We start from the raw sequence: 115,343 nt of genomic DNA, 5'->3' as shown, positions 1-115,343 counted from the left end.
AGAAATAAATCCGCATGCAAAGGAGGGTATAAAACTATAGAGATTAATAAGAAATGAAAGACGCACAGTATGAATTCGGAATGGTTGGCCTTGGGGTAATGGGCAGAAACCTGATGCTTAACATCGCGGACCACGATTTTTCAGTGATAGGCCTTGATCTGGACCCAGAAAAAGCTGCTGCCGTAGAAGTGGAAGCCGGCGCTGACCGCCCCGTGAAGGGAACAACTTCAGCGGAGGAATTTATACAGGCGTTGCGCAGGCCGCGCGCGTTAATGCTTCTGGTACCCGCCGGTAAACCCGTGGATGCGGTCATATCCTCTCTCCTCCCCCTGCTGGAGCCAGGCGACATCGTGATTGACGGTGGCAACTCCTACTTCCCGGATACCGACCGCCGCGTGGTTGAGTTGGCAGCGCATGGCATTCACTTCTTCGGGATGGGTATATCAGGAGGAGAGAAAGGAGCCCGTTTCGGTCCGAGTATGATGCCAGGCGGAAACCAAGAGGCCTATGAGCGCCTCCGCCCGGTATTTGAAGCTGTGGCCGCTAAAGTAAACGGGGAGCCCTGCGTGACCTACCTCGGCAATGGCTCAGCTGGTAATTACGTAAAGATGGTACACAACGGCATTGAGTACGGCGTGATGCAACTCATCGCGGAAGCGTACGACCTGCTGAAGCGCGGAGCCGGGTTGAGCGATGAGGCTTTACAGCAGGTGTTTGAAAGCTGGAACCAGACGGAGTTGCAGTCTTTCCTGATAGAAATCACAGGAGAGATTCTAAAGAAGAAAGACGACAAAACCGGACAATACCTGGTGAACCTAATCTCAGACAGGGCACGCAGCAAAGGTACGGGTAAATGGACTTCCCAAAACGCCATGGACCTGCAGGTACCGGTACCAAGCATCGACATGGCCGTACTGATGCGCGACATCTCCAAATACAAAGAAGAACGTGTAGAGGCTTCCAAACTTTTGGCCAGTGAGACCGCGGCAGTGGAAACTACTAACCAACCGGAACTGGTAAACCAGGTGAAGAACGCTTTCTATTTTGCCATGCTCTCGACCTATGCGCAGGGTATGGCCCAGTTACGGGTAGCCTCGGAAGCTTATGACTATGGCTTGCAGTTGCAGGAAGTTGCCAAAATTTGGCGCGGGGGCTGCATTATCCGGGCAGCCTGTCTCACCGACATCCGGGCTGCTTATGAGCAGAACACCGATTTGCCAAACCTGTTGCTGGACCAAAAAATTGGCACGGACTTACGCAACCGCCAGGGCGATATACGCACAGTCCTGAAAACGGCGATCGACAAGGGTATCGCGATGCCTGCCTTTATGGCTTCGCTGGCTTATTTTGATGCCTACCGCACCGAAACCCTGCCAACCAACCTCATTCAGGCGCAGCGCGACTATTTCGGTGCCCATACCTATGAGCGCACCGACAAGCCCGGCACTTTCCATACCCAGTGGAATTAAGCTAGCCAGTAAAACATAACCCCTTGCCTGGCAAGAAAAAATTAATTTGAATTACGCATCAGCATATATGAAATCAGCCAATAAAAAGGCCCCCACTATTGCCGTGATCTTTGGCGGCACCGGCGACTTAGCAAACCGCAAACTGGTGCCAGCCTTTTACAATCTTTTTTTAGATGGCTGGCTGCCCGACTCCTTCGCGATGATCGGGCTAGGCAGAACGGACACCGACAACATCAGCTACAGACAACAGTTGTCGGAAGGCGTGGAAGAATTTTCGCGAAGCGGAAAACCTGACCCTGAAGCCTGGGGAATTTTCAGCCAAAAGCTTTTTTACCTGCGCTCCAATATCAACCACGAGAGCTCCTACCAGGAATTAGCCGATCAGATACACGCGTTGGAAGAGTCTTGGGGAATGCGGGCCAACCGATTGTTTTACCTTTCGGTAGCTCCGAAGTTTATAGAGCCTATTACCGTGCACCTGGGTAACGTGGGCATTGCCAGCGATCCTAACCGCGACCGGATTGTGGTAGAAAAACCATTCGGCCACGACCTGGAATCGGCGAAGGCCTTGAACCAGCTCCTGACCAACACCTTCCAGGAAAACCAGATCTACCGCATCGACCATTACCTCGGCAAGGAAACGGTGCAGAACATCCTCGCCTTTCGTTTCGCCAATGCCCTTTTTGAGCCGCTCTGGAACCGCAACTACATCGAGTACGTGCAAATTACGGTAGCCGAGGAGGTAGGCGTGGAAGACCGTGGGGGTTATTACGAAGGATCCGGTGCCCTACGCGATATGATTCAGAACCACTTGCTGCAACTCTTGTGCATGGTGGCCATGGAGCCCCCTGTCACGTTCGAGGCCGAGGAGATCCGCAACCGCAAAGTGGATGTGCTGCATGCCGTGCAGCGCTACTCCCGGGAGGAAGTGGGCAAGTACGCGGTGCGTGGGCAGTATGGCCCCGGTTGGATGAAAGGCAAGCAAGTACCCGGTTACCGGCAGGAAGAAGGTGTAGATCCGAAATCCAGCACGGAGACATATGCCGCCGTGAAATTCTTCCTCGACAACTGGCGCTGGAAAGGCGTGCCGTTTTACCTGCGCACCGGCAAGCGCATGCAGGAAAAAAGCTCCTCCATCACCATCCAATTCCGTCCGGTGCCGCACCTGACCTTCCCGTCAGCCATGACGGAGAACATCCTGCCAAACCGACTGATCATCAACATTCAGCCGCAAATGGATATTCGCTTGCGCTTCATGGCCAAGAAGACGGGTTTAGACATGGCCCTCACACCAGCGGAAATGGTATTCGACTTTAACGGATGCTCGGCACAAAGCCAGACACCGGAAGCCTACGAAACACTGCTGCTCGACGCCATGCAGGGAGATGCCACCCTGTTCATGCGCTCGGACCAGGTAGAAGTAGCGTGGGATGTAATTACGCCGATCCTGGAAACCTGGGAATCGCGCCCTTCGCTGGAATTCCCCAACTATGCCGCCGGTATGTGGGGCCCTGAAAACGCTGAGGCACTCATTGCCCGCGAAGGCCATACCTGGACCGTTACCTTACCTCATTAAACAGTACACGATGATACAAATTTTTGAAGATAAAGCACAGCTCAGCAAAGCCGCTGCCGAACTGTTTGTCCAACAAGCCCAAACGGCTGTTACGGAACGTGGCCGCTTTAGTGTGGCGTTAACAGGCGGCTCCTCCCCTGTACAATTATATAACATGCTAGCGGAATCGCCCTACAAAGAGCAAGTGCCCTGGCAGCAAACACACGTCTTTTGGGGCGACGAACGTTGGGTGCCGCTGACAGATGCACAGAGCAACGCCAAGATGGCGTTTGACACCCTACTCAGTAAGGTGCCTGTTCCAAAAGAGCAGATTTACCCGATGTGGGAAGCTGGAATCGAGCCGGAAGTCTATGCCGCCAAATACGAGGAACAACTCAAGAACTTCTTCGGGAATGCAGCTACTCAATTTGACCTCATCCTGTTAGGCATGGGTGATGACGGCCATACTGCTTCTTTATTCCCGGGCACAGAAGTATTGAAGGAGCAGTCCCGTTGGGTGCAGGCCTATTATTTAGAACCCCAATCCATGTACCGCATCACACTGACTGCTCTGATCATCAACCAGGCCAGAACCATCTGCTTCATGACCTTCGGTGAGAAAAAGGCCCCTGCCCTTTATGAGGTACTGGAAGGAGAACGAAACGCTCAACAGTACCCTTCACAACTGATCAAACCAGAAAACGGAGAGATTATCTGGCTCGTGGATGAAGCTGCCGCCTCAAAGTTAAAACAAGCATAAAATCAATCCCACCAATTGTCATTTATGAATGTACCATTTGTCATTTCGAGCCTTAGCGAGAAATCTGAATCATTCATAAGTAACGTGAAGTCCAGATTTCTCCCGCTGGTCGAAATGACATATAATTGTTAAAGCCAAAAACAGCAGCGGCCTGTAGCACATCATGCTACAGGCCGCTGCTGTTAATCATCAATCAATTCTCTCTTAAAAAGCTTTCTCGTGCCCCCTAATGGCTTGCCATAAAGTTAAGACCACAATCTTTAAGTCAAGCAAAAAAGACCAGTTCTCCAAGTACCAGATATCCGCTTGCACCCGCTTCTCCATCGACTCCGAATCCTCTGTCTCACCACGCAAGCCATTCACCTGCGCCCAACCCGTTATACCCGGTGTTACGAAGTGGCGCACCATAAACTTTTCAATTAACTCAGAGTAATCCTCGGTATGCTTCAGCATATGCGGACGAGGCCCCACAACAGACATATTGCCCATAAACACATTGATAAACTGCGGCAACTCATCTATACTGGTCTTACGAATAAAGCGACCCACCTTTGTAATAGCGCATCCCCCTTCGTCGCCTGTAAGCTATCAGAAGCCGCATTCACCCGCATACTCCGGAACTTCAGGCAATAGAAAGGCTGGTTGTCTTTCCCGGAGCGAATTTGCTTGAAAAAGACAGGCCCTTTTGAATCCAATTTGATGATAATCGCCATTAGCGGTATAAACCAGCTCAGGAAGAACAGTATAACGAAAGAAGAGAAAACGATATCAAAAGCTCGTTTCGCCACCTCATTCGCTTTATCCTCCAAAGGCTCCCGACGTGGCGTCAGCACGGGCATATGGCCATACATCTCCACCATAAAGTTTTCCTTGAAGTAATCTTTCACGTCAGGCACCAACTTAATACGAACCATACGCTTATCAGACTCCGCCATCAGTGAAAGGATCTTATGGCGCGCGAGATCCGGCAAAGCACAAAAGACCTCTGCCACATCATTCTGCTCTACAAAATCAATACACTCTGATATTTGACCTAAAACAGTACCATTTGGAACAGCAGGCACAAAATCATCGAAAAAGCCAACAACATCGTACCCCAGCTGCTTGTTGTCTTGAATATAATTATAAAGCTCTACCCCTAGTGTTCCGGCACCCGCAATCACTATCTTCTTTCGCTTGATAACAGACCAGCGACGCGGCTTTCGGACGAGCAGGAAGAGCGTTTTCCAGGAAAGTAGCAGGAAGAAAAAGAGTGCAAAAGAACTTGTGAGAAAACTCACTGATAATTCTAATTTGGGGATAGCCAACTTTAAGATGGAAGCAATAACCATGTATGTGCCTAATGACTTCAATACCACCCGCATAGTAGGAATGGCGTCACGCTTAAAGATGTTCTCATAAATCTTAAAAACACTGCCACAATAGAACCAAATCAGGTTCAGAAGTAGAAAATCTAAGCGATAAACCTCATCTATATTCTCCCCTAATCGCGAAGGGTTGTGCAAAATAAAAATTGCATACAAAGACAGATTGAGAAGAACGAAATCTGCCGCAAAATTGAGCAATCGTGCAAAATTAGTATACCTCTGAATCATAAGCTATGGGTGAAGCGAATACAAGAACTTATTAAAGCTCAAATATACAAACATTTAGCTTTTGGTATTATAAGAAAATTGATAATTATCGATTAGACTTGATACTATTGTCTACACTTGGGTATAGATTCTCAGTGGATGGAAAACGTGAAAAGAACTGAAGCAAATAAAATTACTTTTTAAATGGACTTTAATGTACTGTTTGTATTAGTCTTCAATGGCCGCCAACTTCGTACTTTCTCCTTTAACAGGTAATAGCCAAATACAAAACCATAGTAAATATACCTTTTCCACATCCTTCTAGGCTCGTTAAACAGACGGCCAAGCCACTCTAAATTTGAATTAATCCAAAACTTCCCTGGACGCTTTACAGTACCAGCGTAAAAATCAAAAACTGCGCCTATTGAACAGATGATATTTGCATCCAGTAACGCCTTATGTGCATGCGCCCACTTCTCTTGTTTAGGAGCAGTCATTCCTATGAACAAAACATCAGGCTTGAAAGCATTAACCTCAGCTAACATCAAAGCATTATCTTCTTGAGAGAATTGTGGCTTATAAGGAGGGGAAAAGCTCGCCACTTGTATTGATGGAAAATCATTTTTCAAGCGCACTTTTATTTTACGAAGGGTCTCATCGGAAGAGCCTAAATAAAAGCATTTACCACCACTAATTTCCAATTTTCTCAACAAATAGTCATGCAAATCTGCACCAGCAATTTTAGCAATATGCTGTTGATTCAAAAACTTTGATGCTGCCACAATTCCTATACCATCAGGAAGCAGTACGTCGGATTCAATTAATGAATTCTTAAAATCAACGTCTTTTTCTGCAATACAATAAGAATATTGATTTATAGTATTAATAACAACTTTATCAAGCGCGGGTAATAAACTTAAATTGCCTGTAAAAAGGGAATAACCCATGCAAGTAGTTGTAAATATATCTGAATTCATAATTTTTAAAACAATCATTAATTATAAAATAATATAATTAATATAGTAACATTAATGTGATAGAAGACAAAATAAAGCTAAACTCAACTATATAAAATCTCAATAAAAATTTAATGCTTAAGAACAGAATAATAAAGCGAATTTAGAGTGGTTATATAATTATTCAAATCAAAGTTTGATTGAAAATAATTAGTAGTTTCTTGTGAAAGGCTTTTTAATAAATCACTATCAAGTAATAATTTAATTTTTGAAGCTAAATCTGTCGCACTGTTTTTTTCAACCACTATACCATTTTGGTTATGCTTAACAACTTCAATCATAGACCCATCATTAGTAACAATTGGAACAACACCACAACCCATAGATTCTAGTAAAGCAATTGGCAAACCCTCACCATATAGAGAAGGTAGTAGAAAAACATCAGCAGCATTAAATGCATTAAATTTAGAGACTCCTTTGATAACACCATGGAAAGAAATATTTTTTATGGTATTGACCTTTTGTACAACCAAATCTTCTAGGGGTCCTTTGCCATAAATTGATAGATCAATATGATTTTGATAACCCTCATCGTTTAAAATATCCACAGCATCAAAAATTATTTTTAATCCTTTAGACTCATGAAGTCTGCCTAAAAAAATAAGTTTTAAAACAGTGGAATTCTTATTACAAGTAAAATTATTCGTTGGTACATTAATGGTATTTTTTAAAACTACACTTGATTTTTGATTATAGATATTGGTTACTAGTATTTTTTCTAAATCACTAAGTACAATTATTTTATTTGAATTACTTAAAATATATTTAACAATTCTATAAACAATTAGTGGAGGTTTAGTTGTAAGAAATGTACCTCCATGGAGATGGGTTATTATGGGAATATGAAAGGAATTAACTATCAAAAATACAATCAATTCTCGAAATATAGATTTATAATTTAAAGGTAAATTTAAATGTAAGATGTCAAAATTCTTATTTCGAATATGTTTCCATAATAAATAATAACTTAAACCTAAATCAATAAACCTATTAAAAAGAGAAGCCTTTATATCTTTGTTACCAGATAAAAAGTGAATATAATTTACTTTAGGATTATTTTCTATAATTGTAATTACTACAGATGAAATCCCACTAACATTTTCATTAACACTAAGACTAGGAGCTGTAATTAGAATTCGCATATTACCAAAGTAAATTATAAATTATCTATATAAATATTTTAAGACTTTGGCTGGATTTCCAGCAACTACTGCAAAAGGAGGTACGTCTTTCGTTACTACTGATCCAGCACCAATAATAGCTTTTTCCCCAATAACAATTTTACCAATGATGACTACACTTGCTCCAATTTGAACATTATCACATATAACAGGAACATCATTTTCATATTTACTGTTTCCAATTGTAGTGTTTTGCCTTATTATAACATTGTTTTTAATAATTACATTTTTGTGGATTACAATTCCTTGACCGTGGTATAAGTTTAAACCAAGCCCTACTTGAGTAGTATCAGGAATATCTATGCCTAAAATCCATTGAATAAATATTTTATAAGAAAGTCTAATAGGAAATCCAAGAACGGACAAAAGTTTACCTCTTGCACAGTAAGAGCTTAATCTAAAGTAGATAATAAAAAAAAGGCCTTTTGAATTACCTTTAAGTAATTTAATTTCATTAATTAATTGCATATTTACTATTTATCTTAATTTTAGCATTTTGTTTTATTTCAACACTATCTTGTTGCACTAAAGCAAAAATCAAGGCTAAAATTAACTCCATAACAGAAGAAATCACACCACCCTGTACCATTTGATAAGCCAAATAAGACCAAAAGACAGATAGACCAAGTAATTTATGTTGAGAATATGAGTTAACGGTTAAATAATAAATACTAAATATGAAAAATACAAATAATAATAATCCCACTAGTCCATCTTTAAGCAATGCAGTAGTAAAACCGTTGTGAGCATATATTTTTAACCCAACCTTTTTTTCCATTTCATCCTTGTAAGGCTCTAAGCCCATACCCAAAATTTTTTCTTCAAAATTATTTGAGTTCCAAATCTCAATAGAAGCTAGTTGAAATATAACTCGTCCTGACCCCAAATCTTTAGTCTTATCTCCTGTTGAATATTCTTGTGAATCTGACAACCTAGATTTTAAGGTACTATCGTTATTATATAAATATGATAATAAAAATAAAGTCAGTATACCTATTATAAATGAAGGAATAATATAGCTACGCTTAAACGTTTTCAAATATAAAACCATCACTCCTACAACAAGCATTAAATAACCTGTCCGAATATATGTTTTATATAGTATATATAAACCTAACGCTAAAGTAATATATAGACAGAAAGTATACACTTTACTAAGCTTGAAATAATTATGATTAATAAACAAAAAGTACAACAATATAATTATACTAATGCTAAGAGTAGCACTTGCACTATGAGAATTTTCAAATACACCAATAAACCCTGAAGCATAACTTCCAAATATGGAAAGATCATAACCTGAATTAATAGGTACAAGGATACCAAAAACGAAAAATAGAGATGAAGATATTATAACAAATGAAACTATTATTAAAGTTTTAGCTAAATATAAACTACTAAATTTATTAAATAGAAAAATATATGTTATCGGAAAAATCAATGATCTAAACGTATCTACTAATACATTAAATGGCGAATAAATAACACCTACTGAAAAAAAGGTTTTAATAGCAGATAACAGGCTAAATCTTCCAAGTTTATTTAAACGAATTTTGCGCCTTCTTATTAAGAATAGAGTGAAATATAACAATAAAGTTACATTAAATAAAATAGTTATTTTTATAGCACCGATTTCAAGAGGCTGAATATAAAGTACTACAAGTATTATAAAATAATAAACTACAAATTTTACTTTCATATTTGCATAATAGAAAGGCTTTTAAAAACTACAAATACCTTTTAAACCTAAATCTGTTATAAATATGTGATAAGTGATAGTTTGGCATAATAAAAATAGCTATCATTAAGTTGAAATATGCAGAAAAATTAGATAGGCCTTTTTTGGAAAGATATTTAAAATGAAATGATAAGGAATAATTAAATAGTTTTCTCTCTATATATGATACTTTTGTGTAGATGGAAAGTTTATCTAAAGAATAGGAATCAATTCCATTATTTTTAAGCCTTTCAGTACGAAGTTTTTTAATATAACTTATCGATTTACTTTGTATTAGACCTGAAGTAGAAGCTGTGTTACCTTGTCGAATTCTTTGTTTATATAAAAATAAAGGAACATTACATATATTAAAGCCAAGATCTAAAGCCCTCAATAAGAAATCAAAATCTTCCGCAGATGGAATTCTATATGGTCCAACGTTTTCATAAACTGATCTTCGTGACACCCAGAAGTGTGGAACTGGTGTTACAAACTGACTTACTCTTTTAATTAAATTAATATCAGTAACATATTTTTCATTCTTCAAACTATTACCTGCTTCATCAATAATAATTACATTCAAACCAACAAGATCCACATCAACATTATTGACAAGAAATTGAACTTGGTGCTCAATTCTATTGGGTAAACTTATGTCATCTCCATCCATTCGTGCTATAAATAAACCTGAAGATTTTTTATAAGCAAAATTTAAAGATTCTACTATTTTAGAGTTTTTTTCATTCCTATAAAGTTTTATTCTATCATCTTTTTCTGATAAATTGGTTAGAATATTGAAAGTGTTATCAGAAGATGCATCATCTACGATAATGATTTCTAAGTTTTTATAAGTCTGATTTAATATACTTAATATAGCTTCTTCGACAAATTTCTCAACATTATAAGTTGGAATTAAAACTGAAACTAAAGGGTTTGAATCTGTCATTTTGGTACTTTGGCATTTATAATTTGACTAAGTTAAACTATATCAGATTATTTTAAAATTTAAGATATCCAGTCTAATTTTATTTAAAAATCACTGATTAAATTCATAAACTATTGAGTTTAAATTTAAAAGCTCGTTTTAGTATGTTTATTTTCTTTTAGGTTCAATTAATTCACAGTTATTAAATTCCTGCATCCAACTAGTATAAAAATTTTTATTTTTACCATAAGAGTTATCAATTACATGCACTTTTTTATTTAAAAGCACCCCTAGTATAAACACATGTAATCTTGTAGTATAAATTTCATTATATTGGTTGATAAAATTTACACCTGTAGTAATATATTTAGAACGGTTAATTTTAGATTTTAATCCATACTTTGGATCAACCATTTGTTTTAATACTGGAATTTTTAAAAATAATTTCGAAGCATTGATTTCGATTTTAACATATATTTTTTCTAACAAATTATCCAATCTAGAAATATTAAATGTTGGCCAATCGCTAACTTCAATTTTTCTTAAATCATCCTTTTGAATTAATAAATTTAAATCAAAACTATTATTAAGCTCTTTGTCTTTTCTTTTTAATAACAATACTTTATTTTCAATACTACTCTTTATATGTTTTGTAAAATCAATACAAAAAGCCATATCAGGAATAAGTAATATTTTATTGTTGTAAAAATATTTTTTTAATATACTATATGAATGCGTATCTCTAGCACAAATGGTGATATCAAAATGATCATTAAATATTCTTGAATCTCTGATTAGATTATCTAAATTATCATAATGCACTGTTATTGGAAATATGATAATTTTATTTTTTTCAAAATGTTCTACTACTTTAATCCTAAAATCTTGTATAATTGAATATAAATCACCAAAATTTCCGCCACCATTCAACAAAATTATATTTTCTTGACCTATTTTTCCAAAATCACTAAGATACAGATTGCTACTATATATCATTTTATATGGGAGTCTCTTTAAATAAGCTAATTCGCCCTCCCATATTAAATTATCTCCTATATTCTTATGATCAGGAACATCTAACAAACAATAATCTTGATTAATTATCGGATCTAAATTAGAGTAAATTATGCCCCTAAGTTTATTAATATTTTCTATATTTCCTTGCATTGTTTATTAATTGTAACTTTCCAAATATAATTTTAACACTTTCTCTGTTGCATATAAATGCTATAATTAAAGCCGTCAAGCAAAGAAGTATGTCAATTTTTAAACTTGACTTTAACAGTAGCCACATAAACAATGCACTTAGCATCATCATGACCGTGAATATTTTAACATTAAAAATTATCTTAAAAAAGCTTTTAGACTCATAAATTCTAAGAATCCAAGTAACAAAATAGCCTAAAAATGTTCCAAACGCGGGTGCAAACAAACCGAAACTCTTAATATAATAGTAACTGACTGTAATGCTAACAACTCCACCTATGAGTGTCGATGTGAATAACCCTCTTGTTTTCTTCTCTCTTAAGTATCCAGTGCCTAAGAAACTTGCAAATGCAGAAAAAGCCACTCCAAGATATAAGAATGGCATATATTGCCAAGAGCTGTAAAATTCTTTATCAATTGAGATTGAAACTATGAATTTTGTAATTGTTATCAACATCAAAACAAAAGACAATTCCATAACCATAAATCTATTAAATATATGACTAAAGTAGCTTTTAGTTTCTCTATTATATACACTTTTAACAGTTTGATCTTGAATTGCCAACAAAAACACCGAATTTACAATTAATATTATAGAAGGGAACTTATTAGCCAATGCATAGATTCCATTAGCCTCTTTACCTAAGTAGATCAATATAATATATCTATTGGCTGTACTTATCAACCACCAACTAACTGCATTAGGTATTAGTGGTAGCGAATAAGTTATCATCTCTAAGATTTGTTTGAAGTCGATGTCAGATATACTTATATGTTCTTTTAGATTCAATAACCTAAATATCAAAATAAGAGTTATAATATTTGCAATTGCTGTAGCTAATAATAAAATATTAACACTTACTTCATAAAACATAATAAATATTATATTTAACGAGAATATTAATAATGTATTTATAATTCCCATTATTGAATATAATTTGTTTTTCTCTAGACCTCTGATTATTTGTTGAAACAACGGCAATAAAGCAGATAGAAATAAAATTAATGATATTACAAATTTATTTTCTATATCAAAAAAAAGTAATGTAATAGAAAACAATGTAAAGGCAATAGTGATACCGGCTAAAATTACGACTAATGCATTAGTTATAATTTTACTCTGAAGTATTGAATCGTGTTTAACTTCAATTAACCATCTAAATGTTGCATCAGAAATTTGAATTGTGATTAGTGGAACAAATAAACTTATAGTGCTTATTACTAAGTCATAATATCCCATTTCAGCCTTTGTTAGAAAGAATGTATAAATTGGGACTAAAAGAAATGTAATCAATTTTGACCCAATACTTCCTATTGAGTATATTATTACATTTTTCACCAAATCTTTTGAACTAGCCATTAATTTGTATGGTATTTGTTCTTGATATTTCTTAGTGGTGTCTTGCTGTTTTCAGAATAGCCATATCCATAGCCATATCCATATCCATAGCTATTCTCTTTCTGGGCGTCATTTAGTACAATCATCGGGTGGTGCAGCTTCTTCTGCTTGTACACATCTTCCACAATCTGAAGCTGAGACTTATAGGTATAGTTATATCTTACCACGTACACACTTGAATCAATGAAAGAGGAGAGCGTAAAGGCATCCGCTACCTGGCCGATAGGCGCTGTATCAATAATGATATGGTCGAAGTTCTCCTTCAGAACATTTATTAATTGCGCTACCTTAGGACTCAGCATCAGCTCAGCTGGATTTGGAGGAATTGGACCTGACCCGATGGCGAATAGCCCATTCAATGCTGCGACAGGCTGCACTATATCATCTACAGACGTTGTGTTGGAAATCAGGTAATTAGTAATACCAGCACCTTCCGTTAAACCTAATTCCTGAATTAGCCTTGGCTTGCGAAGGTCAAACCCAAGCACCACTACCTTCTTACCGGTTAAGACTAGACTTGCTCCAAGATTGATACTGAAAAAGGTTTTCCCCTCACCACTCATGCTGGAGGTAACCAGGATCACCTTATTCTCTTTTCCAATGGTGGCATACTGTAAGTTTGTGCGCACCAGACGGAACATCTCTACCACTGGGCTACGGTTACCTTCTGTTACGACGAGGGCTTGATCAGACTTATTATGCGCTAACTCTCCCAGTACAGGCGTAGCAGTGGCTTGTTCCACATCTTTCCTGTCCTGCACCTTGTCATTCAGCATGTTCTTTATAAAGATGTAGGCGAAAGGCACACCCATGCCAGCTACAAGTGCAAGCAGGTACACCAGCATTTTCTTTGGCTTAACGGGTTCATCCCCTGCCATAGCAGGATCCAGGATACGAGAATTTGATATCGCAGCGGCTAACGAAACAGCAGACTCTTCGCGTTTTTGAAGTAGGTATAAGTAAAGCCCTTGTTTGATACCCTGCTGCCGTTGTATTTCCAAAAGTTCCCGCTCGATCGCTGGCACTTTCTGAATCTTCGTTTCGAAGGAAGCCATCTTTGCATTGAGGTTATCCTTGGTGATAGATAGCCCGCGCTTTATGTTCTGAATATTTTCTAATATGTTGATTCGCAGATTTCCTAGCTGGTCGTTGATATTTTGCACCAACAGGTTGTTTGCTTGTGTAGTACGAAGCATCCTTTCACGCTCCAGTTGCAACTCATTAAATTTTGATATCAGGCCTAATAAGGTAGGGTCTTGGATACTCAAGGAACTTGGCACTAACTGATACTGCTCTCCCTTCCCTTTGAGGTATTTTTCAATAGAGTTCAATACATCTAGCTGAATTTCAAACTCTGCCAATTGCTGGTTGTACACACTTGCCTGCTCTACATACAACTTTGCTTCAGAGCTTACATCTGTTAAAGCATTTTTACGCTTGTATTGCTCTACATCTTTCTCCACATCAGAGAGTTCGGCTGTCAGGAACTTCAAGCGTTCATCAATAAATTGAATGGTATTGGAAGCCATGAGGTTTTTATCCTCTACAGCTTCCTGATTGTACACCTCAATTAATTTATTGATGATATCTTGGCCTTTTTCACGTACAGGCACTGTTAGGCTTAGTACCAACACGCTTGCATTCTTATTAACAGGCTCAATAGTCAGTTGCTCTTTATAATAATTGGCAAGCTTTCGGATACTATGAAAATTAACAATGATATCGCGCGGCATGTCAGGAGTTAGTCCCTGTGCCGCAGCTACAACGGTAAATACCCCGTAGTCTCTTTTAAGCTGCTGCCCAAACTGATGTATGGAGGTAACTGTTTCGCCGTTTTCGTTTTCTTCTTCTAATTCATAGGCATTATTATCCTTAATATGAAGCACAAAGCTTTTTTCAAAAGCAGTCGAATCCAGTTTGCTGACAATAACTTTTACAGGAACATCCTCTCCGTAAATTTCTACATCATTCACGCGGCCTTGCTTGTAATAACTAGTTTCTAATGAAAGCTCTGCTAGCACACGCTGCATCAGACTCACAGCATTTAAAACTTCAATCTCATTATCTACATTTTTAGACGACTTGAACATATCCAAATCGCTCAATGCTGAACCACTCAAGAAATCTGCTCCTTTTGCATCATCACGGATCAGCACCTTACTAGTTACAGTATACTGTCGTGTGGCATAACGGAGGTAGATAAAAGCTACTCCCACAGCTAAGACAGCACCAATTACAAACAAATACCAGTAACGCAGGTATTTGTAAAGTTCTGCTTTCAGATCAATCTGCTCAGACTGCTCCTCCTGAAACTGAAAAAATTCTCTCTCTGTCATGTTTGTGTTCCTAAAAGAGTCTGGCAACGAAAACGGATATAATGGAAGCTGCTGCTGCGATGATAGAAAGTGTTCGGGTGTTAGCACTTGCCTGCACTTCTTTCATGCGGTCAGGCTCCACATACACCACATCGTTCTGCTGCAGGTAGAAGTATGGAGAATTAAGGAAATCTTTTGAGTTCAAATTTAATCGCGCCATTTGGCGTACACCTTTCTCCTCCCGAATCACCAACACATTTTCTCGCTTGCCAAAAGCGGTCATGTCGCCGGCCATACCTAATGCTTCAATGATATTAATGCGTTCTGCCGGGATGGTGAAGGTGGCAGGGCGATTCACCTCCCCTACCACGGTAATCGTATAGTTCAGGAAGCGCACATTAACGATAGGTTCTTTAAGATGATCCCGCAGCTTAGCCGTGAGGAATTTTGTGGCTTCCGCCTTCGTTAACCCACCTAACTGTACTGCGCCTAATACAGGGAAACTGATTATACCCTCTTTATCTACCAAATACCCCTCACGTGATAAATTAGAGGATGCATTTCGCACCGTGCTGAAATCTGTGATGCTGGTAGCAGCCATTCGTGCTTCACCTGTATTGAATAAGGCACTTGCCTCTGGGTTTAAGCTACTAACCGTGATGCTTAGCAAATCATAAGGCTGAATGTGCGGCTCCGTCGCATTCACAATTTTCTCCTCATAGGTAGCCTGGTTTTCCATGTCACTGAAGTAAGCCAGGTTGCGCGGGGAGCAGGCATTCAGCAGTAGAACACCAGATAAAATGGCAAAAAGTTTGTAACGCATTTGTATCGTAATCGTATAGGTAATTGGGTTGTTCTTCGAAGACAGATTTTATATAGATAAAAAAATATATTTAACCAGTATAATTCTACATATTAAGCAATTTATTTCTGTATTATTTTCATCAATAAGTCTTCTCTAAAAGGCTGATTATATAGTTGTCACTCCTGCTACAGCTTCCTAGGATATTGCAAAGCTAAACACAAATAGCATATAATCAATTAGTAAAAACTAATTTTAACTTTTTATAGGTACCAATTCTTAAATAGTTATCCACAAGTAGTTCTATAATATATATGTAAACACATATATAAAAGGTTAAAGAATCACCTCCCATAACGCACTACCCCTTTCAAACTCCATATAGCCCCACTATCGGTGCATCTAGTGGAGCTTCATAAAAAGTATAACAGCAAAATCAACTGATAGAAACCTAACTGCATATAATTGAACTATTGCAACAAATAAAAAAGTGATTAGTTGCTTACCTAAGTTTAATCTTTGAAGTTAAAGCAGTTAAAATCTTATTCAAGCCAAAGTTCCGAAACTGAAAAACTTGATTTTACACAGCTTTCCGTTCGATTTCCCTTAGATTCTCCAACTTTTTGTTCCGCAGGAAACCAGTGATATCTTCGAAGTGCTCCCGGATGCGCTTGTTCCCAAATTCAAAAACTTTTGTAGATAGTCCATCTAAAAAGTCACGGTCATGCGAGACCAGGATCAGTGTTCCGTCGAAAGCCTTCAGCGCGTCTTTCAGTATATCCTTTGTTTTGATGTCCAGGTGGTTAGTAGGTTCATCCAGGATGAGCAGGTTAACGGGCTGCAGCAAAAGCTTGATCATGGCCAGACGTGTTTTCTCACCGCCCGACAGCACCTTCACCTTCTTCTCCACCGCATCTCCGCTAAACATGAAGGCTCCAAGCAGGTCCTTTACCCGCGTCCGCGCCTCCCCTACCGCTATCTCGTCGATGGTCTGGAATACGGTTAAATCCTCCTCTAAAAGCGATGCCTGGTTTTGAGCAAAGTATCCGATCATGCAGTTATGCCCGAGTTGCAACTTGCCCTCATAATCTAACTGACCCATGATGGCCTTCACCAGCGTAGACTTTCCTTCTCCGTTCTTGCCCACAAAGGCAATCTTCTCGCCTCTGTTAATCGTCAGCGAAACATCCTGGAAGACCGTATGGTCCCCGTATGTTTTGGTCAGTTCCTCTACAATCACCGGATAGTTACCAGACCGCGGCGCAGGCGGAAATTTGAGGTTTAGGGCCGAAGTATCCACCTCATCCACCTCTATGATCTCCATCTTCTCCAGCATCTTCACCCGCGACTGTACCTGCAGGGTCTTGGAGTAAGTCCCTTTAAAGCGGTCGATGAACGCCTGGATCTCAGCGATCTCCTTTTGCTGGTCATCAAACTGCTTTTGCTGCTGCTCCCGGCGCTCCTGGCGCAGTTGCAGATACTGGCTGTAGTTTACCTTGTAGTCGTAGATGCGGCCCATCGTCACTTCGATGGTGCGATTGGTGATGTTGTCCACAAAGGTTTTGTCGTGCGAGATGACAATAACAGCCTTGGCATTGTTAACAAGGAAATCCTCCAGCCATTGGATTGATTCGATGTCGAGGTGGTTAGTGGGTTCATCCAGCAGGATAAGATCAGGCTTTTGCAGCAGGATCTTCGCCAGTTCGATGCGCATGCGCCAGCCGCCACTGAATTCCTGTGTGGAGCGTGTGAAGTGCTCCCGCTCAAAGCCCAGCCCTTTCAGCGTCTTCTCCACTTCCGCATCAAAATTGATTTCCTCGATGGAGTAGTACTTCTCCCCTAACTCCGATACCTGTTCGATCAGTTTGTAGTAGTCATCCGAATCGTAATCGGTGCGGGTCTCAAGCTGCTTGTTCAGGTCCTCCATCTGAGCCTTCATCTCCAGCACACTGGCAAAAGCCTTGGATGCCTCCTCGAAAACAGTACAATTATCGTCCGTGAGGAGGTGCTGGGGCAGGTAGGCAATCACCGCATCTTTAGGCGCCGAGATCTTGCCGCGGGTCGGCTTACTTGCGCCCGCGATCACCTTCAGCAAAGTTGATTTACCCGCGCCGTTTTTGCCCATGAGGGCAATCCGGTCATTTTCGTTGATGTTAAAGGAAACGTTGCTAAAAAGGGCCGCGCCATTAAACTCAACGGCAACCGCATCTACTGAAATCATAATCTCTATTTAAGCCCGCAAAGGTAGCAGATATTTCTATTTGAATGAACTTCGGCCAGTAAATAGACGACGCCAGGTAAAAGCCTTTGAATATTCGTATCCCCAACCTCTCCAAATCGTTTAAGGTTCACCCGCTCTTTGATATTTACAACTATCAAAATATCCTGCTGAACGCACCAATAGCTTAACGCACACATTATTAATATTTTACACGCCTATGCCTGCCACTAAATCCGTACGCAAGCTTATATATACTTTTTACGGAGCAAGAAGTGTTACCGCAACTTGCTCGGGATGGAACCAGCATATATGATAACAGCAAGTACAGCCATACTGCAGAAAGTAAAGCGCTATGTGGAAACACAGCTGATACGCAAAACCAATGCGCAGCATGTATTGCACAACCTGGACCATACAAAGCTATTGGTGGCGCGGACGGAAGAAATAGCGCAGGCAACCCACCTTTCCCAGGAGGAACTCCAGGGAGTGACGCTCTCTGCCTGGCTGTATGACCTGTATCACGTGAATCGACGCATGGCGTCCGGTTCTTCCTCCATCTTAGATTTTCTCTCCAAACAAGATTTTTCGGCTGCGAAGGCTGAGTACATAATCCACACCATTAGGACCTGCCAGTTGCCGCAGCACCCCCATACCCTGGAAGCAGAGGTTCTTTGTGACGCAGTGATGAGCCTGGAAGTCAATGCAGCTTTTCTAAAGGCAAAGGAACAGCAGGATGTATCGCCTAAAAGCAACTTAAAGCTTCGCTATGATTGGCTGGACCAACAATATGGGATGCTGAAGAAACATACCTTTTTTACGAGGTATGCCCAAAGCACCTTTGATGTGGAGAAAGCACTTGCGCTGAAGCAGCTCAAAGATCAAAAAGAGCAACTGATGCAACAGCATGAGGAACTGGAGGCGCTGTGGAAAGAAAATAAAAAACTGCGCAGCCAACTGGAAAAGCAAAAGGCACAGAAAGTACTGAAAGGAATTGAAACGCTGTTCCGGACGACCATGGCCAGCCATCTGCAGTTGAGCGTGATGGCCGACAGCAAAGCCAATCTGATGATCTCCATCAACGCCATCATCGCCTCTATCATGATTTCCTCCTTTGTCAGGAAGTTAGAAGAGGCTCCCCACCTGCTTGTGCCGTCCATGCTGCTCACGCTCGTCTGCGTCCTGACTATCATTTTCGCTGTACTCTCTACGCGGCCGAATGTGGGGCGCAAAAGCAAAATGAAAGAGCAACTGGATTTTCTGTTTTTCGGCGACTTTGTTGCCTTGCCTAAAGCCACATACCGGGATAACATGCGGCACATCATGTATGATCCTGACCTGCTTTATAACAGCATGATTGATAACGTTTACATGCAGGGTAAAGTATTGGCAAGGAAATATCGGCTGCTCAAGATATCTTATACTATTTTTATGGTGGGATTTGGTGTGGTGCTGCTCAGTTATGTGATTTCCTGGTTAATCATTGGCCCGCAAGGGTAGCGTAAAATTGGATCCAATTCTTTTACCGAGTGGTAAGATTTTTAAAGCTTAGTTGCTAAACATAGGGTGAGCAATTGGACACAATTTTAGAGATCGTTTAGCAAGGATTGTATCCAATGCTGTATTTGCAATCACTGCAAGCTTAGTTTCGACTAATACCATTATCAACTGAATATTGCGCATGAAGATGTTCTAAAGAACCCACCCCTGCCCCTCCATGGAGGTAGGGCCGTTAAGTTCTACATTACATTAAGTCATGGCGCGAGCGTCCTCGCTCGTGTCCTACTATTTTCTGGCCCTCTGGGCCAGTTGAGTCGGAGACTCAACATTCACTTTAAGACACGAATCTGGAGATTCACGCCAGAATCAGGTAGAACTTAACGGCCCTACCTCCGAGGAGGGGAATTTTTAACTGGATGATTAAAATCGCTTTGCGTTTAAATCGAAAAGCGCACTTTACTATTCCACATCTATCGATGGACATTCAAAACTTTCAAGCTGTCTTACACTAGGCTGTTATTCGACTATAGGCTCATACTTTTTTAAACAACTTAGGAATAGACCAGCATTTCAAACAACGGTTCATCTTGTAACAAGGTGCCACTCGTAAGCTTGATGTATGAATAAAGGTTTTTTTTAACCAGACTTTAATGATAATAACTTAAGGCATCAATTATATATACTACAATTTTTAGCAAAAAGAAAAGCCAATTATTTTAGCACAACAAAATTTACAGCATCTTTGCATGCCAATCAGGTATATCTTTTTAAATCCTTAGCATTTAGCCATCCGATGTCCGAAGCAGTAGCGAATCTTTATTTCAGGCAGCAACGCAGCTTTGCAGAAATAAAGCACGAACTATTAGGGAAGTTTTTCGGCGCATGGTATAAACAGAGGGATCTGTCCGTTAAAAGTGGGTCAGAAGAGCGAATATGTATTTTAGATTTGGAGTGCGATACAGAGGACATGTTGCATAGCAGTGAAATTCCTGGTGTTTCAAGCTGGAATCGCTTGCTTGCAAGGCACCCCCCTACCCTGCAGGATAAAGCGGATGTATATCTTAACGCTCCATCACATACAGAAAAAACAGCCGTTGCACAGCCTTCACAAATGCAACAAACAGCAGAGGAAACAACAAACCCTTTCTGTACCCTAAACAGTGCCGCTGCTAAAAGAGCTTTGGAGGAATCACTTTCTAGTAACGCTTTGGGCTTCGTGTTTGCAGATCCATTTCGTTCCAGCCATACAAAACAGCTATTCGGCACAATAACTGGCACGAAACAGGTGGATATGCTACTGTTGCTCCGTCCGGAGACTTTAGTCCGTGCCCTGGCAGGCAAAAAGATAAGCCCTGCTTTAACTGAAGTGTTACAGGAGCGGTTATCGCTCATAAAAGCGTTTTGCCAGAGGGAAACGGATGTATACCGCCGCCAAACCTATATGCTCCAGCATCTGCTTGCTGCACTACGTCATCAGCATGGGTATACACTTTTGTTTCAGATCAACCACCCGGAAACGTTCACTCCCCTGCATTACCTGCTTTACAGCACCGCGGATGCAGGCACCTACCATGCGTGGAAAGAATTACTGCTGCCTTACACTGATTTTCAAAAAGACGGTATCCCTTTGTGGGTAGCCAACCAAGGGCCGGAGTACCAGCTGGCACTCTTTCAGCAGAAGCCCCTCTATACCCTTTCACAATTAGTAGCGGGGCTTGAAGCAGCACCTGCGCAATGGAAGTTCAAACCCATTGAAAAGGTATGGGAGCAGCAAAGCTTGAATACCGCTTATACCAAAGACAATTATTTGGCAGCATTTGAGGCGCTCCGTGCGAAGGGCAAAGTCGAGTTACTAAACGGCAAAACATTGCAGCCCATTCGCAGAGCCACTTACTCCACCGTCATCAAACAAATAGCTTAAAGTATAGGGGGTGTGGCTAATTGCCAAGTTAGATTATGATTGATGCTATGAGTACCCTGTAGTCGTTTCGTTCTTTCAATTATGCTCGACTCTGGCTAATGTGGTTGATAGCCTGGCCTGTGGCCGCTTTAATACTGTGCCTGGCATACTAGTGGCAGGACGCCACAAGAACAAACACACTCGCCAGAGGCGAGCAAGGGCATTACCTACAATAACTCCATCAGAATGAAAGCCCTGTTTGGGACCTCTGTTAGTTTATCTAGTCCTGCTTAGGGAGTATCTTTTTGCATCGGTGGGTTAATCATGATGTGTGCGCCGTGCGTACCCGGAAACATAATCCAGGGCATGGCGGGTGACTCAGGCTTTAGCGGGAGGCCCGTACTCTCGGAAGTGGCATAGGGGATATAGACCACATAGCGCAAATACCCGTCTTTCACTTCTCCCGAGGCTTGCACATTTTCCTGGTCGGCTGAATACACAAAAAGCGTAGAGGGTTGCGCCGGCATCTTCAGTTTACCGCTTTTTACTTCCTGCTCCCGCATATCGAAAATCTCCTTAGAGCTTTTCCCGGCTTGTTTTAACTCCCTGCCCCTGGCCATAAAGGGCTCCAGATCCTGATGATAACAAGCCACCGACAAGCCTTTTTGAGCGGGATCGTCCGCCAGGCAAATCAGTTCATTGCTCCCCTCCCGTAGCGTAACCATACTGCCGTTCGGTGCATATCCGTAAATCTTAGTATTCACCCGTTTTTCAGCGGGGGCAGCGAGTTCAGCCTGTTTGATCTGCACCTTAGCGGAAGGAACTGCATTCTGCGCATGGGCAGAAATCACGAACAGAAACGCTATTAAAGTGGGAAAGAGCTTCTTCATAAGTCATTATCCTGAATGGTTTCTCTAGGCTGTACGCATATCAGGAGTGCAGGATGTATGGAGCCACTTGGAAAGCCCCCTGTTTAAGGTCTACATACGGTATGTATAAAGATCACCCTATCAATGAAAATAGTAAAAAGGCTTAAAAGCACTTTGGAAGAAGACATAAAGTGATTACTTAAAAAAAATGAAAATATTTTTGATGGAATTAAAACCATAAATCCCCTTTCGCCGTAAATGAACTCGGCTAAAAGTTGAAATGAAAATTTCAGAATATAAGGAAGGTTCTCCATCGTGAGGCCTTCCTTTTTTTTGTATCTGCTACTTTGAGGCACATGGCACTACACCAAAACGACTGGGACGAGGAAAAGTATAAGTTGCTGAATGCGCATTTCCGACAGCAAATCAAACGCCTCCTCGCCAAGGACCCATATTTAGCGGAAGCCGCAGCAACCGGCAAAAGCCTGCAACTGGAAGACATCGTACACCGACTGTCAGCGAAGGACCAACTGTTGTGGGAAGAATTTATAATGCTAGACCGAATTAAACTGCACCTGGACCTGAACAATCATCTGGAGGGAAGAGGCACACCGTATGATCCCCGCACCGGCTTTGGGGATACACAGCAAGACGCTGCGGATGAACTGGATAATCCCTGGTAAAATATACTTCAATCGAACACACGCTTATAAACAAGGCCGCCTCTACCGGGTATGGAAGAGGCGGCCTTGTTCGCTTACTCAATAGAACCTACGCTAAATCAGCCTGCGCGGAGGAATCCGTAGCTTCGGTAACAGCGACATCATACTGGCTTTCTGGTTTAAAGCGTACATAAAACGTCGTGCCCTTGTCTTCTTCGCTTTCCACCTCAATGGTGCCACCGGCATTGTTGATCATGCGCTTCACAATGTATAAGCCCATCCCTGTACCGTCTACGTGTGCGTGGAAACGCTTGAAGAGGGTAAAGATCTTGCTGAGGTTGTCTTTGCTCATGCCAAGGCCGTTGTCCCGCACCATCAGCACCACGGCATCATCTTCCATTTTAGTTTTCACCTCTATCTCGGCTCGCCGCTCCGGAGACCGGTAGTTAATGGCATTCATCAACAGGTTGTACAGAATACTGTAAAGGTTCTTCTGCGAGAAATTAACCAGTTTGGCCTCCTCAAAGTCCGTATGGATTTGGGCATTGGCAGCGGAGATGTGTTCCTGTATATTCAAAATCACGCTGTCTACTACACGCTGCAGTTCCACAGGTTCCGGTGCATTGTCTAAGTCGCGCTGTACTTTGGCAATATCGGTCAGGTCTTTAATAACGTTCTTGAAACGGCTAATGGCTCCTTTCACCATCTCGAACACAGGCTCCGTTGGCATGCCCGGCAAAGGACCAGCGGATTCAATTTGGTCCTCTAAAAGCAGCAGAAGTCCCTCAATATTAGCGACAGGGGCTTTTAAATCGTGCGAGGCGGTATAAACAAAGGTGTCCAGGTCGGCATTTACCCGAAGCAGGTGCTCATTGGTGCTCTGCAGTTTCTCCTGGGTAGCCCGCAAGTCCGAGAGATCTATAAAAGAGCCAATAACGCGGTAAGGCATACCATACTCGTTGTGCATAATATAGGCACGATTCGACACATAGGCATAGCTACCATCGGCTTTGGCTATCCGATAATCGCCGGACCATTGTTCTTTACCATTGTTAATGGCGTTGTTGATGCCTTGCACTGTCCGGTCACGGTCATCTGGGTGCAGTAAGTCAAACCAGCCTTTCGCACCGGCAGGCATGTCTGAGGCGTTATACCCCAGAATGTCCGAGAGGCTCCCACTCCACCACATCACATCGTTTACCAGGTTCCAGTCCCATACCACATCGTTGGTGGCCATAGACACCAGGCGGAAGCGTTCTTCGCTGGTGGCTAGCGCCTCGGTGCGCAGCGATACCCGGCGCTCCAGCTCATCGTTCAGTTGCAGCAGCTTTTCCTCTGCCTTCTTCAATTCTTCGTAAGCTAGCTGTGTTTTCTCCTCGCCGTGCTTTTTCTCTGAGATATCGGCCATGGTCACAGTCAGCCCGTCTCCCATCTTCACGGCTACAATCTCATACCAGGTGCGCTGATTTTTCAAAGGCAGCTGCTGCTCTATGTGCAAGGGCTCTCCAGTTTGCATCACGTGCACAAATTTCTTAAAGAGGCCACTGGTCCGCAGGAAGCCCATCTCCTTCTGCACCCCGACGCCCGTCAGCTGCGCATTCGTTTTGCCCAGCAAATCCTCTGCCTGGTGGTTTAAAAGGCTCCAGGTGAAATCCGTCACCTCGCCTTCCTCGTCCCGCACAGCCTTTAAAGCCATAATGCTGCTCAGAGAGCTGTTCAACACCCCTTGCACCACGTTGCTTAGCGTCTTGGTGGCCGTCACGTTCACAAACGACAGCACAATGCCGTCTTTGTTGCCATCCCGTTTCAGATAGGGTATGATGCGCATCAGGTAGCAATGGCCGGTCTGTGTTTCAAGCTCCTTCTCAATCTCCTGCGAGCTGTTGTTCACCTTCCGGATATCCTCCAGCAGCGAATCGTATTTCAGGTTGTGCGACAGGTGATGCACCGGGCGGCCGATGTCACTGTCGATGATGTTGATGAGGTCCTTGATCGTGGGGGTGAACTTCCGGATGATCAGTTGGTGATCGATGAATAACTGCCCAATGTTGGAGCTCCTGAAGTAGTTATCCAGGTCCTCGTTTAATTCCTCCAGTTCGCGTATCTTCAGTTGGTGTTCGGAGTTAACGGTATGCAACTCTTCGTTCAGCGACTGCATTTCCTCGTTTGAGCTTTGCAGTTCCTCGTTCGCTGACATCAGCTCTTCGTTGCTCGACTGCAGCTCCTCGTTGGCGGTGCTTAGATCCTGCACGGTCAGGTGCAGGCTCTCGCGGGTGCTTTTCAGCTCCATTTCCATGGAGGTCATCTGCTGGAAATAGTCTGAATCCGTCACCGATGGCAGCGGCAGTGCTCCTGGAGTGGGTTTCTCCGGGCCCATCTCCTGCAGTAATATCAATATTGTTCTGCCCTGGGAGGCATCATTTGTGATCGGCTTGATGGAAACATGCACCAGCTGCCGCTCATCACCCAGCTTCACTCCTACCTGGCTAGTGGTTCGCTCATTGTCCTTCAAGGCCTTTCGCACCCCTACACTCAGTGTCACGGCTAGTGCTTCCGGCACCATTTTCAGTAAGTTAAAGTGTAGCCGTTTGTCTGGGAATTTCAGGAAGCGGTTCATGTCGCCGATGCCGTGCAGCAACTGGTAATTTTCGTCTACATAGAAACCCGTCACCTTGAAATCGTCGGACACGGCATCCATGAATGCGTTGGTGTATTGCACCTGGGCGGTATTTTGGGTATAAGTGGCTGCAACAGCCTGATAGCTTTGTGTGGGGATTGCAGGCGAATAATTGGAGGAGCTGTAGCGTTTTATACCCTGGCTCTCCTTCACTTTGCGGAACAGCTTCCACTTTCGGTTTTCTTCCGAGAAGTAGGGTGCCATATCCCCGATATGCTCACTCGGCCCTAAAAGCAGGTAACCGTTCAGGTTCAGGGCGTACGGAAACAACGAAAGCACCTTGTTCTGCAGCTCCGAGTTGAGATAAATCAGCATGTTACGGCACGTGATCAGGTCGACCTGGCTGAAAGGCGGATCCTTTTGCAGATCGTGCTGGGCAAATACCACCAGCCTGCGTACTTCCTCCCGAACCACGTATTGGGTGCCATTTCTATAGAAGTACTTGTTCAGGCGCTCCTCCGAGACGTCTGCCTCTATGCTGGCCGGGTAAACGCCTTTCGAAGCCTGCGTGATGGCGCGTTGGTCTATGTCGGTGGCAAATAGCTTTACATTCACCTTGCGACCCAGTTTTTGGTAAGCCTCACAAAACAGGATAGCCAGCGAATAAGCTTCCTCGCCGGTGCTGCAGGCACTAATCCATACCTTTACAGCTGCGTTCTGCTCTTTACGTTGCAGTATGGCCGGGATAACATCTGAAGACAGGATTTCAAATGCCTCCGGATCGCGGAAAAACTGAGTCACGTTGATAAAAAACTCCTGGCAGAGCAACTTTATCTCAGCATGTTCCCTTTGTAAATACACCAGGTATTCCTTTAGCGTATCCAAGTTCAGATGGGCCATGCGCTTGCGGATACGGCGGCCGATCGTAGCTTTTTTGTAGTTGCTAAAGTCTGTTTGGGTATGCGTGCAAATCAAGGCCAGGATCTCGTCGAGCACCTTTTCCTCGCTTTCTTCTCCCATCTTTTCTATCATTGCTCGGATAAGCGGAACTTTCTGGGTGTATTTTATGATCTCCTCGGGCATTTGCTCAGGTGGCAACACATAATCCATGTTTCCGGCATGGATGGCACTGCGCGGCATGCCATCAAACTTAGCAGTGTCGGGGTCCTGCACCACCACCATGCCCTTGGCTTTCTTAATGGCTTTTGCCCCTTTGGTACCGTCTGTGCCGGTTCCGGATAAAATCACGCCGATGGCATACTGGCCCCTATCCTTTGCCATGGACTCGAAAAACAAATCGATGGCGAAATTAGGGTTACGGGTACGCTCTTTATCCGCCAGCCGAAGCCGCCCATGTTCTAAGGTCAGCTGTTTGCCGCTGGGCAGCACATACACACAGTTCGGCTTCGTAAACATCTTGTCTTCTGCCTCCTGCACCTGCATGCGGGTGTGTTTGGCCAGCAACTCGGCCATCAGGCTTTTGTGGTCTGGCGACAAATGCTGGATAATGACAAAGGAAAAACTGGAGTTGTTCGGAAAATGATCGAAAAGCAGGTGAATAGCCTCTAAACCACCCGCTGAGGCCCCAATGGCCACCAAATAATGGTCAGACAGCGGGGATGGTTTCTTTTTCGTCGATGATCCTTTTATATCTTCACTCATGAAATACTTCGATAACTAAACCCTTGCAAGGGCATCAAATCAATACTTTTCCTTCACTATTTTCTCCAGCACGGCGCTTCGCAACAACTCGGCAGCCTCCAGCTCTTCGGGCTGCCACGGCAAGGCGGTATACTTCACAGTTTCTTTGTAGGAGGCAAACGAGTTGCGCGGGTGGTATTGCTTTCCGTTCGGTTCCATTTGAATCGCTTGGTTGGGATTGCCTCCCCACTTCACCGTTTGCAGGACCTCTGGCCGGAAACCCAGGATATACTCCCCTTGCTCTGCGTTGATAGGCAAAACAATCAGCCCACTGGCTATATCCTTGTAGTCCTTTGCCTGGGTGTATAACAGCGGCAGGAAATCTGTCGCCAGCAAGGCATCGGTATTGTTTCGCCGCAGCCAGCCAAGCAATTCTTTCAGTTCCTGTTTGCTCGGTGTTACACCACTCACCCAGGATCTTCCATCATAGAAGATCGCCGCGCCCGACAACGACAGCAGTTCCAGCAGGTGCTGCTTAGTGCCCTGCAGCAAACCTTCTGCAAAATTCTGGCTGTTATACAACTGGTCGAGCAGCTGCGCATGCATCCCGCGCAATTGCGACCGCAGTCGAATAGTGTCCTGCTTTTCTTTGCCACTCAGTTGGGCCGACAGGATCCCGGACAGCAACTCCAACGCGGAGCGCATCTCGTAACTCGGGTTAAATGCTTCCTTATGGTGGCAGGAAATCAATCCCCACAGTTTATTATCGATGATGATGGGCAACGACATAGAGGCCATGATCCCCAGGTTGGCCAGGTATTCCAGGTGCACACTTGCCACACTGCGCAGGTTGCAGTCAGCCAAGTCTGTGAATTTATGAGTCAGGGGATTGACAACGGGTATGAGCCGCACAGGCTCGTATACCCTCGATGGAATCAGGCGGTATGGGTTTCTAAAGTACAGGTCGCGCGCCTGCTTCGGTACATCAGAGGCCGGAAACCGCAGATCCATGTAGTCTTCCATATCCGCCTCTTTGGCTTGCGCGATCACGATGCCGTTCCATTGTGGGTCGAACTGGTATACCAGCACTCTGTCAAAGCGGGTGAGCTTCTTGATTTCGATGGCCGCAATGTATGCCATTTCCGCTATGGTGTTGCCTTGCTTTAGCAGCGAGGTGATGAACTTGATCTGCTGGTACAGCCCGATAAAGGAGGGTTCCGCTGCATTGGAGACATTTTCCTCCAGTTCCACCAGCACGTATTCTTCCTTGGGGTGGATCAGGGCAATGAAGTTTTTGTGATGCCCCTGGTGCATCCACGTCAGGATGAAAGGGATTTTCTCATAGCTCGCTTGAAGTTCGATCTTGCTTTTGAGGTCTTCGAACTGTCCTTCAGGCAAGTAGCTGGCCAATGGCATATCCTGCAGTTCTTCCACGGCAAGCGAAAGGAAGTCTTTAGCGTTGGCACTGGCCTGCACGATCTGCAGGTTCTCCTTTTCCAACACCAACAATACCCCGTGCGGCTGAATCAGGTTTACCAGGTGTAACGGAATGCTTCCGCAAAATTCCGAATCGTAATTCTTATTGATGGCTATGTTAACGTTAGCTACCTTCTCTCTCATGAATCGTATAATTTGGGGTGTGCTGCGCCTCTCTATCAGGTGGCCAACAACTGTAAATCAAATAAGCTGCAACGGGAGAAAACCCAATTCCCTAAGCATCACCCCTCCCCTCCATGCTGACAAATATTCTGAAAGCAGTGTGCCGCAAAATAACAGCGAAGGCAGGGAAATGCAACTAGAAAATTAACACTTTATCATATCAATACAGAATCAAAACTTGGAAGCACAAGAAAAGTTTACCTTCCAAACGCCGCTTTCTCCTGTAGCCATGTACCCGCGGCAGCTTTTAATTAATGTATGGGTAAAAGTATTTAAAACCATCCCTGAGGCCTATAAAGCAAATATTTTACACAATTGGCTCCCATGTATGAGAGCAAATGCCTCAGGCCTTGCAAAATTAATAATCTAATAACACTGAAGTACAGGATGCATACGATAAAAAGATGCGTTTGATGTATCTTTGAGTTCAGTATCGTGAAATGCATCCTATTCCTATGTCGTGTCGACTTCTTTTTGAATCAGATTTTTACATGATCGAACTCGATTCTGCCTTGCAAGCGCTTCGGGCCAAATGGCTAAGGCCAGTGCAGTATGAGGAGATGGTGGCAGGAGGTGAAAAGCTTTACGAGATGCTGCTCTATACAAAAGCAGCGCATGTGATCGCTAACGGTCAGCATTTAAGTGGCCTGAGTTCAGAAACGAAGGAATGGATGGCCCATCAATTTTACGACCTGCTCTCTACCACCAGTCTACGCAAAATAGCCCGTGTGCTGCCTGAGAACGTCTTCTCAAAGCTTGCACTGGAGTCGGTGGCCACTAGGGCCGAAGCCGCGGGAGTAACTAAATTCATGGTCCGCAACTTTTCAAATGAAAAAGAGGCAGAGGACTGGATCGTGTCCTAACCCTGCCTCCTTCGCTATACTTTGCCAACCCGATTTGTAGCGGCAGCCAGTTGAGCGATGGCCCGCGCTATTTCGGCCGGTCTTTCTTCCTGCAGAAAGTGCCTGGATTTTAGCCGGTGCACGTGCTCTATGGTGGCTGCTTCCAAAAACTCCATCCCAAACCGCTCAAAGGTGAGGAACGGGTCTTCGGCTCCCCAAACCAGCTGGATCGGATAGGCTACATGCTGCACTGCTTTCAGGCATAACGCCCTGTATTCAGGGGTATGGGCAAAGCTGCGCATAATCTTGAGAAACGCCTTCCCGCCATCCTCCCGTTTCAGCAAGTCTACGTAGGCATCTATTTCTTCTCCGGGGATCTGCGCTGCCTGTATCACCCCCATCTTCGAAAACATGAGGTTCCAGGTTGGGTAGGTCATGGCGGCCAGCTGCATCTCCCCTAACACGGGTTTTTCGAACGGACGCATGGGGAGCGGCTTCTTAAAATTCACGACATCAATCCAGGTGTTCAGGATGGTGAGTGACAGAATCATGTCCGGGTGCTCAGCTGCCAGTGCAAATCCAATGGGGCCGCCAACATCATGCACCACCAGGTGAAACCTGGTCAGCCCCAAAGCTTTGATCGCCTTGCCCATAAAGCGCGCCAAACCCAGGAAAGAGTAATCAAAATCCTCGGGACGGTCTGCCAGTCCCAGCCCAGGCAAGTCTACAGCTACGCCCCGGTATCCTTTTGCCGCAAGCTCATGGATTACTTTGCGGTATAAAAAAGAGGAAGTGGGTACGCCATGAATGCACAAAACAGCTTCTCCGGCACCTTCATCCAGCGCGAAGGTCTGCACTCCATCCACTGTGAAAAACTTACCTGCATTTTTATGCCGCTCAACTACCTGCGCGGCGCTTTCATGTTTCTTCATATGCCAATGTTTTAAAATGATGGCATCAAACCTGCCTGATCTCTCCAGACCATACGTGATGCGCGCATTAAAATGCATACGATAAAATGCTGCCAAATGCTTTGCAGGAATTATCGATTGTCTCTGTCAAGCAAAAACAGACACATAGCGCAGCATGTTACGCAAGGCTGCCAGTTGCCTTAACTTAGACAATTTTATACCCGCAGGTCAATTTTTTTACCGGTTTTGGCGGCCAGGTATATGGCATCGATGATTTTTAGGTCTTTCAAGCCTTCCTCGCCGTCAACGGGCACGACAGGCTTTTTACCTGCCAGGATGATGTGGGCCATCTCATCCATCTGCACCGTTTGGTGTGTTTTGTGTGGCTGGGTAAGTTTGCCCTGATGGGTTTGGCCTTCGATAGGGCCATAACCGGTGGCGGGTTTGAGCTCGGCATAGCCTTCTTTGCCATTCAGGAAGAAGCGGTCGAGGTGACTCATGCTATAGGTGGACAGGCAGGAAGCCACAGCCCCGCTCGGGAAGCCCATTTGAAACTGTATGGTTTCGTCTACCCCGTCTTTGAATTTGGCAGGATCTGTCTTGTTTTCCTCTGCAGTTACCCAGATAGGTTCCTCGCCCACCATATAACGGGCACCGTTAACCGAGTAAATGCCAATGTCCATCATGGAACCGCCACCTGCCAGCTTTTTATCCAAGCGCCATTGCGTAGGGTCTCCGATGGTGAAACCGGTAAGCCCCTGGAAGAACATGATCTTACCCAGCTCCCCTGCTTCCCGCATCCGGATAATTTCCAGCGTTTTGGGCTCGAAGTGCATCCGATACCCTACCAAAAGCTTCACGTTGGCTTGCCGGCAAGCCTCCACCATCTCCTGTCCTTCCTTGGCATTTATACCCATGGGCTTCTCGCAGATGACGTGCTTGCCTGCCCTGGCTACCCGAATTACCTGGTCGCGGTGCAGGCCGTTGGGCGTGATCACGTACACGGCATCTATATTCGGATTGTTTTTGATGCGGTCGAAGTTCTCATAGGTATAGCAGTTTTGCGCCGGGATGTTGTACTTCTGCTGCCAGTCCTTCACTTTTGCAGGCGTTCCGCTGATAACGCCGACCAGCTTGGCATGCTGGCAGTCCTTCATGGCCTCTGCCACCCTTGTACCGTAACTCCCGAGCCCCATAATGGCCACGCGCAGCATCGGCCCCTCTGCCGCCCGATGTGGTGCTGCTGCAGCTATTCCCGGAAACTGGGCAAGGCTGAGAAACGGCAAACCAATGGCCGAAAACGTTAGTCTTTGCAGGAAATCACGACGAGAATCCATAGTATTGTTATTTGAATTAGTGAAGCTGATTTAAGAATCGGTACCTCAAGTTAAACATAAAATTTAAAGGATATATAAATAAAAGCGTTTAAACTTAAATTTATGAGGGAGCGGCAAGGGCTTCGCTTTGGACGCAGCTAAACGTTTGATTTAGGTTGTGATTATCAGTTCAGTAAAATTCCCCCTCTGCTCCTTAGAGGAAAATATATGGGTTTCGTTAACCCCTTTCATTGAGTTGAGCCAGGATACGAGTTGCAAACTAGCGCCTGCAGCGGCTTGCTTTTGCAAACGACCATCAAGTAATCTTGAATCCAGGCGAAGGTTTTGCAGAAAATTGGCCACATTTGCACGATTGACGTGCTGCCATAGCGCTTACCACATACCCGGTGCCCATGAAAGAGAACTTACCAGACCTTCGGAATGTACAGGTCACCCGTTACGTTACCCCGCTACGCGAGGGTGGGTCGCTACCGGCTTTGGTGGAGGCTGATGATGAGTTTAAGTATGTGCTGAAGTTTTATGGCGCGGGGCAAGGAGTAAAAGCCCTGATTGCGGAACTGATTGGCGGCGAACTTGCCCGAAAACTCGGACTGCGGGTACCAGAGCTTGTGTTTGCCTACCTGGATGAAGCCTTTGGCCGCACCGAGCCGGACGAAGAAATTCAGGATTTGCTTCGGGCCAGCGAAGGCCGCAACCTGGCGCTGCATTATTTATCTGGCGCCATTACCTTCGATGCGCTCGTGAACGACGTGGATGCCGAACTAGCCTCGAAGGTGGTATGGCTCGACTGCCTGCTGACCAATGTAGACCGTACCCCGCGCAACACGAATATGCTGATGTGGCACAAGCAGCTTTGGCTGATTGACCATGGCGCTTCGTTGTTCTTTCATCACTCCTGGAACAACTGGGAAGAGCAGGCCAAGCGCCCGTTTGTGCAGGTGAAAGACCACGTGCTGCTGCCGAAAGCATCCGCTTTGGCTGAGGTAGGCCCCACCCTTCGTGCGCTCCTCACGCCTGCGTTTCTCCGATCCGTTGTGGCGCTTATACCTGATGAATGGCTACTGGGCGATGCGCCATTCGAAACCGCAGAGCAGCACCGGCAGGCCTACGTTCAATTCCTCGAGACCCGACTTACACATTCAGAAACTTTTGTCAAAGAAGCGCAAAATGCAAGAAAAGCACTTATTTGAGTATGCCGTTATCCGCGTAGTGCCCTGTGTGGACCGCGAAGAATTCCTGAATGTCGGGGTGATCTTGTATTGCGCCTCCAAGGGTTTCCTCCAAACGGTTTATACCTTGCCACCTGCGCGCCTAAAGGCTTTCGCTGCCACATTGGATGTGGAGGAACTGCAGGAGCGGCTCCGTGCCTTCGAAAGTATCTGTGCAGGTGGTAAAAATGGCGGCACCATCGGGCAACTTCCGCTGGCCTCCCGCTTTCGCTGGCTCACGGCTACCCGTAGCACTGTGGTACAGACATCGCCGGTGCATCCAGGCCTTTGCGCAGACCCGCAGGAAACGATCGATAAGCTACACGCGCAGTTAGTGCTCTAAAGACCAGCGTTAGTCTGTAACAGTCGGCGCGCCCGCTAAGTAGCGCGTCCTGATCTCATCTTGCGCCCGTTGGTGAATGGGATCCATTTTGCCTCGTAACGGGCTGCCTGACTTTTGGGACAGCACCGCTCTGATCTCGGAGATGATGGACAAGGCGATTTCCTCAGGCGTTTCCGCTCCCAGATCCAAGCCGGTCGGCCCGTATACGTGCTGTAACTGCGCAGCAGTATAGGCTATACCTTCGTCTTCCAACTCGTCCAGCATCCGCATTAATTTCTTCTTAGGCCCCAACGAACCGATGTAGGGCACCGCCAAGGGTATAAGCTGGCGGAGCATGGCCAGGTCATAGTTATAGTTATGGGTCATCAGCACAAAAACAGTGTGCCGGTCTAGTGAAAGGTGTTCCAGCACCTGCACTGGCTTGGCCACCAGCACCTGCGAGACCTCTGGAAAGCGGGTTACAGAGGCATAATTGGCGCGCCCATCCACTACTGTCGTTTTCCAGCCGAGTACAGCAGCCAACTGCACCATAGGAAATGCGTCATTCCCGGCTCCAACAATAACCAAGTGCACAGCAGGTTTCAGCACCTCCACAAAGCCTGACCACGTCTGCGTTTCGCCCACATAAGTACAGACCAGGGATTCTCCCTTCCGGAGAGCGTCCTCCGCGTCCGCTTGCAGCGCGACTTGCAGTTCTTTATCGGACAGGGCTACCCCATGCACAGAACCGGATTCGCTTAGCAAAAACCGGGTGCCGACCTGGGCAGCTTTTTTGTCTGCCAACGAGAACAGGGTCACCAATATTGCTTCCTGCCTGCGCTCCAGAAAAGCCTTCAGTAATTGCAGGGGGTTATCCGGATCAGCGGCATCGATCGGCTCGATAAGAATCTGGATGATGCCGTTGCACCCCAAGCCTACGCCCAGGGTCGCGTCGTCTTCGTCGGTGGTGTCATAGGTTACCAGCATGGGCTGCCGCTGCACCATCACAAGCCGGGCCTTGCGGAGCGCATCGCCTTCCAGGCACCCTCCGCTGATGGCGCCGGTCAGGTGGCCCGCCTCGGTTACCAGCATGCGTGCCCCCGGCCTGCGGTAGGATGACCCCTGCACATGCACCACCGTGGCCAGCGCAGTTTGCAGTCCCTCTCGTTGCGCTATTTCATAAGCCGCCACTATATCCTGAATCTCTTTCATCGAACCTACACCCTTGCTATAGAGCAATAATAATCAGTTTGTTAAACTTTAAATGCTACACCTAAGCTTCATTATAAAACATCACCTTATCCAAGGTGATCGGAAGCGAGCGCACCCGCTTGCCGGTGGCATGGTATACGGCATTGGAGATAGCCGCTGCTACCCCCACAACTCCGATTTCGCCGAGCCCCTTGGCTCCCAAAGGGTTCACAATGTCATCGTGCTCCTCTACAAAAATAACATCTATGTCCTGAATATCCGCATTCACGGCCACATGATATTCTGCCAGGTTGTGGTTCATGAACCGCCCAAAGGTATGGTCCATCAAAGACTCCTCTTCAAGCGCCATTCCGATGCCCCAAACCACGCCACCGAGAATCTGGCTTCGTGCAGTTTTTGTGTTGATGATGCGGCCCCCGGCTATGGCACTCACCACCCGCGCCACCTGAATGGTGCCGAAGTCTTCATCCACCCTCACTTCCACAAATACAGCCGAGTGGGCAAAAGGCGCATAGTTATCCTGCTTCTCGTCCGGCTCTGAAGTGACCTCCTGCTCTATTTTATCTACATGCTGCAGCAAATCCTTTAAAAGCACTTTTTGAGAAGCATCCTTTTTAAGCCTTATCGCACCTTCAGCAAATTCGACCTCCTCAAAACCTGCGTTGGGGAATGCGGCAGGCTTGTGCTGTTTTGCAAGCTGCAGGAGCTCCCTGCCCACAGCGTCGCAAGCAAGCTTCACCGCTGAGCCGACAGACGACACCGTCCAGGAGCCACCTTCCAAAGGGGCGTCCGGCAACGTGGAATCCCCAAGCTTGAAGGTAACATCCTCCAGGGGTAACCCCAGCGCTTCGGCAGCCAACTGCGACATAACGGTGTAGGTACCAGTTCCGATATCGGCTGTGGCGCTGCTTACGGTTAGCTTACCGTTTGGGGTAAGCGTGGCCCTGGCGCTCGCCTTTTGTTGCGCCGCTTCCCAAGCCCCCGTCGCCATACCCCAACCAATCAACTGGTGCCCTTCCCGCATTGACTTAGGCGTTGGGTTACGCTTGCTCCAGCCAAAGCGCGCTGCGCCCTGCCGATAGCACTCTTTTAACTCTTTGCTGGTGAAGGGGGCGTCTTTGGTTTGGTCTTTTTCGGTGTAGTTTTTCAAGCGAAGCGCTATTGGGTCCATCCCCAGCTCCACAGCCAGTTCGTCCATGGCTGTTTCGAGGGCATACAAGCCAGTCGAGCCGCCGGGCGCGCGCATGTCCAGTGGGGTATACACATCAAGCCCGATGAGTTTGTAGTCGAAAGCGACATTGTCGCATTGGTATAGCGTGTTGGCCCAGGTGATTACGTTCTCGGCATAATCCTCAAAGCGTGACGTCTCAGCATAAGCATTGTGGCGAATGGCCTTTAACTTACCATCAGCGCCGGCACCTAACTGTACCTGCTGGATAGTGGCTGGACGATGGCCGAAGGAGAACATCTGTTGCCGCGTAAGGACTACCTTTACCGAGCGCTTCAGAGCCAATGCGGCCATCACCGTGAGAAAAAGCTGGTACTGCGGACGCAGCCCTGATCCAAAAGCTCCTCCTACAAAGGGAGACAAGACACGCGCATCTTCCGGGTTTAGCCCAAAAATCTGGTCGATGTACTTCTGGCTGTTCTTAACGCTCTGGGTTTTGTCATAGATCGTCAGGGTACCGTCCTCCTGCCAGATGGCGGTGGAGGCGTGCGGCTCCATCGGGTTGTGATGCTCCGAAGGCTGCAAGTATTCCTGGTTAATTTGTGTAGCGGCACCGGTGTACGCAGCGTCTGCATCACCCCGTGGCTCCGGTGGCTCCTGCGACTTATACTCTTCCGGCACGTAGGCTTTATCGCGGTTGCCAGGCAAATCGGTGTCATGGGTGGCTTGCGCATAGGTTACCCTTACCAGCGAGGCGCCATACCGGGCTGCTTCATAGCTATCGGCCACTACAAGCGCGATGGGCTGCTGGTTAAACTGCACCTCCTTGTCATAAAGCGGCCGGAAAGGTGCACCCGGCGGCGAATCCTCATCCTGGTAGCATTTATCAAACCATGCTACTTTGGGCCTGTTCTCGTGTGTGAATACCTGCAGCACGCCTTCCAGTCGCAGGGCCTGGCTGCTGTCGATCTCCTTGATTGTACCTTTTGCAATAGTGCTGGACACCACATAGCCATAAAGCAGGGACTGTGCATGGAATTCGGCTGCATATCTGGCTTCGCCGGTGACCTTTAGCCGCCCATCTACCCGATTGGCGGGTTTTCCTACATAGTTTGTTTTCATCGTTTGCCTTTCATTTCGGTTGCCTGTTGCAGTGCACGCACAATGGTCCGCTTTGCCAGTTCAATTTTAAATGTATTGTGCTGATACCCTTCGGCCCCTGCCAGGTAAGCCTCTGCCACTTTCCTGAAATTTGCAGCTGTGGCGCGCTGGCCGTGTAACAGTGCCTCGGCGGCAGGCAAGCGCCAGGGTTTATGGGCCACGCCGCCAAGCGCAATGCGGGCTTCTTTCACAGTATCGCCCTCCAAATCCAGGCAGGCTGCCACCGACACCAGGGCAAAGGCATAGGAAGCACGGTCGCGCACTTTCAGGTAAGCGTAGTTTGTTGCAAAGCCTTCGGCTGGGAGTTCGATGGAAGTAATGAGCTCGTCAGGAGCTAAATCTGTTTCTATTTCTGGCGTATCGCCTGGCAGTCGGTGAAAGTCAGCGAAAGCAATGCTGCGCTGGCCATTTGGCCCCTGCACCTGCACCGTAGCGGCCAGAGCAGCCAGGGCTACACACATATCGCTGGGGTGCGTGGCAATGCACGCCTTGCTCTGCCCAAGTATGGCATGGATGCGGTTGAACCCGTTGATAGCCGAGCAGCCCGATCCGGGCTCGCGTTTGTTGCACGGCGTGGCCTTATCGTAAAAATAGTAGCAGCGGGTGCGTTGCAGCAGGTTACCCCCGTCTGTTGCTTTGTTGCGCAACTGGGCCGTGGCACCCGCCAATATGGCATGCGACAAAACAGGATAGCGCTTCTCTACCTGCGGATGGTAAGCCGTGTCGGCATTCGTCACCAAGGCGCCAAGTTGCAAGCCTCCTGCCTCCGTTTCGGTTACCTGCCCGATGTCCAGCCGGGTGATGTCGACGAGGTGGCGGGGCTGCATGACATCAATCTTCATCAGGTCCAGCAGGTTGGTGCCGCCCGCAATAAACTGGGCTTCGGTGTGGCCGGTGCGTTGCTGCACCGCATCCGCTACACCTGCAGCTCTGTGGTAAGTAAAGCTTCTCATGACGTCTGGACCCTTTCCAGTGCTTCCTGCACTACTTTAACTATATTCACATAAGCACCACATCTACAGATGTTCCCGCTCATTAAGTCTCTTATGTCTGCCAGCGTCTTCGCCTTTCCTTCGTTCAGCAAACCAATAGTGGAGCAAATTTGGCCCGGGGTACAGTATCCACACTGAAAAGCATCATGGTCGATAAAGGATTGCTGCACCGGATGCAGTTCCCCGTCTTTGGTCAAGCCTTCCACAGTTGTAATCTCAGCGCCATCATGCATCACAGCCAGGGTAAGACACGAATTGATCCGTTTGCCATCCAGCAGGATGGTGCAGGCACCACACTGGCCATGATCGCAGCCTTTTTTGGTGCCCGTGAGTTGCAGGTGTTCGCGCAAGAGGTCAAGCAGTGTCGTCCAGGGGGCCAGTTGCAATTGCATGGAAGTACCGTTGACGACCAGGGTTACAGGCTGTTTGGGAGCAATCCATGGCTTCCCCTCCTGCGCGGCCTCGGTTTTGTTTTTTTCATTCATAGCGTGTTGTGGTGTAGTTGAATGGATGCCGGAGCGATTTGTTTATAGGCTACGATCGGTTAGCAGCAGGCTTAGGTAAGCAGAAGAGACTTAAATTGAAGGCCCCGCTTCGTTTGCCACTTAATCGGCAGCATTTGAATTGATACGTTGCCTGCTGCCACGGGTTCGTACTCCCTCTGCCCAACACTTTGGAAGGAGGAATCAAATTCCAATAAAACATTTGTCTAATAAAAACAATATATAAAGCTTATTATCAGGTTATTGAAAATACACCCTTAAAGTTTTGGCTTTCATCTTAGACCAACAATCAGACAACACCCTGGAAAGGATTTAAGAAAATGCTAGGTTCTGATGCGCGCATGTTAGCCAATGGCCGCCGGAGAGCTAATCCAGGTTATCTAAGTATGATAGGGCTGAAGTCATGTATAAACCTGATTTGGCAGCAGGCTTAGTTACAGATAGAGCGCTGATGCTTTTTTAAACGCCCCAGGTTTACTTCAACTCAATGCATCATCTGACTGAAGTCGCTTTAAGTAAAATGGGCCTTATAAGCATATTCATTTCAACAGGTCCAGAAGGGCGATTCCCAACTACAACCAACTTAAACCTTAACTCAAGAATTACAACATTAGCACCTGATTTAAAGCTATTTGTAAAAACAAATACATTCGTATAATAACTTTTATACACTTTCTAACCTCGCCCTAAGCTAGACTCATACAAAGTGCTTTCCGGTGTACTTAGAGGCTTTATCATGTAGGGCTACAGCCTTTAAAGCTGAACGCGGTGATATGTGATGTTGTGGGTATGGCTTGCTCAGGGAACGATGTGCCATAGAGTGCGTAGAAACCCTGACACACTTTTGCAAACCCCGCATATACCCCTCACTTCTACATAGTTGATATGAAGGTTAAACAGTGGGTATAAAAAAGTCAAAACTGCTAGGCGGTTTACCTGTTAAAGCGTAGCACAAATTACTAGAGACATGGAGAACAAGGAGAATAATTTAGAGCTGGCTACTTTTGCCGGTGGTTGCTTTTGGTGTATGGTAAAGCCATTCGACCAGTGGCCAGGAGTCATAAAAGTAGTGTCTGGTTATACGGGTGGTGAGCTGCCAAACCCTACTTACGAGCAGGTATGCTCCGACACAACCGGACATTATGAAGCAGTGCAAATCACCTTCGACCCCGCCGTAATATCCTACAAGGAAATACTCGAGGTGTTCTGGCAGCAAATAGACCCGACCGATGCAGGCGGGCAGTTCGGCGACAGGGGATCCTCGTACCAAACCGCTATCTTCTACCACTCCGATGAACAGCGGCAGCAAGCAGAGGAGTCTAAAAAGCAACTGGCTGCGAATGGCCCTTTCAATGGCCCCATTGTTACGCCCATTTTGCCTGCGAAGCCTTTTTACCCTGCCGAGGCCTATCATCAGGATTACTACAAAAAGAACCCGGCGCATTACCAGCGCTACAACGTGGGCTCAGGAAGGGCCGGCCACATCGAACGCCACTGGAAAAAATAATCGCATCCCGCAACAAAAGCAAACAGCCACCCAGTTATAGGGTGGCTGTTTGCTTTCGTATGCTTCTCATCGGTTAGCCTGATCACAATGGAAACCTGATACATTTTTAGCAAAAAATAAGCCTATGCTATACATCCCTTCGATAAACCAAGTTGACACAAGGATTAAAGTGCAGCTTCTGCTAAATTGAATCTTCACCCGTTAAAACCATCGTTTATTCTAACCCAACATACGAATTGATGAAGCAAAAATTCATGATTCTGGTCCTGCTGCTGATTTATGGGCATGCCCTCCTGGCGCAGCAGAACCCGAGTACGTTCCCATCCATTACGCTAAAGTCACCGGACGGTAAGATAACCACGGCTATCACCTTAGCCGACAAAATCCGGTATGGTGTGCAGCACGAGCAAGATGTGGTGCTGGCGCCTTCACCCGTTTCGCTGCAACTAACCAATGGGGAGACCTTGGGGGCTAACCCGCACCTGAAGGACACCAAACGACGTGCAGTGGACGAGCGCTTTAAAACGCCGATTTACAAAAGAGCAGAGGTAGAGGACAACTACAACGAGCTTGAACTTGATTTCCGCGGAGATTACAGGCTTATTTTTCGCGCCTACAACGATGGGGTGGCCTACCGCTTTGTTACCTCGCGGAAGAAAGACTTTGAGGTAAAGAATGAGGAAGCAACTTTTAACTTCGCCGCTGACCATACCGCTATTGTGCCTTATGTAAAGCAGGATGGTAAAACCACGATCGAGGAGCAGTTCAACAATTCCTTTGAGAACACCTACACCCATACCCCCCTCTCCCAACTCGACCCAGCGCGGCTGGCCTTTCTACCGCTGGTAGTAGATATAGGAAACGGCAAAAAAGTAGCCATCACGGAGGCTGACCTGGAAAGTTATCCGGGGATGTACCTGATCAACAGAAACGGTGACAAGGCTCTGACCGCCGTGTTTGCCCCTTACCCGAAGCGGGTAGAGCAAACGGGCCACAATATGCTGCAAATGTTTGTGCGCGAGCGCGAGGATTATATTGCGAAAGTAAAAGGCGAGCGCAGATTTCCGTGGCGTACCCTGGTAATTTCTACAGACGACAAGCAATTGGCTGATAGCGACATGGTCTATAAACTGGCCTCTCCGTCACGCTTGAAAGACGCCTCCTGGGTTAAGCCGGGCAAGGTGGCCTGGGATTGGTGGAATGACTGGAATCTGGAAGGCGTGGACTTTAAAGCCGGTATCAACAACGCCACTTACAAATACTACATCGACTTTGCAGCTGCCAATAACATTGAATACGTGATTCTGGATGAAGGCTGGGCCGTGAACATGAAGGCCGACCTGATGCAGGTGATCCCAGAAATTGACTTAGAAGAACTGATCCGCTACGGAAAGCAGAAGAACGTTGGCATAATCCTGTGGGCTGGCTACCATGCCTTCGATCGCGATATGGATCGGGTGGCCAGGCACTATGCCGACATGGGCGTGAAAGGCTTTAAGGTGGACTTCATGGACCGCGACGACCAAAAGATGGTGGATTTTTACTACCGTGCTGCCGAAGTGGGCGCCCGCAACAAACTCCTCATGGATTTCCATGGGGCCTACAAACCCACCGGTTTGCAGCGGACTTACCCTAACGTGATCAACTTTGAGGGGGTACATGGCCTGGAGCAAATGAAGTGGTCGGGCCCGGAAGTGGACCAGGTGACCTATGACGTTACCATGCCTTTTATTAGGATGCTGGCTGGCCCTGTGGATTATAACCAGGGAGCCATGCGCAACGCCACCCGCAGCACCTATAGGCCAATAAACTCCGAACCCATGAGCCAGGGGACACGCAGCCGGCAGCTGGCCGAATGTGTGATTTTCGAATCGCCTGTTAACATGCTGGCCGACAGCCCGAGCAATTACCTGAAAGAGCAGGAAAGCACCACGTTTATGGCTGCTGTGCCGGAGGTATGGGACGAAACCATTGCCCTGAGCGGCAAGATCGGGGAGCACATTGCCATTGCCCGCCGCAAAGGAAACGAGTGGTATGTCGGTGCCCTTACCAATTGGGATGCTCGGGAAATGGAGCTGGACCTCTCGTTTCTAGGTACTGGAAATTACAAAGCCGAGGTGTTTAAGGACGGGATGAACGCGCACCGCAAGGCCTCCGATTACCGGCATGAGACGGTGGAGGTACCGCAAAGCAAAAAGCTAAAAATTGCGCTAGCCCCAGGCGGAGGCTATGTGGCGCGCATCTTCAAACCTTAAGCCCATTAGCCCATTACAGTATATACCTTACAAAAGCCTGTTGCGTAACCGCGATGGGCTTTTTTCGGCCCGTTGCTCACTGCTTTCTACACATTAAAAGAGCACTTTCTTTAAAAGTTCATGCATAGCTTCGCGAAAAGCTTTAATTTAGATGTTTTATTAAATTGATATGATGATAAAAGCAATAGTAGCTGCTGTGCTTATACCCTTAGGTTACTTATACACAACTCAGACAGATGGGCTCACTGCCAGTGCAAAGCGCGGCGAAGCGGTTTATAAGACCAACTGCCAAAGTTGCCACCAGGCAAATGGAGAAGGTATTGCGGGCGTTTTCCCACCGTTAGCCAAGTCCGATTTTCTGCTGAAGGACCAAAAGCGGGCCATTGGCGTTGTGCTGCATGGCCTGAACGGCGAAATTAAAGTAAACGGACAGGTATTCAACATGGTGATGCCAGCACAAGGTGCCCTCTCCGACCAGGAGGTGGCTGATGTGCTGAATTACGTGCAAAACAACTGGGGGAACAAGGCAAAGCCTGTTACACCAACGCAGGTGAGCGAAGCCCGGAAAAAGTAGTTTCTTTATAGTGCTTCCGACATCCTGATAACAGCTTATACCACCCCCTTGCATGGAACACTGGGAACTGCTTGTATTCTTCTTTGCTGTTGCGTTTATCTATGCTTCCGTGGGGTTTGGCGGCGGGTCCAGTTACCTGGCCATACTAGCCCTATATGCCCTGCCGTTCAAAGAGCTGCGCCTGATTGCCCTGGTTTGCAACATTGTGGTGGTAACAGGCGGCACGATCCTTTTTATACAGAACCACCACGTTAACTGGCGCAAAATTGTTCCGCTGGTTATCTTTAGTGTGCCCATGGCCTTTGTGGGCGCCACGTTGCGCATCGAGCAACGCACCTTTTTTATATTGTTGGGCTGCAGCCTGCTCGTGGCCTCAGCGCTGTTATGGTCGCGCAAACGGTTCACCGATACGCCAACTCAGGTAGCGGCAACACCTGGCACGTATGCTAAAGACGGGTTGCTGGGCGGAGGCATTGGGTTCCTTTCCGGCATGCTCGGCATCGGCGGCGGCATTTTCCTTTCCCCTTTGCTCAACCTCATCCGGTGGGATAACCCTAAAAAGATTGCGGCCACTGCCAGCGTTTTTATACTCGTCAATTCCATATCCGGTATACTCGGGCAACTCACGCAGTTGCCACCCTCCGTCAATGGGGTGCGTATTGTTTTACTGGGGGCAGCCGTGTTGGCGGGCGGCCAACTGGGCTCGCGCATCGCCATCCTGAAATTCGACCCAATCATGATTCGGCGCATGACGGCTGTGCTGATATTCGTAGCGGGTATTGAAGTACTTTACAAACACCTGTTTTAAGTAGATCGATATGAAAATAAAAGTCATGGCTTTTGGAGTGGCCAAAGACATCTTCGGGGCCTCGGTGGTGGAAGTGGACATGGCCGCCAAAAGCACCGTAGCCAACCTCAAAGCTGCTCTAGAAGCCCGATACCCGCGTCTCCAGCAGCTTTCCTCATTCATGATTGCCGTGAATGAAGAGTATGCCGAAGCAGGAAACTCCCTGCAACCACACGACGAAGTAGCCATCATACCTCCGGTGAGCGGGGGTTAACCAGAAACTGATGATCGATATACAAGTAACAGAAACGCCCCTCGACATGGCAGCCGGTATTGAATGGGTCATGTCGCCGCAAAGCGGGGGGATTGATGTGTTTATTGGCACAGTGCGTGACGCTACCAAGGGTAAAACGGTGCTGCGCCTTGAGTTTGAGAGCTACGTACCCATGGCCTTGCGCGAGATGCGCAAGCTGGCCGAGCAGGCGATGGAGAAATGGCCGTTACACAGGGTCCTGCTTCACCACCGGGTAGGCGTATTGCAGGTGGGCGAAGTGCCTGTGGTGATCGCAGTATCAGCAGCGCACCGCGATGCCGCCTTCGATGCCTGCCGCTTCCTGATCGATACCCTGAAACAAACCGTGCCTATCTGGAAAAAGGAGATTTTCGAAGACGGCGAGGTCTGGGTAGCCGCTCATCCGTAAAACCCTACAACAGAATCATTTACTTGCTTCACACAGCAGATCAAATCTCTTCCTGAATAATGAACTAGGCTGAAACAGCAATAGTTTTGCGCGCCACTCGGAACCCAATCCCTGCAAATTGGCTTGTAAATAAGTATCCTGGTGCATACTTTATCCTGTATGAGATTATCTCTTGTTCTGATTTGCCTGCTCACGCTCCCCGTTTTGTGTTTTGGTCAGCAACTCCAACTGGTCACCCCGCTGAATGCTGCCGTACACGAAACCTCCGGTTTGATATACCTTCGCCATAAGATCATTACCCATAACGACTCAGGCTGGCAACCTGCCCTGCTGGAAATTGACAGCCTCACCGGCCAGGTAACGCGCCGGGTCACTATCTCCAACACCACCAACGTAGACTGGGAGGACATTTGTCATGATGCTGAGTTTATATACATCGGCGATTTTGGCAACAACAACGGCAACCGTACCAACCTTAGGATTTACCGCATTCCTATTGCAGCGTATTTCGCAGCGGGAACCACAAGCGTGGCTGCCGAGATCATAAAATTCAGCTATGCTGACCAGACAGACTACTCCGCACAGTCCCTATCAACCAATTTCGATGCAGAGGCTTTCATAGCACGAGGCGACAGCCTGTTCCTGTTCACAAAAAACTGGGGAAACAGCTGGTCCAATGTTTATGCGCTGCCTAAAGCCCCCGGTACGTATACTGCCCACAAAATAGACAGCATAAACACGAATGGGTTGGTAACAAGCGCCGCGTACCAGGCAGGTTCTGACAGGGTGCTGCTCACGGGCTACTCCTTTACAATGCCTTTTGTAGTGGAACTCAGTCGCTTTAGGAATGGCCTCTTTTCGAATGGCAAGGTGGTTCGGCACCAGATCAGGCCGCCAGCAGGCTACTCCACGCAGATCGAGGCAATCGCCATCCTGAAGGAAAACCATTATTTTCTCACTGCCGAAGGGAATGACCTGGGAAAGGTGGCCCTGTATAGCCTGCAGACGGATAACCTGCTAGGGATAGATGCCCCTGTGGCGCAACAAGGCATGCTATACCCCAACCCTGCAACCGATCGGGTGCATTTGGCCTACGACAACCTGGCTGCCGTGGAGGTTTACGATGCAAGGGGCGTACTGTGCAAAACCGCATCGACAGCCGACATCAACCTTACCGGACTCGGCAAAGGCGTCTATTTCCTGCTCATCACAGACAAGCGAGGCAATTTATACCCCACCAGAAAGTTAATCTTGCAGTAGCACTAAAATATCACATGCTTCGGCTATTTTAGTGTTCCATACCTCAAATTTAATTTGGATGATAACCCTTGTCAGAACAGATTCTAGTAATGCAGATTTTGTAGCCCTGGTACTCCTGCTGGATACAGACCTTGCCATCAGAGACGGCGAGGACCATTCTTTTTATGCCCAATTCAACAAACTTGATAGCATCAGAAATGCCGTGGTGGCTTATGCCGGAGAACAGGCTGTAGGCTGCGGTGCCTTCAAGCCTTATGCTGACGATGCCGTGGAGGTGAAGCGGATGTATGTGCTGCCAGCGTGCAGACGACAGGGCGTGGCAAAATCGGTTCTTAGTGAACTAGAGACATGGGCGCAGCAAATCGGCTATTCACGGCTTGTCCTGGAAACCGGCAAGGCGCAGCCGGAGGCGATACAGTTATACCTCAGAAGCCATTATGAGCAGATTCCTAATTATGGACAGTATGCGGGGATAGAAAACAGCGTCTGCATGCAGAAACTCTTACCTTCTCCCCCAATTCAGGCTTCCCACAAAGGGGGACTTACTTCCTGATCATCCGTTTTACCCGTTCCAGTTCCTCCGGCGTGTTCACGTTTTGCAAAGCTTCCGGGTGCGCAGGCTGCAGCAACTGCACATTGCTGTTGCGCAGCACTTTGCGCGGACAGGTATACCCTTGCGCCAGGAAAGACAGTAGCAGCGGATAGCTCTTCGGCTCCCATACGGTAATCAGTGGCTCCGGCAACCCATCGTGCGGACTGCTAAAAGTAGTTGCGACAGCAGCGCTGTTGCGTTGCCCCACCAGTTCATTTAGCGTGGCTTCATTTAGCAATGGCAGATCGCAGGCCACTACCAACCAGGCGGCATCGGGCTGCTCCCGAAAAGCAGACAGGATGGCCCCGTATGGCCCCAGTCCAGTAAAGGTATCAACCAAGGTGCTGTAGCCATTTGCCTCAAAAGCAGGTTGCTGCGATGCCTGGCACGAAATGTATACTTCCGGGCATACCTCCTGCAATAGCTCTGCCATGAAAAACCGCTGCTCCTTGCCGTGCCAATTGATCGCGCCTTTGTCGTACCCCATGCGTTGGCTTTGCCCTCCTGCCAGCACCAATCCGTTCAGTACCGGTATGGCCAGTTGCATCTGCTCCTGAAAGAAGCGGATGATCTGCTCCGTATCGCTCAATTTAAAAGTGGGCAACCCTTGCCAGCCCGGAACAGCCTCCCGCACAAAATCAAAAACCTCTTCTACCCCATCGGCCAGCAACAACAGCCGCACATCCGTCAGTTGCGCTGTTCTCTTCTGTAGTGAAGCCCGTTTGCGCTCATCCAAAATAACAACCTGTGCTTTGGAATGCTGGTGATTTCCGTTTACCAGTACCAGGTCTATCTCCGCGAACGTTTGCCTGAACTGAAAAGTAGTTGGAGCCTGGCTTAGGTCAATCTGATGGTGTGTGATCTGGTCGGTGTATTCTGCCAAGGCACCTGCTCCCAGACGGCCTGGCAGGGCATCCACGGCATCAGCGTGGGCATGTGAGGCATCCACGTAAGCACATTTATACTTCTTTGCTAACGCCTGAATCAGGTGATCAGCCAATGCTTTTATCTCTCCACAAGGCGCTCCCACAAAAGCATACTCGTTTCGGGCAAAGTTGCCGTAGGCAGGGCGGGCTAGCTGGCTGTGTTTTTTATGCTCTTTCAAAGTCACGCTTACCTCCTGTCTTGGCTATCAGTTTCGTTTCCTTGATGATGATGTCGTGGCTCAGGGCTTTGCACATGTCATACACGGTCAGGGCTGCTACCGATGCTCCCACCAGCGCCTCCATCTCCACGCCGGTTTTGGCTGTGATGCTGGCCGTGCAGTCTATCACGAGTTCGTCTGCTTCATTCAGGTGCAGGCTTACATCGCAGTTGTCCAGCCCCAACGGGTGGCAAAGCGGAATCAGTTCCCCTGTTTTTTTTGCTCCCATAATGCCCGCAATAATCGCGATCTGGAACACCGAGCCTTTTTTGGTTTGAATATCGCCCTCGTTCAATTTCTGGAGCACTTCCGGAGGCAAGGCTACGAGGCAACGCGCTGTAGCGGTGCGACGCGTCACCTGCTTTCCGCCCACATCCACCATTGTCGCTTTTCCCTTTTCATTCAAATGTGAAAACTCAGCCATGCTTTTTTGATCTTGATTTGTCCGCCGAACTGGCAAATTTCATTTTATACGTTTCGAATACAGCAGCCTGCAATGTAAGCATTCATCAGCCGGCTTTTTTCTGATCGTCCGCCTTCCAGTGATGAATTGCCCCTGTAACGATTCCTTTTCCCTGTTCACTGCGCGAAGGGTAAGTATATATCGCCATGCTGGTTTCTTATTTAAAAGGCCACACCCGGTAAACTTCACCAGCCTTGAAGATAGCTTGCGCAGCTGGAAGCTCCAAAAAAGCGTCTGCCGCTACCAGGTTGGCAAAGTCGCCTGAGCCGTTCCCTGCCAGGGGCGTTGCCTGCAACTGCCCCTTATCTGAAACCTGTAACGCTACCTGCAAGAAATACTGCAGCGCCGGATCAAATGAAAAGTCCTGTGTTAAAGCAGCATACATTGGCGGCTTTAACACACCCAAACAAGCTTCCAGCCAGGGTATAAAATAGCGGTGCAAACACATAAAAGTTGATGCCGGATTACCCGGCAAGGCAAACACCAATGCGCCCCCCGGATGTTTGCCGAACCAAAACGGTTTGCCGGGCCTTTGCTGTACCTTATGAAACAACTTTTCTACCTGCAGCAAGACGAGCACCTGGGGAATGAAATCGAACTTACCCATCGAAATGCCACCACTCAGCAGGATTACATCGTACTGCGCCAGGCATTCTTTCAGGTGTTGCTTGATAGCTTCTACCTCGTCGGGGATATGTAGCAGGTCGGCGTGCAGGTGGTATTTCTGGAGCGCCGCCTGCACCATGTGGCTGTTGGAGCGCCTAATCTGGTAAGGCAGGGGCGTTTCCTCCACCGCCACCAGTTCATCGCCGGTAGAGATTACCACGACTTTGGGCAGCTTTCTTACCGTCAGCTCAGTGGCTCCCACTGCCGCCGCCATCCCGATCAGTCCTGGTGAAATAACTTGATCCGCGGTAGCCACTACCTCGTGCCGCTTCTTATCCTTGCCCTGCGCATGGACGTTCTGCCCTTGCCGGATTTCTGAAACCAGGACTTTTGCGAAGCCGTTCTCTATCTCCAGGTCTTCGTAACGGATGACCGTATCCGCGGAAGCCGTGAGGGCCGCGCCTGTCATGATCTCGATACATGCGGATGCGTCCGGCAAAGTAATTGGTGCGTCACCGGCAGCCTGCGTTGCTGCAATTCTGAAAGACCTGACACCCTGCCGGAACGCTGCAAAGGAAATAGCGATGCCATCCATGGCCACGCGGTTAAAGGGGGGCAGGTCACGGTCTGTGCGCAGGTCCTCGGCTAACACGCGTCCAAGTGCCGCATCAAAAGGCAGCCGCTCAGTGCCGTACCCGCGTACTTCTTTCTGAATGATTGCTTCTGCTTCCTGTACGGTTACCATCGTGTTTTTAAGCTTGTTAACGCGCTTGACCTGCATCTTGGCTCTATGGCCAGTATGGTGCAGATACTATAACCTATCTATTGAGATAAACAGCCTGCCCTAGCCGCCAATTGTGGCCATGGACGCAGAGAGGGAGGTATGGCCCGCGCTGTTTTTCTCTGCTATCCAGCCATCGGCATCCTTCATGCTGATAGCTTCCCGAAGTGCAGTTCCCAAAGCTGCATCGCTGGCTCCATTCCTCATTAAATCTTTAAAATTCATGACGCTGTGGCCGTAGAGGCAGGTTTTCATATCCCCTAGCGGGGTTAGCCGAAGGCGGTTGCAGGTGCCGCAAAACGAACGGGTAAAGGCAGCAATAACTCCTACAGTTCCTTTATGGCCCGGAATGCTATAATTAAAGGAGGTGGAAAATGGCGGATCGACCAGCTTTGTAATGTCCGGGAACTTCGCTCTGATGGTGTCCAGAATCTGTACATGGTCCCAACTGAGGCTTTTTACCTGGCCGGCTCCCCCGTTAAAAGGCATTTCCTCGATAAAGCGCACACTCACGGGCAAGTCTTTGGTGAGTTCCACCAAGGGGATGATATCATCCGTGTTCTGGCCTTCCATCACCACCGCATTCAACTTCACCTCGATGTCATGCCGTAGCAATTGCTCCAGCGTCTCCATCACCTGCGGCAGCTCGTCACGGCGTGTGATGGCAAAGAAACGGTTGCGGTCCAGGGTATCCAGGCTCAGGTTCACGGAACGGATTCCGATCCGCTTCATTTCCGCCACATAGGGTGCCGTGAGAACGCCATTTGTTGTTAGGGTAAGGTGTTCCAATCCAGGTATTTGCGCCAATTCAGCAAGAAAAGGCATGAATCCCTTCCGCACAAAAGGCTCACCGCCTGTTAGCCGGATCTTGTTTATACCCATTGCCACAAACACAGCACACAGCCGCAGCATTTCCTCGTACGACATCAGTTCCTTGCGGTCCATCCAGTCTATACCCTCCTCAGGCATACAATAGAAGCACCGCAGGTTGCAACGATCCGTTATGGCCAGCCGCAGGTAATTTATGTTTCTTCCGTGTCTGTCTGTTAACATCTTCCTCCTCTGTCTTCGGGCAGTCAAGCTATCCCTTTTGGAAATGTGTTGCTATACCTGTTAAGGCAATCACCTTCATACTAGTTCAGTTATACCACTTCGGTAAGCAAAGCAATAAATAGAAATATGCCACTGGTATAAGTTTAAGGCTTATCCCAGCGGCATGCTTTGATGAATTTCAGGGCAATAAAATGCCTGTTAAACGGTCTTGAGTTCCTGCTGCTCCATAAATGGCTGGTCGCGCAGGCGCTTACCAGTGGCCTTGAAGATAGCATTTGCCACAGCCCCTCCCGTAGGCGGCAATGATGGCTCACCTAACCCGGTCGGGTCAATGCCGTTCTGCATGAAATGCACATCTACTTCCGGTATTTCTTTCATCCGGATCAGGCGGTAGTCATTGAAGTTGTTTTGCTCCGGCACACCGTTCTTGAAAGTCAGGTTGCTGTACATGGCATGGCCCAATCCATCCACGATACCGCCGCGCACCTGCTGGTAGGCTCCGCTCAGGTTGATGACCATTCCGCAATCTACCGCCGCATGTATCTTGCTGATCACAGGCTTCTTGTCCTTCAAAGCTACCTCTGCAACCTGCGCCACATAGGAACGGTGCGAGAAGTAAACGCTGAAGCCCTGGGCTACACCTTTCTTCTTTCCCCATCCGGACTTCTCAGCTGCCAGGTTAATCACACCTTTCATCCGGTCGATGTCGTACTTTATTTCTCCAACAGGCTTCTTTTTGGCCTTATCCAGCAACTCCAGGCGGAACTGCACAGGATCCTTGCCAGCAGCCTGCGCCACTTCGTCCAGGAAAGATTGTTCGGCAAAAGCCAGGAAATTGGTGATCGGTGCGCGCCAAGGTCCGGTTGTGATCGGTGAGGTATGTTCCACCGAGTCGATCAACAGGTTGTCTACCGCTCCGGAGGGGAAATTATCCTCGCGGGTGGAGTTACCAGCATTCATACCTACCCCACGCAGCTTATACCCTGTCATATTGCCTTTGGCATCAAGTGCAGCCTCAAAGCGGTAACGTACTGCCGGGCGGTAGGTGCCACCTGTCATGTCGTCTTCACGGGTCCAGATTACTTTTACCGGGGCCTTGATGAGGCTAGAGAGCTCAGCAGCCTCCAGCACGTAGTCGGCACTCAGGCGGCGGCCAAAACCACCTCCGAGGCGTGTCATCTCCACGGTAACCTTTTCAGGAGCTACCTGCAGCAATTTAGCCACTACGTCACGAGCTCTTTCCGGGGTTTGTGTTGGTCCTACCAATTCCACGCCGTCTGGGCGCACGTGCGCGAAGAAGTTCATCGGCTCCATCGGGCTATGCGACAGGAACGGGCACTGGTATTCGCTTTTCACCACCTTCGCGGCATTCTTGAAAGCTGTTGCCACATCCCCATCTTTTCTTCTTACAGTCGCGTCCGGGCTATCCAGCAACGTCTTAAAGATACGGTTATGGTCGGCGCTGCTCTCGAGGGCACCGTCAGGCTCATAAGCAATCTTCAATGCCTTGCGGGCCTTGTTTACTTGCCAGGTCGATTTGCCTACTACCGCCACGTTGTTCTGGAAGGTAACGACATCCACGATGCCGGGCATGGCTTTGGCCGCGCTGGCATCCACCGACTTGAGCTTCATGCCGAAAGCTTCCGGCCGTTGAATCACCGCAAACAGCATCCCCTCCCGGTAGAAATCCAGTCCGTAAAGGGGTTTGCCTGTTAGCATTTCATTGTTGTCCACGTTCCGGACAGCCGTGCCGATCAGCTTAAAGTCTTTCGGGTCTTTTAGTTTTACGTCTTTGGGCACCGGTATCTTGGAGGCTGCCGTAGCCAGTTTTCCATAGCTTAACTTACGCCCGGTGGCAGGGTGCAGCACCATGCCGTTCTCTGTTTTAAGGGACGCAGCCGGCACTTTCCACTGCTTTGCAGCCGCCTCCAGCAGCATATGCCGGGCGGTGGCACCGGCTTTGCGCAGTCGTTCCCATGAGTGCGGAACGGCCCCGCTTCCGCCGGTCACCTGACGCTCATATTTGTTTGTGTCGAGTGGTGCTTGCACCACCTTTACCTTTTTCCAGTCTGCATCCAGTTCCTCCGCCACAATCATCGGGAAAGAGGTTTTGATGTTCTGCCCGAGCTCCGGGTTCGGCGAGAAGATGGTCACGATGCCGTCCGGGGAGAGAGCCAGGAAACTGTTGAAGTCTATGTTGCCAGCCGCAACTGCGGCATCACTAACCAGTTCCGAGGCCAGGGAACTGGTCCAGCTGAAGCCCAGGAAAAGCCCGCCGCCTGCTGTGGCAGCCAGCTTCATGAAATTACGTCTACTTGGTTTTGAGAGAGAGGCCATGGCTATTTGGTTTTGGTGGCGGCTAAGGCAACAGCCTCACGGATACGGTGATAAGTACCACAACGGCAGATATTTCCGTTCATGGCATTCTCGATTTCCTTGGTGTTTGGCTTGGGATTCTTGCTCAGCAGGGCTGAGGCCGTCATCATCTGCCCTGCTTGGCAGTAGCCGCACTGCGGCACATCCACCTCATCCCAGGCCAGCTGAACCGGGTGGTCACCATTTTCTGACAAGCCCTCGATTGTGGTGACAGATGCTGTGCCAATGGCAGCCACCGGGTACACGCACGAGCGGATGGCGTTTCCATCCATGTGCACCGTGCAGGCGCCGCATTGGGCAATTCCGCAGCCATATTTCGTCCCAACAAGCCCAAGGTGGTCGCGCAGCACCCATAGCAACGGCGTGTCTGGTTCAACGTCGGCTTGATAGCTACGCCCGTTGATGTTCAGTTTATAAGAGGCCATAATAATTCCATCTGGTTATTTCAAGGTAAGATAAGGCTATAATCGCAAAACGTAAAACCAAAATGCCATTTTTATAGCTAATCAATTTAATTTTAAGTGATTAAGGCCGCATAATCTTCGGGAGTGTCAATATCTATACCTCCCTGCGCAAAGGCAACGGCCGCTTTATCATGGGCATACCGCTGCAGCAGCTTCTTGGCGCCTACCTGAGCGTTTAACCCTAACAACTCCTCAAAATAGTTTTGGCTGAAAAGCACCGGCGTACCGTGCGTGTTGTTATAGTGGCTGGCCACGATGCCTTTACTGGTTGCTGCTAGGGTAGCAATCAACTGATCCAGGAGTGCAGCAGTGACAAATGGCTGGTCGCAAACCATCAGGATCACGCCATCAAGCTGAGCAGGCTCTGAATCAAGCAGTGCCGTGAGTCCACGCCGAATAGAGCTTCCCATCCCCTCCTGCCAATCAGGGTTGTGTACCTTCACAAGCTTTGAATCGAACGGAAGGCCCGCTTCCATACCCCCCTGGTTCGCCCCGGTCACTACCACTACCCGATGGCTTTGAGCGGAGAGCGCTACCTGCACGGCATGCTGCAACAGCGTCTGCCCCCGAAAAACCAACGCCTGTTTCGGGGAACCCATTCGGGTAGCCGCGCCCGCAGCTAACACCACCACCCCAATCCGTAGAGGTGCAACCGCAGCTATATCATCCATCTAGTTTAAGTTAAAGCATTATTACCTAATTCACTGGTTTCTAAAGTCTTTACTTTCGCCAGCATCTTCTCATAATGTGAGCCTTTCCAGTACACTTGCCCACAAGACAGGCATTGGTAGAACTGATCGAAATAGGCTTTTGTCTTAGGCTGGAGCTGCGCTAACACCTGGTGCTTGGGCACTGAACTGATCACGCCATTGCAAGCCATACACCGTGTAAAAGAACGTATAGCCGCGGTAAGCCGGAACCGTTGCAACACCTCCCGCAGTTGCTCTTCAGGTTGCTGCGAACGCAGCCAGTAGCCCCAACGGATTATTTTCTGTTTCAGCAAACCAACATCGCGCGTCAGCACCACACGGTTTTCAGAGGCCGCCATGGCTGCGATCTGGCTGTCTGTGTAGTCGTTGGCATAGCTGCTGTCGAAGCCGAGCATGCGCAGGCTGCGTGCCAGTTTGCCCATGTGCACATCCAGCACAAAGCTGACAGGCACTGGCAAGTCGGGCTGCAGGAGTATAATTCCTGGGTTTTGCAGCAGGCATTCCGCCGCATAAACCTTCACCATATCCCCTGCCTGCAGGGAATAATGAAAGTCTGCCCCCGTTCCGTTTACCAGTATCCCAAAAACTTCAGGGTGCGGCACTCCGATCGCCTCAATCGCATCTTTAACGGCAGGACTACCAGAAAAAGCATAAGGCAGTTGTTCCCGGAGCCTGGATACAGGCAGGAAGTCCTTGAGGCTGCCTTGCAAGGTAAAGTAAGCGACCTTGTCCTTCACTGCACGCATTACGTTGGTTGCAAGTTTATACCCTAGGCATCCACGGCATCATATACCACCACTTTTTCCCAAAGCGATTTGCACTTCTCCACAAAGGCCTCGTGCACGGGATGCACCTGATAGGTTTCCTGATCCTTCAAATTGTCAAATATCAGGAGAAGCGACAGCGCATAGCCCCGCTCAATGACCTCGCGGTTGGTAGTGGCCGGCAAACCGATATGTGAAGTTCTGATAACTTCAATGGGCGTGAGCGATTGCAATCCTTCGAGCAAAGCCGCTTTGTCTGCTTCCGAACCTGGGTTCTTCAGCCAAAAAAATACGTGATGAACAAACATGATCTGTAAATTGATTTAAAATGTGGGATAGCGCCAAATGCGCTTCAATTGCCTAAAATAACAGAACTCTTTGTTGAATGCAATGTAATGTGAGTGATTTAGCCTGAGCGTGCCGTTGTTGCCCTTTAAGCACGAGTTGCATCATTTATACCCCTATCTCCTTAAAATTTGCTAATTTTGCCCTTCCAAATGTTGCTTATCTAGGCAGCGCGCATGTTATAGTATAAACTACCATCCTATGCAGGATTACTTTGAACTGAAGAAAAACAACACAACGGTGCAGACGGAAATCATCGCGGGTGTCTCCACTTTTTTGGCAACGGCTTATATCATCGTGGTCAACCCGAGCATCCTGAGCCAGGCCGGGCTTCCGTTTGCAGGGGTACTCACGGCGACCATCCTCGTTAGTTTCTTTAGCAGCCTGATGATGGGGCTTTACGCCAAAAACCCCATTGTGGTGGCGCCCGGTATGGGCCTGAATGCATTTTTCGCCTACTCTGCCGTGCTGGGGATGGGTTTGCCCTGGCCTGTGGCGCTGGGAGCTGTGTTCTGGTCCGGAATCATTTTCCTGCTGCTGTCTATCTTTAACATCCGTACCCTGATTTTACAGGCTATTCCGCGCCCCCTGCGTTATGCCATTGCAGCCGGTATAGGCTTTTTTATCACCCTGATCGGGTTTGCCAACGCCAAATTTGTCGTGGCCAACCCCGCCACAATTGTCAGCATTGGGGAGCTTACTCCCGCCGTGCTCACTTTTCTGGCAGGGCTTATCTTCACGGCGATCCTTTTAACCCGAAAGGTGAAGGGCGCCATTTTGTTCGGCATATTGTTCACAACACTTGCCGCTTACCCACTGGGCCGTTGGTGGGGTATGGATGCCACCGAAAGCGCCGGTATCATGGTGCACTGGCAGGGTGCCTTTGCTGCGCCTGATTTTAGCCTGATCCTGAAGCTGGACCTGATCAACTCCCTCCAATGGGCGGTGGTCCCGGTTATTTTCGCGTTTGTCTTCACAGATATGTTCGACAGTATCTCCACGTTTGTTGGATTGGCCGAGGCTGCCAACCTGCTGGATGAGCACGGAGAACCGAAGCACGTAAAGCGCTCGTTGCTGACGGATGCAGTGGCCACAACCCTGGCTGGCCTGGTGGGCTCCAGTTCCGGAACGGCCTTCATCGAATCTGCCGTGGGCATCGAGGAAGGTGGCCGTACGGGCCTGACAGCAGTGGTGGCCGCTGTTTTATTTCTGCCCTTCCTGTTTCTGGCCCCCTTGCTGTCTGTGATACCCTCTATCGCTACTGCCCCTGCCCTTGTGTTGGTAGGTGTGTTTATGGTGCGCCCGGTTGCCAAAGTCGAGTGGCACAAGCTGGATGATGCCATCCCGGCTTTCCTGGCTATGGTCTTGATTCCGTTTGCCTATTCCATCACGCAGGGTATCATCTGGGGCTTCCTGAGCTGGACGGTCTTGAAGCTGATCACCGGAAGGCACAGGGAAGTGAGGCCAGCCCTGCTGATCATTGACGCCTTCTGTATCCTGGCCCTTATCCTTGGCTAAGGCACACCAGAGTGCAACAACCTGATTAACAATTCACTAAATCATAAATTATTTTGTTACATTGGCATTGCATGGCCACTATGGGAAAGCTAGGCAGCGCTAAAACAATAAATCTGCCCATCGGGAGTTTATTCTATTAGTCTTGCGTGCACCCGGGTATAGCCATGCTGCACATAGCGTAGAGACGAACCATTTTCTTTTAACCTGGCTACGAGCCAAACTTAATCACCGAAAAACATGAAGGCATTCTTTTTACTCTTATCCTTGGCTTTTACATTGAATGTAGCCAACGCGCAGAGAACGGCAAAAGAAGGCAGTCCTGCCCGTAACTCGCTCACCGAACAGTATAACAGGCTCAAATCAGGGGCTAACTCTTACTCCGAAGGTGGCAGAGACTACAAAGTGATCAATGTGAAATCAATGGATGCTTTCTGGAAAAGCGTGCAGGACACCATTAAGGCCCGTGAACAGGCCATGGTTCAGGCAGGCAAAAACACGGAGCAGGCTTTGGTGGAGGCAAAAGACAGCATACAGAAACAGCACAGCCAACTGCAGGCTATCCGAAAGCAATACGCCGCCAAAGAGCAGGAAGTGCAGCAAAGCGCTTACAACGTAGCCAACCTGCAGGTGCTGGGCATGGATATGGAAAAGCAGAACTATGTCATCCTGAGCTTTGTGGTGATTGTGGTCTTGCTCCTGATGGCCGGTATCATGCTGGTGCAGTACCGCAGCAGCAGGCAAACTGCAGTTGACAAGCAGAAGGCCTACGATGAGATAGACAACGAGTACAATGAGTATAAGAAGAATGCCCGCGAGAAAGAGCTCAAGCTAAAGCGGGAGCTCCAAACGGAAATGAACCGCATAGAGGAGATGAATCAGGAGATCGCCTCCTTGAAAAAGCACTCGCACCAGTAAGTTGTCACTTTGATAAGCACAAAAAATGGCCCGGACAATACCTGTCCGGGCCATTTTTATTTCATTCAATACAGTTTAGGCCACACTGGCAGAGGCCGCCTTTTTTTGTTTGCTATTTTTAGTCGCTTTCACCGGGCTCCGCAGCAACACGATGGAGCGGCCCTGCACTTTCAACGACTTGCGCGGTGCGAATTTCTCCTTGCCGTCGGCAATCTCACTTTCGCTGGTGTCCAGAATCTTAGTCCACTCCTCACCATACTTTTTCAGCGGCAACTTATAGGTAATGGGCTCGTGGTAAGCATTGAAGATCAGGTAGAAGTTGTCGTCATGTATCTTCTCGCCTTTAGGCCCTACAGAACGCAAGCCCAAACCATTCATGAACACGGCCAGGGATTTCGCATGGTCATGGCTCCAGTTCTCCTCAGTCATCTCGGTGCCGTCTGGCAGGAACCAGTCAATGTCCTCTAAGCCTACGCCTTTAATAGGTTGCCCTTGAAACCAGCGGCGGCGGCTGAAGATCGGGTGGTTCTTGCGCAACTCGATCAGCTTCTGCGTGAACTTCAGTAAGCCCTTGTCTGCTTTTTCCCAGTCGATCCACGAAATCTCATTGTCCTGGCAATAGGCATTGTTGTTGCCATGCTGCGTACGGCTTATCTCGTCGCCCGCTACAATCATCGGTACCCCCTGCGACAGGAATAGCGTGGCGAGCAGGTTGCGCTTTTGCTGTTCCCGCAGTTCAAGTACAGTAGGGTCATCCGTTGGTCCTTCCACGCCACAGTTCCAGGAGCGGTTATGGCTTTCACCGTCGTTGTTCCCTTCGTTGTTGGCTTCGTTATGCTTTTCGTTGTAAGACACCAGGTCGTTGAGCGTGAAACCGTCGTGCGCAGTGATAAAGTTGATGCTGGCGGTTGGGCGCCGGTAGCCGTCCTCATACAGGTCAGAGCTTCCGGTAAAGCGCTCGGCAAACTCGCCCAGCATACTATCCGCACCGCGCCAATAGTCGCGGATACAGTCGCGATACTTACCGTTCCACTCACCCCATCCCGGAGGGAATTTACCAACCTGGTAACCACCCTCGCCAATGTCCCAAGGCTCCGCGATCAGCTTCACCTGCGAAATCACCGGGTCCTGGTGGATAATGTCGAAGAAGGAGCCCAGCCTGTCTACCTCATGCAGCTCCCGCGCCAAAGCCGAGGCCAGGTCAAAGCGGAAACCGTCTACGTGCATTTCCAGCACCCAGTAGCGCAGGCTGTCCATGATCAGGCGGAGCACATTTGGCTGCATGGCATTCAGCGTGTTACCTGTACCTGTATAGTCCATGTAATACTGCTTGTTGTCATCTACCAAACGGTAATAAGCCGCATTGTCAATGCCCCGGAAAGAGAGCGTTGGTCCCATGTGGTTGCCCTCGGCGGTGTGGTTGTACACCACATCCAGCAAAACCTCAATCCCTGCCTTGTGCAGTTCTTTCACCATATTCTTGAACTCCACAACCTGCTCCCCAAAAACGCCACTGCTTGAGTAACGCACATCAGGGGCAAAGAAACCGATGGTGTTATACCCCCAGTAATTGGTAAGGCCGTTATCATGCAGGTGGCGGTCAGTCACGAAATGGTGCACCGGCATCAACTCTATCGCTGTAATGCCCAGCTCCTGCAGGTATTTGATCGTAACCGGGTGAGCGATGCCTGCATAAGTGCCCTTGATGTCTTCCGGGATGTCCGGGTGCATTTGCGTGAATCCCTTTACGTGCGTTTCGTAAATGATCGATTTGTGGTAAGGGATCTTCGGAGCCTTGTCACCGTCCCAGTCAAAGTTCGGGTCGATCACTACGGCTTTAGGAATATAAGGCGCGCTGTCAGTCTCACTGAAGCTCAGTTCCCCTTCCGAACTGTTCACATCGTACCCAAAAAGCGAATCGTGCCAGGAAATAGTGCCTGCTATGGCTTTGGCATAAGGGTCGATGAGCAGTTTGTTGGCGTTGAAGCGGTGTCCGTTATTCGGGTCATAAGAGCCGTGCACACGGTACCCGTATAACTGACCAGGCTCAACTTCAGGAAGGTAAACATGCCAAACCTGATGCGTGCGTTCTGTCAGCTTGATCTTCACATGCTCGGTTTCATCCTCAGCCGAATTAAAAAGGCATAGCTCCACACCGGTAGCGTTTTCCGCAAAAAGTGCAAAATTAACTCCCTCTCCATCATACGTGGCGCCCAACGGATACGGGCTGCCTGGATATGTTTTCAAAATCATACTAGTCTTTTAAGGTTAAGTTTGTTGAAGCCTGTCTCTTTGCCTACCTGCTCCAGCTGCTTCCAAATAATTGCAGTGGTTACATGCCAAGGCGTATCAGTGCCACCTATTATACTTTATAACAGATAAATAGTTGGCATTTGCCGGTATCTGCGCTGTGTATTTTTCAAGGATTGAAGCCTAGCGCCGCAGCGCCAGGAATAGCTAAAAATAACTTGGCAAGATGCAAAATAGGTTATTAAATGAATGGTTGCAGGGAAGTTTTGCTCATTAGCCTTTGCGCCAATTTGTAACACTGCCATCAGGCAGTTAGTACACACATCTATACTTACCCGGAAAAACAGCCATACATGCCATTCTACAGCAAAAGAAACAGCCGATTAACCCCATCTCGCTCCACAGGAGGCCAACGGATGGCCCGGGCACATGCACCATCCAGCCAACCCACCCTGCGGAACACCAGCAAACGGGCTTTGGCCAAAAAGCGCTTTGCCAAACCGTCCAAGGTCAAAGGCGCAGCCGAGAACAGGCTCAAGAACTTCAGGCAGGCCACAATCCTGGCGGTGGCCGTAACAGGGTTTATGCTGATGCTGGCCTCGCCGGGTGAGGCTGGACTGGCTGCACAGGATATTTCCCGGCAGGACGCGGTGGCAGACACAGCCGCTGTTTTAGAGGAAGCTACCACAGATAGCACAACTCCCCTAACCGATAGCATCGCGGAAGGCGGCTCCTTAGCGGAATCGAGCAAGGAATCGGCGGGTGAGGCCATCGGGGCGCTGCAGGACCTCTGGAACACCTTTTACTATAACCTTCCGAAACTCCTGATCGCCTTCACTATTCTGCTGTTGGCCTGGCTACTGACCCGGCTACTCCGGATGCTGCTCCAGAGGTCGCTGGGGCATTGGCAGCGCGCCAACGCCATCACGACACTGGTGCTGATCTCGGTATGGCTACTGGCAATAGGCCTGGCAGTGAGCGTGGTGGCCGGCGACATCCGGGCACTGATCGGTTCTTTTGGCTTGATTGGCCTGGCCCTCTCCTGGTCGCTGCAGACACCGATTGAAAGCTTCACGGGCTGGCTCCTCAATTCGTTCCAGGGGTATTACCGCGTGGGCGACCGCATTCGGGTGGGGGAGGTTTTTGGCGATGTATACCGTATTGATTTTCTGACAACGACCGTCTGGGAAATCGGGGCTCCCTACCAACCGGGCTTTGTGCAGGCAGAGCAGCCCACCGGGCGCATGGTTACTTTCCCGAACAACGAGATCCTTACCGGCACCGTCATCAACCTTACCGGGGATTTTCCTTATGTATGGGATGAGCTTGGCATAGCCATCGCGAACGAATCAGACATCCCGCTGTCGATGAAGGTGCTGGAGGAGGTTTCTGCTACCCTTTTAGGGAATTACATGAGAGGGCCGGCGCAACAGTATGCGCAATTGCTCAAAAAAGCCGGACTAGCCTATGAAGTGGCCGAAAAGCCCCAGGTATTTATTTCCCTCGACGATTCCTGGACCACCATCACGATTCGCTACCTGGTAGGTGCCCGAGAGCGGCGCAGGTGGAAAAGCGAGCTGACTTTCCGCATCACCCAGGAGCTAGCGAAACCCGCCTACCAGGAGAAGATCATTCCGGTATATCCACGCCAGCAAGTGCAGTTTATCAACGAAGAAGGAGTACCGGTTAGCACGGCTTCCTTTGGTGCGAATCAGTAAGAAAGGTACATTAAACAGCCCGGATTGCGATTTAAAGTTTAAAATGAAACGGTCCTCCGGAGAGCGGGGCCGTTTCATTTTAACATTGCCTTCGCTCGCGTCTCGCGCGTGTAAGGTATAAGTGGGCCTCTGGCCCAGCCGGGTTGCAAACTCGACACCATTTTTAGACACCCCGAAAGCATTCGGGGTGTCAGTAAAGTAGAGAATGAAACAGCCCTGGCCGGAGAGGGGAACATTTCAAAAATGAGAAAAATACTCCTGGTAAATCAATAAGATGGCAACAACCAGCTGTTAAACACCGCCACTTGAATCAAATGCCTGGCACTACCCCGGCACCACATCCAATTCCCGAATCTCAGCATGGTAGGCAGGTGGTAGAATCACTGCTTTCAACAAACCATCTAACTTCACTTTCCGGCTGAGTTTATACATGGCCAGCACGGGGGTGAGCCAAGAATAAGGCCCCAGTTGAAGCATTTGATTCACCAAGGGTGGTACCACCAGCACCTGCCCCTGCAAAAGCAAGCCATACCGGACCAGCCCCAGGTGTTTGCGGTACTGCTGGTAGAGGTCTCTTGTAAAATGCCCTGGCTCCAGGTTTTGCTGCAGGTGGTTTTGGCGCATGTCGCACCAGGCGGGGTATGAGGCGGGTAAACCCTGCAACTGCATGCGCTTGCCCAAACGATTGAAAACCTCGAACACGTCCTCTTTCTCAGCGTCCGTTAGCTTGCGCTCCAGTAGTTCATAGGATCGGATAGAATAATCGATGAGCATGAACAGCACGTCGCGGTAAGCCCAATCCGGGATGGAAGCGCCCCGCCTGGCCTCAACGCCGGCATGGATAGCGGTAATCTTATCGATGGCGTGGTGGGCTCCCTCCAGGTCGGAGAACACGATCTGCCGGGCATAGGCTACCGTCGAGAAAAGCCTCCCCAGAGGGTCTGCTGGCAGCTTGCCTGTAAAATAGAGCCAGCCAACAGCTTTGTTCAAGGCAAACTCCGCCGCTGCCCCGGCAAAAATAAAGAGGATAGTATCACTCTTGCCCCAGATCTCCCTTACAACCGAGTTTTTCGCTACAAAATATGCCATGCTCCCATAACACCGCTGGTCTAAAAAATGTGCGAAAATTACTCGCCAGGCAGCGGAAAACTCAGCTCAAACACGGCTCCCTCCTGCTGCCCGTCCATGAGCCGGATGCTGCCACCCTGTATCTCCACCAGTTCCCGCACAATCGACAGCCCCACACCATTGGTGGGCTCTCCGCGCAAGCCCTGCCGGGCCATGCTGCTGTACCGGTCGAAGATATAAGGTTGCATTTCTTTCGGTATCCCTATTCCCGTGTCGGCATGCGTGATGTTGAGCCGCCCACTCCCGGTCTTCACCTCGATCCGGATGGTGCCGCCCGGCTTGGTGAACTTCACGGAGTTCGACATCAGGTTGTTGATCACCTGCATGAGTTTTACCTCATCCAGCTCCACCATCATTTTCGGGCTTTCGGCTGCGAGCTCAAAGTGATACTCCTCCCCTAAGGCTACCTGAAAGGAATGCAGGATCTGACGCACCAGTCGCACCACATCGAAGCGTTGCACATTCACTGTAATAAACGGGGCCTTGATGTGCTCATCGCTCAGCACTTCCGTGATGATCTGCTGGCAATTCTCGTATGCCCGCTTGATGATGTCGAGGTAAGTACCGAAGGTATCGTAGTTTTGCTGCAGATGCTCCTGCTCCAGCAAGGTCACGATGTTGTTCATGATGCCCAGCGGGCCCCGCAGATCGTGCGCCACCAACTGCAACGCGCTGTTTTTTCGGCGTCCGTATTCCCGCAGGTAGTCCAGGTACTGCAGTTGCTTTGTCACATCTTCTACTTCGCCTGCTATATGGGTTACCCTACCCGACGCGTCATGAAGCGGCCATGCATCTATTCTCACCTCCTTCTGCACACCGTCCGGAAGTTTGAGGCTAAACTCTACCTGCACGCTTTTACCGCCCTCAACCACCTGTCTAAAGCGCCTGTGTACGGCGCGCCTATCGTCAGGGGCTATAAGCTCCAATAGTTGCAAGGGGTCTGACTGCACCTGTGCGCGGCTTAGTTGACAGATGCTTTCCACGGCCCGGTTCAGATAGCCAAACTGCCTGTCAGACAAGTGATACAGAAACATTATTTTCTTACTGGCATCTCCGAACTTCTGCAACAGGGAGTCATCCATGGGGGTATGGGTCAGGTGGGTATGTGTTTGGATTTCTGATTGTACTTATAAATCCTGCGCACCTTTGTGATGTGGATGTGGCGCAAAGAAATTAATTCACTGCCTCTTTGTCAACCCGGCTTTCCAGCACCGCTTCTATCTGATCGGGCAAATTGGAGAGCAAGTCGTAGCCTGTGGCTTTCTCGATGGCATCTACGGTGGTGCGGTACGTAGCCCAGTCAGCGCGCACTGAGTTGGTATTGGGAGTATTGATGGCGATCACACGGGTGTTTGGGGTAATGCGTGCCAGGTCGTTGCTTCCCTCCGGCAAAACCACCAGCACTTTCCAGATACGGCTGGGCACCGTCACCCGGCCGTCGTCTATCTTCTTGGCGGTTCCTTCGCTGCCGGTGCCGCCGATGCCATAGCTGCCCATCACCACGTACACTTCCATACCATTGGCTACCAGTTTACGGGTGTAATCTTCGAGGCCTGCCCAGGTTTCCTGGTTGTTGCGCGGGGCCTGTGGTATGATATTGGTCATCAAAAAGGTAGCGGCATTGTCTTCTTCCGAGCTCGTGCGGTCGGCGGAGGGGGTATTGTGACCCCGGTTGAAGCCTGTATTGGTATAACTCCCCGGTGTAACCCGATACCAGCCCTGTGGCAGGGTGTTATCGCTCCTGAAGTTGTCTTGTCGCGGGGCATCGCCCAGCCAATCCTTGCTGACGTGCCAGCTTACCCAGTTGGGTATACCCCGGCTGCGGCTATAAGACAGCGCATACTGGGGCTTGGTCAGGAGGTAGTTCTCGGGGTTGCTTGTGCTTGCGGTGGCACCGCTTGGGTTGCCCAGCAGCATCTGCTCCTCGGAAAGCGAAACCCGGGGCATCACCTCTACCTGCTTACAGCCAATCGCGATGACCCATATAAAAACAAAATGCGTGAGGTGACGGAATCGCATGGGATAGAAATTTAAATTATCAGAAATAAATGAAGTATAGATTAACTAACGCGTGCGCATACTGCTTGTTATTAAAAAAAACCGCCTTATAGGAAAAACTGCCGGCATCGCGTCTAAACCTTTGGTTTGCAGCCGCTGACAAAAGCTTGCGTTTTGTTGCATGCTGCATTCACACCCTCCCTCTGTTAATCCGCTGGCTGCATGACAAGATTGTTCAGAAGGCTCTGGCTTATTTTGCATCTGTGCCCGATAAATATTATTGTTGCAACTATTATCCTGTTTATGCTAACAGGGGCAACTTAAGATGTAAAGAAAAGATGAACATAAAAGCGATTTGCTCTGATATAGACGGCACCCTGCTGGACAGTAACCGCCAATTGTCCGGCAAAACCATCCGCGCTGTTAAAAGCCTGGCAAATGAGATCCCGTTTATACTGGCTTCCTCGCGCATGCCCAGCGCCATGCGGCACCTGCAGGCCGAGTTAGACATTCTGCACCAGCCCATGATTTGCTTTAATGGCGGCTACGTGCTGCTCTACAATGAAGGCGAGGATTCACCCGCCGTGGTGGATTCCGTGCAGATCCCGGCTTCGGTCTGTACTGAGATCCTGAAACTGTCGCATGGTACCTCCATCCACGTGAGCTTGTACACCGAAGACAACTGGTATGCCCCGCAAGTGGATGCCTGGACCGAGAAAGAGCAACGCGTGACCAAAGTGACCCCTGAAATAACCGCGCTGGACCAGATTCTGCAGGGCTGGCATCTTAGCGAGGGTGGCGCGCACAAGGTGATGTGTATGGGCTCTGAGGCAGAGATCGCGGAAATGGCCGCGGCCCTGGAAGCCCGCTTCAGCAGCGATATCTTTATTTACCGCTCTAAAAGCACTTACCTCGAACTGGCTCCCCGCACCATCTCAAAAGCCACTGCCCTTGAGCTCCTCCTCAAAAGCAATTTTGGTATTCAGATGGAGGAAACAATGGCCTTCGGAGACAACTACAACGACATAGACATGCTGAAGGCTGTAGGAAAAGGCATAGCCGTTGAGAACGCCCGGGAAGAGGTAAAAGCCGTGGCCGATGAAATCACGCGCCGAAGCACAGAAGACGGCGTGGCCATAGCCATCGAGAAACACATTCTTAAAGGCTGATTTCACCAGAATCACTACCCACTAAAGGCCTGCCCCGCTGGAATGGGGCAGGCCTTTCTTTTTGAGCGCTGTCACCACCCCCACAGCATCTTGGGTGTTTGCCTAAAACCTATGCCTGACGGACGCAGTACTAATTTTTACGATCTCATTAGTATACTTATACCCCTTTTCGGCTATGGCTACTCCTTCTGACCAGGCAACACCTACAGCAGCTACTTACAACGACTACCCCGCTTACCCCGAAGAGAACTTATGGCCCACCTATACCCCGGGCGGCACCACCTTCAAGCTCTGGTCACCGGTGGCGGAAGCGGTAGCGCTAAACCTCTATGCCAAAGGACATGGCGGCGAGGTGCTGCAACGCCACGCCCTGGAAGAGGTTCGGGAGGGACTTTGGCAACTTACCCTACAGGGAGATTGGCAAGGGGTATATTACACTTATCAGGTTAAGGTAAGCGAGAGCTGGCTGGATGAAACGCCTGGCATTTATGCTCAAGCAGTCGGCGTGAACGGCAAACGCGCCATGGTGCTGGATCTGGCCACTACAAATCCTCCGGGCTGGGCGTTTGACAAAGGCCCACAGGTCGGCACTCCTAACGAAGTCATCTTGTATGAATTGCATGTCCGGGACATGACCGTCAGTCCCAACGCTGGCAGCACCATGCCCGGCAAATTCTTGGGCCTCATGGAGCCTGACACACATAACCGCGAGCAACTGAGCACCGGCATTGACCACCTCATAGAACTGGGCATCACGCATGTGCACTTACTCCCTTCCTTTGATTTCATGTCGGTGGATGAGGCTGCGCTGGATAAGCCACAGTATAACTGGGGCTACGATCCGCAGAATTACAACGTGCCCGAGGGCTCTTATGCTACCGACGCATACCGCGCCGAGGTGCGCATCCAGGAGTTTAAGAAGACGGTGCTGGGCTTTCACCAGCTAGGGTTGGGCGTAGTGTTGGATGTGGTGTATAACCATACGGGCCTAACGGAAGATTCAAACTTTAACCTGGAGGTGCCGGGCTATTACTACCGCCACACGGCGAGCGGGGGCTGGTCTAACGCTTCAGGTTGCGGCAATGAAACAGCCAGCGAGCGTACCATGATGCGCAAGTTTATGATTGAGTCGTGCTGCTACTGGGCGACAGAGTACCACATCGATGGCTTCCGATTCGACCTGATGGCCATACATGACCTGGAGACCATGAACCTGCTCTCCGAGGCGCTGAAAAAAATCAACCCGAATATTATCCTCTACGGCGAAGGGTGGACAGCCGGGGCAAGCCCCCTGCCAGAGGAAAAGCAGGCGCTGAAGTCCCATACCCACCGAATGACCCATGTATCGGCTTTCAGTGATACCCTGCGGGATGGCCTGAAGGGTTCGGTGTTTGATGTAGCAGCCAAGGGTTTTGTGAACGGAGCGCCGCACATGGAGGAGCTTGTTAAGTTTGGTGTGGTCGGCTGCACGGCACACCCTGAGGTGCAGACCAAGAAAACGCCCTGGGCGCGTGATCCCTGGCAGTCAGTGTCGTACGCTTCCTGCCACGATAACCATACCTTGTACGACAAGCTAAAGGCATCAGCTCCGCAGGCCACTGAAACCGAGATTTACCAGATGCACCTGTTAGCCAATGCCGTGGTCCTGACGGCACAGGGAATCCCGTTTTTGCACGCCGGGGTTGAGATGCTTCGGTCGAAGCAAGGTCACCACAACAGCTACAATCTTCCCGATGCCATCAACCAGCTAGACTGGGACCAGAAAACAACCTATTACGGTGCTTTTACTTACCTCCGGCAACTGATCGCGCTCCGCAAGGCGCATCCCGCGTTCTACATGCCTACAGCGGCCATGGTGCGGGAGCACCTCCGTTTCCTGCAGGCTCCACCGGGGTGTGTCGGCTATACCATCAGCGGGCACGCCAACAACGACAGTTGGGCGAACATACTCATGCTCTACAATGCCAACCCCTACCCGGTGCAACTGCCGATTTCGGGAGAGTGGCAAGTGGCAGCCTCCGAAGAGACAATCGATCTGAGTGGTATGCGGCGCATACATGAAGTAGCAGGCGCTGCCCCGCGCTCCATGCTGTTGCTTTTTCAGGTATGAGGGAGCACCATTAGTTTTGACTTAAAGTTGGTCTATGTGCGGCTCGCGGCTTAAGGTGGGGGTATGGCGCGACACGCTTTTGTCGTCCATGATGCGGAGGCGGCGGCAGAGCGTGTTCAGGATGCCTTTCAATACCTCCACATTGTTCATCATGATCTCATAAAAAGGCTCCTGCTCCAGTTTAAGGAGGATCGTCTCCTCTAGGGCAGTGGCGCTGGCAGACCTGTTTTCGGCGTCCAGTACCGCCAGTTCCCCGACAATGTCATTGTCCTCCAGCACCGCCAGGGTATGGCTACCGTCGTGGATGCGCACCCGCCCTTTGTAGATGAAATACATGCAGGTGCCTTTGTCGCCCTTGGCGAACAAGGGTGCATCGGCATCGAGGTATACCTCCTCCAGTATCCCGGCCAGCCCAACTAGTTCCTGCTCAGGGGTGTTATGAAAGATATCGGAGGAGTGTAAAATCAGTACTTTCTCTATCAGAAGCATTTTTATTTTATAAGCGTTGATAACACATATTCCCGCGTTTCCTGAAACAGTGGGTCGGCGAAAGCATGTTCAGGAGACAGGGCGGCCAATGGCAACTGTGCCCCCTCTACCCTCGGAATCATGTAACAAGCCACCGCTTTGGTCCAGGTGCTAAACCCTGTTTGGGTGTCCTGCAGGATAGCGCCAATGGTTGTTTCGGCCGGCGGAACCACATGGTGCTGCCGCACCACCTGGTTGTTGTATATATCCTGTTCCAGTTCCAGCAGCATGTTCAATGGCTGAAAATAGTGCTTGGGCACAATCAGCTCCAGCATCTCGATAGCATTGTATACCTTGGCGCTGTCGGCTTGGTTATACAGTTCCATTACCCGCTCTATCTCTTTACGCTTCATAACCAGGGCCATTGCCTTAAAAATGTGTTGGATATCCTGCCTGATTTCGGAGCAGAGGGCATCCTGCAACGGCTTCAGGGAATCATAGGTGAGCAGGTGCAGGTAGTAGCTGGCTTTGCGTTGGCTTTGCTTTAGTTTCAGCTTCAGGTATTTCTGCAGCGCCAGCTGTGCCTCTGCGCCGACTGGGGTATGCTGGTGCCAGCGCGCTTCTATCACCGCCTCCTGGTTTGGGTAAGCCTCCACGAGCAGGCGCTCCAGAAAAGCAGTTGCCCCTGCTCCTCTCGTCTTCCCGGCCACTTTCACCAGGATGGGCAATAGCGCGGGTGTGAACGCCCCAGCCTGGACGTAGGGCGTATGAAAGAGCATGTCGCCGAAATGCAGCAGCGCTTTCTGCAGGGTGGCATGCGCTTTCTTGTCCATCCCCAGTGCCACCAGTTGCTTCAGTAGCCGCACTTCCCGCACTTTCCCGACAGCCTCCATCGCGCTGGTATACACGGCAGCCGAACCATCCTGCAACAGCGTTTTCAGCACCTGTGCATGGTCGTTTCGCTGGGTTTCGGCAATCATCTCGATCGCTACCAGCCTGTCGCTTTCCTGAGGACTGCTGGTCAGGCGCTGTAGTTCGTGGGTTACCATGGTGTCTGCGGCTGGCTCATGCCTGCTTAGCAATCCTGTCAAGGCCGCTTTTTTGTCAGCCTGGTCGAGGTGTGTGAGCGCGTTAGGGTCGTTGACCACTAAGTTGTCATCGAGCAGGTACAATGCCTTGATAAGCAGGAGGCGCACTTCCTCCACCGACTCTAGCTCCAGCCGTTCTTTCACGAATGGCAAGGCACTTTCCCATTTGTTCTCCAGAATCCGGGAGGCAGCATAGGCCCTCAACTCGCGAAAACCCTGTTTCAGGTGCATCAGTAATAAGGCTGCAATCTCAGGATAGCCGGAGCGCTCCAGCAGGTGCAGGGCATGTATGGCTACTTTCGGATCGTGGCTGGTGGCTTTCTGCACCAATACATTCTTAACCGACAGGTTGTTCAGGAACAGTTCGCTGCCCGCAAAATAGCCCTTTTTCATGGCGTTCTGTAAGGTTCCGCGGTAGGCCTTTCTCACCAGGAACACACTTGCTCCCCAGATGAGCAGCAGAAAAAGCAGCAGCTGGCTTACCTGCAGGATCGGCACATGGGCATGGTCCTGGAGGTAGTAATGCAGGAAGGCGCCGACCAGCAGCAAGGCGAACGGCAGGGTATACCCCTTGGCAATGAGGTGCCCCTTCAGGCGGCTATGCGGGCTTAGCGGCTGGAAGAGCACAAAAAAAACCGGTTCCTGCAGTGTGGAGCGCAGTATCTCCGAGAGCAGTACCATCCCCCCGAAGGCGTAAAGGTGCATTTCCACTGGCCCATCCATTGCCAGGATGACAGCGTTCACGGCAAACAACAGCACCGGCACAATCAGCAAGCAGGTGGCCAGCCCAAAATGCGCGATGAAGCGGCTGCTGAACAAAAGCTTAATCCCGATAGCCAGCAGGCGGCCGAACGCGAAGAACACTGCAATAAAGGTGGCCAGCTGGTTGTCGGAGGTGTACCGGTTTTTGATCTCCGCCAGAAACGTAAAATCGATCACCGCATAGATGGTATGGGCCAGCAAGGACCAGATAGCGATATGGAAGATCAGCCGGTTATGGAAATAGCGCTGCAGCAGGGAACGCTGTTTTGGCTTAGGGTGCGCTTTGCCGGGGGGATGGGCATGGGCAGCCGGCCCCAGGGCCTCTTTTACCTCGGCATTGTAATCGAACTTCCGGAGCAGCACATCCACTACCACAAAGGCCAGCACCGACACCCACAGCAGGTTCACGACGCCAATGAGGGGCACCAGGGCTGTCACCGAGAAGTAACCCAGCATCTTAGCCGGTATGTCTCCTGCCCCAACGACCGAGAAAAGCCGTTTGCTTTCGCGCACGTTGAAGAGCATGGACGTGAGCCCCCAAAAGGCATAGCCCACCAGCATATAAACCACCATGTTCCAGACGGCCAGCAACAGCGGGAGCCACTGCGAACGCAGGAAGGTCAGGCAGAGCCAATGCACGAGAATAGAGGCCGCCGAGAACAGCACCACCGTCTGCAGCAGCTTCTCCGGGCTGAGCCTGGCCTCGAGTTTGCTGTACAGCAAATTGGCCAACAGCAGAAAAACAGCGGCCAGCAGGTATACTCGCGGGAAAACAGAGACAGGGTAAGAGGACAGGATGAGCGTGAGGGAACTTGTAAACAGGAAGGCAGTGGCCACCCCAATGAAGTACTGCACCAGAAACAGGTGCCCCACTAATTTCGCTTCGCCGGGCTTGATGTTTAGCAGCAGGTGTAGTCTTCTATGCATAACGCTCCTATTTTTGCTCTACAACATCACAGCGTATTCTTTGACACAACTATCAGTTCTAGAACTAATACTAGGGCAGGCTTACGCATTGTTACATAATCAACATAAAATAATGAAATTATTTAAACAATACACTTAATCGCTTAGCTATATTGCTGGCAGTCAAAACTTACGCCTGCACGCTGGTAAGCCTTATAAATTATCACGCCGGCATATTTTTACCTGGATGGCATCTTTCACCGGTTTTTCCGAAACCAGGATAATATACCCTCCCCCGCCAGCCCCACTCAGTTTCCAGCCTAGCACATCGCCTGCGTAAGCTCCAATCTGGTGCATGAAGTCGGGGTTAGCCATATGCGGAAACAGTAGCAGTTGCGCCTCAAATGATTTTCTGACACAGGCTCCAAAGGCTGTCAGGTCCTTCTGCCGTATGGCCTGCCAGCAACCCTATGCCGCATCGGTAAGCGCCTTTGCGTTTTCGCCGTTGATGCAGGTATCCTCCAGCACCACATACCCTTGCTCCTGCGGCCCCAGCATCACCAGGTATAAGTGCGCTTCCAGCCAATCAAGGATCGAATTGTCGTCGACCGATTTGATCTGCTCTGGCCAATAGGCGTTGTTGTAATAAAGGTAATTAAGCCCCGGCAGCACAATGCCCATTACATCCTGCGAGCCCGCCACCTCTGCAGTGCCAGGCGGGTTTTCATAACTGAACAGAATCTTGGCAAGCTTCTCCCGGTCGCCGCTCGGGATGGCCGTTCGCCACAGCTCCACAGCCTTGTTGCGTGTGCCCCAGGCCATGCCGCTGCGGTTGTTGAACGCCACCGTAGGCTCTATGGAAATGGTGAGCACAGGGCCAGGCGCCTTCTCAGAAACAAAGGCTGGTTGAGCCAGCCACCCGCCAGGTCAATCCGGAACGGGATGATACACTCGGTCCGGAGGCTGTTGGTGCTGCGGGCGGGCAGGTTCTCATGGGGTGTGCGCTGCAGCACATGGTACGCAATGCCCCATTCCTGGCACAGTGCGGCCTTGGCTGGTGTGGCCCCATCCTCATTTACCACAAACACATCCGGCTTCATGGCGTCTGTCCCTTCCAGAAAGTCAATGATGCCGGTGCCGCGGTTAATGTGGCACGCCGTTGTGCAAGCCAGCGCCTTGACCATATAGCGGCGTTCGTCCTGCGAATTAACAGGGTAACGCCCCTTTCGCTGGTATACATTCTCGTCGTTGCCGATACACACGTACAGGTCCCCCATAGCGGCGGCTACTTTAAAAAAAGCCACATGCCCGCTTTGCAACAGGTCGAAGCATCCAGTAACCATCACTTTCTTAATGTTTTCCATATAGGGGATCTTTCTATCATGATTCGGATTTCTAAGATAGAAACATGTTGAGTATAGAAAACTCCAGGGCAGGGTATGGCCAGATCATGTTTCATCATAGCTCCCAGCTAAATTATGGACGCAATGGCCCAAACAGGCTGCTATGCGTACAACCTCAGGGTTGCTAAGACTAACTAAAATGTAATACAATGAACGACACAAGCTATAAAGTGATGGCATTAGGTGCCCTGGCCGGTATGCGGTCGATGGCTGCCCCGATGCTGCTGAGCCACCAGATGAGCCAGGATAGCGCAAAACCACTGCAAAACACGCCGCTCCGGTTTTTAGGAAATGATATGGTAGCGCTGGCGTTAAAAGTGCTTGCCGCAGGAGAACTGGTAGGTGACAAAGTGCCCGGGGTGCCTGACCGCATCGATGCGCCAAGCCTGGCGTTTCGGGGTGCTGCGGGAGCTTTGGTAGGTGCCGCCCTGTATATGGCCGATAAACAGAAGCCCATAGCGGGTGCCGCACTGGGTGCAGCGGCAGCTGTGGCCGCTACCTTCGGCAGTTTCTATATCCGGAAATACCTGAGTGAACACACCGCCGTGGCTGACCCCATTTATGGTGCCCTCGAAGATGCCCTCGTCCTCGGAAGCGGCCTGCGTGCTGCCAGGATGTAAACAGATCGTATCTGACAAACAAAGCGCCATTCGTTAGCTAAACGAGTGGCGCTTTGTTGTTAAAAACGACAAATAAGTGATACCACCAGCTCAATACAAGTTCTAAACTTTCTGATTCCGTAGCTGATACTCCGCTCCATATTGAGTTAAGGGCCCCTCTCAAGCTGAGGCGCGTTTTCCCGCTCGGCGCTGCGTAATTGAAGCTGCCGGGGGTAGGGGCCAATGCCGCCAACTTAAGAAACAGCTATAGCCAATCTGTCATCTCGACGAAAGGAGAGATCTGGAATTTTTTAGTGTCATGGGATTTTTCAGATTCCTCGCAAAGGCTCGGAATGACAGCTTCGCCTTAAGTTGACGGCATCGGGGGTAGGGGCCCTCCCAAATAAAATGCAGATACACATGCTCTGATCATTTAAAACAACAGTATTCTGAATTGCAACTACGCGGTTTAAGGACGCGGTGCATATTTTAATTTCTGTCTTCCAGTGAAAATGGCAGCTCACTACCAGCCTGTGGGTTGGCGGGTAGTTGCATTATTTATTGTGCGGCAGTCGTCGGGGTATACATACTCAGGCGAGTTTGGCTCCTGAATGTCTTGCCGCAGGATTGTCAGTTCCTTTTTCGACACGGCCGAGGCGTCGAAGTAACCGATTACCTGCTCCTCCTTGTCGCTTATATTGTAGATATTCCCCTTTAACTGCGAAGGTGGTGCATCGAACACAGTACCGGTAGATTGCCGCTGCTGTTCCACCACCTTAAAGAAGTTATAGGCATCCTCCGAGATGGAGTGCTGGTACACTGTGAGTTTGTACTTGGCTGACAGGTCACGCTCGAAGGGTGCAAAATGCAGCTCCTGCCGTAGGTTCTTGCGCCCATCTGTCAGCCTGTCGCTTTTCACGTTGTACAGCTGCGCGCGCTCATACACCCAGCAGTGGCCGCAACACGGCTTAGGCCTTGCCCGCGGGCAACCGCGGCATTCGTAGTCGATGAAATTCCAGGGCTGGGTATACACCTCAATCACGCTGGCCACCGACCACCGGTAAAAGTTCTTCTGCTCGCCCGGGTCCGTAAAGTCAACAAAAAACTTATAGCCCGGCATCAAGGCTTTCTCCTTCTTGCCCTCAATCCCCACTTCTACCTCGGCAAACTCGGTATAAACAGAGTCTATCGGTACCGGAGGAAGCATTGTCACCTTCTCGGATTCGTAACTTCTCCCGGCAACTTGGATGCGTAGCTGGTAGGTTTCCCCAATTTTTGCGCTTTTGTCACCTAAAGGCCTGTATAACCCACTTTTATAATGCCTGAAGAAAATCTCCTCCCCTTTGTCACTCTTTACATAAACCATAGCACCTGTTTCAAATTTGTTGTAGGTAAGCGCGTAGGGCTGCGAATAACTGAGGCGCACATAGCTTGAGTCGATATTTGAAAAGGTAGCCTCCACCACCAAATGCTCGCGTTGCTCGCTTTGCTCGAACTGTATGGGGTCTACGCACCCGAGCAAGAGCAGCATCGGCAGTATAAGTATAAGTAAGTATTTCTGCATCGCGGGTTAGAATTTCAGGTTGTAGTTAACGGATGGAATGGCAACGCCAATCACAGATAGTCGGTAAGGCTGGGGCGGTGAGCCGAAATAATGCTGGAACAAAGTTGAGTAGGCATTTTTCCGGAAGTACAGGTTGTAGATCGAGATGCTCCAGCTTTTCTCTATCCGCTCTGACTTCTGAAACTGATAGTTGAAAGAGATATCCAAGCGGTGGTAATCGGGCAAACGCTCCTGGTTGCGCCCGTAGTAGTTCGCGAACTTCTGCCCGTAATAGTTGAACCAGGAGTCAGAGCCGGTGATGGGGCGACCCGTGCTGTAGGTGAAGTTTGCCGACCAGCTCCATTTTGGCGTCATATGGTAGTTGGCAAAGATGTTCAGGTTTACCGGCTTGTCGTAGTTAGAGGGGTATGGATGGCCGTTGTTGATCGTCTCCTCCTGGGTGATGCCGTTGACGGTGCGCAGCGAGCGGGAGTAACTCATGCTGACCCAACCGTTCAGGCGGCCCCTGCTTTTCCGGAACATCCACTCAGAGCCATAGGCCTCCCCATCACCATACAGCAGATCAGCCTCCAGCGTGGGGTTCAGCAGAATCACGGCACCGTCTTTATAATCCAGCTGGTTATAGAGCTTTTTGTAATACACCTCCCAGGTGAATTCATACCGGTCTTCGGGGTGCACATAAAAGTAACCCACCGATGCCTGGTCCGATACCTGCGGCTCGATATAGCGGTTCGACAGTTTCCATACATCCACCGGCGTAATGGCGGCCGTGTTCGAGATCAGCTGAATGTACTGGCGCGAGCGGCTCAGCCCAACTTTCAGGGAACTGGTTGGGTTAATGGAGTACTTCACAGAGAAGCGCGGCTCCAACCCCTGAAACTGCTGCACCACCTCCCCATCCCGGTAGAAGAGGGTATCAGAGATCGTGGTTTCCCTGCGCGGCCATTCGTTCTCGAACAGGTACACGTCTGACGGGCCGATTTTTTGAAAGAGGGAGTAGCGCAGGCCCAGCGACACTGAGAACTTGTCATTCAGCCGGATATCGTCGTTCAGGTACCCGACGTGCTCATATCCCTTGTCGCGTGGTATGGTGCGTGGATTGAGGCTGGAGGTGCCGTACGGGATCAGGTCGCCGGGCTGAATGTCGTACAGTGAGGAAGCCACACCAAACTCGATCTGGTTGTCTTTTATACCGAAGTAGCCGAAGTCAGCCTTCGCCTGTGAAAAGTCTATGCCCGACTTCAACTCAAACTCCTCGCCGCGCCCTATCCCCTCCACGGAGTTGGTATAAATGCTTTTAACCAGCGTAAGCGTACCGGCAAAATTGTTATTGAACAGGTGGTTCCACTTCAGCGTGCCCAGCGTGTTGTTCCAGTGGTAGGTCGTGTCGTAGGGGAACTTGAAGCCGTCGGCACTGTGATAGCCAGAAAAGCTGATATTGTTCTTTGGGTTGGCTATGTACTTCAGCTTCAGGTTGCCGTCATAAAAGTAGCCTGAGCTGTTCTTGATGTTCTCCCCGGGGAAGAGCTTCAGGATGTAATCCGGGTATGCGCCGCGCACCCCCACCAGCATGCTCAGTTTTTCGGTGACGGGCCCGTCCATGCTGAACTTGGCCGTAATGGGCGAGATGCCCACCTGGTAGCGCATCTTCTCTGTATTGCCGTCCTGCATCTTCACATCCAGTATGGAGGAGATGCGGCTGCCGTGCTTGGCGGAGATGCCGCTCCGGTGCAGTTCGTAGCTGTCCAAGATGTCGGGGTTGTAGATGGAGAAGAAGCCGAAGAGGTGGTTGGCGTTGAAGATGGGCGCATCATCCATCAGCACCAGGTTCTGGTCGGCGCTGCCCCCGCGCACATAAAAGCCGGCGGTGCCCTCCCCCGCATTCACCACGCCGGGCAACGAGGAGATGGACCGGATCACATCCGCTTCGCCCATCAGGTTGGGCATACGCGTCAGCAGTTTCTGGTCGATGTAGGTGCTGCCCATTTTGGTGGAGTTCACATCCACCGTTTTCTGTGCAGTTACCTCCACCTGTTTCAGGTCGAAATTACGCTGCACCAGGTTCAGGTCGAGGTTGAGGTTCTGGTTCAGGTTAACGCTATACTGGAAAGGCTCCATGCCGATGTACTGGCACATGATCTCGTAGTTGCCCTCTGGAAGAGTGATGGAGAAACCCCCTTTTGCGAAACCGCCCTCCGCCCCTGTCTGGATAACATGGTCGCCGGGGTTGATGATCAGGTAGGCACCGTCCAGCCGTTCGCCCCAGGCACTGCGCACCGTGCCCGATAATTTGAAATGCTGCGTTTGCGCGGTAGCAACCGAAGCGAGCAGGCAGAGCACTAAAAGGAATGAAAGGAGTTTTTGTAGCATAAGGAGGAGGCCTACTTGATGTTATTACATTCAAATATAAAGATATTAGTTTATCAACCCTATATCTTCTCCAAAGAATCCTATAGCATGCGGCACTGCGGCAACTTTCTCACGTAAAGCCATTCCCGCTTCCGTTTTCACGATGGCATACCCATACCAAAAGCAAAAAATCCACTGCTAAGCCGGAGCCGCAGCGGATTGATCTCAAGATGCACAGCATAGGTAGGCTGCCTTTTATCTGTAAAATCAGGAAGGAATCTCCTCGTAGTCGATACTTTTAGGTATGCTGGCGAACTTTTCAACCAGATCAGGGGGTAGTACCGTTAATTTACGCTTCTCCACGTCCAGCCAGGCACCGTCTACGGTTACTACTGCGGCCCGCAAGCCATCTTCGCGGTAAACAATATGGCGAATAGACCAGCGGGAACCATCCCGGCGGCTCTTGAAGAGCTCAATGGTTACTTTGATATTCTCGTTGATGCCTATTTCTTTCAGGTACACTAACTCTTCCCGAAACAGGATAGGCCCTACCTTTAAGCTCTGAAAAACTGCGAAGTCAAGTCCCAGGCTATCTAAAACAGCAATGCGGGCCTGCGCTGCAAAATCTGCATAGGCAGAGTGACGCATGTGCATATTTACGTCCAGGTGAGACCACATTACTTTTCCTTCGTAAACGTTATTCATGATGTCGGTTGTCATATTATCTTATTGCTCGCAGATACATTCACCCCTCTACGTATCCGAAGAGCGCACTTAATCCACAGATGATTTAAATGGCTATCCCCCAGCCATTCTTATTATCCCCAAATATAGGATATTCCTTTATAAATGTGGGGTTCACATTAAAAACTTAAGGCACTTGCTATACCTGGCAATAATTTAAAAGTAGTTTGGTATTAGATGGATTATACTAAAAGTAAGTACCGTGCTGTCAGGTTAAAAGTACTGCTCCTATACCCCAATGTCCTCGTTCCATAGCGTTGGCTTTTCCCGGATAAACTGCTGCATCAATTCATAGCAATCCTGCTCGTCCGTCACCACGACTTCAACTCCCTTCGAGCGCAGGTAATTCTCCTCTCCCATAAACGTCCGGTTCTCTGCAACTACCACCTTGGGTATGCCATACAACACGATTGTACCGGAACACATCGGGCACGGCGACAAGGTGGTATACAGCGTACAGGCTTGGTAAACCGAAGCAGGCTGCCTACCAGCATTTTCCAAGGCATCCATCTCTCCATGCAATACCACACTCCCCTCCTGCACGCGCTTGTTATGTCCCCTCCCGATCACCTTGCCTTCATGCACCAGCACAGAACCTATTGGAATGCCTCCTTCGGCATATCCTTTTCTTGCCTCCTCAAAGGCTATTTTCATAAACTCATCCATCCTGTTCAAGCTAATTTAACACCTCTCCTCACGGTAACCTGTAACATATGAAGCACTTGCCTCATTAAAGTGCCAACACCGATATAAGAAGGCAAAATACAACCCTACTGCTAAATTTCAGCTATTTGTCGCCTATAAATATTTAACCGGGGGAAAATCCCCGTGTAACCTTCACAAATGCGAGAGGTATAGATGACACAACCAATATATATTATTTTATAAATATAACATATTTATTTTGCACAAAACCTAAAAAATCATCAGAACTGGGTATTGCTTCTAAGGTCATACATAAAGATATTTGAGAAAAGATTTAATGAAAAGTCACCTTTATTACTTCTTATGAAACAACACTACACAACACACCTGCATCTGGACCAACTGAGCAAACAGGATTGTTCTATAATCGCTTATCTGGCAGATGGCTGCACCCACGAACAAATAGCGGAGCATTGCGGACTAACAACTTCTACGGTAGAGCAGCAACTGGCTAAACTGATGCAAAAGAAAGGAGTAAACCATTCTTACGAACTGATCAGTTGGGCTTACCTGTATGGCTTTCTGAAGTAAGTAATTGCCCGCCGCTTGGCCGGAGCAGTTTCCAAACAGAACCTTAAGTTGGGCTGTACCTGCCCTGCCTACCTCTTGATCGGCCTCAACCGAAGCGTTGATGCGGGGCCTATCCTCTGCTCCTCCCCCTCTTTCAGCGTCCTGCATAGTCAGATGATATCGAAGGCCCGGGCATACTATGTCAGGTCGAAGTAGGCGTTTGTCTCCAGTTTCTTTTTGATGTTCCGGCGGTGTGTCTCGATGGTTGCCACCGAAATGTGCAGGAGGTCGGCAGACTCAGCTGCGGTTTGGCCCAACGCAAGTCCTTTCAGCACTTCCAGTTCCCGTTCCGAAAGCCTGCTGTATTTGTGGTAGTTTGCCCGCAAGAAATTATTCTCCTCCAGCAAGCGCGACACCTTGGAAGTGACATGGTGCAGCGGGTCTATAGGATAGGCCAGGGTGATGGACAACAGGGGCTGTCCCTGCTTGTCGCGCATCAACACTTTTGCCGTGCTCATATGCCAACGCCATGGGCTATTCCGCGATTCACGGACCTGCTGAAAGAAGGACACCACGGCATCATCGTTCTTTTCTACCATGGCCGTAACTTTGGGCAGATAGTCTTGAGCATCCTCGGGGTTAAAAAAAGTAGTGTGGTAATGAGGGCCCAGGGCTTTGATTTTCTCCAGGCTCATCCCTAACTCCCGTTCGCCACGCGGCGAGATGTACTCCACCCGCATCTTCGCTTGCATGTTATGGATGATCACCACGCAGGGTAACTCATCTGCCACGGCATCGATACCCGCTATTTTCTGTTTTATAAGCTCCTCTTGCGGCAATGCTGAAGCATTTGTGTTTGTCGGCTCCCCCGCGGCTTTAAATGTAGGGAGGCGTTGGGATGCTGTCGTAGTCTCTTCTCTTATCATGTTTTTTTATTATTGCATGATTCCCTTTCAAATCCTAAGATATAAAAATATGCATTTGGTAACACAGCACGTCCCGAACAATCTACACAATCTCTTGTGCCTGTTGCTGTGTACTGTAACGGTTCTGCGAAACATCCAAAACCACGCAAGCACCTATCGGCCACACAGTTGCAAAACCAAACTCCGGCATTATATCACATTTAAAGGTGTTCCAGCCTGCCTGTGCCATAAGTTTGTTATTTCCTAAATTGTTTTTTGATTACATTTGCTGCCTTTAGCATCGAATTATTAAGATACCCCAAAAGCAGAAAAATGAAAGAAGTTGACATGCAGGAAGATACCATGCACGGTTCCATATTCGTGTTTCTGAAACGGTTTGTAGAAAGCTCTTACGATTACAGCACCTGGACGAAGATCATGGAGTCTACCGGGATACACAGAACCGGGTACCAGATGCAGGAGTTATACCCAACGCATGAATTAGTGAAGATAGTAGGTGCCGTGTCAGCACTCTCAGGAATGAGCGCCCATGAAGTGCAGGAGAGCTTTGGTAAATTCCTGGTGCCTGACTTGCTCATGATCTATAAAAAATACATCAATCCTTCCTGGCGAACCTTCGACATGATCCTGCACTCCGAGCAATACATGCACGGCGCTGTCAGGAAGCAGGATGACCGTTCGACCCCACCACGCCTGTCCGTAGACAAAGTATCTTCTAAACTGCTGGTGATCGACTATTACTCAAAGCGCCGTATGGCCAGTGTGGCCCTCGGCATCGTAAAAGGTATTGCCCTATACTTCAACGAATCCGACCAGGTAACTGTCCGCACGGTAACGCCGCTAGACGCAGAGCGCGTGCAGTTACGCGTAGAGTTTGCATAGCCAGGCACCGTTCTGCTATTCCGGTGCTGTCCATTCGCCATCACGCAAAGGAAAGCGGTAAATGCATACCATCCTGTAGCTCGCTTCCGTAAAACAGCAAAAAAGCGCAGCGATGGAGCAAGATAAAACTGTACGGGAGCATTTAGTGAAACTTCTGAGAAGTGGCCAGGCTTTCCGGCCAAGAGAAGAGCTTTTGGAAGGAGTCACCCTGCAGGAAGTCAGCCAGAAAGTAGAGGGCCTGCCTTATACCATCTGGCAACTGCTGGAACACCTGCGTATTGCCCAGTATGATATCGTGGACTTTTGCCTCAACCCAAATTACCAGGAGATTGAATGGCCCAACGATTACTGGCCATCGCAGAAAGCGCCCGCGAACCAGCAAGCCCTGGATGAGACCCTACATACGATTGCCGAAGACCTGGAACAAATGATTGCGCTGGTAGAAGACGGGCGCAACGATTTATACGCCCCGATTCCGCACGGCAGCGGCCAGACTTTGTTGCGGGAGGCCATGCTGGTGGCGGAGCACAATGCCTATCACCTGGGTGAGATCGTGGCAGCGCGAAGAATACTTGGGAACTGGAAATAAACGCATCTCTCCATCTGGAAGCTATTTATTTACCAGACTTCCAAAGCATCTCGTCCCCTTTAATGCAGTTGGCTTGCAAGTACCTCCCGCCTTTAAACTTGCTCGCGGCTTGCTGCTATACTCCTTCACTCCCCCGGCACTGTTCTGCCCTCAGTATACGCTGCATCGGCACCTCATTTCTGAAACCGGCTACCCCACGAGTCTATTTAATCCTGTTATTATTCAACCAACTACTTTTTAAACAGTAAACTATATAAACAAGGCAAGCGGAATACCCCAGCCCTATTCCTTAAATCATAAAAACCCATAGGTATGAAAGATACGGATGCATCACACACTGCCCCTTCGTTGTATGAGCGATTAGGCAAAAAAGAGGGCATATCTGCTATTGTGGACGACGTGGTGGAAGCGCACATGAATAACCCGATCGTAAAGGCCCGCTTCCTGCCTTACCGGGATAAGGAAAAGGAAGGTACGCTGAAAGCGGTAAAAGCGCATACAGTCGATTTCTTCTGCAGCGGCACTGGCGGGTTAGAACAGTACACCGGGCGCGACATGCGGACTACCCACCGGGGGATGAACATCAGTGAGCAGGAGTTTATGGCTGTTCTGGACGACATACTGATGGTGTTGGACAAGCACCACGTAGACCCGGACACACGCAAGGAAGTGCTGGCCATCATTTATTCGCTTAAAGACGATGTCATGCATGTATAGACCTATTAGGTAGCTATATGCCTAGCCTGTCAACTAAGAACAAGCAAATCAAAACATACCATCCTCTTGCATTCGTAAGTATAAAACATAAGGTTGAGGCCTCCGCCATGGTGGGCTCGTGCACTATACATACTTACATACATGAAACTGACTCAAAAAATCCTTTATTATACCAGTATCACCCTTGGCACGATGCTAGTGCTTATCACGCTTCTTTCACTTATATATGATGTGCGCTTCTGGTTTCTGAAAGCATTGGATTTCCCGCGGCTGCAGACACTAATCGCGCTGTTGGTGACGCTGGTTTTATTTCTGCTGCTGAACCGGACATGGCACCGATGGGCCTTTGCCCTGCTGGCAGGTATGGGTGTTTCAATTGTCTTACAAGCCTATCATATTTTTCCCTACACTCCGCTGGCGAGCAAGGCTGTTCCGTCAGCTACAGCAGCAAACGAGGCAAACTCCTTTAGCCTGTTGCTTGCAAATGTATGGATGCAAAACAAATCAGCAGCGCAGCTACTGGACATGATTTCGGAGAACCAGCCCGACCTGGTACTGGCCATGGAAACCAACGAGCGCTGGATAAAGCAGCTTCAACCACTCGAAAACCAGTATCCGCACAAGGTGCTTTACCCGCTCGACAATACGTATGGGATGGCACTGTACTCAAAACTGCCCCTGCAAGACACAGAGATAAAATTTCTGAACCATGAGAAGGTTCCCTCCATCCATACCTCCGTTAAGCTGCGCAATGGTAAGCAGTTTGTTTTACACGCTGTGCACCCGGTTCCTCCTAAACCAAGCGAGCACCCCGATAACGTGGGAGAAAAAGAAGTGGCGCTTGTTAAGCTTGGCAAAATAGTGACCAGTCGGCAAGGTCCAACGGTTGTGGCCGGCGATTTCAACGATGTGGCTTGGTCTAAAACATCCAAACTTTTTGGCCAAAGCAGCAGGCTGCATGATGTGCGGATAGGCAGAGGCCTCTACAACTCATTTGATGCAACCTCTTTTATTTTCCGCTGGCCACTCGATCATGCCTATGTTTCCGGGGAATTTAAGGTAATTGAGTTAAAACGTTTTCCGGCATTCGGCTCTGATCATTTCCCCATTTATCTACACCTCTCCTTCGTACCATAATCAACGATCAAGGCATTTCAAGCCTGCGAAAAGAGCGTTTGGTCGCGCTTAAAAAAGATGAGGGTGTGGTCTTAAGAAAACCTCTGTTTAAGGTAGTGCAACAGGGTATGGACTGAAGAGAGGAATGGCTATGCCAAAGATCCCCTGTTAGTACAGGGAGGTACCCAAGGGCACCACCAGATACATACTTGCTTGTGATAGCTGGCCCTTCGTATCAGTCAGCAACATTGCCTGTCTAAAACGTACTCAGGCCTGGAACAAGCCATGCAACTATAGGATCTTTCCAGAACTCTTTTAACCGGCATCTCTTGCATCAGGTCGCTTTTGAAACAGGACGAGTCAGTACAAAATCTCAGGACATTATCTGTTCACACTCTCTGCTCTATAGCAAAGTACACGCTATGGTATACTGTCGGTGGCCACCAAGCTGTCGGCGGCGGCTATAGAGGTATCGCTCATCATCACGCCCATCGAGCCAAGGGTGTCTGATGTTGGCGGAGGGGTGGTACTGTTCACGGTTTCGGTGCTAGCGGCATCAACGTCAGTTTATGTGCTGTTTCCGCAGGCAGTGAAAAGGCCGCAGAAAGCAAGGGCCATCAAAATCTTTCTCATAGGAGTGTGTTTTCTTCTTACGTATTGTTGCCCTTACACCAGCGGCTGCTTGCCCTGTAGGAACGGTTGGGTATACTCCCGTTGGCCCGTCGCCTTGTACAGCGCGTTTGCCAACGCTGCGAAAATGGGCGGAAACAATGGTTCGCCCAAACCAGTGGGGTTCTCCTCGCTTTTCACAAAATGCACCTCAATCGCTTTTGGGGCTTCGCTGTGCCGGATCATGCGGTAGGTGTCAAAGTTCTTTTTCTGGGGCACGCCCTCCTCAAAGGTCATCTCGCCATACAAAGCATTTCCTATACCATCAATGATGCCCCCTTCCGCCATGTTGGTGGCCGCATCCGGGTTTACCACCACACCGCAGTCAACGGCGGCATATACTTTGTCCACTACCGGCTTATCCCCTTTCATCGACAAGTCTAGCACCTCGGCCACATACGTGTTATGGCAGAAATAGGCTGATACGCCCCGGTGCTCCCGCTTGCCTGACTTATCCCAACCGGACTTATCGCGCACCAGTTTCAGGACGCCCGCATACCGGTCCGGGTCGTAATCATTCCGCTCTCCCACAGGCTTGTTTTTGGCGCGCTCCAGCAACTCCAGCCTGAATGCAATCGGATCCTTCCCTGCCAGTTCGGCCACTTCATCCAGAAACGACTGCTCAACACCCCCCAGAAAATTGGAACGGGGCGCCCGAAATGCGCCAATGGTGATGTTCGAGTTCAGCTCCCATTCTTCAGCCTGGTAGTTGTCCACGGCACCGGCCGGAAAGCGGTTTTGGGCAAACCCCAGCGGACTTTCCGGTATACCACCGGCCTTCAACTGGTAGGCGACCATGTTGTTGTTCTCATCCAGGGCCGCTTTATACGTGGCGGTGTAGGTAGGCCGGTAAATTCCGTAGGTCATGTCATCCTCGCGGGTATAGATTAGCTTTACCGGAGCCTGCACTTTCTGTGAAATGACCGCTGCCTCCACCAAGTGGTGACCGTAAGCCCGCTGCCCAAATCCGCCCCCCATGCGAGCCAACCGAATTTGGATGTTTTCCTTGGCCATACCCAAGCGGGAAGCGAGCGCTTGCATAATAGACTCCGGTGCCTGTATCGGGGCAACTATTTCCGCTTTTTCTGCCGTTACGTGGGCAAAACAGTTCACCGGCTCCATGCAGTTGTGCGCCAGGAAGGGAGCGGTATAGGTTCGCTCAATCACTTTGGTAGCCTTCCGGAAGACGCCTTCCGGATCTCCGTCTTTACGCAGTACTTTGCCAGGCTTTTTAGCCATTTCAGCCATCTTGGCTCTGTGCCCGTTAGTGCTCTCCAAACCGGCGGGTACCGTAACGGACTGCTGGTTGCCGCCCCAACCCGCTACCGTTATCGTAGCGTCGGCTGCCTTCTCCCAAGCTACTTTCAGGGCCTTTTTGGCGTTCATAACTTCCCACGTGGTAGTGCCCACCACCGCCACCAACTCCGTGAAACTGGTGGTGTCGAAGCTGTTCCGGATGTAATCGTCGGTCAACGTTTTGATGACGAACACATCCCTGATGCCGGGCATGAACTTCACGGCGCTGTCATCCACTGATTTCACCTTCAGGCCGAAGGCAGGCGGATGGACGATCATGGCAATCAGCATGCCCTCCTGCTTGTGGTCCAGGGTGAACAGGGGTTTACCGGTCACGATGTTCATACCTTCCACATTCAGTTTCGAGTGGCCGATGATCTTGAAATCACCCACATTTTTCAAAGGCACCTCCTCCGGCACCGGAAGGCCCGCAGCCTGCGATGCGATCTCGCCATACCCCGCTTCTTTGCCGCTCCCCTTGTGGTGCAGCACGCCGCCCTTCGTGGTGATTTCATCGGCAGGCACCTGCCAGGCTTGCGCCGCTGCCTGAATGAGCATGTGCCGCGCAGTAGCCCCGGCGGTGCGCAGCGGTTTCCAGGCCATCTGCATGGCCAGGCTACCCCCTGTAAACTGACGGTCATACCGCTCCGGGTAAAAATCAGCCTGCTCCACGATCACGTTTTTCCAGTCTATATCCAGCTCCTCGGCCAGCATCATCGGCAGCGATGTTTTTACATTCGATCCAAACTCGGGGTTGGGGGCCATGAGGGTCACCACGCCGTTGTCTCCGATCTTTATATAGCTGTTGAGCTCAAACCACGCTTTCGGCAGGTTCGACACCTCTTCCGGGGTGGGCTTGCACCCGGCCAGCCAGCTAAAACTGAGCATCATACCCCCACTGGCAAGCGCTGACACTTTTAAAAAGGCTCTTCTGTTTATCGTTCTGTTTCCTGATGTCATGGCTCGAAGGTTAGGCGGTTAAGACTGAGCGGCAGATTTGATTGCCGCCTTGATGCGCAGGTAAGTAGCACAGCGGCAGATGTTGCCGTTCATCCCCGACGCGATGTCGGCATCGGTAGGTGATGAATTATTTTTGAGCAAGGCTGCCGCGTTCATGATCTGCCCTGCCTGGCAATAGCCGCACTGCGCCACATCGTGCTCCAGCCACGCTTTCTGCACCGGGTGGTCTCCGTTTTCAGACAGCCCCTCGATGGTGGTAATGGACTTGCCCTCTACGGATGCTACCGGCAGCACGCAGGAACGGATGGCGTTGCCGTCCAGGTGAATGGTGCAGGCACCGCATTGCGCCATGCCGCAGCCGAATTTGGTGCCCACCAGGTTCAGGTGATCACGCAGCACCCACAGCACGGGTGTGTTGGGGTCCACGTCGACCACTTGCTTCTTTCCGTTCACATTCAGGTTGATCTTTGCCATGGCGTTATCGTTTAGGTATGTCTAATATCGCTCCTTTTCATCAGAAATGGGGCATGTTTCAAAAGTTCTTCTGCCTGTTATATACTTCATCTGTTACCGGCTCCAGCCAAACCGTGGGCCCGTTTTCCCTTCCGGTGATGGCGATTTGTATAAACGCACTATCCGCACTTGCGCCGTGCCAATGGGGCACATTCGCCGGGCATTTCACCACATCACCCTTCGAAAGCACTTTCTTTGGGCTTCCTTTCTCCTGGTAATACCCCTCCCCTTCGATCGCCAGAATTATTTGCCCCGCCGAGTGCGAATGCCAGTTCGTCCGGGCACCGGGCTCAAAGGTGACACTTCCTACTGCATTCGGGTTGACACTATCTGCCTGCACCAACATGGTGAGGTAGGCATTGCCGTTAAAATTGCTGTTTTCAATCTTATCGCCCTTCGGGAAAATGGTTGCTTTGTCTGAATCCAAACCCACGGAGGTTGCTGCTCTGTTTTGCTGTGCACAGGAAGTTGCCAACAGGCCGGCAAGGAGGAGTAGGACGAGGTTTCTAAACTTCATTATGCTGCGCATTAAAGGTTATTCTGGTAAAAGCTGGTCAGTTTATTTACCGCCTGCGACACGTATTCTGGTTTCCAGTAGGTCTGGATATGGGTGGCGCCCTCGATCAGAAACAGCTCCTTATGCCTGGCGTTGGTGGCTTTCTGGTAGGCATCCTCCGTTATATAGTTTGTATCGGATTTGCTTCCTGCAATCATCAACAGGGGCTGGTTGATTAGGTCCATGTTGGTGCTGGTGTCAAAGGTCATCAGATCCATCAGGCTGCTCATGGTATACCTGAACGTGGAGTTAGGGTGTGCGTGCGTTCTGTGGTAATAATAGTGGCCTTCGCGGTACAGGTCATAGGGCATTTTGTCTGCCATCTCATCTGTTATCTCGGTGTTGGCAGCGTAAAGCACTTCTCCTCCGGCTGCTTCCTGTGCCCTCGCTTCTGAGGCTTGCTTCAAGCGTTCCTGTATGGTGGAAAGCTGCGAGTCCTGAAACCCGTTTCGCCTAACGACACCTGAGTTAAACATGCTCACCGTGGCAATAGCCTTAAACCGCTTGTCGGCTTGCGCTGCCTTTAAAGCGTACCCTCCTCCGCCACAAATGCCAAGCAAGCCCAGACTTTCGGTATCCACGCCTTTGTATCCCGAAATAAAGTCTCCCATGGCGTGTATATCCTCAATCCGGTTCGCGGGTTTGTCTACGTTTCGGGGCATACCCCCGCTGGCTCCCTGATAGGCTGCATCTGCCGCTATCGTGATATACCCTTGTTCTGCTAGCCGTTGGGCGTAAAGGCCCGCTACCTGTTCTTTAACGCCTCCGTTGGGATGCGCGACGACTATAGCCGGGTATTTCTGCTTTGCATTGTAATGGGGCGGTGTATAAACATTCGCAGCGATGGTTATGCCGTTAATTTTATAGGTTACCGGATGAATATTTACCTTGCCCTTTACATTCTCGGTGATGGCCCCGGCATATACCAGGGTATACGGGTTTTGGGTAGTTGCCTTTTTGGGAGCCTGTGCCTCTACCCTGTCTAAAGTAACTACTGACAATGCTAAACCGATGATCAACGCTAAACTTTTCATATTTTCATATTTTCATTTTAAAACTTTCTGCGCACTTAGCGGCTTTTGAGTACTTCATCCAACACAGCTTGCGCCACTTTCCCTTCGTTTTTTCCTACAGTGGATGCTACGATACCAACGAATTGCTGCAACTGTTCGGGTGAGTAGCCCACATTCAGGCAAATGTTGAAATGCCCTCGCAGCATCGGCTCCACGCCGCCCATACTGCTGAGCGCCGAGATGGTCACCAGTTCTCTTTCGGAGTAGTTCAACACATCACGCTCAAAAAGATCGGCAAACAGGTGCTCTTTAAGGAAAACCTCTATCTCAGGGGAGAAAGCCGCATACCCTGTTTTGGGTCCGTCTTGCGGTGCTCCTGTCAGTTCTCCCAAAACCGCCTTTCCCCTCTCATATTTGCTACGCTCCTCTTTGATCGGGGAGGCTTCCGGGCCCCATACATCTTGGATGCCTTTTGCCTTGCGCTCATCCAAGACGGTCATCAGGGTTTGCAGTCCGCGGATACTACGCGGAAACCCACTGTAAGCATAGAGGTGCACAAGGGCCTCTTTTAATTCATTAACCGTCAACCCGGCATCCAGTCCCTTATTTAAGGCAGGTTTCAGGCGTTGAAGTTCCCCTCTGGCAGTAAAGGCCGCTATCGGTATAAGGCTTTTCTGTTGCTTGGTCAGGGGTTGATTTTGTGCGCTGGCTTGGAAGGAAATCCCCAAAAACATAGCTGCCATCAAGAGGAAATATGTATTACTGCGTCTATTCATTTCTTAACTTTTGCTGAATTTAGTTCAGTATGAGGCAAGGGTTTACAGTACCCGGATGCTATGGAGCCATTCTATTACCATGGTCCGTGCTTCTGACCTTCTGTCTCCTTTTATGGCGAGGAGTATGCCGTCTCTTTCCAGGCCGCCTTTCATGGATAAGCCTTTGAGGATGTTGGCATCAGGGCACAAGTCCTTTACCGTCTCAAAGCTGCTTCCGACACCGTATCCTCCGTTGGTGTTGAAGGGAATCACTGTTTTGCCGCTTAAATCGTGATTGTGCAAAAAGCTTTTCATGGGCGGCGGCAACTGCATGTCCCAGGTAGGGAAGCCTACGAAAATAGTGTCGTACTCCTGGATGTTCGCTATTTTAGTCTTGAGAGGGGGCAAATAACCTGTTTCGTTTTCGCTATGCACCTGCGCTACGATGGCCTTGTAATTTTCCGGGTATGGCGTTTCCAGTTCCAGCGCTACCAGGGTGCCGCCTACCTGCTCCTGTATGATTTCCGCAATAGCCTTGGTGTTGTTTGTCCGCGACAGGTATATAATCAGGATATTTTCAGTCTTTGGGCCTTCCGTAACTTCAGGAGGTTGGCCACTCTGTGCATGCGTACACGCCGACAGCATACATACCGCTGCGCTTACCATTACCCAAAGTCTTGCTATCCTTTTCATGATTATTCTATTGGCCTCTCTTGTAAAGGTCCAAAAAGCAAAGGAAACTTGTTGTAGACAGATTACTGAAATGCCTACCAATATTAATTATCCAACGCTTTTTCTTTCAGCCATCTGGCCAGTAAGTCCGCTACCGCACCGTTGTTTAAGTCCGACATCGGGAAGTGCGTATTGCCTTTTAAGCCAACGTCAGGCAGGTAAACCAGCGTAACCTCCCCGCCGTGCCTATTCACTGTATCCCGCCATTGCCTGGCCATGGCATACGCCGCACGCCATTGCTCCTGGCCAGGGTACTCAACAGGCTGTTCCGGTATATAGTCGCCATAGTAGATGACAATCGGGATCTTTGTCAGGCGCATAAACTCAGAGGTAGGAACACCTCTGGCACTTAGGCTGCCACCCAAATAGGGTATGGGTTTAGGCACCTCACCCTCAGGAAACACAAAGTTACTGCCCGGCTCATAGGCTGCAATGGCTTTTATGTTGCTGTTCTTCAGGGCCGCGAGCCATCCCTGCCCGCCACTGTGCGAGTGGGTTACCAGCACACCCGGGCCTATTTTGTCGAACAGTGCCGACACCGCGTCAATGTTTAGTGCTATATCCAATGGCCCCGTGTCTGGCGTTATCTGGCGGTAAAACTGGTTCAGGGCTTCGGGGTCTTTCGAGAACTGCACACCCGGAAAAAATTCCCGCCCAATGCCGAGCCGGAAGATACCGAACCAGAGTTGATCATCGGGTGCTGCCGTGACTGTAGTGGGTTTTGTGCTGCGGCCCGCCTTGCCCCGCCGTGGCTGGTCGATGAGGTATACCGGGAAGCCGCGGCGCAGGAAAATATTCTGAAAGCCTTCCCGCCCGTCGGGCGTGGTTTCCCAGGTCCTGGCCGACTGCCCATACCCATGCCAGAACACCAAGGGCAGTTCTCTCGCTTTCTCGGGGACTTGATAAAAGATAGAGGCATGGTCACCGTGCAGGGTCTGGCCCTCCGATGCCTGGTTTGCCGGGTTAAATGCCCCATGCGCAATCGGGTCGAAGGTGCCGGGAGCCGTCACCACCGTGCCGGCCACCGCAAAGCTGCCTTGTTCCTGAATCACCAGCGGCTCCTTGCCTGTGCCCTCTTTCAAGGATACACAGCCTGCCATACTCGCAGCGGCCATCAGGTATAATAAAGTATAACAGGTATTACGAATCAGTATTTTCACGCTATCAGATATTTCCCCCGGTTAGCAGTCTCTTTTACAGTCCTCTGCCGATTGACTTATAGGATCTGCCACTGCCTACTTTGTTATATTCCAGCAATTCTGGCTTCTTCTGAAGCTCAGGCTATTGCCTAAATTCCTAATGCTTAATGCTATGCGTGTCCCGCACACTGCTGAACGTCAGGCCCAACAGTTTCCAGCCATCTGCTTGCTTTTTGTAGACCTCGGTAACCGTAAATTCATTCGACACCTCCTGGCCCCGAACCACAGCCTGTAATGTAATGCGGTTCCAGAGGATGGCTGTGTCATCAATAAACTCTACCGCCACATCGTGCACATCGGCATTCTTATACCATATACTTCCGGATTTAATGATCTCAAGCTCCTCGTCTTTCTTCCAGGTTCCGCTCATGTGCACAAACTTGGACTTGTCGTGGAAGAGCTTGGCAAGCTTGTCCACGTTCTTATCTGCCATCCATTGCCATTTGTCTTTGGAAAGCGCCATGAGTTCCTGCTCTGCTTTGGGGCCAACCGCTGTAGCCGTGCTATGGTTGTTTTGAGAGAGGTTATTTTGGGAAGCGCATGACCCAAGAACGCTCACAACTAAGAAGAGTCCGATAATTAATATTCTCATTTGCCTTGTTGTTAAGTAGTTATAAATTTTAGATTCTATTAATTTATTCCTCGCGGGTCATCAGTTTGGTGAACGACAGGGAACCTAACTTCCAACTGCCGTTTTCCTGCACATACACCTCCGTCACCATAAAAGGGTTGGTCACCTCATTGCCCCCGACCACGGCCAGCAGCGTGATCCTGTTTAACAAGATAGCCGTGTTGCCCATCACCTTCACCGACGCTTCATGGATATCTGTTTGCTTATAATGGATACCACCGCTCTTGATGATGTCGAGTTCCCGGTCTTTCCCCCAACTTCCTCCCATATGCACAAACACAGATTTTTCGTGGAAGAGATTGGCCAAGGTGTCCACATTTTGGTCAGCCATCCACTGCCATTTTTCCTTTGATAGCGTAAAAAGTTCCTGTTCTTCATCTATAGCATCCATTTCATGGGGGTGATGCCGCGGTATTCCTCCTCACTTACCCTTTGCAGCCACTTGGTCTTCCCTTTTCGAGCAGGTGAAACCGCCACATACGCGAATGTGCTTTTCGGTGCGGCCGCGTGCCAGTGCTCCACCCCCGGGAGGCTCTTGATGACATCCCCCTTCTGGACGGTTTGTGCCGGCTTGCCTTTTTCCTGGTAGTAGCCGGTGCCTTCAGTAATAAGAAGAATTTGCCCGCCCGGATGAATGTGCCAGTCTAGCTTGGAAGCGGGTGCATAGGTGGCTGCAGCAATGCTGAAGTTAAAGTTTTTATAAGGTTCATTTAATTCATTGAGCCAGATAGTCCCGGTATAATTAGCTGTGTTCTTGCCTATCTCACCTTTCGGAAACACGGGACTATCCTGCGCCTTTACCTGGGTAAAAAGAGCGGAGGCGAGCAAAACAGGTATAAATAGTATTCTTTTCATGGCATTTTAGCTAGGTGTTCGTTTCGGTTATTGTTGTAAGGTATAACTGCAGCACTGTTCACAGAAAGGGCGGCTTCGGTACATAATCATGTTTGAACGAATACACGAGGCTCAGGCTCCAGATAAAGTCTTTGTCACCTGGTATGGTGGTCTGGATGGTTTTGTTCACAAGGCATGTTAAGGACAGGGGCACGTTTTCTTTGGCCAGCGTAAAAACAGAAGTCAAGTACTTCCCGTCCTTCCCATCCTGGTTGAGATAAAACACCTGTGGGTTTACCCGGGCATAAAACCGATGCGCAAGAGGTATATGAGAGAAGTTGGCGTTAAGCGTAATGAAATGCGTGTTCTTTACAGTCCCGTCGTCAATACCTCTGGAGTAAAGGTAATAGCCGCCAACGCTGCTGTTTTTCCCCACAAAATAACTGGGCGCCAGCTCACCGGCCAGATAGCGCCGCGCCACAATGTTTTCGGAGGGAACCCTGTTGATTGACAGCGGGGTGGACCTGAAGTTCAGGCCCAGGTGCGCCCCGGTGTTCATGCGAAACCGGCCTTGATTAACTAATTTTGCCCTGCCCCAAAAAAGCATGGTCCACGGTTTGCCATCCAGGCCAAACCGTATATCAGGGTCAAAGGAAAACCGTTCCCCGCCAAGTGACGCAAGCAACAAGACAGCCGGTTTTCCCAAAGAAAAACTGGGCACCAGCGAGATGCCGTTGTTCGTAATGCTGGCAGCGCCCGAAAAGTGGTAACTCGTTTTGGCACTATCAGCCGTTTGCGCAAAAGCCGTCAGCGCAAGGCTTGTAAATAGGAAGACTAAAAGAAGGTATTTTATTTTCATCAATTCATCTGTTTCACTAAAGATCGCCGTACCAGTACGCGGCCGTAACGCCACTGTCCATCAGGAAGTCGCTGTTTCCCTTTTCAGCAGTTCAGTTATCCTACCGGTTCACCATTTTTTGCATCTGCTCGGGATAGCGGTTGCCCTGAATGTCAAATCTGGCAACTGCCTCACCGATTTTCGTTAAGTCACTGGTAGGAAGTGTGAGGGCTGCTGCCCCTAGGTTCTCTTCCAGGCGGTGTAATTTGGTGGTGCCCGGTATCGGTACGATCCACGGCTTTTGCGCCATCAGCCAGGCGAGGGCAATTTGGGCCGCCGTTGCCTTCCGCTCATTTGCCAGTTTACCCAGCAGGCCAACCAAAGCCTGGTTAGCCTTTCGGTTGTCTTCAGAAAAGCGGGGGACAATGTTGCGGAAATCACTTTTGTCGAAAGCGGTATTCTCATCAATTTTACCGGTGAGAAAACCTTTTCCTAAAGGGCTAAAGGGAACAAAGCCAATCCCGAGCTCTTCCAGGGTGGGCAGGATTTCCTGCTCAGGTTCCCGCCACCAGAGGGAATACTCGCTTTGCAGGGCAGTTACCGGTTGCACGGCATGCGCATTCCGAATGGTCGCGGCGCCTGCTTCTGAAAGCCCAAAGTGCTTCACTTTCCCCTCCTGTATCAATCCTTTCACGGCACCGGCCACCTCTTCTATCGGCACGTTGAGGTCAACGCGGTGCTGGTAGAACAAGTCAATTACGTCTGTTTTTAAGCGCCGGAGCGAAGCCTCAGCCACCGCCCTGATGCTTTCGGGGCGACTGTCCAGCCCCAGGACTGTTTGGCCTTCCCTGAAACCGAATTTTGTGGCAATCACCACGTTGCTGCGAAAAGGCTTTAAGGCTTCGCCGAGCAGTTCCTCGTTGGTAAAAGGTCCGTATGCTTCCGCCGTATCAAAAAAAGTGACGCCTTTTTCGTAGGCGGCACGAATCAGTTTAACAGCCTCCTGCTTGTCTGTTGCAGGGCCATACCCAAAGCTAAGCCCCATACAGCCCAGACCAAGCGCTGATACTTCCAGGCCACTTTTTCCTACTATTCTCTTTTGCATCGTTTATACCTGATAATGGTTCACTCTTTCAACTACACAAAGGTCCTGGTTTCCTGCAAGCCAATTGGTATACAGATTACGGGTATCGTTACCATTATTACTTATTGGGATGGGTATATGAGGCAAGGAATGTATAAAACGTTACTTTTGAATGACAACGCACAGTATGGATATGGAGAACATCAGACGATTCGAGACAGTCAGCGACTACAACGCATTCAACAACAACGAGACGCTGCACCCGCTGGTGAGTGTGGTGGATTTGTCGAAGGCAAGCCCCCGGCAGGCCTCTAACATGTATTTTGGGTTTTATACCATCTTTCTGAAGGAAGTCAACTGCGGAAATCTGCGGTATGGCCGGCATACTTATGACTACCAGGAAGGCACGCTGGTGTTTATCGCGCCGGGACAGGTGGTGAGCGTGGACAACACGGGCGAGACGTACCAACCGAAAGGCACTGCGCTTATCTTCCATCCCGATCTGATTCACGGAACGCCCCTCGGGCGGCACATGCAGGACTATACCTTCTTTGGCTACCAGTCGAACGAGGCCCTGCATTTATCAGAGCGCGAGCGCAAGATCATACTGGATTGCCTTTCGAAGATCGAGTATGAGCTAAAGCATGCCATCGACAAGCACAGCAAAAGACTGATTGTGTCCAACATTGAGCTGTTCCTGAACTACTGCATCCGTTTTTACGACCGCCAGTTCATCACCCGCGATACTGCACACAAAGGCGTTTTGGAGAAGTTCGAGGGTTTGCTGAACGATTATTTCACATCCGACAAACCGCAAACGGTAGGTTTGCCTTCCGTGAGTTACTGTGCGGAGGCGTTAAACCTCTCGGCCAACTATTTTGGCGACCTGATCAAAAAAGAAACAGGAAATACCGCTCAGGAATACATCCAGACGAAAGTAATTGACCTGGCGAAGGAGAGAATGTTTGAGCCCGGAAAATCGGTCAGCGAAATTGCCTATGCCCTGGGCTTTAAGTACCCGCAGCATTTCAGCCGCTTGTTTAAGCAGCGCGTGGGCCATACGCCCAACGAGTACCGCACCATGAGCTAACAGCAAAGGCACCAACAGGTATAACCTGTAAAATTGGTAGGGAATACCGTAATACTGGTAAAAGCTTTCGGACACGGACAGCTAATTTTGTCGTGTTATGTTATGCGCTGGTCTACTGAAAAGGCTGGACGCTCCTTTTCACGCTCAAAAGCGGTAATGCATGCAGGCTTTCCTTTTTCGCTCCCTCACGCTTATCCTTATGCGCAGCATCTGGGTATGTGCCGCCTTTCCTTCCGTGGTCCCGGACACGCCCAAAGTACATTTGCCTGCTCAGCAGCTCCGGACCTGCCCGGACGGCAGGCGCTGTGCCTTTGCCGAAGAACTTCGGCCATACCCTCAACTCTTTCAGCATCGACTACCTACCAGCCGAACCTCCCCCGGAAGTTGTCCTATACCGTTTCCAAGTCAGCGGGAGGCTTAGTTAGCGGCCAACACTAAAGTGCCCAAGTGCCGGTCGCTTAACCTGAAGATGACCTATTGGCTGAACATATAAGTTGATTTGCGGTTAGCCGCTTTTCTCCCCCCTCAATAGGGCACTGTTTCATTCGCATTTTTTCTAACGCCGGTTTTCAAAATCGCGTCAACCCATGAGGTTGCTCGATTCTACCTTGACGTTTTTGCAAAGCCCTATCATGGAGTCAGAAACAACCGCTAGTCCCGCCGGTATGAGGTAGTGCGTAAAATTGTCAGTACATTAGAGTTGATTTGCATCGTCGCGGGTGCTTTTCCGTAAAAGCGTACGGACGCCTTGACAAGGCAACGATTTATCTCTATACTTATCCTGACAACCACACATAAAACTATGCCCAAATTATTGATTGTTGATGATGAACGGGCCATCCGGAGCACCCTGAAAGAAATCCTGGAGTTCGAGAATTATACCGTAGACGAAGCGGAAGACGGCGAAAAAGCGCTGCAACTGCTCAATAAAACCAGGTACGACGCAGTGCTCTGCGACATCAAGATGCCGGGTATGGACGGCATCGAAGTGCTGGAGAAGGCCATGGTAACTTCCCCAGATACACCTTTTATCATGATATCAGCCCATGGCACCATTGACACAGCTGTGGAAGCCACTAAAAAAGGTGCCTATGATTTTCTGCAGAAGCCACCCGACCTGAACCGCCTGCTGGTAAGCGTACGAAATGCCCTGGACAAATCGAGCTTGGTGACGGAGACAAAGATTCTGAAGAAAAAGATCTCTAAAACCTATGAGATGGTGGGCAGTTCAGCCGCACTTGGCCGCGTGAAAAGTGCCATTGAGAAAGTGGCCCCGACGGATGCGCGTGTACTGATTACCGGCCCGAACGGCTCGGGCAAGGAACTGGTGGCCCGTGCCATCCATGAGAACAGCAACCGCAGTAACGGCCCGCTGGTTGAGGTAAACTGTGCCGCCATACCCAGCGAGCTGATAGAAAGCGAACTGTTTGGCCACGAGAAAGGCTCTTTTACCTCAGCGGTGAAGCAACGCATCGGGAAGTTTGAGCAGGCCAATGGGGGCACCCTGTTTCTTGATGAGGTGGGGGATATGAGCTTATCGGCCCAAGCCAAAGTGCTGCGGGCACTGCAGGAGCATAAGATCACGCGCGTGGGCGGCGACAAAGACATTCAGGTGGATGTACGCGTGGTGGCCGCCACGAACAAAAACTTGCTGGAGGAGATTGAAGCCAAAAACTTCCGCGAAGACTTATACCACCGGCTTGGTGTTATACTGGTGCATGTGCCGCCGCTAAACGATCGCCGCGAAGATATTCCGGACCTGGCGAAGAAGTTTTTGAACGACATCGCCAACGATTACGGCAACAAACCCAAAACCATCACCCCGGACGCCATTAAGTATCTGCAGGAGCTGGACTGGCGGGGGAATGTGCGCGAGCTGCGCAACGTGGTTGAGCGCCTCGTGATTATGAGCGGACCCGAGATCTCGCTGGAGGACGCGAAGGCCTATGCGCGCCCTGTGGTCTCGTAACCAGCGTTCTAAACTGTAAAAGCCCTCGTTGCAATTGGCAGTGAGGGCTTTTTTTTTTTGCTATCTCCCTGCCGCTTTCAGTTTCTACCCGCCACATCCCACTAAAAGCAGTAATTTCGCATCCTCAAGATTACCTTACCGCTTCCCATGGATTCTGCTACTTACAAACAACACTTCACCAAAAACTTCACGCTTGCCTTTCCGGTAGTCCTGAGCCAGCTGGGCCATATTATGGTCAGCGTGTTCGACAGCCTGATGGTGGGCCATATCGGGACGCTGCCCCTGGCTGCAGCCTCGCTTGGCAACAGCATCTTCACGATCACGCTGGTGTTTGGCCTGGGCGTTTCCTACAGCATCACTCCGCTCATTGCAGCGGCCGACGGCCGGAACAATCATACCCGCATTTCACTGCTGCTGCTAAACGGCCTGATCTCGAATGTACTGCTTGGCGTGTTGCTTTTTATCGCAGGATATTTCTTTTCTCCCTACATCACCCTGATCGACCAGCCTCCCCGCGTCGTCGAGTTAGCGGTTCCATACATCAACATTTTGTTTCTTTCCATGGTGCCCTTGATGGTGTTCCAGGCCTTCCGCCAGTTCGCTGAAGGGCTATCATTAACAAAACAGGCGATGTGGATCTCGATCCTTGCAAATTCCTTAAATATTATACTGAATTATATCTTAATTTTTGGTAAGTTAGGGTTTGAGCCAATGGGGCTGGTAGGTGCCGGATGGGCAACACTGATCTCCCGGATAGTAATGGCCTTGATGATGGCAGGCTATGTGATGTATGGCAAGCGGTTTGAGGTTTACCGTCATTTTCTCCGGCTGCGTCACCTTTCTTTTTTGCACATGTACCGCATCTTCAAACTCGGTCTGCCTATTTCGGGGCAGATGATCTTTGAGATGGGTGCCTTTAGCTTCTCTGCCGTTATGATCGGGTGGTTGGGGGCCAAGGAGCTTGCCGCACACCAGATCGCTATTAACGTGGCATCTGTCACGTACATGATGGCAAGCGGCATTGGGGCGGCAGCCACTATTCGGGTGGGCAACCAGAAAGGCTTGGGCAATTACAGGGCCATGCGGATGGCAGGCAACAGCAACCTGGCGATGGGTGCCTTGTTTATGGTATGCAGTGCCTTGCTGATGGTATTGGGGAACAAGCTTATCCCGATGCTGTACATCGATGACCCGGAAGTGATCCGGATTGCCTCCTCGCTCCTCGTGATCGCGGCGGTGTTCCAGATCTCAGACGGAGTGCAGGTGGTGGGCCTTGGCGCGCTGCGTGGCCTGGAGGATGTGAAAGTGCCTAGCCTGATCTCGCTGTTTGCCTACTGGGGCATAGGGTTGCCGGTCGGATATTGGTTGTGTTTTAAAGCAGGTTTTGGGGTGAACGGTATTTGGGCAGGACTACTGACAGGTTTAACCGTAGCAGCCATACTGCTTACAATGCGTTTCCGTGCGTTAAGCACCCGCCTCCTGAAGACAAAGTGATAGCACGCTCCCTCGTGCATTGGCTCTCTGTTGATTTTTTAATACACTTCATCATACCTGTAGCTAAGCATGTTCACCCTAAACCTGATTCTGCCCTTACTCACCAGAATACTGCTGCCGATGCTTTTCCCGGCATTTATGCAGCCAGTGGAACCTATAGCTATACCTGCACCTATAGCCCCCCTGGAAGCAGAGAAAGTGCAATGGTCACCGGAAAGGCGACTGGCCTGGGATGACTTTCAGGGAACTCCTGATGAGCATAACCCCCACCATGCCCTCACGGCTGCCAACCTTGGCGTTAGCACCAATTGTTCGCAGGGCAAATTCACGTACCAGGTAAAAAGTATTTTTCTGCCTACGGCTTCCTGGACAAAGAATACAAAGTCGGAGAAATTGCTGGCGCACGAGCAACTGCATTTCGACCTAACAGAGGTGCATGCCCGCGAGCTCCGCAAAAGGCTGGGGCAACTGAACTGCGACAATGTAAAATCGAAGCTGAAAGCTACCGTGAGCGAGTCCTTTGACCGTTGGAAGGCGGAACAAAAAAGCTTTGATGACGCCTGCAAACACGGGCTGAATGCTGCCGAAGAGCGCATATGGGCTGCCCACATCAAAGACAGGCTGCAGGAACTGCAGGCTTATCGTTAAAAAGAGCGTTCCGTACCTCATTAAAGGCAGTACGGTACGCTCTTTTTATACCTGGCCGTTGCCTGTAGCACCATACGATGCAGGCTGCAGGCAATGATTTGTTTACTCCACAAAAGGCAAATCTCCGCTGGCCGGGCCAGTGATCACTTTTCCCATTGGGTCGAAGCGTGAGCCATGGCACGGACAATCCCAGGAGCTTTCTACATCGTTCCAGTTCACGACGCAACCCAGATGCGGGCAGATAGCCGAGCGCTTGTGGCGTATGCCATCCTGATCGCAATAAACCGCTACCTTCATCATACCGTCCCGCATAATGCGCCCGGTGCCCGGCATCACCTGCATGGGGTCCTCCACATCGCCCGGGGTTACGTAATCCTTCATCTGCGCCGCCACGTTCAGGTTCTGCTTCAGGTATTCTCCTGCAGAGTTCATCGGGCTACGGCTTGGGTCGTATAAGTTTGCCCAGGGGTTTGCCCGCCCCATAATCAGGTCGGTGATCAGCATCCCGGCAATGGTGCCGTGGGTCATGCCATGCCCTGAGTCGCCGGTGGCGATGTACACATTGTCGGTGTCGCCGGGGTTGCGTCCGATATAAGCCAGGCCATCCACTGGCTCAAAAACTTGCCCCGACCAGCGGTAAGCCACCTCCTGCGACTCCGGAAACATGAGCCGTGTCCAGCGCTCCAGTTCCTGAAAATGCTTGATGAGGTGATGGTCCTGCCCCGTTTTGTGGTCCTCTCCCCCAACAATCAGGATGTCGTGATCTGATAGTTCTTCGCTTTTCTGCAAACGGATGTAGTGGTAAGGGTCTTTCATGTCCCAGTACAAGGCATCCGGAACAGCACCTTTGGGCACGCGCATCGCGATAGCATACGTGCGGTAAGGCGCCAGTTTGGTGTGCATGGTCACCCGGTCGTTTACGGGAGTGTTGGTGGCTACCACCAGGCTATTGGCTGATACAGCGTGGCCGTTTTCCGTGACCACCGTTACGACAGGGGCAGTATCAAAGCTGGTGACATGGGTATCGGTATAAATCTGGCCGCCCTCGCTCAGGAAGGCGCTTGCCAACCCCGACAGGTACTTCATGGCATGGAAGCGCGCCTGGTTGGGATAGTGCAGGCAGGGCAAGGCTGTCAGGTAGGGGGCCGGGCACTGTTTCCGCATCACCACATCCAGCCAGCCAATCTGTTGCACTGCTTCCAGTTCCTTCATCAGCCGTTCCTCTTCTTCCAGCGTGTTGGCAAACAGGTAACCGTCCACCCGCTCAAAGTCGCAGTCAATGCTGTTGTCCTCAGCGATCTCCTCGATCTTATCGATAGCCTGGGCGTGGCTTTGGCAGGCCATCCGGGCCTTTTCTTTCCCAAATATTTTGATCAGGTTCTGGTAGTGTTCGTCCAAAGCGTTGGAAAGATGGGCGGTGGTGCGGCTGGTTTCGCCCCCACCTATGCTCTTTGACTCTAGCACAATCACGCGCTTGCCTTCTTTGGCTAGCATATAAGCAGTTGTAAGGCCCGCTATCCCGGCCCCGACCACGCACACGTCGCACTTCAGGTTGGCATGCAGCGGGTGTGTCTCTGGCAATGTAAGATGATGTTCCCAAATGGGCAAAGTGGCTCCGGATTCCTGTTTCATAGTTTCTTTTTTTAGCACTTATGGCAGTTCAGACAGCCTTTTCGCATGCTGCCCACTCGTTGCATAGGATTACGGGATGGCACCGCTTATGTTGCTAAAGCCATTTTATGATGCTCGTGACATACAAAGGTTAAGAATAAAACAAGCACAGTCTCAAGTGTATACTATTATAAATAGCATGCTAATTTATTTAGCAAGATTCACTATCTTTATCATATGAGTTGGGGCCGGGTATAACCACTCCTTCAGGCTCCCTATACCGTTAACAAAACTGAACTATGCAAGCTGATGATTTCTTAAAAGGTCGCGGGGCACAGTATAACCCTGCCAACCCCTACCTGAAGCAGGAATATGTAACCACACACCCAGAGGGTCTGGATGAGGAGATGCGCACGAACGCACCCACAACTTTTCTGCCTGAATACCCCAAGAAAATAGTCAACAAAGTAGAGAGCCCTGACTTAGGGTTGAGCTACTCCCTGAACCCTTACCAAGGCTGTGAGCATGGCTGCATCTACTGTTATGCCCGCAACACGCACCAGTACTGGGGGTATGGCGCCGGCCTCGATTTCGAACGCAAGATAATCGTGAAGGAGAATGCCGCCCAAACGCTCGCCAAACAGCTGGAGCAGAAAAACTGGCAGGTAATGCCCCTGATGCTTGCCGGAAACACCGATTGCTACCAGCCCATCGAAGCCAAAAAGAAAATTACCCGGCAAATCCTGGAAGTGCTGCTCCAGTACCGCCACCCCGTCAGTATCATCACCAAAAACGCGCTCATCCTCCGCGACCTGGATTTGCTGCAGGAATTAAATAAACTGGACCTCGTGCACGTCAACATTAGCATTACCACCCTGGATGAAAAGCTGCGCCAAAAGCTGGAGCCACGTACTGCCGCCGCCGCAAAACGCCTGGAGGTAGTGCGCCAGCTGAGTGCCGTTGGCATACCCGTCAACGTAATGGTAGCGCCCATCATACCCGGCCTGAACGATGCCGAGATACCCCGCATTTTAGAGCAGGCTGCGGCAGCGGGCGCTTGCAATGCCGCCTATACCCTTGTGCGCCTCAATGGCAGTGTCGGCCCCCTGTTTGAAGACTGGATACGCAGCGCATTCCCGGATAAGGCAGCGAAAGTGCTGCACCAGATCGCTGACTGCCACGGCGGTCAACTGAGCGACAGCCGCTTCGGCACCCGGATGCGCGGCGAAGGCAAACTGGCGGAGGCGATTGGCAGGCTGTTCCAACTCAGCAAGCAAAAGTACATGCGGGGGCGCAGCACCAAACCCTTCAACTATTCCCACTTCTGCCAGCGCAGCGGCAAACAGCTGGGAATGTTCTAGCTTGTCTGGCTGCCCGAACGCTATCTCCGGGAAAACCCGACAAGTCAAACAAATCCGCTTTTGCAGCGATGAAGTTATACCAGTTGAGGGACTGAGGCTTTGGCACTTCCGTCGGCCTGTGCCGGTTGCAATGCCTCTAAAATTATATACCGTGTAACTTACACGGGCCACGGCAGTATCTAAAGCCATACCCTACCCATCCCCATGAAAACGGAGAAAGACATCGTAGTGAACAGTTGGCTGGAACTGCAGGAAATACTTTTCAGCAACACCTGGGACGACCGGATCAGCAGGTTTCGGTCGTCTTACGTATACCGGGGCTCGTGGAGCACAGAAGTAGGCCTGCGCACCAGCATCATGCGCATTGGCAGCAATTACGACAAGCTGGAGCCACACCTGTTGCGCAACTTCCGGAAATACGCCCATTACGACGCCATACCACCCGGCAACTCCCTCTGGAACTGGCTGGCGGTGGCACAGCACCACGGCCTGCCTACACGCCTCCTCGACTGGACCTATTCCCCGTACGTGGCCCTGCATTTCGCTACGGCCGACCTGACAGCTTATGACCTGGATGGTTGCGTGACCTGCATCAACTACGTTAAAACAAAAGAGCACTTGCCCATGCCTTTAAAACTGGCGCTGGATGATGAAGGCTCAAACGTATTTACCCCGGAGGTACTGGAGCCTGTGGCATCTTCGTTTAAAGCCATCAAAGGGTTCCAGGAAGAGGACTTTGTCTTGTTTTTGGAGCCGCCTTCCCTCGACCAGCGCATTGTGCATCAGTATGCCCTTTTCTCGATGATGTCGGATGTGAAAGCTGAATTAGGGAACTGGCTGCTGGAGCACCCGGAACTGTATTTCAGGGTGATTATACCTGCATCATTAAAGTGGGAAGTGCGCGATAAGCTGGACCAGGCCAATATTACCGAACGGGTACTCTTTCCGGGCCTGTCAGGGCTCAGCCAGTGGCTGAAGCGGCATTATACCCATACCTGATATTTTTTACTAACTTCTTTCTCCAGCCGTAGCGCACAGACCTATAAAGTATTATCTTGAAAGCATTCTTACCATTTCTGTTTAAAAACTTCATGAAACTGCCCTTACCCAATCCTCATAAATCAACAGCAGCGCACAGCTGCCTCACAAGCCGGGTAACCCGAAAGCGCAGCCCCCTAACTACGCTGACAGCCGCCTGCCTTGCCCTGCTGACCGTTGCCTCCTGCGCTGAGCAAACCAGAGAACCTGTCGAAGCCGTGGAAACCGAGCTGACAGAGCCGTCCACCACGTCGCAGCCAGCCGCAGCAGATACGACGACCACCGCTGCCGACACCGTGCAACAGGCTACGGCTACGGCCCCTGCTCCTGACACCACCACGTATTCCTACCTTGGACCAGCGCCCTTGCCGGGCGCTATACTGCCGCACAAGCGCATCGTGGCGTATTATGGCAACCCACTCTCCAAGCGCATGGGTATACTGGGGGAATTGCCGCCTGACCAGATGCTGCAGAAACTGGATGAAGAAGTAGAGAACTGGAGCAAAGCAGACTCGCTCACGCCTGTGCAGCCTGCCCTGCACGCCATTGTGGTAACGGCCCAGGGCCAGCCGAGTGCCGGTGGCAAATACCGCCTACGCATGACCCACAAAATGATTGATGGTGTATTGGAGATGGCCAAAAAGCGTGACGCCATCGTGTTTCTGGACGTGCAGGTTGGGCAAAGCACGCTGCAGGAAGAATTGCCGGCCCTCGAAAAATACCTGAAAATGCCACACGTGCACTTGGGCATCGATGCTGAGTTCTCTATGAAAAATGGGGGTATACCGGGGCGCCGCATTGGCACTTTCGATGCAACTGATATTAACTTCGCCACAAAGTTCCTGGCCGACTTGGCCAAAGCCAATAACCTGCCTCCCAAATTGCTAATCGTGCATCGCTTTACGCAGGGCATGATCACCAACACGCCTAACATCAAGCTGCGGCCAGAGGTACAGGTCGTGATGCATATGGACGGCTGGGGCGGACCGCCCCTGAAAAAAGACACTTACCGCCGCTACATTAAAAGCGAACCCGTGCAGTTCACAGGCTTTAAGATCTTCTACAAAAACGACACGAAGAAACCGCCAGGACGCCTGATGACTCCGCAGGAAGTGCTTGCCCTGGATCCCAAGCCGCTTTATATCCAGTATCAGTAAGTTATGCCTCCTTATACCCGTGTAAGGTGGCAATAATGTTTGCGTCACAGGCCCAATGCTATGCTAAAGATGCATGTAGAACTCTCAAGCTATTTTGAGACGAAATGATTTACTTAAACTGTGCTCCCCTCTTAGATACAGGGCCGTTTCATTTTAACGTTGCCTTCGCTCGCGTCTCGCGCGTGTAAGGTATAAGTGGGCCTCTGGCCCAGTCAGGTAGCAAACTTGACATCATTTTTAGACACCCTGAAAGCCTTATGGGCGCCAGTAAAATATAGAATGATACAGCCCTGCTTCGGTATGGGATGGCTCGTAAACGCTTACAAAAACCATTCGAGAATTTCTGCCTTTCTGTTCAGAAACCTGGTAGAAGGGAGGAATTACACAGGAGAGGAAAAGAACAACGGTAAAGGCTGATAGGATAGTATGATTGCGCGATACCCCATCCGAAGCAGGCCGTTCTATGAAACTGGCAAAGGAAAGCCGGATGCAGCAGACTCGCTTCCTGGGGGTAGGGCCCTCGAAATAGAAAAGGGCAAGGGTGTTTTGGCATCACCTGGGTAGCGAATTTTATACATCGTATTTTTAAAAGGTCAGGCGCTTAAATTTACATCTTGAAAGCTCCTTCCTGGTCTTTTTATACCCTTCTTCCCCTGACTGGCACAAGGAGGTTGCTTGATTGTTCTAAATTCTTATATACACGTCGACGAGATTTAAATACCAGCCATGCTGCACACCGGATTTTCCCTGCCGCTTGCAACATCAGCTTCTAAAACATAAGGCTTCAAACTTATTCTCGCTCCCATTAGCTGCTAGATCAGCCAACCAACATCCACCCAGGAATTGAAATTACATACACTTATTCGCTCAAGCAATCGCTCATTTGCCCTTGAAATTGAGTCAGCTCGAGTCTAAAATAATTAATACCGTGGAGGTAACTAGTTGTCCTGCTGCATCTTTACCCAACATCCAAATATAAAGTGAAAAAAATATGCCCTGATGGAGCAAAAGGGAATGAGATTTGCGTTATATTATAACAAAGCTTGGTACTATTCGCGCTTCTACTCTGGCGCAGTATCCCATAAGCTCCTATACCTCAAAACTTTACAACCTATGCCGCAAACCATACGCCCCTCACTCCTCGTGAACTTTGCAGTAAGGTTCATCCAGATCATCATCGTTTTCCCGATGGCTGTTCTGCTGAGTTTCTACATTCCTCCCTATAACTCGATGGACTATGAGCTGCACTTTCTGCTTTGTCTCATGTTTTCAGCCGTTATTTCGGTAGTGGTCACCCGCTATAGCCGCAACCTGATTTTACTGATGTTCATCAGCATACTCGGTACCTCTGTCTATAACAGCACGTTCAAGAGCCAGACTTTTGAAGGCATGTACGACGACTACAATGCGCTGCTCGTGGACATGACAAGCAACCCGCACAAGGTATCTTATTTTAAGCCCGTGCGTGGCACTTACTTTCAGAACCAGCGCGTAAAAAGCGCCATGCAGCCATCACACCCAAAAGTGCGGGCTTTTGCTGTAGAAAACTCTACGCGCTACTTTCATGATGAGTACTACCAGAAATTCGGGAAAATCACCCGCTATTTCTCCTTGTTCAAGCATGTGCGCCTGAACTGGAAATATGTGAACGATCCCCTGGGCATGGACTACTATTCTCCTCCGGTGGAGAGCATGAACCTGATGGCCGGCGACTGTGACGACTACGCCATTCTACTGGCCTCATCAGTCATGGCGATTGGTGGAGAAGCCCGTGTGGTGATTTCCCCGAACCATATGTATACCGAGGTAAAACTAGGCTCGGTGGAAGACTTGGATAAGATCAGTTATGCCATCCGCACCCTTTTCCCGGATGAAGTGGCCGGAGGCAAAATCCACTTTCATGAAACCGGGGATGACCTCTGGATCAACTTTGACTATACCGCGCAGTATCCTGGTGGGCCTTTCCTGGAGCCTGAGTTATACAGTGTGATATCGTTTGAGCGTTAGGCAGCAAACCTGCCCCAGGGATACCCTAAATTATGATCCTGTGAATCAAATGAATGCGCAAATGTGCAAGATTATTTTAATTGAAGTTTTGCATATAAAAAATCAGCCCGTATATTTGCACCACAATTAGACAGAACGGCCCGTTCGTCTAGGGGTTAGGACGCTAGATTTTCATTCTAGTAACAGGGGTTCGATTCCCCTACGGGCTACTGAAAGGGAAAAGTGATTATTTTGATCGCTTTTCCCTTTTTCTTTTTCCCCCAAAAACCGCTGTATCTCGCTGGAAAGGGCGAAAAACCCGTTTACCTGCGGGGTGCGATAACTCTCATTTTCACGCGCATACCACACCCCCTCCGGAAACACCATCGCCTGCAGCGCCTTCCTGCCCTGCATATCCACATTAAACCATGAAGATGAGACACTTACCGCCATTTTAAGCCCCGATTCGATGAAGGATTTCGGGTTCGATAAAGTCGGAGAGGCGTTCTCCATGTTCTTCTCAATTTCCACTACCTCTGCCTTTAACTCTGTACTGAACTTTGCGTACAGCTCCTTCTCGATCTCGCCGAAGGCGTAGCGTCGCTCCAGCGTCTCGAGCTTCTTTTTGAGTTCCGTCAGCTGGGTCTGCAGCCGCTTCCCCTCTCCTTTTGGCTCCTCAGTGAGTTGAATATTGTTTCTAAAAAACAGGAATCAGTTCTTAAAGAGATACTTAAAAATCCCAATTGAATAGATGAGTTTCTACCTTGACATATATTTTAAGAATATAGAGTAACCTGAGGTAAAGCACCTCATCACATTGAAAAGGAATTGTTAAAGTTATTACATCTGAAGCACTCATTTCCTTTTTTTAAATTTTAAACCTTAACTTTGTTAACGGAAATAAAAACAAGCATGATTTACTTCTTTGTTAGCCAGACGCATAAAGTTTTCGCCCTGCAAACCGCGCGGGAACTTACTACTACAGACATTCAGAAACTTGAATGGCTTTTCGGCAACGCCACTCTAAAACAGGAAACTGTGCTGAGTGGCTTTTTTGTTGGTCCACGTGCCGCCATGATCACGCCCTGGAGTACCAATGCCGTTGAAATAACCCAGAACATGGGCATCGAGGGAATCATCCGGATCGAAGAGTTTACTGCTGTTGCAGAGGACTTCACTAATTTTGACCCTATGCTTTCCCATAAGTATAATGGCCTTGATCAGGATATTTATACTATAAACATACAGCCGGAGCCTGTTATGCCAGTTACAGATATAGCAGCATATAACAAGCAGGAAGGGCTTTCGCTCAGCGAGGAAGAAGTTGATTATTTGAATCAGCTTTCTGAAAGAGTAGGCAGACCACTGACAGACTCGGAAGTATTCGGATTTTCACAGGTAAACTCTGAGCACTGCCGTCATAAGATCTTCAACGGCAAGTTTATCATTGACGGAGAAGAGAAACCTACGTCGCTGTTCAAGCTTATCCGCAAAACTTCTGAAGCAAACCCGAACGATATTGTATCTGCTTACAAAGACAATGTTGCCTTTATAAAAGGACCTGTTGTACAGCAGTTTGCCCCTAAACGTGCCGATGTACCTGACTTTTACCAGGTAAGCGATTTTGAATCGGTTATTTCACTTAAAGCAGAAACACACAACTTCCCGACTACGGTAGAGCCATTTAACGGTGCAGCCACTGGCTCGGGTGGTGAGATCAGAGACAGACTGGCTGGTGGTCAGGGCTCCTTACCTTTGGCCGGAACTGCTGTGTACATGACAGCTTTGTCTAGGCTTGAAAAAGACCGCCCCTGGGAGAAGGCCACGCAGGAAAGAGACTGGTTGTACCAAACACCTATGGATATCCTGATCAAGGCATCCAACGGTGCCACGGATTTTGGTAACAAATTCGGTCAGCCCCTGATTACAGGTTCGGTACTTACTTTCGAGCACGACGAAAGCGCTGATGCACTGGAATCTCCTAGAAAACTAGGTTACGATAAAGTAATTATGCTTGCCGGTGGTGTGGGTTATGGCAAAGCAAGTCAGGCTCAGAAACAGCAGCCAAAGCCGGGAGATAAGATTGTTATACTTGGCGGTGAAAACTACCGCATAGGTATGGGTGGCGCAGCAGTGTCGTCGGCTGATACAGGTGAGCACGGTACTGGTATTGAATTAAATGCCATCCAACGCTCAAACCCGGAAATGCAGAAACGCGCTGCCAATGCTATTCGAGGCATGGTAGAAAGCGAGCACAATGCCATCGTTTCTATCCACGACCACGGTGCAGGCGGGCACTTGAATTGTCTTTCAGAGTTGGTGGAAGAAACAGGTGGTAAAATTGACTTGGACAAACTACCTGTCGGTGATCCTACCCTATCAGCTAAGGAAATCATAGGCAACGAGTCGCAGGAGCGTATGGGCTTGGTGATCGGGGAAAAAGACATCGATACCCTACAGAAAATTGCAGAACGTGAGCGTTCGCCTATGTACACTGTCGGTGATGTAACCGGAGACCACCGCTTTACTTTTGAGTCGGCATCAACGGGCCAGAAACCAATGGATCTGGACCTGAGCGATATGTTCGGAAGCTCTCCAAAAGTGGTGATGGACGATAAGACCATCAACAGAGCTTACCAACCAGTAACTTACGCTAAAGACCAGCTTTATACTTACCTGGAGCAAGTGCTGCAGTTAGAAGCTGTAGCCTGCAAAGACTGGCTAACAAATAAAGTAGACCGTTGCGTAGGTGGCCGTGTAGCGAAGCAGCAGTGTGCTGGTCCGTTGCAGTTGCCACTAAACAACTGCGGTGTGATGGCACTGGATTTTCAGGGTAAAGAAGGTGTTGCCACATCTGTTGGTCACGCCCCGATCTCAGCCCTGATCGATCCGGCAGCAGGTAGCCGTAATGCTATTGGCGAAGCGCTTTCTAACATTGTTTGGGCTCCTATGAAAGATGGTTTGCAAAGTGTTTCACTTTCTGCCAACTGGATGTGGGCCTCTAAGAACGAAGGTGAAGACGCACGCTTATACAAAGCCGTTGAAGCCTGTTCAGAGTTCGCTATTGACCTGGGCATCAACATCCCAACGGGTAAGGACTCGCTTTCGATGAAGCAGAAGTATAAAAACGAGGATGTTATTGCGCCTGGTACGGTAATTATTTCAGCAGCCGGAAATTGCAGCAATGTACGCCAGGTGGTAGAGCCTGTACTGCAGCACGATGGCGGTAATATCTACTACATCAACCTGTCTAACGACGCTTATAAATTAGGCGGTTCGTCGTTTGCGCAGATCGTAAACCGAATAGGCAACGAAACACCAGACATCAATGATGCGGCACAGTTCAAAAATGCCTTCAATACCTTACAAGGCTTAATAAAAGAAGGTAAAATTGCAGCAGGCCATGACATTGGCAGTGGTGGTTTGATCACAACGCTTCTGGAGATGTGCTTTGCGGATAACAACCTGGGCGCAACTATTGACCTTTCATCGCTTGGCGAAGAAGACAGCATTAAAGTGCTTTTCGCGGAGAACATTGGTGTTGTATTCCAGGCATCAGCAGATGTGGAAGAAACACTAAAAGCGAACAAGGTTGCCTTCCATAAGATAGGCAGCAGCACTTCTACTGCAAGCCTTGAACTAAAGAATGGATCGGATACCTATAGCTTCGACATTGCCCAACTACGCGATACCTGGTTTAAAACCTCTTACCTCCTGGACATCAAGCAAAGTGGTCCGGAGAGTGCTAAAGAGCGTTTCGAGAACTATAAAAAGCACGAACTAAAGTATACTTTCCCGGAAGGATTTGACGGCAAAAAGCCTGTTATTGACAGCTCAAAGCCAAGAATAAAGGCAGCCATCATCCGTGAGAAGGGCAGTAACTCTGAGCGTGAAATGGCCAATGCCATGTACCTTGCCGGCTTCGATGTGAAGGACGTACACATGACCGACCTAATATCAGGAAGAGAAACGCTGGAAGATATCCGCTTTATTGGTGCTGTAGGTGGTTTCTCTAACTCAGATGTGCTTGGCTCTGCTAAAGGCTGGGCTGGTGCTTTTATGTATAATGAGAAAGCCAAAACTGCCCTTGAGAACTTCTTCAACCGCGAAGACACCTTATCAGTAGGTATCTGCAACGGCTGCCAGTTGTTCGTAGAACTTGGCCTGATCACCAAAGGGCATGATGAGCCGGCAAAAATGCTGCACAATGTAAGCGGCAAGCACGAAAGTATCTTCACCTCCCTAACCATTCGCGAAAACAAATCAGTGATGTTATCCAGTTTGGCCGGTAGCACGCTGGGGGTTTGGGTATCGCATGGAGAGGGCCGCTTCTGTTTGCCACACCTTGAAGATAAGTACCAGATCGTGGGCAAGTATGGCTACGAAACCTACCCTGCCTGCCCGAACGGCTCTGACTATAACACCGCTATGATCTGCGACGAAACAGGACGCCACTTAGTAATGATGCCACACATCGAGCGATCTTTATTACAGTGGCAATGGGCACACTATCCGAAAGGCCGACACGATGAGGTTTCGCCATGGATGGAAGCTTTTGTAAATGCCAGGAAATGGTTGGAGGCTAACGAGAAGTAATAGTCTATAGGAGGTTGAATCAAAGAATCCGTTAAGTCATTTTTGACTTGAATAGTATAAAGCGAAAAGCCGCTCTGTTAACTAACGGAGCGGCTTTTTATTTAATAGGGCGGCAGTTATACATACCCACACGTTAGCACTTCTAGTAACTGTACCTGTCATCACCAGTGAAAAAATACCAGTCCCTCCAACTATATCTTGGTTGCAATTAATGCCCAGCCTAAAGTTTTCAAAAGACAAATACACTACATTCTTCGGCCCTCTCTTTCTCATCTCCCTTACAGAACAAGCTAGTTGTAAGGATAGTAAGTTCCATTGCCCACAGCAACTTTGTAGTTGCGCTTGTTCCGAAAGTAAACCGTGGTTGGCATACCCTGTTACCAAGAGTTGAGTGTTCTTTCAATCTAAATCTACTGCTGGAATTTTTCCAGTGCATTGGTTTTGGATGGCTTTTAGTTGATTTTTAACACAGCGTGTACAAAGGAAACATAAAGGATTCTTCACACCACATTGCTCACTACCTGAAATGGACTATATCCACACAAGCCATATCTTCGATCTATTTTTAATATAGTCATTAAGGTATATTACAGAACAAAAAGGCTGTAGCACAGTTACTCAACACTGTCATAAACAGGTATTTAAGCAAATAAGAACACAAAACACCATGCTTTTATAATTTAATAAATAGATTTACAGCAAATCACAAAATATTGTTTTACCGTTTTACAAAGCCATACCCATTTTATTTTAATTTGCATTAAAACGCAAATTAAAACTTCCCCTAACGCTCAACCGCTTGATGAGGTAGAAGACACCATCGGCAGCGGCGACGCATTCCTGGCAACCTTCCTGACCAACTACTTAAAGAAAAAGCCACTGGCATACGCCTTGGAGAGAGACTGCCTGATTGGGGCATTTCTGGCAACGCAGTACGGAGCAACGCCTGATTACGAGCCAAGTGAAATCACGGAAGACTCCCTGAAGACGTTAGCTTGATTATAGAGGCGCTCCATTAAGCGTCAGGATAGCTTTATAGCTAGCATTAGAGCCATCAGGTGTTTGCGGAATCGGTAATATAAGGTAATTTGTATGCCTCGGTAAAATTAGGGTTGTGCTTTAAAAAGTATGATGGTTAAAATAGCCTGTCTCTGCCTAGCTTCAGGCGCCTTTCCCGCACCAACTCCAGGGCCTGCCTGTCCTGCGCCTCGTTCTCGAGCTCCTTCTTATAGCGTTTGTAGCAGGCCTGCTTTGTATGCCCAAACAGCCGGCAGGAGCGATTGAGGCTCACTTGCTCTTCTACCGCGAAGCGCTCGACTGTTTGGGCGAAGACTTTTTTCTGATCTGGAAGCCGAACTCCCCTTCGGCCACTTCTATGAGCGTGTTCAGCAGCCTGGGCTTCAGCTCTGCCTTCTGGGCATGCTTCTCAGCCTGCCCCAGTTGCGCCTCGAGCTCCTTAATCCTTTGGTTGGGGATGGTGCCCATCGCGGTGCCGTTTACTCCCGTGCCCCAAGCTATTCTCCCGTGCTTTCTGAGTCAAAACAAATCCGTGCTCCTTCCCTGAATGCCGTACTTGCCTTGGGCTTGTTTATACGTCAGGTCTCCCCGCTCCACCTCGGCCACGACCTGCAGTTTAAAGCCCAGCGTGTAATCCCGCTGCGTGCGCTTGCCTTTTTTACCTGTGTCTTTTTGCATCTTTGCCTGAGTTAGCTGTCAACCACTATCAAGACGAGACACATAAAAAATAGCCTGGCCAGACACACGAAGTGCCTGGCCAGGCTAAAGATGAACAGTTCGGGGCCTGTCAGTTAGCGGCAGGCAGGATCACCTTGTCAACGATGTGCACTACTCCGTTTGAGGCCTCCACATTGGGCGTGGTGACGGTGGCATCGTTGATCATGACTTTTTCACCGCCCAACATCACCTTCAGCTCTTTGCCGTTCAGCGTTTTCACCGCCATGCCGTCCGACAGGTCAGCTGCCATCACGTTGCCCTCGGCCACGTGATAGGTCAGGATGTCGGCGAGCTGCTGCTTGTTCTCGGGTTTCATCAGGTTGTCCAGTGTGCCCGCGGGCAGTGCGGCAAACGCTTCGTTGGTAGGGGCAAATACGGTATAGGGCCCCTCCCCCTGCAGTGCCGTCACCAGGTCGGCACCCTGCAGCGCCTGCACGAGCGTGGAGAGCTCAGGCGTCTGGGAGGCTAGCGCCACAATATCGGGCTTTTCGAAGGTCATCGGGGTGTCCTCAGTCATCGTCTCTGACTCGCTGGTCACCACCTCTGAGGTGTCGCTGACCTGCTCATTGCCGCTGCACCCAAACAGCACCACAGCACCGAATACGTAAATCAATAAATGCTTCATTCTGATAAATCTTAAAGTTGAACATATTTATAAATGAAAGCCTGCCGACAAGGCACCTCCATGTATCTGTCGCTTAAAACAAGTACCATGCTTGCCGTTGGGCGTGACAATAGTTTGGGGTGAAAGCTATACCGCGCGCGAGGTAGTAGTTATACAGCAAACTATAACAACTTGTTTAAATATTTGGTATACAATACTTTATACCTATTAAAAGGCAAATGAATTGCGATCCGTGTCCTGCTACTCCGTTACCGGGCGCAAAAGAGAAACAAGCACAAGGCGCTGGAAAATCTGCGTGTGAGGCTCACGCACAAGCCCACTTCTTTTATCATGTTTTAATTAGAAGCACTAAGCGATGGAATATGTTAGAATTGCCTGCCAAGTGGTTATAGCGCTCGGGATATTCAACGTCTGGATATTGCGTTACAGCAAACCCACGGCTTGGCGGGGTGGCCAGGCCACCAGCATGAAGGAAGAGTTTGAGACTTATGGACTACCCGGCTGGCTTATGCAAGTGGTGGGGTTCTTGAAGGTTTCCTTCGCCATTTTACTGGTAGTGGGTATATGGTATCCGGTGGTGGTGAACCCCGCTGCCGTCGGGATGGCCATCCTAATGATGGGTGCTATTGCCATGCACATCAAAGTGAAAGACCCTCTCAGAAAAGCCCTCCCGGCATTTACGATGCTAGTCCTCTCCTTATTGGTTATCCTGCTGTAAAAGGGTTTTCCTGCTCGCAGGCTCAATCAGGCCAGGCAGCAATACCCCAAAACGCAGCATTCCTTGTAGCGTGGCCTTACGTGCGAGGGTCATATACAGGCTACCGTCATCTCCTGGGAGCAAGCACAGCAAAAGTATGCCTGCAAAAGACATACAAAACCAATACTACAAGCACCGCTATACCAACCCAAGCTGTCGTAATGATTTGCGAACTGGAAGCCATGTCTAGTTCCCGGTGTTTCAAGATGATGCCATAAAGCGCCCAGATGCCAACCAGCCCCACAACCGGGTTAGACCTGCTCATAACCACAAAGGATACGATGAGCGTAGCCAAGGCTATGATGATGACTGCCCAGGTTGCTTCACTCAAGCCAAACCCGCCCCACGCAGCGCCAACCAAGGCCGAGCTGATATTTGCTACTGTCGCGATAATGATCCAGCCGAAGTATAAACTCAATGGCACCTGCGTAAGCCAGCGCGAGGCTGCAGCGCGTGCAGGATTGTAGATGCCTAATCGCAGGTGCATGGCCAGGAGCGTGACAAGCTGCAGGATGATCAGTAACACCGACACCGCCAGCCATTCATTCACCCAAGCAATCGTCCAGAGGCCGGTAGCCAGGTTGTTGCCCATGAAGAGATAGCCAATGCGTTGCAACGCAACATTTGCTTCATGATCGGGAGATGCTTTGAAAGCCTTGATCAGGTGGTAGGCACAAAAGGCTGTCAGGCCGAGGTAGATAAGGCCCCAGATCGAAAATGTTATTCCCGCAGGCGTGAAAAGCGCCGGATAGCTTGCCGACACCTCCCCAATCGTCTGGCTATTAAAGAGCCTGAGCTGCGTTAGTTGCGAGGGCACTACATGCCCCAGGAAGAAAACAGTGTTTAGTACAGCAAGCGTCTTAATATTTTCCATGAGCTACAGTTATAGGGCGATTAAGCACGCCTATCACTCAAACTTAGAAGCTGTTTTAAAAGGTAGTTATGGATAAAAAGAGTGCCCACTTTGGTTAAGAAAGTTGAACGACCAACTAATCAAAACCTAGGTGAGCACCAATCAAAAGAAACAAAAAAGGAAGCCT

Annotated in this window: 102 protein-coding genes, 1 tRNA gene and 1 pseudogene; 42 read left to right on the top strand and 62 right to left on the bottom strand. The window is 49.4% G+C overall.

Going from position 1 to position 115,343, the window contains the following annotated elements; all coding sequences use genetic code 11:
• Positions 1-53 precede the first annotated feature (53 nt).
• The 3 genes from gndA to pgl all read left to right on the top strand — a co-directional run bounded on the left by gndA (position 54) and on the right by pgl (position 3,784).
• Positions 54-1,469: an NADP-dependent phosphogluconate dehydrogenase gene (gene gndA, locus ACXYMU_RS16960; protein WP_458987609.1), complete on the top strand. Its 1,416-nt coding sequence runs from the start codon at positions 54-56 to the stop codon at positions 1,467-1,469.
• A 67-nt stretch (positions 1,470-1,536) separates the two neighbouring features.
• The gene (gene zwf / locus ACXYMU_RS16955; protein WP_458987608.1) at positions 1,537-3,045 is read left to right on the top strand and encodes a glucose-6-phosphate dehydrogenase; all 1,509 of its coding nucleotides are present in this window, start codon (positions 1,537-1,539) and stop codon (positions 3,043-3,045) included.
• A gap of 10 nt (positions 3,046-3,055) precedes the next feature.
• Positions 3,056-3,784: a 6-phosphogluconolactonase gene (gene pgl, locus ACXYMU_RS16950; RefSeq protein WP_458987607.1), complete on the top strand. Its 729-nt coding sequence runs from the start codon at positions 3,056-3,058 to the stop codon at positions 3,782-3,784.
• A gap of 204 nt (positions 3,785-3,988) precedes the next feature.
• Here the strand turns inward: pgl and ACXYMU_RS16945 are convergent.
• From ACXYMU_RS16945 to ACXYMU_RS16895, 11 genes and pseudogenes are all read right to left on the bottom strand, one after another.
• Positions 3,989-5,115: pseudogene (locus ACXYMU_RS16945) on the bottom strand (undecaprenyl-phosphate glucose phosphotransferase).
• Positions 5,116-5,558: 443 nt separating this feature from the next.
• Positions 5,559-6,335, bottom strand: coding sequence for a WecB/TagA/CpsF family glycosyltransferase (locus ACXYMU_RS16940; RefSeq protein WP_458987606.1), 777 nt, complete (start codon positions 6,333-6,335; stop codon positions 5,559-5,561).
• 110 nt (positions 6,336-6,445) lie between these two features.
• Positions 6,446-7,516, bottom strand: a complete 1,071-nt coding sequence (locus ACXYMU_RS16935) for a glycosyltransferase (protein WP_458987605.1) — start codon at positions 7,514-7,516, stop codon at positions 6,446-6,448.
• 21 nt (positions 7,517-7,537) lie between these two features.
• On the bottom strand, positions 7,538-8,023 hold the full coding sequence (locus tag ACXYMU_RS16930) for a serine O-acetyltransferase (RefSeq protein ID WP_458987604.1): 486 nt from the start codon (positions 8,021-8,023) through the stop codon (positions 7,538-7,540).
• Positions 8,010-9,254 carry an O-antigen ligase family protein gene (locus ACXYMU_RS16925; RefSeq protein WP_458987603.1) on the bottom strand — a complete coding sequence of 415 codons (1,245 nt, stop codon included), beginning with the start codon at positions 9,252-9,254 and terminating at the stop codon, positions 8,010-8,012. The genes ACXYMU_RS16930 and ACXYMU_RS16925 overlap by 14 nt, the downstream gene beginning before the upstream one ends.
• Positions 9,255-9,282: 28 nt before the next feature.
• Positions 9,283-10,218, bottom strand: a complete 936-nt coding sequence (locus ACXYMU_RS16920) for a glycosyltransferase family 2 protein (RefSeq protein ID WP_458987602.1) — start codon at positions 10,216-10,218, stop codon at positions 9,283-9,285.
• A gap of 147 nt (positions 10,219-10,365) precedes the next feature.
• Positions 10,366-11,364, bottom strand: a complete 999-nt coding sequence (locus ACXYMU_RS16915; protein ID WP_458987601.1) for a polysaccharide pyruvyl transferase family protein — start codon at positions 11,362-11,364, stop codon at positions 10,366-10,368.
• Positions 11,339-12,763: an oligosaccharide flippase family protein gene (locus tag ACXYMU_RS16910; RefSeq protein WP_458987600.1), complete on the bottom strand. Its 1,425-nt coding sequence runs from the start codon at positions 12,761-12,763 to the stop codon at positions 11,339-11,341. The genes ACXYMU_RS16915 and ACXYMU_RS16910 overlap by 26 nt, the downstream gene beginning before the upstream one ends.
• Complete coding sequence (locus ACXYMU_RS16905; protein ID WP_458987599.1) at positions 12,763-15,138, bottom strand: GumC family protein; 2,376 nt, start codon at positions 15,136-15,138, stop codon at positions 12,763-12,765. Before ACXYMU_RS16905 ends, ACXYMU_RS16910 begins: the two co-directional genes overlap by 1 nt.
• A 10-nt stretch (positions 15,139-15,148) precedes the next feature.
• Entirely contained in the window at positions 15,149-15,940 is a 792-nt protein-coding gene (locus ACXYMU_RS16900) for a polysaccharide biosynthesis/export family protein (RefSeq protein ID WP_458987598.1), read from the bottom strand.
• A gap of 559 nt (positions 15,941-16,499) precedes the next feature.
• A complete protein-coding gene (locus tag ACXYMU_RS16895) occupies positions 16,500-18,140 on the bottom strand; it encodes an ABC-F family ATP-binding cassette domain-containing protein (RefSeq protein WP_458987597.1) in 1,641 nt (546 codons plus the stop codon).
• A gap of 309 nt (positions 18,141-18,449) precedes the next feature.
• Between ACXYMU_RS16895 and ACXYMU_RS16890 the strand changes: the two genes are divergently transcribed.
• Together ACXYMU_RS16890 and ACXYMU_RS16885 are read left to right on the top strand one after the other, a co-directional pair.
• The gene (locus ACXYMU_RS16890) at positions 18,450-19,637 is read left to right on the top strand and encodes a Pycsar system effector family protein (RefSeq protein WP_458987596.1); all 1,188 of its coding nucleotides are present in this window, start codon (positions 18,450-18,452) and stop codon (positions 19,635-19,637) included.
• A 793-nt stretch (positions 19,638-20,430) separates the two neighbouring features.
• Positions 20,431-21,558, top strand: coding sequence for a hypothetical protein (locus ACXYMU_RS16885; protein ID WP_458987595.1), 1,128 nt, complete (start codon positions 20,431-20,433; stop codon positions 21,556-21,558).
• A 269-nt stretch (positions 21,559-21,827) separates the two neighbouring features.
• Here ACXYMU_RS16885 and ACXYMU_RS16880 read toward each other — a convergent pair whose 3' ends face one another.
• Positions 21,828-22,427, bottom strand: a complete 600-nt coding sequence (locus ACXYMU_RS16880; protein WP_458987594.1) for a hypothetical protein — start codon at positions 22,425-22,427, stop codon at positions 21,828-21,830.
• Positions 22,428-22,762: 335 nt separating this feature from the next.
• On the opposite strand from ACXYMU_RS16880, the gene ACXYMU_RS16875 reads away from it, so the two are divergent.
• Positions 22,763-23,089, top strand: a complete 327-nt coding sequence (locus ACXYMU_RS16875) for a hypothetical protein (RefSeq protein ID WP_458987593.1) — start codon at positions 22,763-22,765, stop codon at positions 23,087-23,089.
• Positions 23,090-23,177: 88 nt separating this feature from the next.
• Here the strand turns inward: ACXYMU_RS16875 and ACXYMU_RS16870 are convergent, their stop codons facing one another.
• Together ACXYMU_RS16870 and ACXYMU_RS16865 are read right to left on the bottom strand one after the other, a co-directional pair.
• Positions 23,178-27,347 (bottom strand): chemotaxis protein CheB, encoded by a 4,170-nt coding sequence (locus ACXYMU_RS16870; RefSeq protein ID WP_458987592.1) that lies wholly within the window; start codon positions 27,345-27,347, stop codon positions 23,178-23,180.
• A gap of 39 nt (positions 27,348-27,386) precedes the next feature.
• On the bottom strand, positions 27,387-28,946 hold the full coding sequence (locus ACXYMU_RS16865) for a GAF domain-containing protein (protein ID WP_458987591.1): 1,560 nt from the start codon (positions 28,944-28,946) through the stop codon (positions 27,387-27,389).
• Positions 28,947-29,163: 217 nt separating this feature from the next.
• On the opposite strand from ACXYMU_RS16865, the gene ACXYMU_RS16860 reads away from it, so the two are divergent.
• Positions 29,164-29,355, top strand: a complete 192-nt coding sequence (locus ACXYMU_RS16860) for a hypothetical protein (RefSeq protein ID WP_458987590.1) — start codon at positions 29,164-29,166, stop codon at positions 29,353-29,355.
• A gap of 121 nt (positions 29,356-29,476) precedes the next feature.
• Positions 29,477-29,848, top strand: a complete 372-nt coding sequence (locus ACXYMU_RS16855) for a hypothetical protein (protein WP_458987589.1) — start codon at positions 29,477-29,479, stop codon at positions 29,846-29,848.
• Between the two features lie 14 nt (positions 29,849-29,862).
• Here ACXYMU_RS16855 and ACXYMU_RS16850 read toward each other — a convergent pair whose 3' ends face one another.
• Together ACXYMU_RS16850 and ACXYMU_RS16845 are read right to left on the bottom strand one after the other, a co-directional pair.
• Positions 29,863-30,759: an alpha/beta fold hydrolase gene (locus tag ACXYMU_RS16850; protein WP_458987588.1), complete on the bottom strand. Its 897-nt coding sequence runs from the start codon at positions 30,757-30,759 to the stop codon at positions 29,863-29,865.
• Positions 30,760-30,953: 194 nt separating this feature from the next.
• Complete coding sequence (locus ACXYMU_RS16845) at positions 30,954-32,075, bottom strand: Gfo/Idh/MocA family protein (protein WP_458987587.1); 1,122 nt, start codon at positions 32,073-32,075, stop codon at positions 30,954-30,956.
• Positions 32,076-32,467: 392 nt separating this feature from the next.
• On the opposite strand from ACXYMU_RS16845, the gene ACXYMU_RS16840 reads away from it, so the two are divergent.
• The gene (locus ACXYMU_RS16840; RefSeq protein WP_458987586.1) at positions 32,468-33,265 is read left to right on the top strand and encodes a HipA family kinase; all 798 of its coding nucleotides are present in this window, start codon (positions 32,468-32,470) and stop codon (positions 33,263-33,265) included.
• Positions 33,243-33,626, top strand: a complete 384-nt coding sequence (locus ACXYMU_RS16835) for a DUF3037 domain-containing protein (RefSeq protein WP_458987585.1) — start codon at positions 33,243-33,245, stop codon at positions 33,624-33,626. The genes ACXYMU_RS16840 and ACXYMU_RS16835 overlap by 23 nt, the downstream gene beginning before the upstream one ends.
• A gap of 9 nt (positions 33,627-33,635) precedes the next feature.
• Here ACXYMU_RS16835 and ACXYMU_RS16830 read toward each other — a convergent pair whose 3' ends face one another.
• From ACXYMU_RS16830 to ACXYMU_RS16815, 4 genes are all read right to left on the bottom strand, one after another.
• Complete coding sequence (locus ACXYMU_RS16830) at positions 33,636-34,817, bottom strand: XdhC family protein (RefSeq protein ID WP_458987584.1); 1,182 nt, start codon at positions 34,815-34,817, stop codon at positions 33,636-33,638.
• A gap of 61 nt (positions 34,818-34,878) precedes the next feature.
• Positions 34,879-37,107 carry a xanthine dehydrogenase family protein molybdopterin-binding subunit gene (locus tag ACXYMU_RS16825; RefSeq protein ID WP_458987583.1) on the bottom strand — a complete coding sequence of 743 codons (2,229 nt, stop codon included), beginning with the start codon at positions 37,105-37,107 and terminating at the stop codon, positions 34,879-34,881.
• On the bottom strand, positions 37,104-38,099 hold the full coding sequence (locus ACXYMU_RS16820; protein WP_458987582.1) for an FAD binding domain-containing protein: 996 nt from the start codon (positions 38,097-38,099) through the stop codon (positions 37,104-37,106). The genes ACXYMU_RS16825 and ACXYMU_RS16820 overlap by 4 nt, the downstream gene beginning before the upstream one ends.
• Positions 38,096-38,623 carry a (2Fe-2S)-binding protein gene (locus ACXYMU_RS16815; RefSeq protein WP_458987581.1) on the bottom strand — a complete coding sequence of 176 codons (528 nt, stop codon included), beginning with the start codon at positions 38,621-38,623 and terminating at the stop codon, positions 38,096-38,098. Before ACXYMU_RS16815 ends, ACXYMU_RS16820 begins: the two co-directional genes overlap by 4 nt.
• A 985-nt stretch (positions 38,624-39,608) precedes the next feature.
• On the opposite strand from ACXYMU_RS16815, the gene msrA reads away from it, so the two are divergent.
• The 8 genes from msrA to ACXYMU_RS16775 all read left to right on the top strand — a co-directional run bounded on the left by msrA (position 39,609) and on the right by ACXYMU_RS16775 (position 46,278).
• Positions 39,609-40,148: a peptide-methionine (S)-S-oxide reductase MsrA gene (msrA, locus tag ACXYMU_RS16810; protein ID WP_458987580.1), complete on the top strand. Its 540-nt coding sequence runs from the start codon at positions 39,609-39,611 to the stop codon at positions 40,146-40,148.
• A gap of 239 nt (positions 40,149-40,387) precedes the next feature.
• Positions 40,388-42,403 (top strand): glycoside hydrolase family 97 protein, encoded by a 2,016-nt coding sequence (locus ACXYMU_RS16805; protein ID WP_458987579.1) that lies wholly within the window; start codon positions 40,388-40,390, stop codon positions 42,401-42,403.
• Positions 42,404-42,572: 169 nt separating this feature from the next.
• Complete coding sequence (locus tag ACXYMU_RS16800) at positions 42,573-42,977, top strand: c-type cytochrome (protein WP_458987578.1); 405 nt, start codon at positions 42,573-42,575, stop codon at positions 42,975-42,977.
• 52 nt (positions 42,978-43,029) lie between these two features.
• Positions 43,030-43,785: a sulfite exporter TauE/SafE family protein gene (locus tag ACXYMU_RS16795; protein ID WP_458987577.1), complete on the top strand. Its 756-nt coding sequence runs from the start codon at positions 43,030-43,032 to the stop codon at positions 43,783-43,785.
• A gap of 10 nt (positions 43,786-43,795) precedes the next feature.
• On the top strand, positions 43,796-44,038 hold the full coding sequence (moaD, locus tag ACXYMU_RS16790) for a molybdopterin converting factor subunit 1 (RefSeq protein ID WP_458987576.1): 243 nt from the start codon (positions 43,796-43,798) through the stop codon (positions 44,036-44,038).
• A 10-nt stretch (positions 44,039-44,048) separates the two neighbouring features.
• Positions 44,049-44,465, top strand: coding sequence for a molybdenum cofactor biosynthesis protein MoaE (locus tag ACXYMU_RS16785; protein ID WP_458987575.1), 417 nt, complete (start codon positions 44,049-44,051; stop codon positions 44,463-44,465).
• Positions 44,466-44,624: 159 nt separating this feature from the next.
• A complete protein-coding gene (locus tag ACXYMU_RS16780) occupies positions 44,625-45,725 on the top strand; it encodes a T9SS type A sorting domain-containing protein (protein WP_458987574.1) in 1,101 nt (366 codons plus the stop codon).
• A gap of 58 nt (positions 45,726-45,783) precedes the next feature.
• On the top strand, positions 45,784-46,278 hold the full coding sequence (locus ACXYMU_RS16775) for a GNAT family N-acetyltransferase (protein ID WP_458987573.1): 495 nt from the start codon (positions 45,784-45,786) through the stop codon (positions 46,276-46,278).
• Here ACXYMU_RS16775 and ACXYMU_RS16770 read toward each other — a convergent pair.
• The 9 genes from ACXYMU_RS16770 to ACXYMU_RS16730 all read right to left on the bottom strand — a co-directional run bounded on the left by ACXYMU_RS16770 (position 46,268) and on the right by ACXYMU_RS16730 (position 54,986).
• Positions 46,268-47,428 carry an NTP transferase domain-containing protein gene (locus ACXYMU_RS16770; RefSeq protein WP_458987572.1) on the bottom strand — a complete coding sequence of 387 codons (1,161 nt, stop codon included), beginning with the start codon at positions 47,426-47,428 and terminating at the stop codon, positions 46,268-46,270. The genes ACXYMU_RS16775 and ACXYMU_RS16770 overlap by 11 nt on opposite strands.
• Positions 47,409-47,885 carry a cyclic pyranopterin monophosphate synthase MoaC gene (moaC, locus tag ACXYMU_RS16765; RefSeq protein ID WP_458987571.1) on the bottom strand — a complete coding sequence of 159 codons (477 nt, stop codon included), beginning with the start codon at positions 47,883-47,885 and terminating at the stop codon, positions 47,409-47,411. The genes ACXYMU_RS16770 and moaC overlap by 20 nt, the downstream gene beginning before the upstream one ends.
• 196 nt (positions 47,886-48,081) lie before the next feature.
• Positions 48,082-49,275: a molybdopterin molybdotransferase MoeA gene (locus tag ACXYMU_RS16760; RefSeq protein ID WP_458987570.1), complete on the bottom strand. Its 1,194-nt coding sequence runs from the start codon at positions 49,273-49,275 to the stop codon at positions 48,082-48,084.
• A gap of 99 nt (positions 49,276-49,374) precedes the next feature.
• The gene (gene moaA, locus ACXYMU_RS16755; protein WP_458987569.1) at positions 49,375-50,364 is read right to left on the bottom strand and encodes a GTP 3',8-cyclase MoaA; all 990 of its coding nucleotides are present in this window, start codon (positions 50,362-50,364) and stop codon (positions 49,375-49,377) included.
• Positions 50,365-50,562: 198 nt separating this feature from the next.
• The gene (locus ACXYMU_RS16750; protein ID WP_458987568.1) at positions 50,563-52,701 is read right to left on the bottom strand and encodes a xanthine dehydrogenase family protein molybdopterin-binding subunit; all 2,139 of its coding nucleotides are present in this window, start codon (positions 52,699-52,701) and stop codon (positions 50,563-50,565) included.
• Positions 52,702-52,703: 2 nt separating this feature from the next.
• Positions 52,704-53,165 carry a (2Fe-2S)-binding protein gene (locus ACXYMU_RS16745; protein ID WP_458987567.1) on the bottom strand — a complete coding sequence of 154 codons (462 nt, stop codon included), beginning with the start codon at positions 53,163-53,165 and terminating at the stop codon, positions 52,704-52,706.
• Between the two features lie 92 nt (positions 53,166-53,257).
• Complete coding sequence (locus tag ACXYMU_RS16740; protein WP_458987566.1) at positions 53,258-53,875, bottom strand: nucleotidyltransferase family protein; 618 nt, start codon at positions 53,873-53,875, stop codon at positions 53,258-53,260.
• 5 nt (positions 53,876-53,880) lie between these two features.
• A complete protein-coding gene (locus ACXYMU_RS16735; RefSeq protein WP_458987565.1) occupies positions 53,881-54,660 on the bottom strand; it encodes a Mut7-C RNAse domain-containing protein in 780 nt (259 codons plus the stop codon).
• 23 nt (positions 54,661-54,683) lie between these two features.
• Positions 54,684-54,986, bottom strand: a complete 303-nt coding sequence (locus ACXYMU_RS16730) for a Dabb family protein (RefSeq protein ID WP_458987564.1) — start codon at positions 54,984-54,986, stop codon at positions 54,684-54,686.
• A gap of 238 nt (positions 54,987-55,224) precedes the next feature.
• Here ACXYMU_RS16730 and ACXYMU_RS16725 point away from each other — a divergent pair, with 238 nt between their 5' ends.
• Complete coding sequence (locus tag ACXYMU_RS16725; RefSeq protein WP_458987563.1) at positions 55,225-56,541, top strand: NCS2 family permease; 1,317 nt, start codon at positions 55,225-55,227, stop codon at positions 56,539-56,541.
• 237 nt (positions 56,542-56,778) lie between these two features.
• Positions 56,779-57,456, top strand: a complete 678-nt coding sequence (locus tag ACXYMU_RS16720) for a hypothetical protein (RefSeq protein WP_458987562.1) — start codon at positions 56,779-56,781, stop codon at positions 57,454-57,456.
• Positions 57,457-57,531: 75 nt separating this feature from the next.
• Here ACXYMU_RS16720 and glgX read toward each other — a convergent pair whose 3' ends face one another.
• Positions 57,532-59,709: a glycogen debranching protein GlgX gene (gene glgX / locus ACXYMU_RS16715; protein ID WP_458987561.1), complete on the bottom strand. Its 2,178-nt coding sequence runs from the start codon at positions 59,707-59,709 to the stop codon at positions 57,532-57,534.
• Positions 59,710-60,059: 350 nt separating this feature from the next.
• On the opposite strand from glgX, the gene ACXYMU_RS16710 reads away from it, so the two are divergent.
• Positions 60,060-61,424: a mechanosensitive ion channel family protein gene (locus ACXYMU_RS16710; RefSeq protein ID WP_458987560.1), complete on the top strand. Its 1,365-nt coding sequence runs from the start codon at positions 60,060-60,062 to the stop codon at positions 61,422-61,424.
• 324 nt (positions 61,425-61,748) lie between these two features.
• Here the strand turns inward: ACXYMU_RS16710 and ACXYMU_RS16705 are convergent, their stop codons facing one another.
• The 3 genes from ACXYMU_RS16705 to ACXYMU_RS16695 all read right to left on the bottom strand — a co-directional run bounded on the left by ACXYMU_RS16705 (position 61,749) and on the right by ACXYMU_RS16695 (position 64,571).
• Positions 61,749-62,513 carry an oxygenase MpaB family protein gene (locus tag ACXYMU_RS16705; protein WP_458987559.1) on the bottom strand — a complete coding sequence of 255 codons (765 nt, stop codon included), beginning with the start codon at positions 62,511-62,513 and terminating at the stop codon, positions 61,749-61,751.
• A 38-nt stretch (positions 62,514-62,551) separates the two neighbouring features.
• Complete coding sequence (locus ACXYMU_RS16700; RefSeq protein ID WP_458987558.1) at positions 62,552-63,634, bottom strand: sensor histidine kinase; 1,083 nt, start codon at positions 63,632-63,634, stop codon at positions 62,552-62,554.
• Positions 63,635-63,725: 91 nt separating this feature from the next.
• Entirely contained in the window at positions 63,726-64,571 is an 846-nt protein-coding gene (locus ACXYMU_RS16695) for a DNA/RNA non-specific endonuclease (protein ID WP_458987557.1), read from the bottom strand.
• Between the two features lie 317 nt (positions 64,572-64,888).
• Here ACXYMU_RS16695 and ACXYMU_RS16690 point away from each other — a divergent pair, with 317 nt between their 5' ends.
• Positions 64,889-65,719 (top strand): Cof-type HAD-IIB family hydrolase, encoded by an 831-nt coding sequence (locus ACXYMU_RS16690; protein ID WP_458987556.1) that lies wholly within the window; start codon positions 64,889-64,891, stop codon positions 65,717-65,719.
• A 175-nt stretch (positions 65,720-65,894) separates the two neighbouring features.
• A complete protein-coding gene (gene pulA / locus ACXYMU_RS16685; RefSeq protein WP_458987555.1) occupies positions 65,895-67,829 on the top strand; it encodes a type I pullulanase in 1,935 nt (644 codons plus the stop codon).
• Between the two features lie 21 nt (positions 67,830-67,850).
• Here the strand turns inward: pulA and ACXYMU_RS16680 are convergent, their stop codons facing one another.
• From ACXYMU_RS16680 to ACXYMU_RS16660, 5 genes are all read right to left on the bottom strand, one after another.
• A complete protein-coding gene (locus tag ACXYMU_RS16680; protein ID WP_458987554.1) occupies positions 67,851-68,318 on the bottom strand; it encodes a Crp/Fnr family transcriptional regulator in 468 nt (155 codons plus the stop codon).
• A gap of 2 nt (positions 68,319-68,320) precedes the next feature.
• A complete protein-coding gene (locus ACXYMU_RS16675; RefSeq protein WP_458987553.1) occupies positions 68,321-71,074 on the bottom strand; it encodes an NTP/NDP exchange transporter in 2,754 nt (917 codons plus the stop codon).
• Positions 71,075-71,266: 192 nt separating this feature from the next.
• Positions 71,267-71,506, bottom strand: a complete 240-nt coding sequence (locus ACXYMU_RS16670) for a hypothetical protein (protein ID WP_458987618.1) — start codon at positions 71,504-71,506, stop codon at positions 71,267-71,269.
• A 15-nt stretch (positions 71,507-71,521) separates the two neighbouring features.
• Positions 71,522-71,926 carry a hypothetical protein gene (locus ACXYMU_RS16665; protein WP_458987552.1) on the bottom strand — a complete coding sequence of 135 codons (405 nt, stop codon included), beginning with the start codon at positions 71,924-71,926 and terminating at the stop codon, positions 71,522-71,524.
• The gene (locus ACXYMU_RS16660) at positions 71,908-72,417 is read right to left on the bottom strand and encodes an adenylyltransferase/cytidyltransferase family protein (protein WP_458987551.1); all 510 of its coding nucleotides are present in this window, start codon (positions 72,415-72,417) and stop codon (positions 71,908-71,910) included. The genes ACXYMU_RS16665 and ACXYMU_RS16660 overlap by 19 nt, the downstream gene beginning before the upstream one ends.
• A 188-nt stretch (positions 72,418-72,605) precedes the next feature.
• Between ACXYMU_RS16660 and ACXYMU_RS16655 the strand changes: the two genes are divergently transcribed.
• Positions 72,606-73,076, top strand: a complete 471-nt coding sequence (locus ACXYMU_RS16655; RefSeq protein WP_458987550.1) for a DUF4126 family protein — start codon at positions 72,606-72,608, stop codon at positions 73,074-73,076.
• Between the two features lie 502 nt (positions 73,077-73,578).
• On the opposite strand, the gene ACXYMU_RS16650 is transcribed toward ACXYMU_RS16655, so the two are convergent.
• From ACXYMU_RS16650 to ACXYMU_RS16635, 4 genes are all read right to left on the bottom strand, one after another.
• The gene (locus ACXYMU_RS16650) at positions 73,579-74,619 is read right to left on the bottom strand and encodes a DUF4249 domain-containing protein (RefSeq protein WP_458987549.1); all 1,041 of its coding nucleotides are present in this window, start codon (positions 74,617-74,619) and stop codon (positions 73,579-73,581) included.
• Between the two features lie 6 nt (positions 74,620-74,625).
• Complete coding sequence (locus tag ACXYMU_RS16645; protein ID WP_458987548.1) at positions 74,626-76,989, bottom strand: TonB-dependent receptor plug domain-containing protein; 2,364 nt, start codon at positions 76,987-76,989, stop codon at positions 74,626-74,628.
• 246 nt (positions 76,990-77,235) lie between these two features.
• Positions 77,236-77,688, bottom strand: a complete 453-nt coding sequence (locus tag ACXYMU_RS16640) for an acyl-CoA thioesterase (protein ID WP_458987547.1) — start codon at positions 77,686-77,688, stop codon at positions 77,236-77,238.
• Positions 77,689-77,940: 252 nt separating this feature from the next.
• Complete coding sequence (locus ACXYMU_RS16635; RefSeq protein WP_458987546.1) at positions 77,941-78,378, bottom strand: nucleoside deaminase; 438 nt, start codon at positions 78,376-78,378, stop codon at positions 77,941-77,943.
• 342 nt (positions 78,379-78,720) lie between these two features.
• On the opposite strand from ACXYMU_RS16635, the gene ACXYMU_RS16630 reads away from it, so the two are divergent.
• Entirely contained in the window at positions 78,721-78,948 is a 228-nt protein-coding gene (locus tag ACXYMU_RS16630) for a helix-turn-helix transcriptional regulator (protein WP_458987545.1), read from the top strand.
• Positions 78,949-79,124: 176 nt separating this feature from the next.
• On the opposite strand, the gene ACXYMU_RS16625 is transcribed toward ACXYMU_RS16630, so the two are convergent.
• A complete protein-coding gene (locus ACXYMU_RS16625; RefSeq protein ID WP_458987544.1) occupies positions 79,125-79,853 on the bottom strand; it encodes a helix-turn-helix transcriptional regulator in 729 nt (242 codons plus the stop codon).
• 312 nt (positions 79,854-80,165) lie between these two features.
• Between ACXYMU_RS16625 and ACXYMU_RS16620 the strand changes: the two genes are divergently transcribed.
• The 4 genes from ACXYMU_RS16620 to ACXYMU_RS16605 all read left to right on the top strand — a co-directional run bounded on the left by ACXYMU_RS16620 (position 80,166) and on the right by ACXYMU_RS16605 (position 83,178).
• Positions 80,166-80,735 carry a heme NO-binding domain-containing protein gene (locus ACXYMU_RS16620; RefSeq protein WP_458987543.1) on the top strand — a complete coding sequence of 190 codons (570 nt, stop codon included), beginning with the start codon at positions 80,166-80,168 and terminating at the stop codon, positions 80,733-80,735.
• A 112-nt stretch (positions 80,736-80,847) separates the two neighbouring features.
• Positions 80,848-81,324 carry a DinB family protein gene (locus ACXYMU_RS16615; RefSeq protein WP_458987542.1) on the top strand — a complete coding sequence of 159 codons (477 nt, stop codon included), beginning with the start codon at positions 80,848-80,850 and terminating at the stop codon, positions 81,322-81,324.
• A 312-nt stretch (positions 81,325-81,636) separates the two neighbouring features.
• Entirely contained in the window at positions 81,637-82,041 is a 405-nt protein-coding gene (locus ACXYMU_RS16610; protein ID WP_458987541.1) for a group I truncated hemoglobin, read from the top strand.
• A 141-nt stretch (positions 82,042-82,182) separates the two neighbouring features.
• Entirely contained in the window at positions 82,183-83,178 is a 996-nt protein-coding gene (locus ACXYMU_RS16605; RefSeq protein WP_458987540.1) for an endonuclease/exonuclease/phosphatase family protein, read from the top strand.
• 645 nt (positions 83,179-83,823) lie between these two features.
• Here ACXYMU_RS16605 and ACXYMU_RS16600 read toward each other — a convergent pair.
• The 12 genes from ACXYMU_RS16600 to ACXYMU_RS16545 all read right to left on the bottom strand — a co-directional run bounded on the left by ACXYMU_RS16600 (position 83,824) and on the right by ACXYMU_RS16545 (position 94,258).
• Positions 83,824-86,082: a xanthine dehydrogenase family protein molybdopterin-binding subunit gene (locus ACXYMU_RS16600; protein WP_458987539.1), complete on the bottom strand. Its 2,259-nt coding sequence runs from the start codon at positions 86,080-86,082 to the stop codon at positions 83,824-83,826.
• Positions 86,083-86,100: 18 nt separating this feature from the next.
• Entirely contained in the window at positions 86,101-86,556 is a 456-nt protein-coding gene (locus tag ACXYMU_RS16595; RefSeq protein ID WP_458987538.1) for a (2Fe-2S)-binding protein, read from the bottom strand.
• A gap of 58 nt (positions 86,557-86,614) precedes the next feature.
• Positions 86,615-87,112: a cupin domain-containing protein gene (locus ACXYMU_RS16590; RefSeq protein WP_458987537.1), complete on the bottom strand. Its 498-nt coding sequence runs from the start codon at positions 87,110-87,112 to the stop codon at positions 86,615-86,617.
• Between the two features lie 11 nt (positions 87,113-87,123).
• Positions 87,124-88,185, bottom strand: coding sequence for an alpha/beta hydrolase (locus tag ACXYMU_RS16585; protein ID WP_458987536.1), 1,062 nt, complete (start codon positions 88,183-88,185; stop codon positions 87,124-87,126).
• A gap of 35 nt (positions 88,186-88,220) precedes the next feature.
• Positions 88,221-88,940, bottom strand: coding sequence for a carboxymuconolactone decarboxylase family protein (locus tag ACXYMU_RS16580; protein ID WP_458987535.1), 720 nt, complete (start codon positions 88,938-88,940; stop codon positions 88,221-88,223).
• A gap of 42 nt (positions 88,941-88,982) precedes the next feature.
• Complete coding sequence (locus tag ACXYMU_RS16575; protein ID WP_458987534.1) at positions 88,983-89,612, bottom strand: flavodoxin; 630 nt, start codon at positions 89,610-89,612, stop codon at positions 88,983-88,985.
• 83 nt (positions 89,613-89,695) lie between these two features.
• Positions 89,696-90,766 (bottom strand): alpha/beta hydrolase, encoded by a 1,071-nt coding sequence (locus ACXYMU_RS16570; RefSeq protein ID WP_458987533.1) that lies wholly within the window; start codon positions 90,764-90,766, stop codon positions 89,696-89,698.
• A 181-nt stretch (positions 90,767-90,947) separates the two neighbouring features.
• Positions 90,948-91,442: a nuclear transport factor 2 family protein gene (locus ACXYMU_RS16565; protein ID WP_458987532.1), complete on the bottom strand. Its 495-nt coding sequence runs from the start codon at positions 91,440-91,442 to the stop codon at positions 90,948-90,950.
• Between the two features lie 43 nt (positions 91,443-91,485).
• The gene (locus ACXYMU_RS16560; protein ID WP_458987531.1) at positions 91,486-91,872 is read right to left on the bottom strand and encodes a nuclear transport factor 2 family protein; all 387 of its coding nucleotides are present in this window, start codon (positions 91,870-91,872) and stop codon (positions 91,486-91,488) included.
• A complete protein-coding gene (locus ACXYMU_RS16555; RefSeq protein ID WP_458987530.1) occupies positions 91,860-92,336 on the bottom strand; it encodes a cupin domain-containing protein in 477 nt (158 codons plus the stop codon). The genes ACXYMU_RS16560 and ACXYMU_RS16555 overlap by 13 nt, the downstream gene beginning before the upstream one ends.
• A 58-nt stretch (positions 92,337-92,394) precedes the next feature.
• Positions 92,395-93,174 carry a hypothetical protein gene (locus ACXYMU_RS16550; protein WP_458987529.1) on the bottom strand — a complete coding sequence of 260 codons (780 nt, stop codon included), beginning with the start codon at positions 93,172-93,174 and terminating at the stop codon, positions 92,395-92,397.
• A gap of 100 nt (positions 93,175-93,274) precedes the next feature.
• Positions 93,275-94,258, bottom strand: a complete 984-nt coding sequence (locus ACXYMU_RS16545; protein ID WP_458987528.1) for an aldo/keto reductase — start codon at positions 94,256-94,258, stop codon at positions 93,275-93,277.
• A gap of 172 nt (positions 94,259-94,430) precedes the next feature.
• Between ACXYMU_RS16545 and ACXYMU_RS16540 the strand changes: the two genes are divergently transcribed.
• Positions 94,431-95,327: a helix-turn-helix domain-containing protein gene (locus ACXYMU_RS16540; protein WP_458987617.1), complete on the top strand. Its 897-nt coding sequence runs from the start codon at positions 94,431-94,433 to the stop codon at positions 95,325-95,327.
• 112 nt (positions 95,328-95,439) lie between these two features.
• Here the strand turns inward: ACXYMU_RS16540 and ACXYMU_RS16535 are convergent, their stop codons facing one another.
• Positions 95,440-95,679, bottom strand: a complete 240-nt coding sequence (locus tag ACXYMU_RS16535) for a hypothetical protein (protein WP_458987527.1) — start codon at positions 95,677-95,679, stop codon at positions 95,440-95,442.
• A 450-nt stretch (positions 95,680-96,129) separates the two neighbouring features.
• Between ACXYMU_RS16535 and ACXYMU_RS16530 the strand changes: the two genes are divergently transcribed.
• The 3 genes from ACXYMU_RS16530 to ACXYMU_RS16520 all read left to right on the top strand — a co-directional run bounded on the left by ACXYMU_RS16530 (position 96,130) and on the right by ACXYMU_RS16520 (position 99,438).
• On the top strand, positions 96,130-97,296 hold the full coding sequence (locus ACXYMU_RS16530; RefSeq protein WP_458987526.1) for a sigma-54-dependent transcriptional regulator: 1,167 nt from the start codon (positions 96,130-96,132) through the stop codon (positions 97,294-97,296).
• Positions 97,297-97,443: 147 nt separating this feature from the next.
• Positions 97,444-98,790, top strand: a complete 1,347-nt coding sequence (locus ACXYMU_RS16525; RefSeq protein ID WP_458987525.1) for an MATE family efflux transporter — start codon at positions 97,444-97,446, stop codon at positions 98,788-98,790.
• A 69-nt stretch (positions 98,791-98,859) separates the two neighbouring features.
• Positions 98,860-99,438, top strand: coding sequence for a DUF922 domain-containing protein (locus ACXYMU_RS16520; RefSeq protein WP_458987524.1), 579 nt, complete (start codon positions 98,860-98,862; stop codon positions 99,436-99,438).
• 102 nt (positions 99,439-99,540) lie between these two features.
• Here ACXYMU_RS16520 and ACXYMU_RS16515 read toward each other — a convergent pair whose 3' ends face one another.
• The gene (locus ACXYMU_RS16515; RefSeq protein ID WP_458987523.1) at positions 99,541-101,070 is read right to left on the bottom strand and encodes an FAD-dependent oxidoreductase; all 1,530 of its coding nucleotides are present in this window, start codon (positions 101,068-101,070) and stop codon (positions 99,541-99,543) included.
• 278 nt (positions 101,071-101,348) lie between these two features.
• On the opposite strand from ACXYMU_RS16515, the gene ACXYMU_RS16510 reads away from it, so the two are divergent.
• The 8 genes from ACXYMU_RS16510 (at position 101,349) to ACXYMU_RS16475 (ending at position 112,186) form a co-directional block, all read left to right on the top strand.
• Positions 101,349-102,410, top strand: coding sequence for a PA0069 family radical SAM protein (locus tag ACXYMU_RS16510; protein ID WP_458987522.1), 1,062 nt, complete (start codon positions 101,349-101,351; stop codon positions 102,408-102,410).
• Between the two features lie 204 nt (positions 102,411-102,614).
• Entirely contained in the window at positions 102,615-103,409 is a 795-nt protein-coding gene (locus tag ACXYMU_RS16505) for an FRG domain-containing protein (RefSeq protein WP_458987521.1), read from the top strand.
• A gap of 92 nt (positions 103,410-103,501) precedes the next feature.
• Positions 103,502-104,605, top strand: a complete 1,104-nt coding sequence (locus tag ACXYMU_RS16500; protein ID WP_458987520.1) for a hypothetical protein — start codon at positions 103,502-103,504, stop codon at positions 104,603-104,605.
• Positions 104,606-105,718: 1,113 nt separating this feature from the next.
• Positions 105,719-106,612 (top strand): transglutaminase domain-containing protein, encoded by an 894-nt coding sequence (locus ACXYMU_RS16495; protein ID WP_458987519.1) that lies wholly within the window; start codon positions 105,719-105,721, stop codon positions 106,610-106,612.
• A gap of 137 nt (positions 106,613-106,749) precedes the next feature.
• Positions 106,750-106,821, top strand: a tRNA-Glu gene (locus tag ACXYMU_RS16490).
• Between the two features lie 239 nt (positions 106,822-107,060).
• Complete coding sequence (locus tag ACXYMU_RS16485) at positions 107,061-107,189, top strand: hypothetical protein (protein ID WP_458987518.1); 129 nt, start codon at positions 107,061-107,063, stop codon at positions 107,187-107,189.
• Between the two features lie 302 nt (positions 107,190-107,491).
• On the top strand, positions 107,492-111,187 hold the full coding sequence (purL, locus tag ACXYMU_RS16480; protein ID WP_458987616.1) for a phosphoribosylformylglycinamidine synthase: 3,696 nt from the start codon (positions 107,492-107,494) through the stop codon (positions 111,185-111,187).
• Between the two features lie 687 nt (positions 111,188-111,874).
• Positions 111,875-112,186, top strand: a complete 312-nt coding sequence (locus ACXYMU_RS16475; RefSeq protein ID WP_458987615.1) for a PfkB family carbohydrate kinase — start codon at positions 111,875-111,877, stop codon at positions 112,184-112,186.
• Positions 112,187-112,322: 136 nt separating this feature from the next.
• On the opposite strand, the gene ACXYMU_RS16470 is transcribed toward ACXYMU_RS16475, so the two are convergent.
• The 4 genes from ACXYMU_RS16470 to ACXYMU_RS16455 form a co-directional block, all read right to left on the bottom strand.
• Complete coding sequence (locus ACXYMU_RS16470; RefSeq protein WP_458987517.1) at positions 112,323-112,478, bottom strand: hypothetical protein; 156 nt, start codon at positions 112,476-112,478, stop codon at positions 112,323-112,325.
• 8 nt (positions 112,479-112,486) lie between these two features.
• Entirely contained in the window at positions 112,487-112,672 is a 186-nt protein-coding gene (locus ACXYMU_RS16465) for a hypothetical protein (protein ID WP_458987516.1), read from the bottom strand.
• Positions 112,673-112,723: 51 nt separating this feature from the next.
• Entirely contained in the window at positions 112,724-112,882 is a 159-nt protein-coding gene (locus ACXYMU_RS16460) for a transposase (RefSeq protein WP_458987515.1), read from the bottom strand.
• Positions 112,883-112,991: 109 nt separating this feature from the next.
• Complete coding sequence (locus ACXYMU_RS16455) at positions 112,992-113,546, bottom strand: fasciclin domain-containing protein (RefSeq protein ID WP_458987514.1); 555 nt, start codon at positions 113,544-113,546, stop codon at positions 112,992-112,994.
• A gap of 355 nt (positions 113,547-113,901) precedes the next feature.
• Between ACXYMU_RS16455 and ACXYMU_RS16450 the strand changes: the two genes are divergently transcribed.
• The gene (locus tag ACXYMU_RS16450; RefSeq protein WP_458987513.1) at positions 113,902-114,264 is read left to right on the top strand and encodes a DoxX family protein; all 363 of its coding nucleotides are present in this window, start codon (positions 113,902-113,904) and stop codon (positions 114,262-114,264) included.
• A 106-nt stretch (positions 114,265-114,370) separates the two neighbouring features.
• On the opposite strand, the gene ACXYMU_RS16445 is transcribed toward ACXYMU_RS16450, so the two are convergent.
• Positions 114,371-115,177 (bottom strand): hypothetical protein, encoded by an 807-nt coding sequence (locus tag ACXYMU_RS16445; RefSeq protein WP_458987512.1) that lies wholly within the window; start codon positions 115,175-115,177, stop codon positions 114,371-114,373.
• Positions 115,178-115,343: the final 166 nt, after the last annotated feature.

This window comes from Pontibacter sp. CAU 1760, from assembly GCF_054482735.1.
This window is presented reverse-complemented; position numbering and strand designations above follow the sequence as displayed.

What these genes read in the sequence shown, in the direction of transcription:
- ACXYMU_RS16630 (WP_458987545.1), top strand. Translation starts at nt 78,721, where the DNA reads ATGAAACAACACTACACAACACACCTGCATCTGGACCAACTGAGCAAA.
- pulA (WP_458987555.1), top strand. Translation starts at nt 65,895, where the DNA reads ATGGCTACTCCTTCTGACCAGGCAACACCTACAGCAGCTACTTACAAC.
- ACXYMU_RS16735 (WP_458987565.1), bottom strand. Translation starts at nt 54,660, where the DNA reads ATGCGTGCAGTGAAGGACAAGGTCGCTTACTTTACCTTGCAAGGCAGC.
- ACXYMU_RS16595 (WP_458987538.1), bottom strand. Translation starts at nt 86,556, where the DNA reads ATGGCAAAGATCAACCTGAATGTGAACGGAAAGAAGCAAGTGGTCGAC.
- ACXYMU_RS16800 (WP_458987578.1), top strand. Translation starts at nt 42,573, where the DNA reads ATGATGATAAAAGCAATAGTAGCTGCTGTGCTTATACCCTTAGGTTAC.
- ACXYMU_RS16525 (WP_458987525.1), top strand. Translation starts at nt 97,444, where the DNA reads ATGGATTCTGCTACTTACAAACAACACTTCACCAAAAACTTCACGCTT.
- ACXYMU_RS16815 (WP_458987581.1), bottom strand. Translation starts at nt 38,623, where the DNA reads ATGAATGAAAAAAACAAAACCGAGGCCGCGCAGGAGGGGAAGCCATGG.
- ACXYMU_RS16445 (WP_458987512.1), bottom strand. Translation starts at nt 115,177, where the DNA reads ATGGAAAATATTAAGACGCTTGCTGTACTAAACACTGTTTTCTTCCTG.
- ACXYMU_RS16805 (WP_458987579.1), top strand. Translation starts at nt 40,388, where the DNA reads ATGAAGCAAAAATTCATGATTCTGGTCCTGCTGCTGATTTATGGGCAT.
- ACXYMU_RS16700 (WP_458987558.1), bottom strand. Translation starts at nt 63,634, where the DNA reads ATGGATGACTCCCTGTTGCAGAAGTTCGGAGATGCCAGTAAGAAAATA.
- zwf (WP_458987608.1), top strand. Translation starts at nt 1,537, where the DNA reads ATGAAATCAGCCAATAAAAAGGCCCCCACTATTGCCGTGATCTTTGGC.
- ACXYMU_RS16695 (WP_458987557.1), bottom strand. Translation starts at nt 64,571, where the DNA reads ATGCGATTCCGTCACCTCACGCATTTTGTTTTTATATGGGTCATCGCG.
- ACXYMU_RS16460 (WP_458987515.1), bottom strand. Translation starts at nt 112,882, where the DNA reads ATGCAAAAAGACACAGGTAAAAAAGGCAAGCGCACGCAGCGGGATTAC.
- ACXYMU_RS16890 (WP_458987596.1), top strand. Translation starts at nt 18,450, where the DNA reads ATGATAACAGCAAGTACAGCCATACTGCAGAAAGTAAAGCGCTATGTG.
- ACXYMU_RS16785 (WP_458987575.1), top strand. Translation starts at nt 44,049, where the DNA reads ATGATCGATATACAAGTAACAGAAACGCCCCTCGACATGGCAGCCGGT.
- ACXYMU_RS16915 (WP_458987601.1), bottom strand. Translation starts at nt 11,364, where the DNA reads ATGCAAGGAAATATAGAAAATATTAATAAACTTAGGGGCATAATTTAC.
- ACXYMU_RS16835 (WP_458987585.1), top strand. Translation starts at nt 33,243, where the DNA reads ATGCAAGAAAAGCACTTATTTGAGTATGCCGTTATCCGCGTAGTGCCC.
- ACXYMU_RS16675 (WP_458987553.1), bottom strand. Translation starts at nt 71,074, where the DNA reads ATGCATAGAAGACTACACCTGCTGCTAAACATCAAGCCCGGCGAAGCG.
- ACXYMU_RS16795 (WP_458987577.1), top strand. Translation starts at nt 43,030, where the DNA reads ATGGAACACTGGGAACTGCTTGTATTCTTCTTTGCTGTTGCGTTTATC.
- glgX (WP_458987561.1), bottom strand. Translation starts at nt 59,709, where the DNA reads ATGATTTTGAAAACATATCCAGGCAGCCCGTATCCGTTGGGCGCCACG.
- ACXYMU_RS16550 (WP_458987529.1), bottom strand. Translation starts at nt 93,174, where the DNA reads ATGAAAATAAAATACCTTCTTTTAGTCTTCCTATTTACAAGCCTTGCG.
- ACXYMU_RS16530 (WP_458987526.1), top strand. Translation starts at nt 96,130, where the DNA reads ATGCCCAAATTATTGATTGTTGATGATGAACGGGCCATCCGGAGCACC.
- ACXYMU_RS16540 (WP_458987617.1), top strand. Translation starts at nt 94,431, where the DNA reads ATGGAGAACATCAGACGATTCGAGACAGTCAGCGACTACAACGCATTC.
- ACXYMU_RS16520 (WP_458987524.1), top strand. Translation starts at nt 98,860, where the DNA reads ATGTTCACCCTAAACCTGATTCTGCCCTTACTCACCAGAATACTGCTG.
- ACXYMU_RS16535 (WP_458987527.1), bottom strand. Translation starts at nt 95,679, where the DNA reads ATGCTGAAAGAGTTGAGGGTATGGCCGAAGTTCTTCGGCAAAGGCACA.
- ACXYMU_RS16740 (WP_458987566.1), bottom strand. Translation starts at nt 53,875, where the DNA reads ATGGATGATATAGCTGCGGTTGCACCTCTACGGATTGGGGTGGTGGTG.
- ACXYMU_RS16615 (WP_458987542.1), top strand. Translation starts at nt 80,848, where the DNA reads ATGGAGCAAGATAAAACTGTACGGGAGCATTTAGTGAAACTTCTGAGA.
- ACXYMU_RS16940 (WP_458987606.1), bottom strand. Translation starts at nt 6,335, where the DNA reads ATGAATTCAGATATATTTACAACTACTTGCATGGGTTATTCCCTTTTT.
- ACXYMU_RS16545 (WP_458987528.1), bottom strand. Translation starts at nt 94,258, where the DNA reads ATGCAAAAGAGAATAGTAGGAAAAAGTGGCCTGGAAGTATCAGCGCTT.
- ACXYMU_RS16575 (WP_458987534.1), bottom strand. Translation starts at nt 89,612, where the DNA reads ATGAAAAGGATAGCAAGACTTTGGGTAATGGTAAGCGCAGCGGTATGT.
- ACXYMU_RS16875 (WP_458987593.1), top strand. Translation starts at nt 22,763, where the DNA reads ATGGCACTACACCAAAACGACTGGGACGAGGAAAAGTATAAGTTGCTG.
- ACXYMU_RS16845 (WP_458987587.1), bottom strand. Translation starts at nt 32,075, where the DNA reads ATGGATTCTCGTCGTGATTTCCTGCAAAGACTAACGTTTTCGGCCATT.
- ACXYMU_RS16590 (WP_458987537.1), bottom strand. Translation starts at nt 87,112, where the DNA reads ATGAAGTTTAGAAACCTCGTCCTACTCCTCCTTGCCGGCCTGTTGGCA.
- ACXYMU_RS16635 (WP_458987546.1), bottom strand. Translation starts at nt 78,378, where the DNA reads ATGGATGAGTTTATGAAAATAGCCTTTGAGGAGGCAAGAAAAGGATAT.
- pgl (WP_458987607.1), top strand. Translation starts at nt 3,056, where the DNA reads ATGATACAAATTTTTGAAGATAAAGCACAGCTCAGCAAAGCCGCTGCC.
- ACXYMU_RS16830 (WP_458987584.1), bottom strand. Translation starts at nt 34,817, where the DNA reads ATGAAAGAGATTCAGGATATAGTGGCGGCTTATGAAATAGCGCAACGA.
- ACXYMU_RS16650 (WP_458987549.1), bottom strand. Translation starts at nt 74,619, where the DNA reads ATGCAGAAATACTTACTTATACTTATACTGCCGATGCTGCTCTTGCTC.
- ACXYMU_RS16455 (WP_458987514.1), bottom strand. Translation starts at nt 113,546, where the DNA reads ATGAAGCATTTATTGATTTACGTATTCGGTGCTGTGGTGCTGTTTGGG.
- msrA (WP_458987580.1), top strand. Translation starts at nt 39,609, where the DNA reads ATGGAGAACAAGGAGAATAATTTAGAGCTGGCTACTTTTGCCGGTGGT.
- ACXYMU_RS16820 (WP_458987582.1), bottom strand. Translation starts at nt 38,099, where the DNA reads ATGAGAAGCTTTACTTACCACAGAGCTGCAGGTGTAGCGGATGCGGTG.
- ACXYMU_RS16640 (WP_458987547.1), bottom strand. Translation starts at nt 77,688, where the DNA reads ATGACAACCGACATCATGAATAACGTTTACGAAGGAAAAGTAATGTGG.
- ACXYMU_RS16495 (WP_458987519.1), top strand. Translation starts at nt 105,719, where the DNA reads ATGCCGCAAACCATACGCCCCTCACTCCTCGTGAACTTTGCAGTAAGG.
- ACXYMU_RS16780 (WP_458987574.1), top strand. Translation starts at nt 44,625, where the DNA reads ATGAGATTATCTCTTGTTCTGATTTGCCTGCTCACGCTCCCCGTTTTG.
- ACXYMU_RS16605 (WP_458987540.1), top strand. Translation starts at nt 82,183, where the DNA reads ATGAAACTGACTCAAAAAATCCTTTATTATACCAGTATCACCCTTGGC.
- gndA (WP_458987609.1), top strand. Translation starts at nt 54, where the DNA reads ATGAAAGACGCACAGTATGAATTCGGAATGGTTGGCCTTGGGGTAATG.
- ACXYMU_RS16660 (WP_458987551.1), bottom strand. Translation starts at nt 72,417, where the DNA reads ATGGAAAACATTAAGAAAGTGATGGTTACTGGATGCTTCGACCTGTTG.
- ACXYMU_RS16855 (WP_458987589.1), top strand. Translation starts at nt 29,477, where the DNA reads ATGATCGAACTCGATTCTGCCTTGCAAGCGCTTCGGGCCAAATGGCTA.
- ACXYMU_RS16485 (WP_458987518.1), top strand. Translation starts at nt 107,061, where the DNA reads ATGAAGGATTTCGGGTTCGATAAAGTCGGAGAGGCGTTCTCCATGTTC.
- moaA (WP_458987569.1), bottom strand. Translation starts at nt 50,364, where the DNA reads ATGTTAACAGACAGACACGGAAGAAACATAAATTACCTGCGGCTGGCC.
- ACXYMU_RS16910 (WP_458987600.1), bottom strand. Translation starts at nt 12,763, where the DNA reads ATGGCTAGTTCAAAAGATTTGGTGAAAAATGTAATAATATACTCAATA.
- ACXYMU_RS16580 (WP_458987535.1), bottom strand. Translation starts at nt 88,940, where the DNA reads ATGAATAGACGCAGTAATACATATTTCCTCTTGATGGCAGCTATGTTT.
- ACXYMU_RS16690 (WP_458987556.1), top strand. Translation starts at nt 64,889, where the DNA reads ATGAACATAAAAGCGATTTGCTCTGATATAGACGGCACCCTGCTGGAC.
- ACXYMU_RS16900 (WP_458987598.1), bottom strand. Translation starts at nt 15,940, where the DNA reads ATGCGTTACAAACTTTTTGCCATTTTATCTGGTGTTCTACTGCTGAAT.
- ACXYMU_RS16870 (WP_458987592.1), bottom strand. Translation starts at nt 27,347, where the DNA reads ATGAGTGAAGATATAAAAGGATCATCGACGAAAAAGAAACCATCCCCG.
- ACXYMU_RS16825 (WP_458987583.1), bottom strand. Translation starts at nt 37,107, where the DNA reads ATGAAAACAAACTATGTAGGAAAACCCGCCAATCGGGTAGATGGGCGG.
- ACXYMU_RS16645 (WP_458987548.1), bottom strand. Translation starts at nt 76,989, where the DNA reads ATGCTACAAAAACTCCTTTCATTCCTTTTAGTGCTCTGCCTGCTCGCT.
- ACXYMU_RS16720 (WP_458987562.1), top strand. Translation starts at nt 56,779, where the DNA reads ATGAAGGCATTCTTTTTACTCTTATCCTTGGCTTTTACATTGAATGTA.
- ACXYMU_RS16625 (WP_458987544.1), bottom strand. Translation starts at nt 79,853, where the DNA reads ATGATAAGAGAAGAGACTACGACAGCATCCCAACGCCTCCCTACATTT.
- ACXYMU_RS16705 (WP_458987559.1), bottom strand. Translation starts at nt 62,513, where the DNA reads ATGGCATATTTTGTAGCGAAAAACTCGGTTGTAAGGGAGATCTGGGGC.
- ACXYMU_RS16570 (WP_458987533.1), bottom strand. Translation starts at nt 90,766, where the DNA reads ATGGCCGCTGCGAGTATGGCAGGCTGTGTATCCTTGAAAGAGGGCACA.
- ACXYMU_RS16585 (WP_458987536.1), bottom strand. Translation starts at nt 88,185, where the DNA reads ATGAAAAGTTTAGCGTTGATCATCGGTTTAGCATTGTCAGTAGTTACT.
- ACXYMU_RS16760 (WP_458987570.1), bottom strand. Translation starts at nt 49,275, where the DNA reads ATGGTAACCGTACAGGAAGCAGAAGCAATCATTCAGAAAGAAGTACGC.
- ACXYMU_RS16935 (WP_458987605.1), bottom strand. Translation starts at nt 7,516, where the DNA reads ATGCGAATTCTAATTACAGCTCCTAGTCTTAGTGTTAATGAAAATGTT.
- moaC (WP_458987571.1), bottom strand. Translation starts at nt 47,885, where the DNA reads ATGGCTGAGTTTTCACATTTGAATGAAAAGGGAAAAGCGACAATGGTG.
- ACXYMU_RS16920 (WP_458987602.1), bottom strand. Translation starts at nt 10,218, where the DNA reads ATGACAGATTCAAACCCTTTAGTTTCAGTTTTAATTCCAACTTATAAT.
- ACXYMU_RS16895 (WP_458987597.1), bottom strand. Translation starts at nt 18,140, where the DNA reads ATGATTTCAGTAGATGCGGTTGCCGTTGAGTTTAATGGCGCGGCCCTT.
- ACXYMU_RS16885 (WP_458987595.1), top strand. Translation starts at nt 20,431, where the DNA reads ATGTCCGAAGCAGTAGCGAATCTTTATTTCAGGCAGCAACGCAGCTTT.
- ACXYMU_RS16680 (WP_458987554.1), bottom strand. Translation starts at nt 68,318, where the DNA reads ATGCTTCTGATAGAGAAAGTACTGATTTTACACTCCTCCGATATCTTT.
- ACXYMU_RS16555 (WP_458987530.1), bottom strand. Translation starts at nt 92,336, where the DNA reads ATGAAAAGAATACTATTTATACCTGTTTTGCTCGCCTCCGCTCTTTTT.
- ACXYMU_RS16450 (WP_458987513.1), top strand. Translation starts at nt 113,902, where the DNA reads ATGGAATATGTTAGAATTGCCTGCCAAGTGGTTATAGCGCTCGGGATA.
- ACXYMU_RS16925 (WP_458987603.1), bottom strand. Translation starts at nt 9,254, where the DNA reads ATGAAAGTAAAATTTGTAGTTTATTATTTTATAATACTTGTAGTACTT.
- ACXYMU_RS16465 (WP_458987516.1), bottom strand. Translation starts at nt 112,672, where the DNA reads ATGGGCACCATCCCCAACCAAAGGATTAAGGAGCTCGAGGCGCAACTG.
- ACXYMU_RS16655 (WP_458987550.1), top strand. Translation starts at nt 72,606, where the DNA reads ATGAACGACACAAGCTATAAAGTGATGGCATTAGGTGCCCTGGCCGGT.
- ACXYMU_RS16750 (WP_458987568.1), bottom strand. Translation starts at nt 52,701, where the DNA reads ATGGCCTCTCTCTCAAAACCAAGTAGACGTAATTTCATGAAGCTGGCT.
- ACXYMU_RS16905 (WP_458987599.1), bottom strand. Translation starts at nt 15,138, where the DNA reads ATGACAGAGAGAGAATTTTTTCAGTTTCAGGAGGAGCAGTCTGAGCAG.
- ACXYMU_RS16745 (WP_458987567.1), bottom strand. Translation starts at nt 53,165, where the DNA reads ATGGCCTCTTATAAACTGAACATCAACGGGCGTAGCTATCAAGCCGAC.
- ACXYMU_RS16865 (WP_458987591.1), bottom strand. Translation starts at nt 28,946, where the DNA reads ATGAGAGAGAAGGTAGCTAACGTTAACATAGCCATCAATAAGAATTAC.
- ACXYMU_RS16775 (WP_458987573.1), top strand. Translation starts at nt 45,784, where the DNA reads ATGATAACCCTTGTCAGAACAGATTCTAGTAATGCAGATTTTGTAGCC.
- ACXYMU_RS16850 (WP_458987588.1), bottom strand. Translation starts at nt 30,759, where the DNA reads ATGAAGAAACATGAAAGCGCCGCGCAGGTAGTTGAGCGGCATAAAAAT.
- ACXYMU_RS16840 (WP_458987586.1), top strand. Translation starts at nt 32,468, where the DNA reads ATGAAAGAGAACTTACCAGACCTTCGGAATGTACAGGTCACCCGTTAC.
- ACXYMU_RS16500 (WP_458987520.1), top strand. Translation starts at nt 103,502, where the DNA reads ATGAAACTGCCCTTACCCAATCCTCATAAATCAACAGCAGCGCACAGC.
- ACXYMU_RS16610 (WP_458987541.1), top strand. Translation starts at nt 81,637, where the DNA reads ATGAAAGATACGGATGCATCACACACTGCCCCTTCGTTGTATGAGCGA.
- ACXYMU_RS16710 (WP_458987560.1), top strand. Translation starts at nt 60,060, where the DNA reads ATGCCATTCTACAGCAAAAGAAACAGCCGATTAACCCCATCTCGCTCC.
- ACXYMU_RS16560 (WP_458987531.1), bottom strand. Translation starts at nt 91,872, where the DNA reads ATGGATGCTATAGATGAAGAACAGGAACTTTTTACGCTATCAAAGGAA.
- ACXYMU_RS16600 (WP_458987539.1), bottom strand. Translation starts at nt 86,082, where the DNA reads ATGACATCAGGAAACAGAACGATAAACAGAAGAGCCTTTTTAAAAGTG.
- ACXYMU_RS16515 (WP_458987523.1), bottom strand. Translation starts at nt 101,070, where the DNA reads ATGAAACAGGAATCCGGAGCCACTTTGCCCATTTGGGAACATCATCTT.
- moaD (WP_458987576.1), top strand. Translation starts at nt 43,796, where the DNA reads ATGAAAATAAAAGTCATGGCTTTTGGAGTGGCCAAAGACATCTTCGGG.
- ACXYMU_RS16510 (WP_458987522.1), top strand. Translation starts at nt 101,349, where the DNA reads ATGCAAGCTGATGATTTCTTAAAAGGTCGCGGGGCACAGTATAACCCT.
- ACXYMU_RS16620 (WP_458987543.1), top strand. Translation starts at nt 80,166, where the DNA reads ATGAAAGAAGTTGACATGCAGGAAGATACCATGCACGGTTCCATATTC.
- ACXYMU_RS16730 (WP_458987564.1), bottom strand. Translation starts at nt 54,986, where the DNA reads ATGTTTGTTCATCACGTATTTTTTTGGCTGAAGAACCCAGGTTCGGAA.
- ACXYMU_RS16505 (WP_458987521.1), top strand. Translation starts at nt 102,615, where the DNA reads ATGAAAACGGAGAAAGACATCGTAGTGAACAGTTGGCTGGAACTGCAG.
- ACXYMU_RS16565 (WP_458987532.1), bottom strand. Translation starts at nt 91,442, where the DNA reads ATGAGAATATTAATTATCGGACTCTTCTTAGTTGTGAGCGTTCTTGGG.
- ACXYMU_RS16880 (WP_458987594.1), bottom strand. Translation starts at nt 22,427, where the DNA reads ATGAAGAAGCTCTTTCCCACTTTAATAGCGTTTCTGTTCGTGATTTCT.
- ACXYMU_RS16930 (WP_458987604.1), bottom strand. Translation starts at nt 8,023, where the DNA reads ATGCAATTAATTAATGAAATTAAATTACTTAAAGGTAATTCAAAAGGC.
- ACXYMU_RS16725 (WP_458987563.1), top strand. Translation starts at nt 55,225, where the DNA reads ATGCAGGATTACTTTGAACTGAAGAAAAACAACACAACGGTGCAGACG.